This window comes from Asticcacaulis currens (assembly GCF_028550395.1).
In the GTDB taxonomy this organism is placed as follows: domain Bacteria; phylum Pseudomonadota; class Alphaproteobacteria; order Caulobacterales; family Caulobacteraceae; genus Asticcacaulis; species Asticcacaulis currens.
Map to the genome: position 1 here is coordinate 115,344 of NZ_JAQQKW010000001.1, position 115,343 is coordinate 230,686.

The 115,343-nt window shown below is 52.3% G+C and carries 94 protein-coding genes, 4 pseudogenes and 1 other annotated feature (2 of these 99 cut by a window edge); of the genes and pseudogenes, 50 read left to right on the top strand and 48 right to left on the bottom strand.

Annotation, left to right across the window (positions count from 1 at the left end):
- Positions 1-391, bottom strand: the start of a protein-coding gene (locus PQU94_RS00440) for a DEAD/DEAH box helicase (protein ID WP_272739520.1). 2,933 nt of this gene lie to the left of the window's left edge; 391 of the gene's 3,324 nt are visible here — the first part of the coding sequence; the start codon lies at positions 389-391; its stop codon lies off the left edge, out of view.
- A gap of 287 nt (positions 392-678) precedes the next feature.
- Here PQU94_RS00440 and PQU94_RS00445 point away from each other — a divergent pair, with 287 nt between their 5' ends.
- Complete coding sequence (locus PQU94_RS00445) at positions 679-2,409, top strand: DUF1800 domain-containing protein (protein WP_272739521.1); 1,731 nt, start codon at positions 679-681, stop codon at positions 2,407-2,409.
- 23 nt (positions 2,410-2,432) lie between these two features.
- Positions 2,433-3,980: a DUF1501 domain-containing protein gene (locus PQU94_RS00450; RefSeq protein WP_272739522.1), complete on the top strand. Its 1,548-nt coding sequence runs from the start codon at positions 2,433-2,435 to the stop codon at positions 3,978-3,980.
- Positions 3,981-4,455: 475 nt separating this feature from the next.
- Here PQU94_RS00450 and PQU94_RS00455 read toward each other — a convergent pair whose 3' ends face one another.
- The 4 genes from PQU94_RS00455 to PQU94_RS00470 form a co-directional block, all read right to left on the bottom strand.
- Positions 4,456-5,499, bottom strand: coding sequence for an acyltransferase family protein (locus PQU94_RS00455; protein ID WP_272739523.1), 1,044 nt, complete (start codon positions 5,497-5,499; stop codon positions 4,456-4,458).
- Positions 5,499-6,689, bottom strand: coding sequence for an acyltransferase family protein (locus tag PQU94_RS00460; protein ID WP_272739524.1), 1,191 nt, complete (start codon positions 6,687-6,689; stop codon positions 5,499-5,501). The genes PQU94_RS00455 and PQU94_RS00460 overlap by 1 nt, the downstream gene beginning before the upstream one ends.
- A gap of 228 nt (positions 6,690-6,917) precedes the next feature.
- Positions 6,918-8,276 (bottom strand): hypothetical protein, encoded by a 1,359-nt coding sequence (locus PQU94_RS00465; protein ID WP_272739525.1) that lies wholly within the window; start codon positions 8,274-8,276, stop codon positions 6,918-6,920.
- Between the two features lie 232 nt (positions 8,277-8,508).
- Positions 8,509-9,288: a glycosyltransferase family 2 protein gene (locus PQU94_RS00470; RefSeq protein ID WP_272739526.1), complete on the bottom strand. Its 780-nt coding sequence runs from the start codon at positions 9,286-9,288 to the stop codon at positions 8,509-8,511.
- Positions 9,289-9,817: 529 nt separating this feature from the next.
- Here PQU94_RS00470 and PQU94_RS00475 point away from each other — a divergent pair.
- The 5 genes from PQU94_RS00475 to PQU94_RS00495 all read left to right on the top strand — a co-directional run bounded on the left by PQU94_RS00475 (position 9,818) and on the right by PQU94_RS00495 (position 16,032).
- Positions 9,818-11,263, top strand: a complete 1,446-nt coding sequence (locus PQU94_RS00475; protein WP_272739527.1) for an oligosaccharide flippase family protein — start codon at positions 9,818-9,820, stop codon at positions 11,261-11,263.
- Between the two features lie 268 nt (positions 11,264-11,531).
- Positions 11,532-12,344 carry a metallophosphoesterase family protein gene (locus tag PQU94_RS00480; protein ID WP_272739528.1) on the top strand — a complete coding sequence of 271 codons (813 nt, stop codon included), beginning with the start codon at positions 11,532-11,534 and terminating at the stop codon, positions 12,342-12,344.
- A 234-nt stretch (positions 12,345-12,578) separates the two neighbouring features.
- Complete coding sequence (locus tag PQU94_RS00485; protein WP_272740040.1) at positions 12,579-13,397, top strand: metallophosphoesterase family protein; 819 nt, start codon at positions 12,579-12,581, stop codon at positions 13,395-13,397.
- A gap of 273 nt (positions 13,398-13,670) precedes the next feature.
- The gene (locus PQU94_RS00490; protein ID WP_272739529.1) at positions 13,671-14,837 is read left to right on the top strand and encodes a nucleotide sugar dehydrogenase; all 1,167 of its coding nucleotides are present in this window, start codon (positions 13,671-13,673) and stop codon (positions 14,835-14,837) included.
- Between the two features lie 286 nt (positions 14,838-15,123).
- The gene (locus tag PQU94_RS00495) at positions 15,124-16,032 is read left to right on the top strand and encodes a glycoside hydrolase family 16 protein (protein WP_272739530.1); all 909 of its coding nucleotides are present in this window, start codon (positions 15,124-15,126) and stop codon (positions 16,030-16,032) included.
- 48 nt (positions 16,033-16,080) lie between these two features.
- Here the strand turns inward: PQU94_RS00495 and PQU94_RS00500 are convergent, their stop codons facing one another.
- The 4 genes from PQU94_RS00500 to PQU94_RS00515 form a co-directional block, all read right to left on the bottom strand.
- Positions 16,081-17,001: a glycosyltransferase family 8 protein gene (locus PQU94_RS00500; RefSeq protein WP_272739531.1), complete on the bottom strand. Its 921-nt coding sequence runs from the start codon at positions 16,999-17,001 to the stop codon at positions 16,081-16,083.
- A 236-nt stretch (positions 17,002-17,237) separates the two neighbouring features.
- On the bottom strand, positions 17,238-19,391 hold the full coding sequence (locus PQU94_RS00505) for a GumC family protein (RefSeq protein WP_272739532.1): 2,154 nt from the start codon (positions 19,389-19,391) through the stop codon (positions 17,238-17,240).
- 87 nt (positions 19,392-19,478) lie between these two features.
- Positions 19,479-20,804 (bottom strand): outer membrane beta-barrel protein, encoded by a 1,326-nt coding sequence (locus PQU94_RS00510; RefSeq protein ID WP_272739533.1) that lies wholly within the window; start codon positions 20,802-20,804, stop codon positions 19,479-19,481.
- A gap of 34 nt (positions 20,805-20,838) precedes the next feature.
- Complete coding sequence (locus tag PQU94_RS00515) at positions 20,839-21,462, bottom strand: polysaccharide biosynthesis/export family protein (RefSeq protein WP_272739534.1); 624 nt, start codon at positions 21,460-21,462, stop codon at positions 20,839-20,841.
- 579 nt (positions 21,463-22,041) lie between these two features.
- On the opposite strand from PQU94_RS00515, the gene PQU94_RS00520 reads away from it, so the two are divergent.
- The 6 genes from PQU94_RS00520 to PQU94_RS00545 all read left to right on the top strand — a co-directional run bounded on the left by PQU94_RS00520 (position 22,042) and on the right by PQU94_RS00545 (position 28,054).
- The gene (locus tag PQU94_RS00520; RefSeq protein ID WP_272739535.1) at positions 22,042-23,196 is read left to right on the top strand and encodes a glycosyltransferase; all 1,155 of its coding nucleotides are present in this window, start codon (positions 22,042-22,044) and stop codon (positions 23,194-23,196) included.
- Positions 23,197-23,404: 208 nt separating this feature from the next.
- The gene (locus PQU94_RS00525; protein ID WP_272739536.1) at positions 23,405-23,842 is read left to right on the top strand and encodes a vanz family protein; all 438 of its coding nucleotides are present in this window, start codon (positions 23,405-23,407) and stop codon (positions 23,840-23,842) included.
- A 361-nt stretch (positions 23,843-24,203) separates the two neighbouring features.
- A complete protein-coding gene (locus PQU94_RS00530; protein WP_272739537.1) occupies positions 24,204-24,488 on the top strand; it encodes a hypothetical protein in 285 nt (94 codons plus the stop codon).
- Between the two features lie 398 nt (positions 24,489-24,886).
- The gene (locus tag PQU94_RS00535) at positions 24,887-25,597 is read left to right on the top strand and encodes a sugar transferase (RefSeq protein WP_272739538.1); all 711 of its coding nucleotides are present in this window, start codon (positions 24,887-24,889) and stop codon (positions 25,595-25,597) included.
- Positions 25,598-25,845: 248 nt separating this feature from the next.
- Positions 25,846-26,982, top strand: coding sequence for a glycosyltransferase (locus PQU94_RS00540; RefSeq protein WP_272739539.1), 1,137 nt, complete (start codon positions 25,846-25,848; stop codon positions 26,980-26,982).
- Between the two features lie 7 nt (positions 26,983-26,989).
- A complete protein-coding gene (locus tag PQU94_RS00545) occupies positions 26,990-28,054 on the top strand; it encodes a glycosyltransferase family 4 protein (protein ID WP_272739540.1) in 1,065 nt (354 codons plus the stop codon).
- A gap of 189 nt (positions 28,055-28,243) precedes the next feature.
- Here PQU94_RS00545 and PQU94_RS00550 read toward each other — a convergent pair whose 3' ends face one another.
- On the bottom strand, positions 28,244-28,765 hold the full coding sequence (locus tag PQU94_RS00550) for a hypothetical protein (RefSeq protein ID WP_272739541.1): 522 nt from the start codon (positions 28,763-28,765) through the stop codon (positions 28,244-28,246).
- Positions 28,766-28,890: 125 nt separating this feature from the next.
- Here PQU94_RS00550 and PQU94_RS00555 point away from each other — a divergent pair, with 125 nt between their 5' ends.
- From PQU94_RS00555 to PQU94_RS00570, 4 genes are all read left to right on the top strand, one after another.
- On the top strand, positions 28,891-29,736 hold the full coding sequence (locus PQU94_RS00555; RefSeq protein ID WP_272739542.1) for a glycoside hydrolase family 16 protein: 846 nt from the start codon (positions 28,891-28,893) through the stop codon (positions 29,734-29,736).
- A 2-nt stretch (positions 29,737-29,738) separates the two neighbouring features.
- Positions 29,739-30,884: a glycosyltransferase family 2 protein gene (locus tag PQU94_RS00560; RefSeq protein ID WP_272739543.1), complete on the top strand. Its 1,146-nt coding sequence runs from the start codon at positions 29,739-29,741 to the stop codon at positions 30,882-30,884.
- Positions 30,885-31,144: 260 nt separating this feature from the next.
- Entirely contained in the window at positions 31,145-33,268 is a 2,124-nt protein-coding gene (locus PQU94_RS00565; protein WP_272739544.1) for a GumC family protein, read from the top strand.
- Positions 33,261-34,580 carry an O-antigen ligase family protein gene (locus PQU94_RS00570; RefSeq protein WP_272739545.1) on the top strand — a complete coding sequence of 440 codons (1,320 nt, stop codon included), beginning with the start codon at positions 33,261-33,263 and terminating at the stop codon, positions 34,578-34,580. The genes PQU94_RS00565 and PQU94_RS00570 overlap by 8 nt, the downstream gene beginning before the upstream one ends.
- Before the next feature lie 10 nt (positions 34,581-34,590).
- Here the strand turns inward: PQU94_RS00570 and PQU94_RS00575 are convergent, their stop codons facing one another.
- Positions 34,591-35,853 (bottom strand): glycosyltransferase family 4 protein, encoded by a 1,263-nt coding sequence (locus PQU94_RS00575; protein WP_272739546.1) that lies wholly within the window; start codon positions 35,851-35,853, stop codon positions 34,591-34,593.
- Between the two features lie 119 nt (positions 35,854-35,972).
- On the opposite strand from PQU94_RS00575, the gene PQU94_RS00580 reads away from it, so the two are divergent.
- The 3 genes from PQU94_RS00580 to PQU94_RS00590 all read left to right on the top strand — a co-directional run bounded on the left by PQU94_RS00580 (position 35,973) and on the right by PQU94_RS00590 (position 40,125).
- A complete protein-coding gene (locus PQU94_RS00580) occupies positions 35,973-37,097 on the top strand; it encodes a glycosyltransferase (RefSeq protein WP_272739547.1) in 1,125 nt (374 codons plus the stop codon).
- Complete coding sequence (locus PQU94_RS00585; protein ID WP_272739548.1) at positions 37,084-38,169, top strand: glycosyltransferase family 2 protein; 1,086 nt, start codon at positions 37,084-37,086, stop codon at positions 38,167-38,169. The genes PQU94_RS00580 and PQU94_RS00585 overlap by 14 nt, the downstream gene beginning before the upstream one ends.
- Positions 38,170-38,652: 483 nt before the next feature.
- Positions 38,653-40,125, top strand: a complete 1,473-nt coding sequence (locus tag PQU94_RS00590; RefSeq protein WP_272739549.1) for a lipopolysaccharide biosynthesis protein — start codon at positions 38,653-38,655, stop codon at positions 40,123-40,125.
- Here the strand turns inward: PQU94_RS00590 and PQU94_RS00595 are convergent.
- The gene (locus PQU94_RS00595; RefSeq protein WP_272739550.1) at positions 40,122-41,069 is read right to left on the bottom strand and encodes a glycosyltransferase family 2 protein; all 948 of its coding nucleotides are present in this window, start codon (positions 41,067-41,069) and stop codon (positions 40,122-40,124) included. The genes PQU94_RS00590 and PQU94_RS00595 overlap by 4 nt on opposite strands.
- Before the next feature lie 78 nt (positions 41,070-41,147).
- Complete coding sequence (locus PQU94_RS00600) at positions 41,148-42,188, bottom strand: nucleotidyltransferase family protein (protein ID WP_272739551.1); 1,041 nt, start codon at positions 42,186-42,188, stop codon at positions 41,148-41,150.
- 132 nt (positions 42,189-42,320) lie between these two features.
- Here PQU94_RS00600 and PQU94_RS00605 point away from each other — a divergent pair, with 132 nt between their 5' ends.
- The 10 genes from PQU94_RS00605 (at position 42,321) to PQU94_RS00650 (ending at position 52,642) form a co-directional block, all read left to right on the top strand.
- Positions 42,321-42,482, top strand: coding sequence for a lasso RiPP family leader peptide-containing protein (locus tag PQU94_RS00605; RefSeq protein ID WP_272739552.1), 162 nt, complete (start codon positions 42,321-42,323; stop codon positions 42,480-42,482).
- A 43-nt stretch (positions 42,483-42,525) separates the two neighbouring features.
- Positions 42,526-42,804, top strand: coding sequence for a PqqD family protein (locus tag PQU94_RS00610; protein ID WP_272739553.1), 279 nt, complete (start codon positions 42,526-42,528; stop codon positions 42,802-42,804).
- Positions 42,805-42,810: 6 nt separating this feature from the next.
- Positions 42,811-43,209 carry a lasso peptide biosynthesis B2 protein gene (locus PQU94_RS00615; protein WP_272739555.1) on the top strand — a complete coding sequence of 133 codons (399 nt, stop codon included), beginning with the start codon at positions 42,811-42,813 and terminating at the stop codon, positions 43,207-43,209.
- Positions 43,206-45,050, top strand: coding sequence for an asparagine synthase-related protein (locus PQU94_RS00620; protein WP_272739557.1), 1,845 nt, complete (start codon positions 43,206-43,208; stop codon positions 45,048-45,050). Before PQU94_RS00615 ends, PQU94_RS00620 begins: the two co-directional genes overlap by 4 nt.
- Positions 45,051-45,947, top strand: coding sequence for a hypothetical protein (locus tag PQU94_RS00625; protein ID WP_272739558.1), 897 nt, complete (start codon positions 45,051-45,053; stop codon positions 45,945-45,947).
- On the top strand, positions 45,925-47,661 hold the full coding sequence (locus tag PQU94_RS00630; protein ID WP_272739559.1) for an ABC transporter ATP-binding protein: 1,737 nt from the start codon (positions 45,925-45,927) through the stop codon (positions 47,659-47,661). Before PQU94_RS00625 ends, PQU94_RS00630 begins: the two co-directional genes overlap by 23 nt.
- A gap of 258 nt (positions 47,662-47,919) precedes the next feature.
- Positions 47,920-49,272 (top strand): nucleotide sugar dehydrogenase, encoded by a 1,353-nt coding sequence (locus tag PQU94_RS00635; protein WP_272739560.1) that lies wholly within the window; start codon positions 47,920-47,922, stop codon positions 49,270-49,272.
- Positions 49,269-50,252: an NAD-dependent epimerase/dehydratase family protein gene (locus PQU94_RS00640; RefSeq protein WP_272739562.1), complete on the top strand. Its 984-nt coding sequence runs from the start codon at positions 49,269-49,271 to the stop codon at positions 50,250-50,252. The genes PQU94_RS00635 and PQU94_RS00640 overlap by 4 nt, the downstream gene beginning before the upstream one ends.
- A 30-nt stretch (positions 50,253-50,282) precedes the next feature.
- Complete coding sequence (locus PQU94_RS00645) at positions 50,283-51,362, top strand: glycosyltransferase family 4 protein (RefSeq protein WP_272739563.1); 1,080 nt, start codon at positions 50,283-50,285, stop codon at positions 51,360-51,362.
- Positions 51,363-51,439: 77 nt separating this feature from the next.
- On the top strand, positions 51,440-52,642 hold the full coding sequence (locus tag PQU94_RS00650) for a glycosyltransferase (RefSeq protein WP_272739564.1): 1,203 nt from the start codon (positions 51,440-51,442) through the stop codon (positions 52,640-52,642).
- Positions 52,643-52,724: 82 nt separating this feature from the next.
- Here the strand turns inward: PQU94_RS00650 and PQU94_RS00655 are convergent, their stop codons facing one another.
- Complete coding sequence (locus PQU94_RS00655) at positions 52,725-53,615, bottom strand: glycosyltransferase family 8 protein (RefSeq protein WP_272739566.1); 891 nt, start codon at positions 53,613-53,615, stop codon at positions 52,725-52,727.
- 2 nt (positions 53,616-53,617) lie between these two features.
- Entirely contained in the window at positions 53,618-54,499 is an 882-nt protein-coding gene (locus tag PQU94_RS00660) for a glycosyltransferase family 2 protein (protein ID WP_272739568.1), read from the bottom strand.
- A gap of 522 nt (positions 54,500-55,021) precedes the next feature.
- Here PQU94_RS00660 and PQU94_RS00665 point away from each other — a divergent pair.
- A pseudogene (locus PQU94_RS00665) lies at positions 55,022-56,253 on the top strand (IS3 family transposase).
- Positions 55,306-55,422: a sequence feature (AL1L pseudoknot), on the top strand. (Overlaps the previous pseudogene by 117 nt.)
- A gap of 49 nt (positions 56,254-56,302) precedes the next feature.
- On the opposite strand, the pseudogene PQU94_RS00670 reads toward PQU94_RS00665, so the two are convergent.
- Positions 56,303-57,221 (bottom strand): annotated as a pseudogene (locus PQU94_RS00670) (IS630 family transposase); the annotation flags it as partial.
- Between the two features lie 438 nt (positions 57,222-57,659).
- Entirely contained in the window at positions 57,660-59,150 is a 1,491-nt protein-coding gene (locus tag PQU94_RS00675) for a lipopolysaccharide biosynthesis protein (RefSeq protein ID WP_272739569.1), read from the bottom strand.
- Between the two features lie 450 nt (positions 59,151-59,600).
- Here PQU94_RS00675 and PQU94_RS00680 point away from each other — a divergent pair, with 450 nt between their 5' ends.
- On the top strand, positions 59,601-60,449 hold the full coding sequence (locus tag PQU94_RS00680; RefSeq protein WP_272739571.1) for a glycosyltransferase family 2 protein: 849 nt from the start codon (positions 59,601-59,603) through the stop codon (positions 60,447-60,449).
- An 80-nt stretch (positions 60,450-60,529) separates the two neighbouring features.
- Positions 60,530-61,690, top strand: coding sequence for a glycosyltransferase (locus tag PQU94_RS00685; protein WP_272739573.1), 1,161 nt, complete (start codon positions 60,530-60,532; stop codon positions 61,688-61,690).
- On the opposite strand, the gene PQU94_RS00690 is transcribed toward PQU94_RS00685, so the two are convergent.
- Complete coding sequence (locus PQU94_RS00690; protein ID WP_272739575.1) at positions 61,687-62,463, bottom strand: metallophosphoesterase; 777 nt, start codon at positions 62,461-62,463, stop codon at positions 61,687-61,689. The two genes, PQU94_RS00685 and PQU94_RS00690, sit on opposite strands and share 4 nt — an antisense overlap.
- A 176-nt stretch (positions 62,464-62,639) precedes the next feature.
- On the bottom strand, positions 62,640-63,095 hold the full coding sequence (locus PQU94_RS00695; RefSeq protein ID WP_272739576.1) for a VanZ family protein: 456 nt from the start codon (positions 63,093-63,095) through the stop codon (positions 62,640-62,642).
- Between the two features lie 327 nt (positions 63,096-63,422).
- On the opposite strand from PQU94_RS00695, the gene PQU94_RS00700 reads away from it, so the two are divergent.
- A protein-coding gene (locus PQU94_RS00700; RefSeq protein WP_272739578.1) for an IS3 family transposase occupies positions 63,423-64,522 on the top strand; the annotation gives its coding sequence in 2 pieces (ribosomal slippage) (positions 63,423-63,672 and positions 63,672-64,522; 1,101 coding nt in all).
- A 262-nt stretch (positions 64,523-64,784) separates the two neighbouring features.
- Here the strand turns inward: PQU94_RS00700 and PQU94_RS00705 are convergent.
- Positions 64,785-65,534, bottom strand: a complete 750-nt coding sequence (locus PQU94_RS00705) for a sugar transferase (protein ID WP_272739579.1) — start codon at positions 65,532-65,534, stop codon at positions 64,785-64,787.
- Positions 65,535-66,035: 501 nt separating this feature from the next.
- On the opposite strand from PQU94_RS00705, the pseudogene PQU94_RS00710 reads away from it, so the two are divergent.
- Positions 66,036-66,570, top strand: a pseudogene (locus PQU94_RS00710) (IS5 family transposase); the annotation flags it as partial.
- 45 nt (positions 66,571-66,615) lie between these two features.
- Here PQU94_RS00710 and PQU94_RS00715 read toward each other — a convergent pair.
- The 14 genes and pseudogenes from PQU94_RS00715 to PQU94_RS00780 all read right to left on the bottom strand — a co-directional run.
- A pseudogene (locus PQU94_RS00715) lies at positions 66,616-66,732 on the bottom strand (transposase domain-containing protein); the annotation flags it as partial.
- A 110-nt stretch (positions 66,733-66,842) separates the two neighbouring features.
- Positions 66,843-67,916, bottom strand: a complete 1,074-nt coding sequence (locus PQU94_RS00720) for a mannose-1-phosphate guanylyltransferase/mannose-6-phosphate isomerase (RefSeq protein ID WP_272739580.1) — start codon at positions 67,914-67,916, stop codon at positions 66,843-66,845.
- Positions 67,917-68,089: 173 nt separating this feature from the next.
- Positions 68,090-70,000 (bottom strand): type IV secretory system conjugative DNA transfer family protein, encoded by a 1,911-nt coding sequence (locus tag PQU94_RS00725; protein WP_272739581.1) that lies wholly within the window; start codon positions 69,998-70,000, stop codon positions 68,090-68,092.
- A gap of 8 nt (positions 70,001-70,008) precedes the next feature.
- Positions 70,009-70,992, bottom strand: coding sequence for a P-type DNA transfer ATPase VirB11 (gene virB11, locus PQU94_RS00730; RefSeq protein ID WP_272739582.1), 984 nt, complete (start codon positions 70,990-70,992; stop codon positions 70,009-70,011).
- 28 nt (positions 70,993-71,020) lie between these two features.
- On the bottom strand, positions 71,021-71,617 hold the full coding sequence (locus tag PQU94_RS00735) for a TrbI/VirB10 family protein (RefSeq protein WP_272739583.1): 597 nt from the start codon (positions 71,615-71,617) through the stop codon (positions 71,021-71,023).
- A gap of 637 nt (positions 71,618-72,254) precedes the next feature.
- Positions 72,255-73,121 (bottom strand): TrbG/VirB9 family P-type conjugative transfer protein, encoded by an 867-nt coding sequence (locus tag PQU94_RS00740; RefSeq protein WP_272739584.1) that lies wholly within the window; start codon positions 73,119-73,121, stop codon positions 72,255-72,257.
- Positions 73,118-73,870 (bottom strand): VirB8 family type IV secretion system protein, encoded by a 753-nt coding sequence (locus tag PQU94_RS00745; RefSeq protein ID WP_272739585.1) that lies wholly within the window; start codon positions 73,868-73,870, stop codon positions 73,118-73,120. Before PQU94_RS00745 ends, PQU94_RS00740 begins: the two co-directional genes overlap by 4 nt.
- A complete protein-coding gene (locus PQU94_RS00750; RefSeq protein WP_272739586.1) occupies positions 73,867-74,622 on the bottom strand; it encodes a TrbJ/VirB5 family protein in 756 nt (251 codons plus the stop codon). The genes PQU94_RS00745 and PQU94_RS00750 overlap by 4 nt, the downstream gene beginning before the upstream one ends.
- On the bottom strand, positions 74,619-75,716 hold the full coding sequence (locus PQU94_RS00755) for a TrbL/VirB6 family protein (protein WP_272739587.1): 1,098 nt from the start codon (positions 75,714-75,716) through the stop codon (positions 74,619-74,621). The genes PQU94_RS00750 and PQU94_RS00755 overlap by 4 nt, the downstream gene beginning before the upstream one ends.
- 2 nt (positions 75,717-75,718) lie before the next feature.
- Positions 75,719-78,142, bottom strand: a complete 2,424-nt coding sequence (locus tag PQU94_RS00760; protein ID WP_272739588.1) for a VirB4 family type IV secretion/conjugal transfer ATPase — start codon at positions 78,140-78,142, stop codon at positions 75,719-75,721.
- A complete protein-coding gene (locus PQU94_RS18115; RefSeq protein ID WP_368407049.1) occupies positions 78,129-78,467 on the bottom strand; it encodes a VirB3 family type IV secretion system protein in 339 nt (112 codons plus the stop codon). Before PQU94_RS18115 ends, PQU94_RS00760 begins: the two co-directional genes overlap by 14 nt.
- Positions 78,468-78,767: a TrbC/VirB2 family protein gene (locus tag PQU94_RS00770; RefSeq protein WP_272739590.1), complete on the bottom strand. Its 300-nt coding sequence runs from the start codon at positions 78,765-78,767 to the stop codon at positions 78,468-78,470. It abuts the gene before it with no gap.
- Positions 78,768-79,706: 939 nt separating this feature from the next.
- Positions 79,707-81,104 carry an adenosylhomocysteinase gene (gene ahcY / locus PQU94_RS00775; protein ID WP_272739591.1) on the bottom strand — a complete coding sequence of 466 codons (1,398 nt, stop codon included), beginning with the start codon at positions 81,102-81,104 and terminating at the stop codon, positions 79,707-79,709.
- 102 nt (positions 81,105-81,206) lie between these two features.
- Entirely contained in the window at positions 81,207-81,911 is a 705-nt protein-coding gene (locus PQU94_RS00780; RefSeq protein WP_272739592.1) for an exopolysaccharide biosynthesis protein, read from the bottom strand.
- 62 nt (positions 81,912-81,973) lie between these two features.
- On the opposite strand from PQU94_RS00780, the gene bioB reads away from it, so the two are divergent.
- Both bioB and PQU94_RS00790 read left to right on the top strand, forming a co-directional pair.
- On the top strand, positions 81,974-82,963 hold the full coding sequence (gene bioB / locus PQU94_RS00785) for a biotin synthase BioB (RefSeq protein WP_272739593.1): 990 nt from the start codon (positions 81,974-81,976) through the stop codon (positions 82,961-82,963).
- Positions 82,964-83,080: 117 nt separating this feature from the next.
- Positions 83,081-83,278, top strand: coding sequence for a hypothetical protein (locus PQU94_RS00790; protein ID WP_272739594.1), 198 nt, complete (start codon positions 83,081-83,083; stop codon positions 83,276-83,278).
- Positions 83,279-83,297: 19 nt separating this feature from the next.
- On the opposite strand, the gene PQU94_RS00795 is transcribed toward PQU94_RS00790, so the two are convergent.
- The 6 genes from PQU94_RS00795 to PQU94_RS00820 form a co-directional block, all read right to left on the bottom strand.
- Complete coding sequence (locus PQU94_RS00795) at positions 83,298-84,194, bottom strand: TIGR03915 family putative DNA repair protein (protein ID WP_272739595.1); 897 nt, start codon at positions 84,192-84,194, stop codon at positions 83,298-83,300.
- Positions 84,191-85,417 (bottom strand): putative DNA modification/repair radical SAM protein, encoded by a 1,227-nt coding sequence (locus tag PQU94_RS00800; RefSeq protein ID WP_272739596.1) that lies wholly within the window; start codon positions 85,415-85,417, stop codon positions 84,191-84,193. Before PQU94_RS00800 ends, PQU94_RS00795 begins: the two co-directional genes overlap by 4 nt.
- Positions 85,418-85,723: 306 nt before the next feature.
- A complete protein-coding gene (gene rfbA, locus PQU94_RS00805) occupies positions 85,724-86,596 on the bottom strand; it encodes a glucose-1-phosphate thymidylyltransferase RfbA (RefSeq protein ID WP_272739597.1) in 873 nt (290 codons plus the stop codon).
- Positions 86,597-86,600: 4 nt separating this feature from the next.
- On the bottom strand, positions 86,601-87,500 hold the full coding sequence (gene rfbD / locus PQU94_RS00810) for a dTDP-4-dehydrorhamnose reductase (RefSeq protein WP_272739598.1): 900 nt from the start codon (positions 87,498-87,500) through the stop codon (positions 86,601-86,603).
- 2 nt (positions 87,501-87,502) lie between these two features.
- Positions 87,503-88,561 (bottom strand): dTDP-glucose 4,6-dehydratase, encoded by a 1,059-nt coding sequence (gene rfbB, locus PQU94_RS00815; protein WP_272739599.1) that lies wholly within the window; start codon positions 88,559-88,561, stop codon positions 87,503-87,505.
- 590 nt (positions 88,562-89,151) lie between these two features.
- On the bottom strand, positions 89,152-91,263 hold the full coding sequence (locus PQU94_RS00820) for a M3 family metallopeptidase (RefSeq protein WP_272739600.1): 2,112 nt from the start codon (positions 91,261-91,263) through the stop codon (positions 89,152-89,154).
- A gap of 169 nt (positions 91,264-91,432) precedes the next feature.
- Between PQU94_RS00820 and PQU94_RS00825 the strand changes: the two genes are divergently transcribed.
- Both PQU94_RS00825 and PQU94_RS00830 read left to right on the top strand, forming a co-directional pair.
- The gene (locus PQU94_RS00825) at positions 91,433-92,284 is read left to right on the top strand and encodes a glutamate racemase (RefSeq protein ID WP_272739601.1); all 852 of its coding nucleotides are present in this window, start codon (positions 91,433-91,435) and stop codon (positions 92,282-92,284) included.
- 169 nt (positions 92,285-92,453) lie between these two features.
- Entirely contained in the window at positions 92,454-93,785 is a 1,332-nt protein-coding gene (locus PQU94_RS00830; protein WP_272739602.1) for a glycosyltransferase family 2 protein, read from the top strand.
- A gap of 92 nt (positions 93,786-93,877) precedes the next feature.
- Here the strand turns inward: PQU94_RS00830 and PQU94_RS00835 are convergent, their stop codons facing one another.
- The 4 genes from PQU94_RS00835 to PQU94_RS00850 all read right to left on the bottom strand — a co-directional run bounded on the left by PQU94_RS00835 (position 93,878) and on the right by PQU94_RS00850 (position 97,076).
- A complete protein-coding gene (locus PQU94_RS00835; RefSeq protein WP_272739603.1) occupies positions 93,878-94,627 on the bottom strand; it encodes a class I SAM-dependent methyltransferase in 750 nt (249 codons plus the stop codon).
- 191 nt (positions 94,628-94,818) lie between these two features.
- Positions 94,819-95,487 carry an LbetaH domain-containing protein gene (locus tag PQU94_RS00840; protein WP_272739604.1) on the bottom strand — a complete coding sequence of 223 codons (669 nt, stop codon included), beginning with the start codon at positions 95,485-95,487 and terminating at the stop codon, positions 94,819-94,821.
- A 46-nt stretch (positions 95,488-95,533) separates the two neighbouring features.
- Positions 95,534-96,283 carry an ABC transporter ATP-binding protein gene (locus tag PQU94_RS00845; protein ID WP_272739605.1) on the bottom strand — a complete coding sequence of 250 codons (750 nt, stop codon included), beginning with the start codon at positions 96,281-96,283 and terminating at the stop codon, positions 95,534-95,536.
- Positions 96,284-96,293: 10 nt separating this feature from the next.
- Positions 96,294-97,076, bottom strand: coding sequence for an ABC transporter permease (locus tag PQU94_RS00850; protein ID WP_272739606.1), 783 nt, complete (start codon positions 97,074-97,076; stop codon positions 96,294-96,296).
- 245 nt (positions 97,077-97,321) lie between these two features.
- Here PQU94_RS00850 and PQU94_RS00855 point away from each other — a divergent pair, with 245 nt between their 5' ends.
- From PQU94_RS00855 to PQU94_RS00895, 10 genes are all read left to right on the top strand, one after another.
- Entirely contained in the window at positions 97,322-98,410 is a 1,089-nt protein-coding gene (locus PQU94_RS00855) for a DegT/DnrJ/EryC1/StrS family aminotransferase (RefSeq protein ID WP_272739607.1), read from the top strand.
- 87 nt (positions 98,411-98,497) lie between these two features.
- Positions 98,498-98,737, top strand: coding sequence for an acyl carrier protein (locus tag PQU94_RS00860; RefSeq protein ID WP_272739608.1), 240 nt, complete (start codon positions 98,498-98,500; stop codon positions 98,735-98,737).
- Positions 98,738-98,788: 51 nt separating this feature from the next.
- Entirely contained in the window at positions 98,789-99,550 is a 762-nt protein-coding gene (locus tag PQU94_RS00865; protein ID WP_272739609.1) for an SDR family NAD(P)-dependent oxidoreductase, read from the top strand.
- Entirely contained in the window at positions 99,547-100,944 is a 1,398-nt protein-coding gene (locus tag PQU94_RS00870) for an AMP-binding protein (protein ID WP_272739610.1), read from the top strand. Before PQU94_RS00865 ends, PQU94_RS00870 begins: the two co-directional genes overlap by 4 nt.
- Positions 100,945-100,948: 4 nt before the next feature.
- Positions 100,949-102,049: a LuxE/PaaK family acyltransferase gene (locus tag PQU94_RS00875; RefSeq protein ID WP_272739611.1), complete on the top strand. Its 1,101-nt coding sequence runs from the start codon at positions 100,949-100,951 to the stop codon at positions 102,047-102,049.
- 8 nt (positions 102,050-102,057) lie between these two features.
- The gene (locus PQU94_RS00880) at positions 102,058-103,284 is read left to right on the top strand and encodes an acyl-CoA reductase (RefSeq protein ID WP_272739612.1); all 1,227 of its coding nucleotides are present in this window, start codon (positions 102,058-102,060) and stop codon (positions 103,282-103,284) included.
- Positions 103,285-103,312: 28 nt separating this feature from the next.
- On the top strand, positions 103,313-104,068 hold the full coding sequence (locus PQU94_RS18120; RefSeq protein WP_368407050.1) for a glycosyltransferase: 756 nt from the start codon (positions 103,313-103,315) through the stop codon (positions 104,066-104,068).
- A 92-nt stretch (positions 104,069-104,160) separates the two neighbouring features.
- Positions 104,161-105,213, top strand: a complete 1,053-nt coding sequence (locus PQU94_RS00885) for a glycosyltransferase family 2 protein (protein WP_272739613.1) — start codon at positions 104,161-104,163, stop codon at positions 105,211-105,213.
- A complete protein-coding gene (locus PQU94_RS00890) occupies positions 105,210-106,229 on the top strand; it encodes a glycosyltransferase (RefSeq protein WP_272739614.1) in 1,020 nt (339 codons plus the stop codon). The genes PQU94_RS00885 and PQU94_RS00890 overlap by 4 nt, the downstream gene beginning before the upstream one ends.
- Positions 106,230-106,233: 4 nt before the next feature.
- On the top strand, positions 106,234-107,307 hold the full coding sequence (locus PQU94_RS00895; RefSeq protein ID WP_272739615.1) for a glycosyltransferase: 1,074 nt from the start codon (positions 106,234-106,236) through the stop codon (positions 107,305-107,307).
- On the opposite strand, the gene PQU94_RS00900 is transcribed toward PQU94_RS00895, so the two are convergent.
- A complete protein-coding gene (locus tag PQU94_RS00900) occupies positions 107,304-111,869 on the bottom strand; it encodes a glycosyltransferase 61 family protein (RefSeq protein WP_272739616.1) in 4,566 nt (1,521 codons plus the stop codon). The two genes, PQU94_RS00895 and PQU94_RS00900, sit on opposite strands and share 4 nt — an antisense overlap.
- 237 nt (positions 111,870-112,106) lie before the next feature.
- On the opposite strand from PQU94_RS00900, the gene rfbC reads away from it, so the two are divergent.
- Positions 112,107-112,649 carry a dTDP-4-dehydrorhamnose 3,5-epimerase gene (gene rfbC / locus PQU94_RS00905; RefSeq protein ID WP_272739617.1) on the top strand — a complete coding sequence of 181 codons (543 nt, stop codon included), beginning with the start codon at positions 112,107-112,109 and terminating at the stop codon, positions 112,647-112,649.
- Positions 112,650-112,925: 276 nt separating this feature from the next.
- Here the strand turns inward: rfbC and PQU94_RS00910 are convergent, their stop codons facing one another.
- The 3 genes in view from PQU94_RS00910 to kdsA are tightly spaced (at most 3 nt apart) and all read right to left on the bottom strand, a layout consistent with a single transcriptional unit that may run on beyond the window.
- Positions 112,926-113,924, bottom strand: a complete 999-nt coding sequence (locus tag PQU94_RS00910; protein WP_272739618.1) for a KpsF/GutQ family sugar-phosphate isomerase — start codon at positions 113,922-113,924, stop codon at positions 112,926-112,928.
- A 2-nt stretch (positions 113,925-113,926) separates the two neighbouring features.
- On the bottom strand, positions 113,927-114,658 hold the full coding sequence (locus PQU94_RS00915) for a 3-deoxy-manno-octulosonate cytidylyltransferase (protein WP_272739619.1): 732 nt from the start codon (positions 114,656-114,658) through the stop codon (positions 113,927-113,929).
- A gap of 3 nt (positions 114,659-114,661) precedes the next feature.
- Positions 114,662-115,343: the 3' portion of a 3-deoxy-8-phosphooctulonate synthase gene (kdsA, locus tag PQU94_RS00920; protein WP_272739620.1), read on the bottom strand. The gene runs 179 nt beyond the window's last position; only the last 682 of its 861 coding nucleotides appear in the window; its start codon lies beyond the right edge, outside the window; it ends in the stop codon at positions 114,662-114,664.

Sequence of the window (115,343 nt, forward strand, 5' to 3'; positions counted from 1 at the left end):
GGCTTGCGAGTTTTTCAATCCACTGTTTGGCAGCAAAGGGAAGCAATTCCGCCTCAATGCGGCGTGCCTCCTCGACATCCGCCTCAATGAGGGCCTCGCCCTCTTTTGATAGGAAGAAGTCGACGACGGCCGCCACAGCGTGTTTGCAGGTATAGTGGACGGGGCACGTGCATTCTGAATTAAAGACAGGGGGCTGCGCCCTAAACCCCCGCAGGTTGACTTCAACCTGATAGGTGCCCTGCCCTGAGCCTCGTACCCGCGCCAAAAGCCAGTCGCCTTGGACCTTCGTTGTAATCACGTGCCCCAAAAGCCGGTAGCTCAATCCGCGCTTAAAGGTCTGAGGTCCGACGGCTCGCGTCATAACTGAGAAGGCCACATTTTTTAGCGACATTCACGACTCCGGACGTTGAACTCAGAATAAGTGTCTTTTGACAAATCTTTGGTTCCTCGGAGTTGTTCGCCGAACGCGGGTGCCTGACGAAGCCAGTGAAGGGGGTCAATATAAGAATCAAACGTGGATAGAGAACCGCGATATAATTTTTTAACAAGAAGACAATAAGGTGACGCTGACGGCTGGGGGGAAGCCTCTGGACGCCTTATTCGATTCTAGCCCGTGGTCGAACCGCTTGCTCCGCAAAGCACCTTGGTTTGTGGCCCATCTCGAAAAGTTAGACACCTATGGTCAAAAATACCCCAAGCCTCAACCGCAGGCTTTCGCGTATGGTGTGGGTCTGCGCATTCGCCCTTTTGTCCGCCTGTGGAGGCGGCGGCGGAGGTGGGGGAGGTGGTTCTGGAGGATCTGGATCGACAGCGCCTGCTCCGCCTGCAAAGCCTACGACATCAGAAGCCAGCCGGTTTCTAGCTCAGGCGACTTTTGGGCCTAATGATGCTGATATTGCTGCAGTGACCTCTAGTGGCTATTCGGATTGGATAAATGCTCAGCTGGCGCTGCCCGTTGGAAGCAGCCACCTCGACTATATGGATGCCCGTCTCGTTGCTTTAAAGACGAGCAACCCCAATGCTTCGCTGAACGCCACTCACTTTTATGAGACATTTTACGGTCAGGCCGTTACGGCACCAGATCAGCTAAGGCAGCGCGTGAAGTTCGCATTGTCTGAGATCTTCGTTACCTCATTAGCGGCGGGCAATATCGACGTTCGAACCAACGCGTCGTTCTACGACATGCTGGGCAGGGATGCCTTTGGCAACTTCAAAACGCTTCTTCAGGATGTCACCTATCATCCTGCCATGGGCCAATATCTAACCTACCTGGCAAACCAGAAAGAGAATACGTCGACGGGTCGTAATCCGGACGAGAACTACGCACGCGAAGTGATGCAGCTCTTTACCATCGGTCTTTACGAGCTTAACGCGGATGGTAGTGTCAAAACGGATCTGTTTGGGAAGACGACACCCACCTATTCAACCGCCGATATCCAGGGTTTGGCAAAGGTGTTTACAGGTCTTTCCTGGTATCACCCGACACCAACCAACACGACATTCTTTGGTGGTAATCGCGATGCATCCTCCTATACCCGAGCGATGATCGCCTACCCTGCGTTTCATTCAACCTCTCAAAAGACGTTCCTCGGTACGACCATCCCCGCTTCGACTACCGTGAATGTTGATGGGGATGTCGCAACGGCCATCGACACCCTGTTTAACCATCCAAACGTTGGCCCGTTCATTTCAAAACAGCTCATTCAGCGTCTTGTGACGTCCAATCCATCGCCAGCCTACGTGGGGCGTGTAGCAGCAGTATTTAACAACAATGGATCGGGTGTTCGCGGCGATATGAGTGCAGTCATACGGGCGATCCTCCTCGACACAGAGGCAAGGACGGCTTCTGCCGATCAGGACTACGGGAAACTGCGAGAACCCGTAATTCGCCTAACCCATTTCCTAAGATCGTTTGAAGCCACGTCCACGAGCGGAAACTGGGCGATTGGCTCAACTTCATCACAAACCTCTCTCAATCAATCCCCGTTCACATCCCCCTCAGTTTTCAATTTCTTTAGGCCGGGTTATGTCCCGCCGAACACAAGCATTGGCGGTCGTAATAAGGTTGCGCCTGAAATGCAGATCACAGATGAAGTTTCAACGGCGGCGTACATAAACTTCATGATGAGTGCGATCAACACCGGCTTCAATAGCGGTGATGTAAAGTCAAACTATACAAAAGAAGTCGCGCTAGCCACCGATGCCACCGCCCTTACGGATCGCATGAACCTACTCTTATACGGCGGCCGCATGTCAGATGGTCTGAAAAGCAAAATCGTGGCAGCCGTTAACAGCGTCACCATCCCCGCGACGGGCACAACGGCTCAGGTGGATGCCGCTAAACTCAATCGCGTTAAACTCGCCACCCTCTTGAGCGTGGCATCCCCTGAATACATCGCCCAGCGTTGATAGCACCGTTCAAGGATACTTCGATGACCTCTCAACTTGATCGCCGCGCCTTTCTTCGTTTGGGCATGGGCCTTGGCGGACTGGCCACCGCCACTTCCTTTGGACTCCAACTGGCTGCCGCTGGCTCTGCCGCCGGCCAGAGCGCCACGGACTATAAGGCACTCGTCTGCATCTTCCTGTTCGGCGGAAATGACGCCAATAACATGGTCCTGCCTACGGACGCGGACTCCTGGGGGCGCTATTTTTCCGCGCGCAATCAGGGCACAGACCCCATCGCTCTGATGCCCGTGGGTACGGCGCCGACACCGATTGGCCAGGTGAATTCCGTGACGGGCCGAACATCCGCGCTGGGCAAGCCCGAACAGTGGGGTGGTGTCTTGCCAATTACGCTAAAGACGGCGCAACCGATCCCTCAAAACACAAATGCAACGACAAGAACATTTGGTCTGCATCCGCTCATGACGGAGACCAAAACGCTTTTTGATCAGGGCCGGCTGGCTGTTCTCGCCAATGTTGGCACACTTATTCAGCCAACGACTAAGGCTCAGTACAATGCGAGGAGCGTGCCTCTTCCCGCCAGTTTGTTCTCCCATAACGACCAGCAGTCGACCTGGCAGGCGGGCGCGACAGAAGGTGCGCGAACCGGGTGGGGCGGGCGGATGGGGGATCTGCTCATGAGCATGAATGGGCAGAATACGATCTTCACAGCCATCACAGCCACCGGTACCGCCGTCTTCCTGTCGGGCCAGAACGTGGTTCAATATCCGCTCTCTACCAATTCCGCACCCGCGGTCACCGTTTCTGGCACGCTCGGTTCGACACTTTTTGGATCAACGCAAGCGCCTGCGGCACTAAAAGACATCATTTCTGATACCGTAACCGCCTCAGCACTTGCGAATGATTATGGCGCCGTGGTGAACCGCAGCGTCGGGGCTTCAAGCGTCGTAAACGAGGTCTTCGGGCGAGCCGTTGTTACGGCCGTGCCCTCCCCTCCTACCTATACGAACCCGGCAACGGGTCTGACGGAGACGAACAGCCTGGCCCTGCAATTGAGGACAGTTGCGCGAATGATAGCCGCAGCCCCGGCCTTTGGCTTAAAGCGCCAGGTTTTCATGGTCTCGCTGGGAGGCTGGGACAGCCATGACAATCAGAACCGCGACCAGTCGAACAATCTGGCAAAGGTGTCTCAGGCGCTCGGCTATTTTGACAGTACTCTGGCCAACATCGGCGGGATAGATATGCGTTCGAACGTCACAGCTTTCACAGCGTCGGACTTTTCCCGGACCTACAGCACTAACGGCGACGGGACCGATCATGCGTGGGCAGGCCCGCAATTGATCATGGGAGGTGCCGTGAAGGGCGCGGACATGTACGGCGTCTATCCGACCGTAGGTATGGACATAACGGGCTTTTCAAATCCCTATATGACGGGGGCAGCCTTCATCCCCACGACGTCGGTAGATCAGTATGCGGCCACGCTCGGGACATGGTTTGGCGTATCCGCCTCAGATCTTTCCACTATCTTCCCGAACCTCAAAAACTTCAGCTCGTCCAACCTGGGGTTCATCTGACGAGCTATTGTCCATCGACCTAGGTTGGCAATATCAAGACCGATCATAGTAACCTCATTTATGGATGGTTCTCCAATGTTGTGACCTTTGACAACCACAGTATGACACCTAGATGCCGGGAATGGGAGCCGTCCGCCCCATCACGTCAGATCCACTTCGTCAAAAGGTTCGCGTTTGCCCCATGTTCAAGTGCCTGACGCGAAAGCAACACCCCGGGCTTAAGGAGTGACGCCACCGGCCGTGCCTTCCACACTGGGTCATACCAGCGACGTCCGTCACCCCCAATACCAACAACGCCACATCCAATATTCAACGGATCCAATTGGGGTCCACCTTCCTTCCTAGTGGACACATCTCCAACATCCCCAGCTTCACCAAAAGGTGCAGGGAAATTTGCACTTACATTTAAACCAAAGGTTATGAAGCCTTCGATTAAATCAAGTGCTTAAAATAAGGAGGAAGTCTTCGAGCGTGGTCATCGTGCCCATCTCTCGGTCCACTTGTTTACATGGGCCATCATAGGCTTTTCGATCCACAGGTAAAAGGCGATGCTTCCGACAAAAGCCACTCCAGCGACAATCATAAACTTTCCTACGTTTCCGAACGGTATCCGGTCACCAAGAATCAAGACAATCTTACACATGGCCGAAACAAAGGGAAAATGCGCCAGATAGATTGAATATGATGCAGTGCCCAAGAATAGCAGAAATTTCGGCAATTTCACTTCGTAAAGCTGCTCAAGACGTGCACTTCCCATAATTATCAATGCCGCACCAAGACCGTAAAACACCTCGAAATAGTCATCCGACCAATCGCCATTGTAATAGTTCAACGTCCAGGTCGTGGCAAATATAGCTACACCAGAGATAAGAGATGTACGCGGCATAGATACTTTTTTATGGATATACAAATAAGAAGCGCCCATACCAAACAAAAACAACAGGTGTATTCTGGCGAAGTAGAAGGCAAGTATATCTGATTTGAAATCGGTAAATACGTCGTATAATGAGGCCAGTCCCCACGCTATTAGGATAGGAAAACCTATTTTCGGCTTCCATATTGCTATAATGAACAATGCGTAAAACAGCATTTCATGACGAAGAGTCCATTCAGCAGTCAGCCATGGGTTGTCATTGGTCGGCAGAATCAACAGCGCCGCAGGTAAAGATTCCAGGTCGAAGCGGTGCGGGAACAGAAAATAGGTGAACGGAATGAGAGCTAACAGCACGACCCACAACACAGGGTAAACCCGGCGCACACGCTTCACTATAAAGCCACGTATCTTAGACGGGTCTCCCAACTGATGGTGGTGGGCGAGAAAGATGACAAACCCACTCAGGACGAAGAAGAACGGAACGCCACTCGATCCTGGCACGAAGATGGGAAAGATGTTTTCACCGAGATAAACGGGTCTGGCGAGCGTCAGCTCGACGTGAAGCAGCAACACAGCAAGCGCCGCTAAAGCGCGGCCAATTTGCAAGCTTTCTAGAGAAGATTTCCCCTTAACACTCATCGTCATTACTCCTTATCGCGCTCGTTCTGGGGCGCACTCGGTTTGTTCGCACCGAATAAATTGGGCATTTTGTTGCGCAGGGCTGTTTGTATAGCTGGTTCGATCCCCAACGAGACAATTAGGGCCGCGACAAAAGCCATAGCAATACCAAGCGCAAGGGCGAGATATATGTTGGTGAAAGATAAAGCAAAGATGATTGCCGCCAAGCCTACCGGATTGTGGATGAGGTAAAGAGGGTAGGTCATAAGGCCGACCCGGCGAATAGAGCCGAGATGACGACGGAACATCACAACTAAATGTTCGTTAAAGAAGAGCGACGCGGCGCATAGGGCAAATGCGCCCGTCCACAACGCGAGCGCCGGAACCGGAGACAAGCGAAGCAAGGACGCGCGTTCAATGATCCCATTCTGCGCAACGATTTCCATCCAGCACGCCAACATTGGAAGGATCATCGGAGACAACTGGCGCACTTCAAAGCCACTATCTCTCCAGGTCTTCAACATGATCCCCAGAGCAAAGAAGCAACCATGTTGCACAAGAAGGAGTTGGAAGGGGCGGAAGCCTCCAGCCTTGTTGCTCAGGTCGTATATAATTCCGCTTGGAAAGGCGGTTGTAAGCACAAAATAGGTCAGCCAAAATAGCAGGCTGATTACACCAAGCACAGCGGCAAAAGTACCGATAAAACGCCCCCAACCCTGCCTGAGCATAATAAATATCATGACATAGAATGAGACTTCGATACCCAGAGTCCAGTAGACACCGTCTATAGCCGAAAAAAGTGGAAATAAGGTGAGGGTGCGAATCAGAGACGGGACCAGTTCATCCAAAGGTCGGCCGAAGACAAGATAGTAGACTACGAATGCTATAGGGGCACAAATCCATACGCCCGGCAAAAGCCTTAGAACTCGACCCCAGGCAAATCGTTGGGGCGTTGTATTGTGTGCGGAGTACGCAATCACATAACCAGAAATGACAAAAAAGATTTCGACGCCCACCCAACCGAAATGGCTCAGGCTCATAAATGTCGCGGCGGCGGATGGCGCGATGTGGTTGATAAGCGTGTCGTCAACGGCTGTGAAGTGCCAGAAGCCAAAATGATACAGAACGACTATCGTTGCGGCCACCAGGCGCAGTACATCCAGACCAATGATCTGACTACTTATTACTTTGGTAGCGGATTCCGTATGAGAAGTCACAGATAGCCCCCTTTCATTTCCGATCTCATCGTGAATTTGAACATCTGATGAAAGGACATGCCAAGATCGGAAAGGCTCAAAATTTGACGTTTTCCGCAGATGATGCGTTTTGAATGAGCTCAGAGCAAAATTTGTGCCTCATAGACACCAGCCGATAAAAAAAACCGCACAAATGAATTTTTACAAAAAGAGAGCGTGCTTTTTTTAGACCGTGGAGGCACTTAATTCTCAAACGCTGTCTTTGGCAGCGTGTTTTGTCGAAAAATACGAAATGCCCATGATCGCACCGAAGGCTGCGCCCAAGAAGACCCCGAAATCCGGGCTTGTGCCCGCCAGATACATCCCAACAAAAGCCACGAGGATCGAAAGTTTAAGACCATGTGTCAATTCGAAATCGACAGGGTTGTTGCTCCAAACCTTCGCCAGGAACACCTGGAAAACATAAATGCCAAATAGAACCGCGCCAACAACCCCAGTGCTTGCCAACACATTGACGAAAAAGTTGGACGTCCGAACGCTGCCAATACCGACGCCCAGCCCCATGGACTCCTTAAACGCTACCATGCCGTAGAAGGTCCATGCGCTGCGCTCTGCAAAAGATGTCGACTGACTTTTCTTTAGCACCGTCGTCTCCACCATCCTCACAGCAAATTCGCGGAAGCCTTCATTGGCTACGATGACGCAGATAAAGATCATTCCGACACAAAACGCGAACCACAATTCCCGCAACGCCGCCGCCTTTTGCTTCGGTGATCCGTTGACAAGCCTAAAAAATCCGTCAGCCACGAGCAACGCCCCGGTGACCGCCAGGGCACCATAAGCCGATGAAGATGTCGACAAGGCCGACAAAACCAGACATAGCGCTCCTATTGGGATAGCAACCCTCCATTTATCACGGTCGGGGAAGGCATTTCGACAAAATAAAAGGGCACCGCCGATGGCCGCCGCCAACGTCCCATAGCTCGAAGCCTCGGGCATCAAGCCGATGATACGGCGCGCGCCGAGAACTACATTGTCTGTCATGAAGATATATGACGCAGTCCGAAACTGCTCAAGCACCCCTCCCAAGCCAGTGAATGGCGAAACCATGTCAGCGACCCCAGTAATGATGACGGCACCGCCGGCCCAAATAAGTGCCGCCGCGAAGCGGTAAGCGAAGTTTTCGGCTCTAGCCAGGACAAAAAAAGTAACCGCCACGCCACAGGAAATAATCAAATTGATGCTTTGATTAAAATTTGACCCGCTTGGATAGATGGGTATGGGCTGGACAAAGCCCGCAGCTGGGTAAGCAGATATCTGGCCTGCGAAGGCTCGAGGCAGGACAAATGCGCCAGTCACGGCCAATACGGTGTAAACGACCAAGAAGCCCATGCCTCTCAGATCGCGTGAAGCGATATATACCTGATAGATGCCACCGGGCACCAAGACGGATTTCATTGACAGAAGCAGAAATGCCATGGATGACGCGAGAATCGTCGTGCCCCCGAGCATTGAGGCCGGCACGATAGCCAGAGAACCGAATGCCAGTAGTGAAAAGGCCAGATAGATCTGGAAGTTTCCACGATGGAACCAAGCGAATATGATCAAAAAAATAGCTACTATGCAGGGTATAGGCAATAACAGAGCCCCATTTAATGATGCGTGCGGCAAATACGCCCGTCACGCCGGGTACGACAAAGAATCTACTTAATCACTCTAATTTTGAGACTTTGCATCTACATCAGCCGCTGCCAGAAAATTTGATGCCGCTTCCGACTAAAGGAAGGAAGGCCAAATCCGCAACTTAATTGATTCTAAGCTCATATTTCACCCAAGACCTTTACAACTCCAGGCATTTCCGAGGGTCGGCCGGTGAGTACAGGCAATCTCTGATAGCCTTTAAATTACCGACAAATCGCCCTCTGCGGTCAACCCACGGCTCAGGAATGAACTGTCTCGTCATATTGGCGAAAACATTTCGGGCAATGCGCAAGGTACCGACGCCTAGTGGGACCGTACCCTTTTGCATCATATAAACAACGTTCGCTACTTGCGAATATCCCAACCGCTGCCCAGGTGACCGTCCGGATTTCGACCCCATATGCACCCCACGCAGCCTGTTAGACTTCACAATCCTACCAAATGGGGCGAGACGTCGGGAGAAATCGACATCTTCCCACCAACTGTATAGCGGTAGGGCCTCATCAAATAAAATGCCGTGCCTGCGGGCTTCGGACATGCGGACGATCATGTTGCAGCCGTACCCGTTGAATACATTTTGCAGCATTTCCTCCGGTTGCGGAGGCAAAGTCTCCACCATGCGTTTGGCATCGTCTAAGGTGATGCCGATCCCTTGGGCACCATCGGCTATGACATCTCCCGTCGCAATTACGATATCGGGTTGTGAGATGAACAGGCGCTCGACCTCTAATAAGAAATCCGGATCGGCGATGTAATCGTCATCCAAAAAGACCATCAGATCGGTATCAGTGGCATGACGAATAATAACATTACGTTGGGTCGAGGCGCCAACACCGCCCCTGACGACCGTTAGGGGAAAAGTATAGTGTGCGGCCTCTTCCAAAAAATCAGTCTCTTTGGCCGGGCATATCGTCACCATGTCAGGCGCTCGGACTTGCCTCTCCAGATATTTCAGCGTGAGCGAGAGTAATTCTCGCCGTCCACTAGTCGCTATTGCAACCGTTATATGCATCATCGCTCCCGAACAGATCAACGGCCTTCGCACCCGCACAATAGGTTAAAACCATTAAGCCCTACGACAAGGACTGGCAATCAAAAATGAATGCCGCGCCCCCGGCTAAGACAGGGTATGTCAGTCTAAACTCAGGTACACTACGTTAAATTGAAGCTCTCGTGCAAAGCCCTCATCTGGACATTCTGCCAAGCAGCAAACCGCGATGCGTGCCCGCCACCCGCATTTGGATTTAACGGACAAGCCTCGTGCGTGAAGCTGAGCGTGCGCGTATAAATATGGCTGTTATTCCCTAAATAATCATACTAAACAATAGTTAAAATAAATTATCATCGGCTCCCGAGCGCCTGGGGGTCATCTTTTGCAGTTGCGAAATTAATGCCGAAACGGTACGAGGACGAATTGTTGGCAGCACGCACGGCCTTGAGGAAATGTAATGAGTGACTCCCGCCGTCTCGCGACCAGCATGGTAGCCAGTTGGGGCGCGAACATCGTCAAAGCGGTCGTTCAGATCGTGATGCTCCCTATAATGGCCCGCTTTCTTGGACCTACGGAAATGGGGCTTTATGCCTTAGCCCTACCCCTTGTCGGTCTGGCCATGCCTCTGGCAGATGCGGGACTCGCCAACAGCTTGGCTAGAGAAAAATCGGAAAACAAAGCCGTCTGGTCAACCGCCTTCTGGATGCTGCAAGGGATCGGTTTCTTTTTGGCATTGGCGGTCATTGCCGGGTCACACCTCGTGGCCTACACGGCGCATCAACCCAGACTTCCGCTGATCATCGCCGCGCTGTCTGTTATCTTCCCGATGCTGGCTCTTTCAGTGATACCAATGGCCCGCGTCCTTCAGAAGGGACGCCTGGTCGCACCGGCCATGATCGACATGATCAGCAACGTATTGGGCGCTGGCCTTGGCATCTGGTTTGCGTTTGCTCATTTCGGCGTGTGGGCGATGGTCATTCAGTATAGCTCTGTGTTCTTTTTCAGAGCAGTGCTCTATAATTTCACGGAGTTCTTCCTTCCGCGATTTATGTTCAGTCTCCATGGCCTTGCCGGCCATCTGCAGATGGGTGGATCTATCACCGGATCGAGGCTGGCCGAATTCGCTGGTCGTGTCTTAGAAAATTCTCTTGTCTCGCGCAGCTTAGGAGGCGTGGCTCTAGGCAGTTATGGCTTTGCCACACAGGCATCACGATTTCTCAGCGAAGCCGTCAGCAATTCATTGTGGGCGAACCTATACTATACGTCTTTGCACAGCGAAGCCGCTGTTTCAGCGGCATCCCTGCTGAAACTTACTCGACTGATGGCGCTCATACTTTTGCCAACCTCGTTCCTTGCCGCGGGCCTTGCCCCGACGGCCCTGCCTATTTTGCTTGGAGAGAAGTGGGTCCTGGCCGGTTGGCCGTTTGCCATACTTTGCTTTACTGCGCCGTTTACAGTGATGGCCAGCCTGACAAGTGCCGTCCTTTACGCGCGCGGCATGGGTCGCCTCCCCGTCGTTCTGAGTTTTGGCGCAACGCTGGCTCGGGTGGGTGCCATTATTATTTTTTGCACCTTCGGTTTGATTGCCGCCTGCATCGCAATTGCCACCGTATGCGTCGCGCAGTTTCTAGTTTCATTTATCATAACCCAAGGTAAGATTGGCCATAGTGCGACAACCGTATTCAGGCATATTTTTTGGCCACTTGCCATGTCAGTTGCTGGATTTCTGGCCGTACTAAGCCTGCTCATGTATAAGGTGGATGCATTCTATATTGCCGTTGCCTGTGTTGTTTTTGGCACAGTCTACATAAGCGGCCAGGCTCTTTTTGACCGCAGGCTGTTTTTTAACGACGTGGGGGCTGTGGTGACACTTCTTAAGAGAAAATACGGCCGAAACTTATGAGACGCGCGTCTCGTCACGAAGTGATGCAAAGCTAATTCAGTTAGAATCTGGAAAGACCGCTTTGTAACGCCCCTTGATCAATTAAAGTGGTCTAAAGCGCTTTTGCATAAATCGGGGAAGACGGGGTCAACCGTCGAAACGCCAATCATGCGCGACCGCAAATCAATCCAGTTTTGACGCGAGTTTCGTTCAAAAACCCTATTTCGCGCGGGAAGCGCATGATAAAGTTGATTCGTACTTACCATTTGTTAGGAATCCGAGAGGTCCCGTGCAAGCTGTGCGAACAGGGATAGATTTCGCGGCGCCTGATCCGACTACAGGACCAGTCATCGATGCTTTGACTTATGCGATTGGCGATATCCACGGTCGTTTTGACCTCTTCAAGAAGATGATCGGCCTCATCAAGACGGATGCAGACGCGCGTCATGAGCGCCCGCGCATCGTGTTACTAGGCGACTACATCGATAGAGGCCCCGACTCTGCAAAGGTGCTGGATGCCATTTGGTGGCTAAAGCGTCAGAAGTGGTGCGAAGTCGTAACACTTCTTGGCAATCACGAAGACACCATGTTGAAGTTTCTAAAAGACTCTTGCATTGGGTCGGAATGGTTTCGTTATGGCGGACTGGAAAGCGTCCGATCGTTTGGCGTGCGTCTTGCGCGGTTGCCGGAAACGCCTGAAGAGTGGGAGCTTGTCCGGGCGCGACTCAGTACCGTCCTTACCCCTCGTCAGTACAGTGTGCTGAAGGGTGCGAGGTTATTTTTTGATGCCGGGGACTACGTGTTTGTCCACGCCGGTATCGACCCTGATAAGGACAGGGCTTATCAGACTGCGGAGACCTTCCTGTGGATCAGAGAGCCGTTTCTAAAAGTAAAGCGCGCTTGTAGTCAGGCGGTGGTTCATGGCCACACGCCTTCGGAGGAAGTGGTGAATGAGATGTGGCGCATTGGCCTTGATACTGGCGCTTATGCGACAGGGATCCTCAGTGCCGTTCGACTATGCGGGCGATCACGCAAAATATTGCAAGCAACCACTAGAGATGGGGTTAAGTCAGATGCCCTCCCCCCATTCGGTGACATTTAGGCTCCACGAAGAGTGATTTTTTGCATCGGACGGGCGTTTATATGTCTTCTTACGTGTTTCCTATTTGTTTGAATGACTAAGACCGGCATCATCGCTAGATTTTTATGGTAAGATAAGCCGCGCAAGCGGGGTTCGGCTCTGTCTGCATTCCGTATTATTAGTCGTGGACAGCTAAATTTGTTCAGGAAGCGTCTCGTTATGTCGGCAAAAGTGTTTGGTGGGTGGCTTAAGGCGATGTTTGTGGGAAGGCGTCGCCAATCGCCTCTGACCGACCCCACTGTGTCACGTGGCAACAGCACAATCGACAAACTGACCTATGCAATCGGTGACGTCCACGGGTGCCATAGCCTGCTAATGGAGATGATTGAACTTATCCGCGCCGATAGCCGCGGGTACACTGACAGGCCACGGTTAATTCTGCTCGGAGATTACGTTGACAGAGGCCCATCCTCGAAAGAGGTACTGGATACCGTGATCGCGCTCGAGCAGGCAACCTGGTGTGAAACGATCGCGCTCCTTGGCAATCATGAGCAGGTTCTAAAGCAATTCCTTTTGGATAGTGCCAAAGGGCCGAATTGGGTGATGTTTGGCGGCGCGGAAACGCTGGCGTCTTACGGTGTTCAAACCCCACCACGTCAAAACGTCGAAGGTTGGCTTGAAGCGCGACGTCAACTGGCACGCAACTTTCCCTCTGCTCATCTGAGCTTTTTAAATCAGGCCCGGCTGCTGTTTAAGGCTGGCGACTATCTGTTTGTACATGGTGGCGTCAAACCCGGTGTTCCCTGGGATAAGCAAACCGTTGAAAACCTTCTGTGGATACGGGACGAATTCCTTAATGCCGAGCGACCCTGCGAGTTCGTAGTCGTTCATGGTCACACGGCGAGTGAGGTCGTCCAACACACCCCCTGGCGCATTGGTGTAGATACAGGCGCATACGTAACTGGCACGCTAACCTGTGTCAGATTGTTTGAGAATGAGCGAAAATTTCTATCCGTCTCCAAGGGGGCGAGCAAAACTATGCGCGCGGAAGAAATCAACCGTGCCGAGCCGTAAGACTTTTAGGTTGCCAGCCTGATGAAATCGGCTATTTCCTGGTAGGCTACAGAACGATTGAAAGGGTACATTGACTTGAATTATAATATGCAGAATTGAAGCGTTGCTGCAGTCGGCGGCGCCGAATAAGGCGATGTTTTGTTCGTTTGTTGGTCCCACGACGCACGCTAATACGCACAGGGCAAGGCCCGTACCGTTCTAAAGTGTACTTTCATTGTCGCTAAAATAATTGGCCGCCCCGCGGCTCAACTCCTTTCTAGGTATGTATTAGAAATGAAGATAGCTATCGCCGGTCTGGGCTATGTGGGCCTATCCAACGCGATGCTGCTAGCGCGCCATAACACCGTGGTCGCCTTCGACGTAGTGCCGGCCAAGGTCGAAATGCTGACCAAGGGCATCTCGCCGATTGCCGACGCGGAAATCGAGCGCTTCCTAAAGGAGGAGAAACTCGACTTCAAAGCGACGCTCGACGCTGAAGATACCTTTCGTGAAGCCGAGTATATCATCATCTCGACGCCAACCAATTACGACACGGTGACCAACCAGTTCGACACCTCTTCGATTGAGGCCGTGGTACGTCAGATTCTGCCGCTTAATTCGACGGCCACCATTATCATCAAATCGACAGTCCCCGTCGGCTACACGGCGGGGATCAATGCCAAATTCAATACCAACCGAATCATCTTCTCTCCGGAGTTTCTGCGCGAAGGCAAGGCGTTGTACGACAACCTCTATCCGTCGCGCATAATTGTTGGGGAACAATCCGCGCGCGCGCGGGTTTTTGGTGACCTGTTGGTAAAGGGCGCCGAAAAGAAAAATATCGACGTGCTTTACACCGATTCAAGCGAAGCCGAGGCAATCAAGCTGTTCGCCAATACTTACCTCGCCCTGCGCGTTGCGTATTTCAACGAGCTGGATTCCTACGCTGAGGCGTTGGGCCTCAACAGCAAGCAGATCATTGAGGGCGTGTCGCTCGATCCGCGTATAGGCAAGGGCTACAACAACCCCTCTTTCGGCTATGGTGGCTACTGCCTGCCTAAAGACACCAAGCAGTTGCTGGCCAACTATTCGTCGGTGCCGCAGAACATCATCAAGGCCATAGTCGACGCCAATACCACACGCAAGGATTTCGTCGCCGACTCTATCCTCAGCCGCAAACCGAAAACGGTCGGTATTTACCGTCTGACCATGAAGACCAATTCGGATAATTTCCGCGAGTCTTCCGTGCAAGGCGTGATGAAGCGCATCCGCGCCAAGGGCGTCAACGTAATAATATTCGAACCGGCGTTTCAAGGCGACAACTTCTTCAACTCGCCTATCGTTCGCGACATCGAGGAGTTTAAGAGCGCTTCGGACGTAATTGTCGCCAACCGCGTGTCGGAAGAACTTTCCGATGTCCTCGATAAGGTCTACAGTCGTGACTTATTTGGCGAAGACTGATCGAGGCAAAGCGATCCTGCACCCTGTTAGAGGCTCCTGCTTTTCTCTTACCCCACCGCAAACCCACTCTCACTCGCGGACTGAAGCGGAGTCGATCGCAGTCCTGTTGAGGTAATCGCCCATAATGTGCAAAGTTAATTAAGTTTGCACTTTTATGGCGTTCGTGTGCGATGCGTAAGTGCCGTTCAGGTTATACCATTAGCATCGCATGAGTTGGCTCAGGGTAATGGGTGGGGGACGGCACCTTTAGGTGTGGCCCCGACCGTAGGACATAGGGGAACATAAAGTGTCAGATGAAAACTCCCAGCGTAAAGCCGTGCAGAGTCTGAAAACGCCGGCCGGCAAATCAAAACGCGGCGTGTTGTCACGCCGCCTGATGCTCACGGGTGTCGCCGGTGCGGCCGTTGGCGGGGCGGGTTTATTCGCCCGACAGGTTTTGACAGCTGAACCGAATAAGCTATCGCTCGCAGATTACAGGATGACCTTTAGCGAAGAGTTTGACAGTCCCGGCTTTTCCATCGAGAATTTTATGACGCGCTGGTATCCTCACACGCCGTGGTGGGGGGATTTTGGTGACGCAGCTTTCTCCGACCCCGTGCCGGGCTTCCCATTTACCGCACACGAAGGACATTTACGCATCGAAGCACGCAAGGACAGTGCAGGTAAATGGCGGTCGGGCCTGATTTCGAGCATCGACCGAGATGGAAAAGGTTTTGCGCAGCAATACGGATACTTCGAAATGCGCGCGAAATTGCCCCCGGGTCCAGGCGTGTGGCCGGCCTTCTGGCTGAACAGTTCTATGTCACGAGACAATCCTGATCCTGCCGTAGAAATCGATGTCCTTGAGTATTACGGTCAGTTTCCGAAGGATATCCACAGCACAGTTATAATCTGGCCGAAAGGTGGCGTCAAAGCGAGTGCAGAGGCACACATTCACAAGGTGCCCGACATGCGGCTGTCAGAAAGCTTCCATAACTACGGTGTGAGCGTCGAGCCGGATTGGATAATCATGTATTTTGACGGCCAGGAGACATGGCGAACGCCTACGCCTGATCAGCACAAATATCCCTTAATGGTACTCTGCAACCTCGCATTAGGCAGTGGGTGGCCAATCGATCAGACGATTAATCCATCCTATATGTATATTGATCACATCCGCGTTTATGAAAGAATCGTTCCATCAAACGCAACATAGCGGAACCCCTGCTGGTCGCGTGAAAGCCCATAGAGAGCGTGCGGGTCTTTAAATAACGAGTTGAGGTGCGGTTTCTCGCGACCGCCCTACCAATCTATATTCGGTGAAATAGAACAGATTCTGGCGCACGTGATACTTCAACGTGTTGACAGCCGACATGCTTGGTGCAAGGGGCGCGGCTTCTGGGTGTTGATTCAAGAAATCATGATAGGGCTTTTGCCACTTCACACCCCACGGCGCCCCGCTAAAGACCCACGGGCGCGGGTTAGACATGAAGTGGACGATTACAGGCTGAACGTCCCGTTCCATAGGTGAGCCAATCAGGAACCCGGGGAAATTCCATTTATTACTAATCGCAATGATGCGGTTTTCGAAGGCAATATTGACAGCGTCTTGGTCGCGATATTTTAGCGGGGTTTTCCAGCTTTGCAACAGCTCGATGGACTTGCGTGACAACTCGGCACACTCTTCACGATTACACACAAAAATGCCTGCATTGAAATAGTCGTCGAACGGAAGAGAGATTCCCGAGCCCTCACGTTCGGCGACAATTCTACGCTCCCACGATGGGGACAGACGGCCAAACATTCCGGTAGGGTCGCGCACAGCCAGAATTTTGCCAGACTCGATAGGCACGTTAAGCAGTGGTCTGAGCGAACCAACCACCTGCGTATCGCCATCGATATAGAGTATGCGGGTGTAAACTGGATTGAGAATGGCGTCGATGTAAAGACGTCCGTACGTTGGGTGCAAGTCGTCTATCGCCGAAGGGGAAACAACAACGAATTCCAGACCCAGCTTTTTACACAAAACCTCGCCTAAACGGGTATTATCCGAGGGCGCGGCAACGCATAGGATTGTCACAGATGTCGTGTCTGGGTCCGTGTTTGCGCGTGCTTGCATCGCACTTACTAAAGTAGGGAAAAGGTAATTGTCGTCAATGACATAGCAAACGCAATTTGTAATCATTTCAACTCCTAAATGTGCTTGCGCCAGGCAGAGACGAGACTTTAACAGGCCGATTCGTTGGACAGACCTGTCGAGCTGGACAGAGCCTTCTTTTACATAAGGTGATCACGCGGCAGGTCGCCTCACCTCTATTCTCATGGTGATTGCCGTTCATATGGAATAGCCGGTTAGCAGTCCAAGCCGCCTGCAGAGTGTTGCGATGCCAACGCGATCCCCAGGATTGGGCCATGCCTGCCTTAGTTATCCAAATAGTATTTGCTATATTCTTTATAGTAGTAGCCGGAGTCACCGTAACCGTACTTACCCTGTTCCTTAACGTCTACCTGAACAAGAGCCGCGCCAGCGATTTTTACGTCAGCCGCAACCAGTATTTCAGCCGCAGCCTGAACAGCGCGAGTCGGCGTTTGTCTCCAACGTACGAGCAAAGCCAAGAAATCCGCCTTACGGGCAAGAATTCGCGTATCTGCGACCGGCAATACCGGGGCGGTATCGAGTATGACAAAATCGAATTTCGCACGGAGCTGATCCAGAAGCTTGTCAAATTCGGCAGAGCCAAAAATATCGTGGGTTGTGATCGGATTGGTGGACAGCGGAAGGTAGGTCACCCCGGTCACTTCATCTTTGCGTAGGCTTTCTTCTAACGTAGCGGTGCCAGACAGAACCTCAACTAGCCCCTTGTCATACGTCTTGCCGAAGACGGCAGTGAGACCGCTCCTACGCAAATCGCAGTCGACGAGGACGACGTTGTCGCCAGCCATTGCGAAAGCCGCAGACAGACAAACCGAGGTTGTCGTCTTACCCTCTCCGGGCAAGGCCGAGGTGAGGGCGATCACCTTCGGCTGATTGTCTGGTGCATAAAGCATTGCGGCGCGCAGATTACGGAAGCCCTCGGCAAATACCGATAATGACTTTTCCATGATGTAGCGGTGCGGGACCGGCTTTTTCTCTTTGCTCTTTAATAGGGTCGATTGCAAAGACGCGATGCTGGCTAGGTGGCGAATACCCAAGTGACTTTCGATATCCTTGCTCGTGACCAAACCTGAGTCCGTCGCGCGCCTCAACATCACAGCGCTGCCCGATGTAATAGCGGCGGCGGTAAAAGCCATCAGCAGCGAGACCGCCAGGTTGGGCGACGAGGGGCGCGTGGCGATCTTAGCATCGGATACTATTGAGGCATTTGACGTCTGAATGCCAGACTGGGTTGACGTTTGTTTTAAACGGTCGAGATAGGATTCGTACAACTGACGCGCAGATTGGGAGTTGAGCTCCAACTCGTTCAGCTTGACCATAGCTTTTGAATTGCTGACAAGCTGGCCTTGTGCACGACGCACAGAGCCTGAAATCGAGCCAGCCCTTTGGGCCTGAATGCGATCCTCAGCTTCCAAGTTAGACATGATACGCTGAATCTCAGCCTGAATTTGCGCGTTTATATCGGCTAACTGATTTGTGCCCTTGATAATTTCCGGATGATTGGGGCCATAACGGCTGCGCAATTCCGCCAGACGGCTTGAAATTTGTGCGGCTTGCGTGCGTAAAGAGGAGACAACCGTCGAATTCAAAGATTCGCCGACGTCGTCGCCATTAGAGCCACTCGCCAATTGGCTTTGCGCCGTACGGAGACGAGCCGCGCTTTCGGCACGCTCAACTTGTACGCCCGCCAGTTGGCGCTTAAGGTCAGAGATTTCCTGCTCCGTCAGGGTCGAGCCCGTAGCGCTGAGCAGGTTATTGGCGATTTTATATTCCTGAACGGCCCGATCTGCCTGTTCGACCTGCTTACGCAACGTCTCGATGCGTTCACTCAACCATCCGGTAGCTTGCTGGTTTAGCGCTTCGCGATTATCGATCTTCGCTTGCAGATACGACCTTATCCAGGTGTTCGCAATCAATGCGGCCTTTTCTTTCGACGAACTCGTGAAGCTGACCTTGATCAGGCGTGTGGTAGTTATGCGCTCGATGCTTACCCGACTCAAAAGGCCGTCGGTAACAACCTGCTGACGCGACTGAGCGATATTGTCCCCGGAAGTGGACTTTGCACTATCTCCCTTGAACCAGCCTTTGACCGTATGAACGCCAAATCCTACTTTTGGTGTCCCTGCAAACTCAGGATCTTTATCGAGGGCCAGCTCTTTCGCCACGCGCTCGGCGACGGAGTTAGACTTGAGAAGTTCAACCTCCGAGTCAATTTGTGCGGCATCAATCGGATCATCCGCCTGTGCCTGTCCAGGCACCTCAGTCTTAGCGCTGTTTGTAATCATCACGCTCGCGCTCGATGTATATTGCGGTGTCTTAAAATAAGTTGCCGCAAACACGAGGGGAAACACGAGAATAAAGACGGCGATCAGGAGCTTAAAATATTTCCGAAAATCAGAGAATATATGCTCCAGATTCATGAAATCGTCTGGCTTGGCGCTATGATTCTTAAGAGACATGAGGGCTGAACTTAATCCAGGAACAATGAGGGGATAGTTAGGTAAAGCCTAGTATTGCAAAACCAAGGCCACTCTAACTGAATTATCTGAATAATTTCGGAAGGCCTGGGCCCCACTTGAGTCATACTTCTGGTGACCAACGTTCGCTCTGAGCGAAATGCGACGATTCATCAGGTATCTGGCACCGATAGAGATTGTGTCTCTGGTGTCTCTGCGGTCTATGCCATTGAATTCATAAGACGCATGTTCATAGTCGCTCGATAGGATCAGGTTGCGCAACAGCTCGTGATCAACCGCGATACCCGCCGTAGACGCCAGCGCAGAGACGGAGCCACCTACCGAGGGCGTATCGCTATACTGACGGCCGATTTTCCCAGTGACTGTGCTCAACTCCGTGGGAAACCATTCCAGCTTGCCGTTATAATACGTATTGGTCAGCTTTCCGACGGATTGATTTTTGTAGTCTTGCGCGAGCGTACCAATCTGTATTTCACCCCGCGAGAGCGATCGAATTTCGAAACTGGTCCCCACCGAGAAGATCGCGCCGTCTGAGTCATTGATCGACGAAATGTCGTAGCGACGTTGATTGCTGGCACCATAGACAAAGAAGGAGACGCTCGGGCTCATCGCGTAATCGATGCGGCCAGAAACGGTGGTTCCAGTCATATCGCGATAGCCTTGAGGGATCGTACCGCCGAGGAGAGAAGCGACGTCATCGTAAGATTCATCTTCTGTATTAAGGCTACCAATGAAACGGACGCGATTTCCCACCAGAGTAAGGTCCAGACCTGCACGGGTCGTCGTGATCTTGACAGGCTTTCTGGCATTCGGGTCAGCGAGGAAGCTTGCCCGCGACTCGTAGCCCGTTTCATGTGACAGATTGCCCGCGAGGCTTGCCGCAGAACTAATGTCCAAACGCCCTTGGGCGTTGAGGTTTAGCACGGCCGTATTTTCATTTGTCTCGCTGGCGTACTGGACGACCGTCGACTTGGCACCTAACGAAAGGGAGTGCCGCCCCCAATCTGACGTTAAAACGACACCAGGCGTCAGTTCCAGGAACGCATCGCTCTTTTTGTTGGTGTCGGTATAGTAAACGTTATCCTTGTACCCCAGGCCGACACCAATTACCGGCGTTACAACGAAACTACCCGCGCGCAAACCGAGCGGGGTAAATTCGGGCCTAGCGCGTTCTTCGACGCTCGTACTACGATCGCGGGAAAAATTATTATCCCGGTTTTGAGCCATTGCCTGAGTCGACAGGCTGGCAACCAGCAGACCAGCGGTCGCCACGTATGTATAAAGATTGATTTTTTTCATAGCCCCTCGCGGCAAGTATATGTGCAAACCCTCCCCCGCGTCGGCTTCGTCAGACATGAGGGAGAACTTGCATAGAATTATATAACGGCAATTAGAAGTAACGTTCGGCTACTCTAATGGTGTCTCCGGGTTGAATCATGATCGGAGACGAAAGCGAAACATCAACTTCCTTACTTTCGTTGGCGTGCTTAATGAAGACCTTCTTTTTATTGGCCCTGTAGGTGTAGCCCGATGCGATCGCAACCGCTCGCTCAATTGTCATCCCATTGACATAGGGGTACTCGCCCGGCTTATTGACTTCACCAAAAATATAGAAGGGGCGGAAAGTCAGAACCTCAACATTCACACGCGGCGTGTTGAGATACCCCTGCTTAAGCGCATCGGCAATGCGGGTCTGCAACACTGATGAGGTGGCGCCGGACGCCTGTATTTCGCCGATCAGCGGTAGGGAAACCTTCCCCTCACCCGAAACGACAAATTCGCCGCTTAAATCCTGTTCGCCAAATACGATGACACGAACCCGATCCCCAGGGCCGAGATTGTATTCATAAACTTGCTCCGGCCGCGCATGGGCGGCTGTGGGCGCCGCTTCCTGGGCAAGGGCCTGCAACGGAAGAGTGCACAGGATCACCAGAGCCATCAGACCAAATGAGCAGGCAGTCGCAAACCATCTATGCAACATGTTTGAATCGTCCATATTATTGAGCTTCGCCATAGTCATATTCAACGGGCGAATGTCCAGACCGTAACAGTCAATACATTCATGAGGTCACAAATTTGTGCCTGATGCGAACTTCGCCGTCCCGACACAGACATCGTGACACTTTGCAAGGTCCGTACCACCATTGTGCGGCAAGTACCAGTGATACGAGATTTTTGGTTTGACACCAAGAGGGTCGGACGCGCACTCGCCCAAAGTACAGGATATGTCCCAATTTTGTTGCACTTGTGTCACGCTGCATCCTTAGAAACCTCCCTTTGTCGATTTTAGGTTAGCCGTAGCCATCGCTCTTCTGGCGGTTTTGTTTCAGCGCGGGTCTTACTGATCGTGCTGGCACCACACCTCAGTGTGGCGCATTGACCTCAGACAGAAGTTTTCCGCTCAGCCAGCATCCGCTTCGAATGATTGCGATTGCAATCAGAACTAAGTTGTGTGCTGCAATTATCCCTAGACCGTCTCATATAGAGACTTATTTCTAACGCTGATGCCTGGCGAGTTTAGGTCTGTCTGTAACAGATTAGTCAGACCCTTTGCATATAACTCTACTTATTTCCAACGGACGGTCTACGCGTTATGAAAGTCGCTCTCGTACATTACTGGCTAGTTGGCATGCGCGGGGGCGAGCGGGTTCTCGAGGCACTGGCCGAACTCTATCCTGACGCCGACATCTATTGCCTCGTCGCCGACTTTGACAAACTCTCCCCCTTGCTGCGCAGTCGGCGCATATATACGTCCTTCCTTCAAAAAATGGGCGGCGCAAAGTTTTACCAGAAGCTGCTTCCCTTGATGCCAGCTGCCCTGGAATCCTTTGATCTCACCAGCTACGATCTCATCATCTCCTCAGAAGCAGGCCCTGCCAAAGGCATCATCCCGCGCCCGGATGCCATGCACATCTGCTACTGCCATTCCCCGATGCGTTATATCTGGGATTTGTCCCACCAGTATTATAACTCGGCCGGCCCCTTAACACGGCTGTTCCTACGCCTGACCGGACCATGGCTGAGAAGCTGGGATGTGACGACCGCTGCACGAGTCGACCATTTCATTGCCAACTCGACCTATGTCGCCAAGCGCCTGTGGCGGTTCTATCGCCGCGAAGCCACCGTCGTACACCCCCCCGTGGACCTGGCACGCTTTGCCCCTCACCCGGAACCCGAAGACTTCTATCTCTGCGCGGGTCAGATCACGCCCTACAAGCGCATCGATCTTGCCGTAGACGTCTTCACCAAACTGAACAAGCCACTCATCGTGATTGGTTCCGGCGCCACCGAGAAGCTGAAGAAATCCGCAGGACCGACCATCAGGTTCCTGGGCAGCCTCTCCGACACAGAAATGGCCGATTATCTTGCACGCTGCCGCGCTCTCGTCTTCCCGGGCGTTGAGGACTTCGGCATCGTGCCCCTGGAGGCCATGGCCAGTGGCCGGCCCGTTGTCGCTTTCGGACGGGGCGGCGCCTGCGAAACCGTGCTCCATGGCCAGACCGGGCTTCTGTTCGATGAACAGTCACCGGAAAGCCTGACCCAGGCAGTCCTGGAAATGGAATATACCCATATGGACTATTCCCCGGAACGTCTGCGCGCCCATGCCGCACAGTTCGACAAATCACGGTTTATCGTAAACCTGAAGGCAACACTCGACACCCTCCTCTCCGACGCCCCCGTCAAACCACGCCCACTCATGAAAGCCACTTCCGGCTTTAACGCGCGCTCCTCACATTCGGCCCTCTAACCCCCGCAGCTGGCCAAGGGGGATAGCCTGGCAAGCCCGAATTAACCTTTTATTCATCTTTTCTTTGACTCGGCCGATATCCCGGCCTATTTTTGTGCTCTGCACAATTTTCGGGGCCGCACTATTTCGAGCGCTTCTGATTTGTCCATTCGAAGCCGGATTGCACGCCTATCAATTTTGCTTGTCCGCATTTTTTCCGGAGAATCTGATGAGCCCCAGCACTGTTGTTTTTATCACAAGAATCTCCGTCGCCTTCTTGGTTTTAAGCATTATCTTCTTTGTTTTCAGCCCCTTTTCGGGACTGGAAAGAATGATCGGCCTGTCGGATCTTGAAGCTCATCTCTTGGCGATGTTTTCTCTGAGCTCGCTTGCGCAATTATCGGTTCCGTGGATGCGTCGGCGCGATATCGCCACCATTTGCCTGTGCTTTGCTGCCGTTATAGAAGTCGTCCAGCCCATTGTCGGCCGAGACGGGAACCTCCTTGATTTTTTCGTCGGCGGGTTTGGTGTGTTCATGAGTATTGCCCCAATGGTGGTGGAAGAAATTCGGCGGCGCGCTCGCGAAAGAGGACGCAAAGTGAGACGCAGCCGCTTTGATATGGCAAGTACGACGCGTGCGGGATCCTCACCGGAATCACGACGTTAGGAAAGCTTGCCAGCGATGAGAACCGGCACCAGACAATCTCGTCCCCTTGCCCTATGACGGAGAAAAAATGAAACACTAAATCGTAGTCCGCGCCATCGCGGCCATCTATGCGTTTGCCATAATTTTCGCCGCAAGCAATCGCGACAGCATGCCCACCCTCAAAATCTCGCGTTATTAATAAACAATGGTTATATTTTCATAAAATTAACTCACTTTTTTAACCACGTTATTTAAATTGTTCGGTTAACAACCCGAGAATAAATATTTATGATGCGTTAATATTATAAATAAAGCACGATAACATACAATCCATTAACCGTCGCCATATAAAACTTGCACTTACGAACAAACGGAGTGCACCATGGGACAGAAGGCCCTAAAACACACAGCGACCGCCGATACAGGCGTCTTCACTCGGAAACGGGCCCTACGCCCTTTGGGCATCGCGTCGGAAGAAGGTGCCATGGGCAGCTTTTCTCCAGTGCATGAACTTCAGGCAAGGCTATCAAACGAACTCTCGAAGCAACCCGCCTCGGCGGCAATCCGCGACCACAAAGCCTTTCTCATTGGTATGGGACTAATGATTGGCTCAAGCGCGGCGGCTTGGTTTGTTATTGCGACAGTACTCACTGCCCTTGCCCACTAGGGGCTGACATTTTAAGCCTGCTTCGCAAAAAAAGCTGCCGGTCTTCCCGGCAGCTTTTTTGTGCTGAAACAGTGCCAATAATATCACTTCGCGGCGCTCGCGCTTTCAATCGCAATGCGACAGAATTTTTTATTCGCAGTGCAGCACGATAAATGGTAACCTTAACTGCCTTAGTACTGCAGGGTTTTCGGTCAGTTCGCGTTTCCGACACTCCCTTACATGCGAAAAATTTTGAAGTTTCGCCTTTTTGGCGTGTCGGATTGAACGGTTCCCTGCATGGGTTAATTATTGAATTTTAGCCAACTGAGCTGGGGCCAGCTCCTTCATTCCGAAGTGGCACCTTTTTTGCGACCGTCAGGTGCACAAATCTTTTTTGTTACAGAATTGGACACAGGCAAATGAAGTACGAAACGCAGGCAGCAGTCGCATTCTCGGACGTCCCCCTGTCTCATGAACCGAAAATCAAGCGCAAGGCTGTCACTCGTCCGAAGCAGACGGCATCCGACCTGGCAATTCGTTTAAGTGATATCATTATTAGCGCCTTTACGATTCTGTTTCTGCTTCCGTCGTTGCTTTTTGTGGCAATGCTTGTGAAACTCCAAGATGGCGGCCCCGCCATTTACGGACAACGACGTATCGGTCTGAATGGGCGCGAGTTTCGCTGCCTGAAATTTCGCAGCATGCATGTAAATTCGGATGAGATTCTCGCCAAGCTTTTGCTTGAAGATCGAGAAGCTCGTGCCGAGTGGCAAGCGGATCATAAGCTGCGTAACGATCCGCGCATTACGGGCCTCGGCCGATTCCTGCGCAAGTCCAGCATCGATGAACTACCGCAGCTTTTTAACGTTCTTCGGGGTGAAATGAGCTTGGTAGGACCGCGTCCGATTGTCCGATCCGAAGTCTGCAAGTACGGCTCTTCCTTTGATCATTATACGTCTGTTGTCCCAGGCATTACGGGCCTGTGGCAAGTACTCGGCCGCAACGATGTAACCTACCGTCGCCGGGTTGCCCTTGATCGTTTGTACTCACAGCGCCGCACGTTGAAGCTTTACTTCCAGATCATTTTCATGACGGTTCCTGCGGTTTTGTTTCAGCGCGGGTCTTACTGATCGTGCTGGCACCACACCTCAGTGTGGCGCATTGACCTCAGACAGAAGTTTTCCGCTCAGCCAGCATCCGCTTCGAATGATTGCGATTGCAATCAGAACTAAGTTGTGTGCTGCAATTATCCCTAGACCGTCTCATATAGAGACTTATTTCTAACGCTGATGCCTGGCGAGTTTAGGTCTGTCTGTAACAGATTAGTCAGACCCTTTGCATATAACTCTACTTATTTCCAACGGACGGTCTACGCGTTATGAAAGTCGCTCTCGTACATTACTGGCTAGTTGGCATGCGCGGGGGCGAGCGGGTTCTCGAGGCACTGGCCGAACTCTATCCTGACGCCGACATCTATTGCCTCGTCGCCGACTTTGACAAACTCTCCCCCTTGCTGCGCAGTCGGCGCATATATACGTCCTTCCTTCAAAAAATGGGCGGCGCAAAGTTTTACCAGAAGCTGCTTCCCTTGATGCCAGCTGCCCTGGAATCCTTTGATCTCACCAGCTACGATCTCATCATCTCCTCAGAAGCAGGCCCTGCCAAAGGCATCATCCCGCGCCCGGATGCCATGCACATCTGCTACTGCCATTCCCCGATGCGTTATATCTGGGATTTGTCCCACCAGTATTATAACTCGGCCGGCCCCTTAACACGGCTGTTCCTACGCCTGACCGGACCATGGCTGAGAAGCTGGGATGTGACGACCGCTGCACGAGTCGACCATTTCATTGCCAACTCGACCTATGTCGCCAAGCGCCTGTGGCGGTTCTATCGCCGCGAAGCCACCGTCGTACACCCCCCCGTGGACCTGGCACGCTTTGCCCCTCACCCGGAACCCGAAGACTTCTATCTCTGCGCGGGTCAGATCACGCCCTACAAGCGCATCGATCTTGCCGTAGACGTCTTCACCAAACTGAACAAGCCACTCATCGTGATTGGTTCCGGCGCCACCGAGAAGCTGAAGAAATCCGCAGGACCGACCATCAGGTTCCTGGGCAGCCTCTCCGACACAGAAATGGCCGATTATCTTGCACGCTGCCGCGCTCTCGTCTTCCCGGGCGTTGAGGACTTCGGCATCGTGCCCCTGGAGGCCATGGCCAGTGGCCGGCCCGTTGTCGCTTTCGGACGGGGCGGCGCCTGCGAAACCGTGCTCCATGGCCAGACCGGGCTTCTGTTCGATGAACAGTCACCGGAAAGCCTGACCCAGGCAGTCCTGGAAATGGAATATACCCATATGGACTATTCCCCGGAACGTCTGCGCGCCCATGCCGCACAGTTCGACAAATCACGGTTTATCGTAAACCTGAAGGCAACACTCGACACCCTCCTCTCCGACGCCCCCGTCAAACCACGCCCACTCATGAAAGCCGCTTCCGGCTTGAAACGTCTTTAGAGGCCCTATGAAAATTGTTCACGTTTCAAATCACGTTTTATTTGCCAACGGGAACGTACATGCCGCCGTTGATCTCGCCTGCGCACAAAGCGCCGCCGGGCATGAGGTCCATTACGTCAGTCAAGGTGGCGACTTCGAGACGCTTTTGAAAGAAAATGGCGTCACGCACCATCGGGGAACTCAAAGCGTCAAAGGGCCACTTAAACTTCTGCGCTCCACTTCCGACTTGACGCGCATCGTCTGGAAGCTCAAGCCGGACATCATCCACGCCCACATGATGACCGGTGCTCTAACAGGTAAGGCGGCCTCGGTTCTATCTGGCACCCCGCTTGTAACAACCGTGCACAACGCCTTTGACGGCCACGCTATTCTAATGGGGCTGGGTGATCGTGTAATCGGTGTAAGCCAGGCCGTGGCGAAGCATATGGTCAGCCGTGGGGTAGACGCCGAGCGCGTTGTGAGCGTTTTGAATGGCACACTAAACGTCGCCAGGCGAAAAGCAGAAGCCAGTGACGGCATCACCTTAGAGCAACCTGCGATCATGACGATTTGCGGGCTTCACGAGCGCAAAGGCGTACGCCACCTCCTGAAAGCCTTCGATACGGTGTCGAAGGCTAACCCGGACGTACATCTTTACATTCTTGGTGAAGGTCCCGATGAAAAAGCCTATCAGGACATTGCCCAGGGCCTCGAGCACGCTTCGAGAATTCATTTTCTGGGCATGATCCGCCAGACCAGACCGTACTTGGCTGCCGCCGATATTTTTGTCCTGACTTCGCTTCAGGATCCCTGTCCTCTCGTCATACCGGAAGCACGCGAACAAGGCTGCGCGATCGTGGCCACGAACGTAGACGGCATCCCTGAAATGCTGACAATCGGAGATGCTGGAGTTCTTGTACCTCCGTCCGATCCTGGCTCACTTGCCGATGCGCTTCTACGGCTTTTGTCTGACCCTGAAGAGCTGCAAAAACAACGTGCAGCCTCACTCAAAGGCATAGAACACTTTGATATCTACAGAGTAATGAGCGAGACTGAGCAGGTATATAAAGGGATTATGCGACGCCGAGCCTAAAGTGCGGGGGCCGCAAGACAAATACAAAGCAGCGAAAAATAGGGCCGCACTATATCCAGAATCCGAGTAAATAATTAGAAAGTTGAGAAAAAAACTCGACCCTAGTTAACGGCCGATCCACTCTTTAAAAGCAATTTTTGAATATATTATAGCACTCGCGCCTGCAATATATTTTAAGTTTTACTATCCTCAGGAGTTCGCATTATGAATCGCGCCAGCTTGAGCCTCTTGGATCCGGCTGCCATGGGAGTACGCTGCGGACGGGCCGACCATCCCCATTTCAGCGGCCAGTTGCCGGCCGGACAAACTTTTTCTAGAGACGCTATCAGACGCTCTTCGGAACTGGGCCGCCTGCCTGACATTTGAAATGTAAAGCGGTACAATCGCCGCTAACATCCCAATGATGGCTGCTGCGGCCGTTGCGAAGTACGGAAACGGAGCAAGACCATGCTCTGCAACGAGAATTTGCCCATTTAGGGCCATCATTGTGAGTGTATAGGTAAAAACCGCCACGTCCGACTTGCGCAAGCCACTTAATACGAGCAGCAGAATTGAACACAGGAGATAGGCCGTCACAAAAGCTACCGCTGACTCTCCGCCGTCAATGATGTTCCGGTCGTGCTTGACCAACCAAGCTCCATATACAAATGTTGCCAGCAAGCCGGCAACGAGGACGAAATACTTGATGCTGTTCAGCGAGGATCTCGGCATTTTCTATGCTCCGTAATTTCGGTGATAGAGTAACCAAATCTGCTTAAAATTTATTGAAGCTTAGTGGATAATAGAGTCCTACCGTTGCCAGCCGGACATTTCGATTATTTTTCGGGAATTTCGATATGCACATTAATGGTTTGAAGTTCACCTTTTTCGGACTTGCCGCCCTTTTTTGCGCAACCGGATGTTCGGGCGCTTTTAGCCAGCCCAGCCAGACACCGGTACCGCAAGGCTATAGCCTTGTGTGGTCCGACGAATTTGACGGCACGGGTCTGCCGGACCCAAAAAAATGGGCCCACGATACACGAGGCAATAAAGAGTTGTGGTGGCACAATGAGCGCCAATACTACTCGAAGCGCCGCGTGGAAAATACGCGCCTGGAGAACGGCAAGCTTATCATAGAAGCCCGCAAGGAGGCTTTATCCTCCCAATCAGACTGGGCGGGACAGGAGTATAGCTCGGCTCGGCTCGTAACCCACGGTAATGCCGCCTGGAAGTACGGCTTCTTTGATATTCGCGCAAAACTACCCTGCGGCCGTGGCGTGTGGCCAGCCTTCTGGCTATTGAGCGATTGGGGTAACTGGCCCACCAGCGGTGAAATCGATATTATGGAGCATGTGGGTCATGAACCAAATCGTGTGCATTCCACGCTGCACAATTATGCGACCGAGAACGGTGGTCCGGCCATGAGTGCCTCGGCTTACGTGAATGACGCCTGTGGTACGTTTCACAACTATCAAATGAACTGGCGCGCAGGCTCAATGACTTTCTACGTCGACGGCAAAACAATATACACGGCCATGAAGCCGTCGGGCGCATCCTACACCCAGTGGCCCTTCGATCATCCCTTCCATCTCATACTAAATGTCGCCGTGGGTGGCGCATGGGGCAATGCGCAAGGCATTGACCCCAGTGCATTCCCCACTCAGATGGAAGTCGAATATGTCCGCGTGTATCAGGCAAAATAGCAATGGGTTCGCAGTTTAAAATAAGTGTGCTTATGGCGTGCCTTAATCCTGGCGGTTATCTTCAAGCCGCCATAGACAGCTGCCTTTCGCAGGAGGGCGTGGAGGTTGAGCTTATCGTCGTTGACGACGGATCGACGGATGGCACAACGGAATGGTTGATGACATTGGCTGCGCAGAACGAGAATGTTCATCTGATAAATGGGCCCGGTACAGGCCCTGGCGCCGCCCGCAATCGTGCCCTGTCCATCGCCACGGGAGACTGGGTGGCGATAATGGATGCCGACGACCTCATGCATCCGCAGCGTCTCTATAAACTTGTCGAACTTGCCAATAAGGCGGGTGCGGATATAAGCGCTGACCAGTTGCTGGCGTTTACAGAGGGAACGGATGCCAGAACAACCTGGCCGTTCATAAAAGCCATTCTTTCTGTTCAAGGCACACCTGTCTCTCTAGCGACGTTGCTAACACCCACGGACGGCGGCTTTGGATCTGATCTTGGCTACTTAAAGCCGGTGATCCGGCGCAGCTTCCTTGACGCAGCGAACGTTCGCTATGATGAAAAGGTCAGAATTGGCGAGGATTTCGATTTTCTCGCCCGTCTCATCGCAGAAGGGGCACACCTCATCGTCTCGGGTATAGCGATGTATTTTTACAGACGTCACTCCGCGTCCCTTTCATACCGGTTGAATTCGATGGATGCCGACGCTCTCATTGTCGCCAACAAGCGCTTCTCAGATGTCTACGCCGAGAAGATTGCGTCTATAAAGCCTCTTTTGGCAAAACGAACCAAGGCGCTCAGCGAGTACCGCGGCGCGGTGAGACTTGTAGAAGCGTTAAAGGCGAAAAAAATCAGAGATGTTGCCATAATCGTCTTTTCAGTGCCTGCTTCGCTCTTGATTTTTGGCCGCTTTGCACTTGAAGGTGTCAAGAAGCGTGTCATGCGCGAAGACGATGGCGCGACGCAGTCGCCCTTCCCGGCAGGTACGGTACGTGTTTCGCCTGAAATTCTCATACAGGCAAGGCCTGACGAGCTAGATATCGAAACCATACTTCAGATCATTCTGCCTCTATCACAGGCCGACGCGGAGACTAAAAAAAGATTCCAAGCCGACCTCGGCGGTGCCTTTTGGGCGGGCTACCTGTTTTGAGTTTTAGCGCAATGACTTATATGGTTAACAGTAGACTGGATTCGTTTTTCACGAACATCAAACAAGCGAATCCTTTATATTTATGGTAAATTGACGGTTGATTTTACCAGCCTTCTGATTAGTGATGAAAATGGACGGTTGCAAGTGCCTGATATAGACCTGCACCTCTCGAATGCTCATACTAAAAGCGATTATCACCGAGATTCTTACAACCCATAGTGCTGCAAAGCTCTGCTTTGAAACTAGGCGGAAGGTCAGACATGACACCGGACGTACACGCGCAGAATTATCCTCAAGGGAACGCACCCCACGCAGGGATCGACCCCTCAAAGATCATTGGCGTCGTGCGTCGGCGCGGCCCTATTTTTGTAGCCATTATTGCTCTTCTTTTGATTGCTGCCTACGGCTTGACCACCACCCAGCCGAAGACCTACACGGCATCCACCTCGCTGCAACTGGATGCACGCCAGGTGGCGGTTCTGAATAAGTCGTCGTCTGAGGTCTTGTCGCGCGTTCCGCTCGAGGCGTCTGCTATCGCGACTGAAGTCGCCGTTTTGCAGTCGCCCGACATGGCGCGCCGTGTCGCCAAGTCTATCGACCTCAGCGCATTTCCAAAGCTGAAGAATTCGCGCCGGCCTCTGGAAGATATTCTGGCCTCCTCAGTCGAGGTCGCACGTGTCGGTCAGTCATACATTTTGCGGATCGAAGCGACTACGACCGATCCCAAGCTTTCACAGCTCATCGCTCAGCAATACGCAGATACCTACGTACAAAAGCAAGTGCAGGACAAGGTCGACGCGAGCCAAGCCGCCGTCAACTTTCTCGACAGCCGTCTTTCGCTACTCCGTGATCAGGCGCAATCGGATGATCGCGCGCTGCAGGAATACAAGATCGCGAATAATCTGATGAGCATGGAAGGCGTCACGCTAGCCGAGCAACAGGTTTCGACGCTTAGTCAGCAGGTCGCCACAGCTGGCGCTGACCTGAGCGAAGCCCGCGCGCGCAGAGACACTGCGTTGTCGCGTATTCGTGCAGATCAGGATGTTGTCGAAGGGTTCCAAATAGAAAGCGACGTCATTCGCACGCTGCGGTCGCGGCGCGCGGAAACGGCGACGGAGTTGGCTCGACTGCAATCGAACTATGGCCCAAAGCATCCGAGCGTGATCCGGGCCGAGACCCAGTTGAGAGAAATTGATGGTCAAATTCAAAGCGAGCGGAACCGGGTTGTCGCCAATCTCGACGCTCAGGTGCGAGCCGCCGAAGAGCGTTATAATTCGCTCGCGCGCAGCCGATCCAGCGCATCGGGTCAGGTCTATACCAACAGCGCCGCGGGCGTTCAGGTGTCCGAACTTCAACGAAAGGCTGACGCCTCTCGGACCATCTACGAAAATTTCCTAAACCGATCGCGTGAGATTTCAGCGCAGTTCGGTATCGACCAGCCTGAAGTGCGCGTGATTGCAGAAGCGGAGGTGCCGCGTGCGCCTTCCGGACCGAGCCTGAAGCTCAATATGGCTATGGCGCTGCTCCTGGGTCTGCTCATCTCAGGTGGCTATGTCGGCGTTTCCGAAATCCTTGATCAGACCTACCGCTCCGGCCGTGAAATCACGGAAGAACTGGGCCTCAAGAACCTTACCTCAGTACCATTGATCTCCTTGGAAAAAGGGCAATCCAAAGCCGCTGTCCTGACCCATGTTCTGGACCAGCCCTACTCGCTTTACACCGAAAGCATCCGTAGCCTTCGCACTCAGATTCGACTCGCCAGCCGCTCCAATCCGGTAAAGGTGGTCGCAATGACGTCCGCCCTACCCCAAGAGGGTAAGACACTGATGAGTCTTTCCTTGGCACGCGCTATGGCGATGAATGGCGCCAATGTTCTGCTGATTGATGCTGACATGCGCCGTTTGTCTCTGACCAAGAATGTCGGCATCACGCCGCAATACGGCTTGCAGGACGTTCTGGCGCAAAAGGTCGGACTGGCGGACAGCATCGTGGTCGATAAGGTAAGCGGCGCGGACATGATCCTGGTTCCTCGCAAACGCCAGCTATCGACTGAGGTTTTCACCAATAGCCTGTTCGAACGCGCCCTTGATAACCTCAAGCCGGCCTACGACTACATAATTATTGATACGGCGCCTGTTCTGGCCCTGTCAGATATTCGCATTATTGGTCAACTCGCTGATGCGGTCGTGATGGTGGTACGGTGGAACAAGACGCCAAAAGACGCGGTTCTTCTGGCAAAGGAAATTATTGAAGATTCAGGTTCGAACCTCTTAGGCGTATGCCTGAATCAGGTTGATACGAAGTCCGCCGGCTATCATAGCTACGGTGACACGATCCATTATTTCAAGGACCTAAAGCAGTACTGGTCTGAACCTAATGCCTGACATACTTTCCCCACCTCACCGGCCTGGCCGCCGGCGGGGGATTTCCATTCCCTGGCCGTCAGATCAATACATTATTGGTCTCCTTCTCCTGGGCACCTTGTTGGCAACGCTTCAACTGTTGACATTGGGGGTCGCTGCCCTTGCCGCTTTTATCTTGTTATACGCCTTCGTTGAGCGCCAAGCGCTCCTGAAGAACATATATGTTCTTCCTATTCTCGCCCTGCTAGGCTACGGCCTTCTATCGGCGCTCTGGTCAGACTATCCCCGTCAAACCATTTATTACGGGATTCAGATCGTTCTTACGGGAATGATCGGCCTTATATTCGCCAGTAGCCCTCGGCCCTTTGACACGCTTTTCGGGTTGGCAACCGCTCTAATTATCCACTCCACCCTGTCTCATATCCTGGGGAAATATGTCCCGTGGGAGCATGGGGAGGTGGTATTTGTAGGAATTGCGGGTTCTAAGAACAACTACGGCAGTATCTCCAGCCTCACCACGATGACCAGTCTTGGCCTACTCTACGCGGCCATCCACTTACGCCGGCGCTGGGTAATGGCGCTAGCCTCATGGGGCATACTTGTCGGCACTCTCGGCCTCGTCCGCTCCCTTGCCACCGGCAATTTCATAGCGACCGTCGCCTGCTGCATGTTCCTCATGTACATCAACGTCTATCGGGTTTTGCCACCACGCGTTCGCCTCGCGACAAATCTTTATGCCATATACACCGTAGTCTGTGTGGGGCTGGTGTTCTTCTTCGTCAAGGACCAATTGATGACGCTGGTACTGACGACGCTTAATAAGGACGTTACGCTTACAGGCCGCACCGAAATATGGGATGTCGCGTTCGAACAGATCAAACATCATTTCTGGCTGGGTGTAGGTCAAAGTGCCTTCTGGGTCGAAGGTAATCCGCCCGCGGAATTCATATGGCAAAGCCATGGTATCGCCGGAAAGCGTGGTTTCAACTTCCATAATACCTACCTAGAAATCATGGTGCATTTTGGCTTGATAGGCTCCGTTGTTTTCGGAGTAACCTTACTATTCCTGATCTACAAAGCTTTTGAAAATACATTTAAAAATCCGACGATAATGAACGGTATCTGGCTGACTTTTGTCCTCCATTTTATTCTCCTGTCGCCGGTTGAGAGCTTTAATTTCACCCCGATAAACTTCTACACCGTCTTCCTAATTGCAGCCCTCGCTCGACATCCAAAAATCGCCACCCTCGAGATCGTTAACCCATGGCAGGGCATTTTCTCTTCTGGGCCAGAGCGTGAGGCTGCCCGCATCGAGAAAGCCGCCGCCCGTTAGAAGCGTCGGCTTAAAGAGGCCTCGCCTGGCAGCCTTTTTCGCCCCATTCTGCTGTCCGATAATAGTTATCGATCCAGCCATAGGCGGCTTCGGGTGAGAAATTCGCCTTCATGTGAGCCAGTCCTTCCGCAGCGATGGTTAGTCGAAGGGTTCGATTGTCGAGAAATCTTGCGATGGCTGACGCGAAAAGCTCAGGTTCCTGCTCCACAAATACATACTCTGCCAGCTCAGGCACACCCTGCAACGTTGTCGGTGTAACTACCATAGCCTTCCCTGCCGCCAGACCTTCAATTAGCTTCACCTTGAGACCGGAGCCCACGGTCAGCGGCGATATTACCACCCCAGCCCTCTGGTAGAGCGGCACAAGGTCCGCTACAACGCCCAGAAGCGTTACGCCGGGCGCCGGCTGTAAGACATCACAACAGCTTCCCGCTATCTCCAGGCGGACATTGGGTCTCATACTTCTGAGACGTGGCCACACCGCATCCAAAAACCATTTGATGCCGAGGACATTGGGCCCGGCATTGCTGCCTACAAATGAAATCAGATCGTCATCCCCCGCCTGCGGCGCGCCGACGACATCGACACCGATCGGCGCCACTCCGACCAATTTATCCGGCAATGAGACTCGTACCTGTTTGGCCTCCTCCTCCTGAATGGCGATCACGCCACCACATTGTCCCAACAAGTACATCTCATCCGCTTCGGAAATTTGCCCATAATTGTCAGACAACCCTTGTTGCGCGAAGTCTTTCTCTCGCTTGAAAAACAAATCATGCATCAATACAAGTGAAGGCGTTGCATTAACCCATTCACTGGCAAAACGAACGGAAAATACATAGTCAAAAAGGACACAATCAGCGGTCTTTACATAACGCTCAACAAATATAATATCGTCATCGACCACAGGCGCGGCCAATGAACTTTGGGCTCTCTTTGTGATGGGCGCCTTTATTATGCCGCCTTTCAAAAGCAGTCTGTCAATCACCGCCAGAAGCGCGGAGAGATAGACTTTTGGATTTTTACTTATTACATATCGGCCCAACCGGATTCCGCCACGCCAATAGAGATTTGGAAATTGCGTAACGTCGGGTGACAGGATCAAATAAGGCCATCTTCCAAAAGTGGCCTCTAAGGGCCAAACGATGTGGAGTTCGTGACCGCTTTTTTGTAGATGCTCCAGAATACCGAGCAGATACCTCGAACTTCCGTTTGATTTGGCGACAATCCGCTGACGGACTAGGACGACAATCTTCTTATTATCTGACTTCAAAACTTCAATTCCCATTATTATGAATTAATAAATACAACGAGCCGGTTAATAGAATTTTTACCGAGCCAGGCAAATTTATTAGTGAAATAATCGGCTTCCTCGCAAATATCTGAGCCATTATGAATATCATCTACTTCGCACATAACGTAGAGGACGCAGCAGTCCTGAAACGTGCGCGGCACCTGGCCGAGCGCGGCGCCGAGGTCCAAATCGTAGGGTTCTCACGTTTTACGTCCACGCCTAAGAACGCGTCTACTGCTATTGTCCTCGGTCGCACATATGACGGAAAATTCGCGCAAAGAGCCTTCGAAATTATAAAGGGAATGAGCCGCGTTAGCCATTTCGACGACCTGTTGAGCCAAGCTGACGCTATCATTTGCCGTAATTTGGAGGCGCTCATTGTCGGGTCATGGGCCCGCAATAGGTCAGGCAGGGATTTACCCATTCACTATGAGTGCCTTGACATTCATGGGAAGATGCTGGGGAGCGGTCCGGCATCGAAGGCACTGCGTCTCCTAGAACGCACGCTACTCAATAGAGCGACCTCGCTGATCACCAGTTCAAACGCCTTTGTGACGGAATATTTTGCGCCCATCCAGAACTATCGGGGACGCGTCAACCTCCTCGAAAACAAGCTTCTCACATCCGATTTTGCGCCGGAAGAGTTCTCTGCTCGAACGCCGGCCTCGCCCCCGTGGATAATAGGCTGGTTTGGCATTATCAGATGCCGCAAAAGCCTTCTCATGCTGAACGAGATTGCCAACGAGAGGAATGTCACTATCCGCATCGCCGGACGGGTGGCGCAGACGCAGATTCCTGACTTCGATGAAATTATTTCTGCCAGCGCTCAACTTGAGTTTTTGGGGGCATATGAGGCGAAGGATATCCCTTCACTGTTTGGCGGCTGTCATTTCATCTGGTCTGTAGATTATTACGAAGAAGGGCAAAATTCGGCTTGGCTGCTGCCGAACAGGTTATATGATAGCTTGGCAGCAAAACGCGTCCCCATAGCCCTGAAGACCGTCGAGACTGGCCACTGGCTCATACAGCACGAGGCCGGCAAGCTGGTTTCGGACCCCGTTAAGGACTTGAAGGAATTTTTTGCGGCTCTCACGGTTGAAGATTTTGATAGCCTTCAGGATCAGGTAAGAGCCATACCTAACGACGCCATTTTTCATACAAACGATTCGCTGAATTTTCTGTTTGAGGCTGCCTCAGGGAACCAAGTCCATGATGATCGATGATGTCCTTATCGTCATACCTTGTCTCAATGAGGAGACCCATATCGAAAGTGTTATCCGCCAATTGATGACGGAACCACGCCCCAACCGGTTTTTGGTTGTTGTCGCCGACGGCGGCAGCACGGATCGTACCTGCGAGATTGTAATCAATCTCAGCCGCGAATTTTCCCGATTGCGCCTCGTTCACAATCCCAAACGAATTCAGGCATCAGCCATTAACCTAGCCGTTCGCACCTTCGGCGCGCACTTCAAATACCTATTACGAATTGATGCTCACTCTGGCTACCCAGCACGATTCCTTGACCGACTGTCCCAGCAACTCGTCGTCACGGATGCACAAAGTGTTGTCGTACCGCTTGAAGCAGCCGGCACAACAACTTTCCAAAAAATCGTCGCCATCGTTCAAAACTCCAGACTTGGAACTGGTGGGTCAGCCCATCGGCACAAAGGCTGTAATCGCTGGGTCGATCACGGGCATCACGCGCTTTTTGATTTGAAAACCTTCTGCAACCTCGGCGGCTATAACGAGGACTTCCCTTACAATGAAGATGCAGAATTCGACTATCGTTTGACCGGCGCCGGCTGCAAAATTTGGCTCGCTGGTACGCTGCCGATCAAGTATTATCCGCGCAAGACCCTCACCTCCCTTTACAAGCAGTACTTCCGTTATGGAAGCGGTCGCGCTTCCACGGTTAAAGCGCATAAGACGCCACTAAAACTCCGGCAGTGGGCACCCGTCTTGATTGTGCCGCTTTGCGGACTGGGGGTTTTGGGCGCCCTGGCTGAGCAATGGCTGCTCGCACTTCCCGCAGTATCTTGGGCTACGACCTGCAATTTTATCGCCGCCTCTTTAGCAATACGGCATCGAGACATTAACGTCCTGTGCGCCGGGATTGTTGCGATGGCTATGCATTTTGCTTGGTCCGCCGGGTTCTGGCGGAGCCTACTGCTCAAGCCAAGGGCTGGGGCCACTGAGCTTGCCCCTCTAAAGGTCGAAAAAATTATTGCTGATTTTAACGCGCACTCCGAAACAGACAACGCGAAAAATTCGGCTGTAGTGGAGCGTGTAGCGTAAAAGACCAGTCAACGTTCATGTGAAATTATCCATATTTGAATTTAATACCATGCTACAATTTCGGGCGCATTCAATTCAAATATTATACTCGCTTCATGATAACAACTCTTAAGGTGTACCATAGCCTATTCAGAATACACTATTGCGTCTGCCATTCGAGAGATACAGTTTAAGTTGACCATTTGACTGACTGCAGGGAAATCCGTACTCCACGGTTATTTTTACCTGAGACAAATGCGCATCTCTTATTATTCAAACGGCCGCTGCCCCGCCTAAGCGGGGCGACATAAATCTGATACGGCTCTGCGAACACATCTTAACTTAACCATCAAGCATCTTGCGCTTTAGTCCTACCAGTGGCACAATTCAGAGTGGACAAAACAATTGCCGAATTCGGCGCCCACCACCTGCGATTTTTTTAGAGCTCCTCAGTTTGAAAAATACATTACGTAATTTTATCTCCGTTAGATCCAACGGGCTTTAATGTCAGAGATTAGGACAAAAGTTGCCCTTGGTGCGGCCTGGATATTTGCCGCACGAATATCTGTGAATTTAATCGGCTTATTAAGCACAATTACTCTTGCGCGACTTTTACTGCCCAGTGACTTTGGCATAGTTGCCATCGCGGGTACTGTCATTGCAATTATTGACTCATTTACAAACGTGAGAGTTTCTAATGCCTTGGTTCGCGCTGAGGCGCCTACCCGGGGTCATATCGATACTGTCTGGACCATCTGCGTACTACGCGGGCTTCTCCTGGCAGGCATCATAGGCCTGTGCGCATTCCCAGCAGCTATCATTTTTAAAGAAAAAAATCTTACGCATGTACTTCTAGTTCTCGCATCGGCCAATATAATTACAGGATTATACAATCCAAAACTATCAATACTAAATAAAAATATGATTTTTTCACGAGATTTTGCAATAAATGTCAGCAGCAAGACCCTGGGTTTGCTAGCCGCAGCCTTTGTTGCCTGGCAATATAAGTCCTACTGGGCGCTCGTGGTCGGCTCCGTATTCGCTCAATTCGTCACCCTAATTATCGGCTACGTTCTTGAGCCTTATCGACCCCGCCTAACTCTATCGCATTGGCACGGCATATTCAGCTTTTCTGCCTGGCTAAGCCTTAGCCAAACAGTGATCGCGATGAACACATATTTTGATCAACTTATTGCGGGAGCAAACTTCAACCACACCACTGTCGGGAGTTACAGCTTCGCCAACAATCTAGCCGCCCTTCCGACGCGGGAGGCAATTGCGCCGGTCTCCTCCATTCTGTTTCCAGCGTTCACGCAACTCAGCAAAGACCCGGAAAGAACATCCAGAGCTTACCTGCGCTCTATCGCCGTGATATGTGGGATCGCATTCCCTGCCGCGGCGGGCTTTGCATTCATCGCGCCACAACTTGTTCCTCTGGTTGTCGGCGCCAAATGGGCGGTGGCTGCTCAGTTCATTAGCGCAATAGCCTTGCTTTATGGCGTTGGAAGCCTGTCAACGGCCGTCCAGGCCATTGTCATGGCAACCGGAAACACGCGCGACCTCTTCTATCGCGAACTGATTTTGTTGCTTGTAAACATACCCCTTTTTATCCTTGGGGTGATCTTCGGTGGTATCTGGGGTTTGATTGGGGCAAAAGCGATTTCCACGCTCGTAGCGACTTTTGTGGATCTACAACTTGCCGCGCGGACAATAAGAATATCGATGGGGGATCAGTTGAAGTGTATCGCCCGCTATCTGACAACGACTCTAATCATGTGGGGCGGCCTGAATGAAGCCAGTCACCTGGTGCAACTGATAGATCCTGCGAGAGGCATCGTCTACCTTGCGATTTGCGTGGCACTTGGGGCGGCCATCTATATAACCACGACGGTTGCCTTCTGGGTATTTATGAAAAGGCCGGTTGGACTTGAGACGGAAATCATGACCTTTGCGGAGCGGCTGGGGCGCCGGTACTAAGTGGGTTGCCTCTGACCCGTGAGACGTCGAAACAGCTCCGTTATGAATTGGACGACGACATATCTAGAAACGAAATAGGATCTGGAGAAGCACTCGACTACAAGTGCTGCGTTTCGCTCTTTCACAGCCCTTATGAACTTTCTCCAGGCCAATTTCGCATCGACGTCCTTATAATGACGCTTCATAAGCCGTCGTCTTGATACACTCAGATCAAAGGCTTCCAGAATTTCACCATCGGCATCCCGCAGGGCAAGTAAATCCTCTTCCCGGTGACGCCGGCTCAAAGAATTAGGTGTCCCAACGTATACATAACCCATCGCCGCCAGAAGGATAAACTGTGCGCCTAAAGCAAGAGCTTTTGTGTAGAGAAGGTAGTCTTCGCCCAAACGCACGTTATCATCGTATCTTAAACCATTCTCTCGCAAGAACTGACGGCGCATGAGTGGCTTCAGGTAGCCCAATTCCCTCCGACTCGTTTGGGCAGAGGCGAGGTTTGCCATCACAAAATCCTCAAAAGATATTACCTGCCTGTCGCCTTTCTCCACGCCAATAAGGAAACGGCGGCCCGCGCCATTGGCGGAAATGCCTTCCAGGATGAGATCATCCGCCACGAAATCGGCAGAGCCTGCTTTTGCAAGAAGTGCCTCAATACGATCCGGGAGGTAGTAATCATCCGCATCCAGAACCGCGATCCAATCCGACTTTGATCTGTCGATCGCAACATTGCGCGCATAGGAGGGGCCGACATTTTTCTGGAGCTCTATGAGGATAAGACGTTCGCCGAAAGCTGGGTTACGCTTTATGAGCTCAGCGGTGCCATCGGTTGATGAGTCACTCACCACAATGACATCGGTCACCGCTGTGTTGGAAAGTGCGGATTCAACCGCTCGTCCAATAGTGTCCTCAGCATTGTAGGCAGCAATAATGACAGATACGGTTTCCATGATCACCACTTGATAAATTAAAAAATAAAATCAACCCGAACCAAACCGACAACTCAATGAGTTGTCGAAAGCACGCCCTTAAATTTTCAGACGCCGTAAGAATTCACTCGTCAGCCAGTAGCTGGATTCCCAAAAATAGGACGGCTTTTTCCCGCATAATGCCGATAGGACCGTTCGTCTTTTAACACCCGACATTTCAGGATGGTCAGGCTCTAGAAGCAATCGACCCACATCCATCGCCGCGAAAACAGGAAATCTTTTAACGAGCACTTTGTCGGGGGCAAGACCAAACGCAGAATTTGAGGCGATTAGGGCAAAAGCGAGGGTACTTTCAAGACCTTGCAGTGTCGCTTCTTGCCAAAGTGCCAGTCGCCCCTGTGTCTCGAGCAATTGCATTGCCTGCAGAAGATCGTACCCGTGAGCGCCCGATGGCTCTTTGTGCTGAACCCCCTTTACCAAATTCATCGCGGATATCAGGGAAGAATGTATCAGACTGGGAACCCATACCGCTCCTTGCCCGAGACTCATTTTCTCACGACAGGACAGAAAGCGGCCGGGGTATTTAGGTGCGGGGGCACCCGGTTGTTGCAATTTGCGATGAAGATCCAGACTGCCGACGCCCTCCGGAAGCAAAAAGTGTTGCTCTCCCAGCACACCCCACCACCAAAAACGGTCCAGCGCAACGGGAAGCTTCAATCCGTTGTCGCGAAGAAGCCGACTGGCCAAGGCATACGCGTTTGGCGCAACGAGCACATCAATGTCGGCAGACGCCCTCATAAAAAACGAGTTGTGCAATCGTTTCTGAGATAGTGGTCCCTTATAGAAAAAGTAGGGAAGCTCTGCTTGATCAAGAATCTTGGACAACCTTGATATTGAAACGATATGGCTTGAGTTGTATTCGAATGCTCTCTTAGCATCCGCCTTCGCCAAATCTTCGAATTCCTCTAAATTTTGGGCGCTTCGCGCTGCAGTGCGAAAAAAAACGGAGAACAACTTGTTGCGCCGCGCTAATTGAGCGGCCGCGTGTAGATCTGACTTTGTCACATCTCCAGTAATTTCGGCCAGCTCTCCCTCCCCCACGCAGCCCTGAAAAACGCGCTGAAACCCCCGTATAGACAAAAGCAATCCCTCCGTAGGCGAAACTCGATGTCAATGGCATGGAAAGTGCTTATAGACAACTATAAGCGGCGAATGGTATGGTTAACGTCGTTTGGTACCGCGTGCGGACTTTTTCTCGATTTGGAGCTAATTATGAGCCAAAATCTCAATACTGAAACCAAGGCGTCATACGAAGCGCCACGCATGACTAAGGTCGGTGACTTTGAAACCGTTACCCAAGCGGCAACGAGAGGCCGTCGCCTCGACGCGTCCTTCTCGGTTGACACGCCGATCGATGAAGTGACACTTTCCTAGCGTTTAAAAGACAGCCCCTCGAAAAAGGGGCTGTTCTCCTCTCATGCTTATAAACAAGAACACAATTGTCACCCCATCCGGCAATGCGGCAGTGTCTGAGCTCGATGGCGGACTGGCCTTGATTGATCTCGATAACGGCAATTATTATCATCTGAACAAGGCAGCCACTATCGTCTGGAATGCGATTCAGAAAAATACATCGGTTGCGGACATTGTCGACCTTATTCTCGCTGAGTACGACGCGAATAAAGACACAGTTTTAACTGATGTCACAGTAATGGTTGAAGATTTTATCAAGCAGGGGTTTGCGAAAGCTGCATAAAACGGAATGAAACCGGGACTGTTTAGCTACACAAAATATTTCTTGCTAAACCTTTTCTTTCGCTCACAGGTAATTCTGAAACGCTACCGTGATTTTCGCGCATTGTCCCTATCAGCTAGTGGAACGCCAGCCCCTGTTTCTACAGCTCGCTGGATTGGCACTCTCACCTACAAGACATCGCTTCCCATACCAGGCGCAAATTGCCTGTCGCGAGCTCTCACAGCCATCTTTATTCTGAAGCGCAAAGGCTATGAGGCGCGCATGGAAATTGGTGTCCGCCCCAAAGACGAAACGTTCCTTGCGCATGCTTTCGTCTATAGCGGCACCAACATAATTGTTGGCAATGAAAACGGTGAGATTAAAGAATTCACCTTTCTCTCTGACTTGCGTAGCAGTTCGACATGACGGGTGTAACCGCAGCCATTACTAGTGATCCCGCGAAATCGCGGGACACCGTCGATCAACTCCTCTTTGAGATGCGTCATCGCGCCCGCAGCGGCTTTGCCCAGCTCAGCTGGATGGAAACGGCTTTCGGCTTGGCGCACACACCACGCCTTCCCGAGGATGATGCGGAAGCGAGCATTTTTGAATCTCCAGCCTGGATTGTCGCTGCTGACGCCCGTCTCGACAATAGGGATGAATTAATCGCGAGACTTTTGCCGGAAGAGGCGATCGTCAGCGATGCGCATCTGGTGTTCTGCGCTCTTTCGCAATGGGGCGAGGCCGCGCCAAAGCATCTGAGAGGCGATTTCGCATTCGTTGCTCTTCATAAGACGTCACACACCCTGTTCGCCGCCCGCGATCCTTTTGGGGTGCGGCCGCTATATTACCGGACATGTAATCAGGATATTGCGCTGGCCAGCGAAGCTGGAGCCCTGATTTCCAATGGTACGCTGGCAGCGCCTTTGTCGCGATCCGACGTTCGTATCAAGCAAACCCTATCCTATTTAACGGGCACAGGTTCATCAGAAGCTGAGCTGGAGTTCCGCAACCTATTCCGCGTCAAACCCGGTCATCTATTGATCTGGAAGAGTGGCAAGGCGCGCCAGTCAGCTTACTTCGAACTGAAACCTGCGAATGTGCCATCCGATATCGACTGGGTGGCCGAGTTCAGGCGGCGCTTTGAGGCGGCCGTGCAATCGCGTCTACGTAGCCGCGAGCCTGTTGCCGCTTTGCTAAGCGGTGGCCTTGATTCATCGTCCATAGTAGCGGTCGCAGCGCGTCAGTCTCACCGTCCTTTGCGCATCGTAGCGGGAACCTTCCCCGCTTACAAAAAGGGCGATGAGCAGCCTTACATCAATGCAGTTATGAAATATGCGGGCGGAGACTGCATCAAGGTCAAACTGGACAAGCTTTCGCCTATCAATGCCGCCCAATCGGTTATACGCGATCTTAAACGCCCGTTTAATGCGCCCGGCATTGCGGTTTTGAATGCACTCGCACCTGTTTTAGCCGACAATCGCAAGGGCTTTTACCTCGATGGGCACGGTGGTGACGAAGTCGTCTCATACGGCTTCAACCGAGTCCTCTGCCTGGCTCGCAACCATAAATGGGGGGCGCTTTGGCGTGAGCTGCCGGCATGGTCAGGTCTCTTTGGTACAAACCGTCTACTCGATTTTTTGAGACTGTTTCTTCGTTTCAGCGAAATTCCTGGTACCTATCGCATCAGGCGCACATTACTGCGCCTAGCCAACAAACCGTTGTCGATAGGCGTGGGCTTGTTGAAGCGACAGTTTATACCGATGTTGCCACCGCAAAGCGCGGCACCCCGTACAAATCTGGAACGGCACACCCAGAGCATTCAGAACGGTTTGCTTGCTGAGAGCTTCGAACTCTATGACGTCGTTGCCGCCCGCCATGGTTTGCAGCCTCTCTTCCCCTTTTTCGATCAGGAACTCGTGGAGCTGTGTCTGGCGGTGCCTGACGAGGTGAAACTGAAGCATGGCTATAGTCGTTATATCCTGCGCGAGGCCATGAAAGACTATCTCCCCGAGTCTGTGAGATGGAGGCGATCAAAGTTTGATTTCTCAACGATTCTCATTGCTCGACTAAAAGGATGGCATGACCGATCAAATCTGAAATTAGCCACGTATTACAGATCTCCTCTACTCAAATTTCTCTCTAAGAAGAAATTACGCGTCTTCTTGCAAAAATCGGTTCGGACAGACCGGTTGGACGGCGCCAGCGCGCAAACCCTTTGGCGCCTCATAACTCTTGATTACTGGCTAAAAATTTGCGAAAAATAGATGATAAATTACAAAGTGTTTGGCTATAAAATCCTATCTGATTTCGAAATTCCGGAACTCTTTAGAACGGATGAAACATCGTACGATTTTCAAATTGAATTGGCGAACTACGAGGACAGTGGACACGACACGCAACGTGACTTCATGCGTTTTAACTCCGCTAGCCACCTTATCTGTAACTGGGCTCTGATCGGAAAGTTTGAGATTTTGGATCGGCAGCGGGTCGTAACCGCACTTCGTCCGGACTGCGATCCCGGTCTGGTGCGTTTTCCTCTGCTCGGCGCCGTAATGGCCCTGCTGCTACAGTTGAATGGAAAACTTGTTCTCCATGCTAGCTCGACGGTGAATGGCGGCCGAGCGGCCACATTCCTCGGGGATAAGGGAGCAGGTAAATCAACGACTGCGGCCGCCATGATCACGGCTGGCCACAAGCTCCTATCTGACGATGTTGTGGCCCTTACCCCCGTTCCGTCCCCTATTGTCTACCCCGCGTACCCGAATGTCAAACTCAAGCCAGCTACAGCCCAGGCCATCGGACTTCAGGGGGAAATTAGGCCCAAAGTGATCGCGCCAGGCCTTGATAAGGACCAGTATATTCCTAGCGCGCCGTTTAATTTTGAGCCTGTGCCTGCGACAGCGTTTTTTATGCTGACACGTGGGGAAAACCTCAAGGCTGACCGCCAGACTTCAATAGAGGCTTTTCATCAAGCGATGCGGTTTTCCTATTTGCGCCGTTTTGGCACTGAAGTCTTAAAAGACGGCCTTGGTCAGGAAATACTTAGTCAGTGCACTGAACTTGCGAAGCGTGCAAGTTTCTACAGGTTCCAGCTTCCAGACGATCTCAATGCTCTTCCGAAAGCGAAGGAGATAGTGGATGAAATTCTCTCAGATCATTAGCGGCGAGATAAATCTTAAAAAGACACTGAAGCGCAGCCTTGCGCTTGCGAAGTATCTATACAGTACCTCACCAAGCGAATTTGCCCGCACATCCATGTGGGTTGTGCTAGCCGCCCTCTCTGAGGGGGCCGCCATTTCCCTTCTCTACCCAGCCATCACCCATGCGACCGACCACCCGCTTCCTCTCCCGCTGCTTGATGGCCTCCTTCAGCGTTCCGACGCCTTGCCTGAAACTTATTTTCTCGTTCTTCTTTCAGGATTCGTTGTGGTGACGGTAATCGGTGCACTTGCAACCAGGCAACGTGCAATTTGCGTAGCCAAACTCTTGTCGGGAACTATGGAGCGCGTGCGTGTCGAACTTTTTCAAACTATCGCACAATCAGCTTGGCCTTATCTGGCTTCGCGCCGATCTGATGATATGACACACCTCATTAATGGAGAGATCGACCGCCTTCAGACGGCTATTGGCTGCATTACACTCACCGTACAGAACGCCTTCTTCTTGATTGTTTATACACTTTTATCTCTCTTCATTTCCCCGGGCATTTCGATTTTCGTAGTATGTGTAGGGGTGGTCATCTACCTGCTCTTGGCGCCGACACGTCGACAATCATCAGATTTTGGTAATCGCCTAACCCGCTTTAAGCAAGAACAGTATCGGGTGGTGGGAACGTTTCTGTCTGCAATCAAAACTATCAAGGCCTATAACGCCGAAAACACCTATATCGCAGGCGTGAAGAAGTCGCTTTCGGAGACCTATTCGGAGACGAACGCATATGTACGACGTAGCAGTTGGTCTGCAGTTCTCTACACCAGCCTTGCGGCCTTCGCCCTTTGTGCATTCCTTTTGGCGTCCATCCTCATCTTTAGAGCGCCGGTTTCTGAGATTGGAGCACTGCTGATTATTTACAGTCGGCTGGTTCCGCGGTTTGGCGCCGTTCAAGACCAGGCTCAGGCTCTGCTGGTGAACCTGCCTGCCTTTGAGGCCCTGGAGCGTCTAAAAGACGAAGCACACAACCAAGCAGAAAGCGACGTGCGCAATGGACTTCTCCCCGTCCTGAGCAAAAGCCTATCCTTCCGAGATGTTTCATTCGGTTATGGCGATACCCCTGTATTGCAAAAGTTGTCATTCGATCTGCCGGTGGGTAAGCTGAGCGTTGTTGGCGGCCCCTCCGGCACAGGTAAGTCGACACTGGCTGATATCGCGATGGGTTTTCTTCGACCTCAAGGGGGGGCTGTATTTATTGACGGCATCCGTCTTGACGATGCGCAATGCAAAATTTGGCGCGACCAGATTGCGTACGTCCCGCAAGATACGCAGATTTTCAATGCCACACTCCGAGAGAACCTCACCATGGGTCGCGCAGATATTACAGACGACGAGGTCCATGCGGCTTTAGGGCTTGCCCATGCCGCCGACTTTACCTCGACGTTTGAGAATGGCCTGGACGCCGACCTAAGTGCAGGGGAGACGGGGCTGTCTGGTGGGCAAAAGCAACGCCTAGCGATTGCGCGAGCGATTTTGCGTCAGCCTCGGCTATACATACTGGACGAGCCCACAAGTGCTCTAGACGCGCACTCGACATCACTCGTTCTTCATACGCTTAGTTTGCTAAAATCACGCAGCGTCGTGCTCGTCATCAGCCACGATCTCGCTGTGCTTCAAAAGGCAGATCATCTCATTACATTAGGTGGTGCATTCACGCATCAATAACCCATCACAACGACACACGCCCTTTCCATTTTGAGACAACTGAGTTACGTCTGTTCAGCACGGGGTTGCACATTTAGAGCTTCGTGAATTAATTAGCGTACAAATTCGCGCGTTCGTTTGGACTATATACATTTGTTTATAAAAAACAATATTTTGTAGAAAACGCAAACCCAGCGGGTTTTCTCGCAAAATTGAACCTGTCAAGGCCCCTTTCTTGCTGGGAAGGGGTTGATCATCTCATTTTAGGCTATTGGGCTCATGCTTCCTATAAATTATAGAGACAAGAAAATCTGCATTATTGGCCTTGGATATGTTGGCCTCACTCTAGCCGTAGCGATGGCCGATGCCGGCTTCCGTGTACACGGAGTGGAAACGAACCCCGAAATTCTAAAGTGCCTTGAAGAGGGCCGCGCGCACTTTTCCGAAGTCGGCCTAAATGAACGCCTTGCGCTGCAAATCAACAATGGTCGGTTCACTTTTGCGCCCAAAGTGATGCCAGATGAAGAAACAACCGTTTATGTTGTGACAGTCGGCACACCACTGAATAATCATAAACGGACCAACTACGATTCTTTTAAGGCCGTGATGGCCGCCATTTCGACTGTGATTCAGGAGGGCGACATGGTCGTCTTGCGCTCCACCGTCCGTGTGGGTGTCACGACAGAGTTCGCAAAGCCCGTCCTCGATGCGACCGGCAAGTGGTATGATCTGGCCTTCTGTCCGGAACGCACGCTTGAAGGCAAGGCTTTGGCCGAGCTGAGCACACTACCCCAGGTTGTGGGCGGCATCAATGACCGTTCAACATTCCGCGCTTCCCAGCTTTTTAGCTTCCTTACTCCGTCGATCGTCCGCGTTCAAAACTCTGAGACGGCGGAGATGGTGAAGCTAATCAACAACACGCAGCGCGACATGATCTTCGCCTTCGCCAATGAGGTCGCCGAAATGTGTGATCAGCTTGGTATTTCTGCAAAAGAAGTGATCGCCTCGGGCAATCTCGGCTATCCGCGCGCGAACCTGCCTTATCCTGGCCCCGTTGGCGGACCTTGTCTCGAAAAAGATCCCTACATCCTGGCTGAAGGCCTGGAACACATCGGCTATAAGCCTCAGATCTCGATGACAGGCCGCCTCTGGAATGAGGGACTACCCCAGCGCACCGTGGCGCGTATGGCGAGCGAGTTGCGTGAACGCGGGGCGCCTGCAGACCTCAAGATTGCCGTTCTCGGTGCCGCATTTAAGGGGCGCCCTGAAACCGACGACCTACGCGGCTCGCTCGTGGTCCAGATCATATCAGAGCTGAAGACCGCTTTCCCGGAAGCCCAACTCACCGCATGGGATCCAATCGTCACGGTCCCGAACCTCAAGACACTCGGCCTTGAGGCCTATGAAAGCGTGGAGGAAGCCTTTGATGGCGCCTCGCTTGTTATCATGCAGAACAATCACCCGGTTCTAGAACGCCTGAAGCTTGGAAAGCTCTCGGAATTGATGCAGAAGCCCGGCCTTTTATTCGATTACTGGCACCAGCACGACCTCCGCGTGAACGCGGAACTTGCAGAGGGCGTTCGTTACGCCCCGCTGGGTGCTTTCAACGCAAAAATGGAAATCGCGCAATGACAAAGATTCTGGTTACTGGCGTCGCCGGTTTTCTAGGCTTCCACCTGGCCCGCTATCTCCTTAGCCGAGAGAACACCGAAGTTATCGGCGTCGACAATATGGTTCGCGGCGTTCACGATCAGGCTTTGAAGGCCCTTGGAGATCTGGGTAAGTTCACATTTATCGAGGCAGACCTCTCGAGCGAAGAGGCCGTCAAAGCACTCCCCGTTGATGTGGACTATGTCTATCATCTCGCAGCGATGAACGGCACGCAAAACTTCTATGAGCGTCCGATGGACGTTATTCGCCACTGCACTATACCGACCATGCTCCTGGCCGAGCATTACGGCAAGAATGCTACGCTTAGGCGTTTCGTTTATGCTGGCACTAGCGAAAGCTACGCGTCTACCGTCACCCGCTTTAACTGGCCGGTGCCGACCGACGAGAGCGTGCCGCTTTCGATCGACGATATCACCAACCCCCGCTGGTCCTATGCAATGGGCAAGATGCACGGCGAAGTCGTCACCGCTCAAGCCGGGCGTGCCTATGACATGCCATACTCGATTGTGCGCTTCCACAACGCCTATGGTCCTCGCATGGGCGACAAGCATGTCATACCGGACTTCTACGCTCGCGCTCGCGAAGGCCGCTTCGAACTCTTTGGTTTTGAAGATACACGCGCCTTCCTCTACGTCGATGACGCGGTACGCGGTACTGCCCTTATTGGCGAAACCGACGCCTGCGCGGGCGAGGTTGTCAATCTTGGCGGTGCCAACGAGCTCACCATGCTCGAGCTCGGCAAAGTGATGATGAAAGTACGAGGGATGGAAGCGGAAATCACGCTTCATCCGTCACCCGCTGGTAGCGTCAAGCGTCGCGCGCCGAACCTCTCAAAGCTTCAGCAGCTGACAGGTTTCAAGGAAACGGTTTCTCTGGAACGCGGCCTTGAGCTCACCGCCAAATTCTACCTAGATGATGAACTCGTGGGTTTCGGTGCGTAGTCGCATCTTCCCTGCAGAAAGGAGTTACGTGTGTCTCGCCCGGTCGTCATAAACGGAAAATTTCTGTCTCAAAAAATGACGGGCGTTCAGCGTGTTGCGTTCGCCTTTGCAAAGGGGTTGAAAACACGATTTGAAGCTGACGGACGGGGGCACGAACTCAGCATTGCCCTGCCCAAAGGTACAGAACCGACTGAACTGGGCATACCCCAAGTCGCGCCATCACGCCTAAAAGGTGTGCCATGGGAGCAGCTCGAACTGCCTGTTCAGACTGGAAAGCGACTCCTGGTCAACCTTTGCAATGTCGGGCCCTTAACGCACAAGGGTGACATACTCATCATTCATGATGCTCAAGCGTTCATTTCCCCGCAATCTTATTCCAAACCCTTCGGTACTTGGTATCGCACCATATTGCCGCACCTGGCGAGCAATGCCGCGCGGGTCCTGACCGTGTCCAACTATTCACGCGATTGCTTGGCTGAAGTGGGCGTTGCACCGGCGGAGAAGATTGAGGTTATTCATAACGGCGTCGACCACATCCTGGACATACGTGCAGATGCAACTGCCCTGCAGAGAATGGGGTTGACATCGAAGACCTACTTTCTCGCGCCAGGTACTACCCAGGCTCATAAAAACATTGGTGTGATTATTGAGGCGGCCCGTCGCCTCGAGGCTGACGAAATTCCAGTCGTGCTCTTCGGATCGGCCACCGCTTCGGCGTTTGCCGAGGCCGGTTATATCCTACCGTCAAACGTCGTCTTAGCCGGTCGTGTTTCGGATGGCGAGCTTCGTGCACTCATAGAAGGTGCGCGCGCTTTCCTATTTCCTTCAGCAACAGAAGGTTTTGGCCTGCCGCCATTGGAGGCTATGCTGTTGGGAACACCCGCCGTTGTGGCGCCGTGTGGCGCGTTGCCTGAACTTGTTGACGACAAAGCCTTATTCGCACAGGCAGACTCCCCTGACGATTGGGCAGAAAAAATAAGGTCTCTGGCTCGTTCCGACGCCCAATGCCGTGAATTCGGTATGGCGGGAATGAGACAGGCTCAGAAATTCAACTGGGAATCGGCCACCGAGAAACTTTACCGGGTGATTTTAGAAACCCAGCGATTATGATGACTTTTTTCCTGCGCCCAACCTTAACTAGCACGCTTTTTGCAGTGAGTGCTCACACGCAGAAATGGTCACGAATAATGTCCCGAACTGAAAAAAGAACCTTGAGACCAGAAGGCCGTCGTCCGCGGATCGCCTTCGTCCACGAGTGGTTTACACATTTCGCCGGTTCGGAGAAGGTGCTCGAGGCGATGCATAAAGATTATCCGGAGGCGGATATCTTTGCCCTCATCGACGTGATCCCTGAAAAGGAACGTCCTGCCTTCTTGAAGGATCGGCAGATCAGGACGTCATTTCTGCAAAAACTGCCGTTCATCCGCCACTACTACAGATTCCTCCTGCCGATCCTACCATTTGCCGTCGAGCAGATAAATCTTGCTGGTTACGACATCGTCGTCACCAATAGCCATGCCGTAGCCAAAGGTGTCATTACGGGACCGAACCAGCTCCATATATGCATGTGTTACACTCCGATGCGTTACGCATGGGACTTGCAAGACCAGTATCTTGAGAACTCCAAGTTCCCAGGGCCGATGCAATGGCTTGCGCGCTGGTTTCTGCACAAAATCAGGATTTGGGACGTGCGTACGGCAAACGGCGTGGATCATTTCATCGCGGTTTCCAAATACATCTCGCGCCGTATACGGAAGGTCTATCGTCGCGAGTCCACCGTGATCCACTGCAATGTGGAAACCGATAACTTTACGATCGGTGCACCGGCCGGAGATTTCTATCTCGCCGCTTCCCGTATAGTTCCTTACAAGAAAATGAAGCTGATCGTTGAAGCCTTCAACGAGATGCCTGATAAGAAGCTCTGCGTCATCGGCGCGGGTCCCGGCCTTAAGACGCTTCAGGCTATCGCCAAATCAAATGTCCAGGTGATGGGCTATCAGCCGTATAAGGTTCTGTTGGAAAAAATGCAGACCGCGCGTGCTTTTGTGTTCGCCGCTGAAGAAGATTTCGGCATTGTACCAGTGGAAGCTCAGGCCTGCGGTACGCCAGTCGTAGCCTACTCCGTTGGTGGCGCAGCCGAGACCGTTGTTGACGGCGTCACCGGCGTTCATTTCCACGAGCAGTCTGTACCAGCCATCTGCGCCGCTGTGGAACGCCTTGAGCGTATACACGGTGGGTTTGATCGCGAAACGATTCGTGCACATGCTCTGAAGTTTTCGACGCAACGCTTCCAACGCGAGTTTAGCGAGCTCTTGGAAGAAAAATGGCGCCTGCATTGCGAAGATATAGCGATCAAGCCGACCGAACCGAAGTTCGAAAAAATAGCTTGAACGGACGTTGAAGATTAGGCTTCTGACCATTTGCAAGCCGTCTGCCGACCCGTGTACAAGTATGCGCGAGATCGGCAGTGGCTCACTTAGCGGGGTTGGTGGTCGCTAACTGAGGTCGTTTCAGCAGCCACCGTGCGTAAGACTTGAGCAGTGTGACCAGGCCGATTTTCCCCGTGCGCCTCAACTCCCCCGCAAAAGGTGAGAACAGCGCATATCGGAGATAAAGAAAAGCCCAGGGATGCCATTCATCGCTCCGCCACGGTTTGAAGGCCTCGGTGAAATGAATGATTGCGGGGCTTGAGCCACTTTCATACTGTTGCCTGAACTCGTCATACAGAAATTTTCTTTGGAAATTCCATCTTGAATTCAGAGGCTTCCAATTTCTCCATAGGCCGAAGTTGAGCGCGTCCTGATCCGCGAGTTCGCACTTCTCGCGTTTGTTGACAAGCAACTCGATCGCCTGCTCCATTATGTGGTTCTGGCGAAATTGTTCGACGTCGATCAGCAGCATACCCGCGTTAAAGTAACGCCCGATCCCCACCAGTCGCCAACGTTGCGCAAATTCCTCGCCGGAAATTCCTGGATCAACGACTGCAGCACAAGGCATACCGTCGAGGGATTGATCCCACAACTCGCCAATGTCGTCATCGACGATCATGTCGACATCGAGGTAGAGTATCTTCCGGATGTCTCGTGGAAGGACCTCAATCAGTGCCAGTCTGAGATAGGTTGCTCTCGAGATATGGAGTAAGGCGGTAAAATCAAGCACACGGTGGGTCGAGAGGTCCACCCAGTCTATGCATACGCCTTCAGCGCCGCTCTGGAATTTCTGAATGTCGCCCTTCGAAATACCATCGTACAGAATGAAAACTCTGAGGGCTCGTTGCGTCTTCGCTTTGATAGATTTTATCAGTGCCAGAGTATGCGGCAGATAGTTTCGATCGGTGCAGACAGCGAGATTGATGATGGACATGACTATCGCTTTCTGAAAACGTAGGAGACCATCCCGTCAATGTTACCCAGAACAATCTCTCTATAGCCAAAGGGCAAGCCATCAATTCTGAAATGGCGGCGGTGCAAGAAGTCTGCAAACCAGCTCTTGCAAAGCCAGATGAAGTGCTTGGAAAATTGCGGGCTGGATTTCAGGTGCTTAACGTATAGAGCCCCATTTGCCCGCATATATTGCTTGAAGAGCTTTTGTGCCTGATGCTCTTCCCGCCGGCCGTGAAAATGGAGCACAACCATGTCCGGCACGTAGTGAATTTTCACACCCGCTGCCGCTGCCCGCACTAGGTAATCCAAGTCCTCACCCGGAAACGGCGTGCCTGCCCCCAGTTCTTCATCAAAATCACCCAGAAGTTCGAAGACCTCACGTCGAAAAGTGAAATTTGCACCGTGAATGAAGCCTGCGGGATGATCGGGCGCAGCCCAGTAGGCAGCGTCGTTGTCCGTCTTGATGGTAATAGGAAGATCCGCAGGGTCTCCCAGTTCGACCCGCCCCCCCCGAATTACCGAATCCGTCTCACCCTCGTAATGGCGCGTCAGATCGATGAAGTAATCTTCTTCCATAATGCAGTCATCATCGGTGAAGGCTATGACGTTTCCAGACGCCTGCCTTAGACCTGCGTTACGCGCGACGGAAAGGCCAGGTTTGGGCTCTAGGTATATGACGACCTTGAGGGGTTGCTTGCCGGCCCAATCTTCCAGAATGTCTTGTGTCGCATCGGTGGAACCGTTGTTAATCACGACAATTTCGATGTCTCCAACACCGAATTTGCGCGCGGCGCCAACGATAGAATCCAAACAGGTCCTTATAGAACTGGCTCTGTTTCTGGTACAGACAATTACAGAAATCATTAAAAATCCTGATAACTCGATATATTAAATGAAGAAACAAAAATTCGAGTGTCACCTTCATGGCACTTTGAGGCGTCAAATCCAAAGAACCATCGGACATCTTTAGGCTGTGAACACAAACACTCACTCTCGACAGGCATCACACGTTCTAGGAATTATCCACCTGCAGAACCAGCGTCGATTGGACGACGCGTCGACTTGGTTAAAAATGCAGTGTCGAATATTTCTAACAGTTCGACTAGCCATCCGATAGATTTATACGCACCATCTGCGGCGCAGCGACCATAGCTGCGTTTTTATTGCATATCTTATTCCATCCTTAACGAGCGTACCAGCGGCTACGTCCGGCCTTACTGACGGCCCTAAAATCAATTCACCCGTGACCGGTGCGTGCCTTTTACACAGCATCCGCACAAGTTCGTCACATTTGCATTAGAGCGCTTTCCTTTCAAGTTGGATCATATCCGCAGGTGAACCGCACCGGATTTGCCGGAGGCCCCTAACTCGTGAGTAGATAGGGCTATGACAAACAAGACGACGAATAAATTTTCCCCCGAGGTCCGTGAGCGCTCTGTTCGGATGGTTCTGGACCATGAAGCCGATTACCCGTCGCGATGGACAGCGATCTTGTCGGTGGCTCAGAAGATCGGCTGTGCGCCGGGTACGCTGAATGACTGCATCAAGAAGACCGAAGTCGATAGCGGCAAGCGCGCCGGCGTTCCGACTGATGTGGCGGAGAAGATGAAGGCCCTGGAGCGCGAGAACCGGGAGTTGCGGCAAGCCAATGAGATATTGCGCAAGGCCAGCGCTTATTTCGCCCAGGCGGAGCTCGACCGCCCGTTCAAGCGATGATTGCGTTCATCGATGATCACCGGGAGGCGTACGGGGTCGAGCCGATCTGCAGAGTTTTGCCGATTGCCCCATCTTCCTATTTCGAACGCCTCGCTCAACGCAAGGATCCGGATCGACTGTCGGCACGGGCGAAGCGTGATCTGGAACTGAAGCCGGAGGTCGAGCGCGTGTTTGCCGAGAACTACGAGGTCTATGGCGTGCGCAAGGTCTGGCGCCAGATGAGACGGGAGGGGATCACGGTTGCCCGCTGTACAGTCGAGCGGTTGATGCGTGGCCTCGGCCTGCAGGGTATCATTCGTGGAAAGCCAGTTCGTACAACGGTTTCCGATAAGGCGGCGCCTTGCCCGCTTGATCATGTGAACCGGCAATTCCGCGCACCGGCGCCCAACCGCCTCTGGGTTTCGGATTTTACGGATGTCGCCACTTGGCAGGGCTTTGTCTATGTGGCCTTCGTCATCGACACCTACGCCCGACGGATCGTCGGCTGGCGCGCAAGTCGTACCGCTCATGCCAGTTTCGTCCTCGATGCGCTGGAGCAGGCGATCCATGATCGCAGGCCAGTTCATCGCGGGGGCCTGGTTCACCACTCGGACCGCGGAAGTCAGTATATTTCTATCAAGTACACCGAGCGCCTGGCTTAGGCGGGTATCGAACCCTCAGTCGGGAGCGTCGGCGATTCCTACGACAACGCCTTGGCTGAAACCATCAACGGGCTTTACAAGGCCGAGGTCATCCATCGAAAAGGACCATGGCGGAACTTCGAAGCCGTTGAGTTTGCCACCCTCGAATGGGTCGACTGGTTTAATAACCGAAGGCTTCTTGAACCTATAGGCAACATACCGCCGGCTGAGGCTGAACAAATGTACTATGCCAATCTCGACACTCAAGAGATGGCAGCATAACTTTTTTAAACCGGCCTCCGGCAAATCCGGTGCGGTTCAAGGAGATAGAATAGTTCTTTCCTTCACCGGGCGAGATGAGGTCGGTGAGCTTTCCGATCGCGCTCCACAATCCATCGACTGTCCTTTCGGCGGCTTTTCTCAGCAATGCCTTGAGTTTGGAGAATGCCTTTTCGAAGGGGGGGGTGAAGTCTGGGCTGTAAGGCGTCAAGAGCATAACCGTAGCTCCATCCTTTTCGATCAGCGCTTGAGCTGATGCACGCTTATGGCTCGACAGATTGTCTATGACGACGGTGTCTCCGGGGCCGAGCGTAGGCACCAGGACCTGTTCGACGTGGGCTTCGAACCAGTTGCCATTGATTGGCCCATCAAGGGACCAAAGGCGCTGTCATTCCCGTAAGGCGCAGCCCCGCGACCAGAGTCGTCGTCTTGCGGTGTCCGTGTCGAAACCCCATACGCAAGCGCTCGCCCTTTTTGCATCGTCAGCGCGTTCGGGCCATATTGGTCGCCGTCCAGGTTTCGTCAATGAAGACAAGCCTTTCAAAATCAAGATCGGGTTGACAGTCAAAACAGTCCTGACGCCTGCGAAGGGCATCTGGCCAAGTTTGTTCTATGGCGTGGCCAGTCTTTTTTCGCGTCTGGTCATGACGGATCAGAAAGCGATGCAACGCGGATTGACTGATAACAATGCCTTTCAACGACAAGGCATCGCGTAGTTCGTGAAGTGTGCCGTCGCGGTTGTCCGCGAGCCAGCCCAGTATCGCCTCCGCATGAACCTCTGTTTTTCGAGATCTATGATCGCCTCCTTGGGGATCAGGGCGCGGATACTCCTGATCTTTCTACTGATGACGCCAACGGCTTACCCTGGCGGCACTTACATTATACCGCGCTCCAGCATCCGTGTGCGTTGCGCCTCCTGCCACTGCAGCCAGAACCCTTTTCCGAGTATCCACCGAAAGTGCAGTTGCCATACCAGCCGACCTCCCTGCCGAAGGGAAAACGCTCCAGGAGTGTTGAGTGACGAACGCGACCTCAAGAAATTTAAACATAGACGCATTTAGAGTTATTGGCTTTGCGTCCGCATTTATACTGCGCTCCATATAAAAATAAATATTAATAAAAAAAATCACGCTACGCCATATATCTATTAAAAATACATTTAATTTATCAAATTATATTGAGAATGTTCTAATAAATTGCAATTACAAATTCACCAAACATAATAGTATCAAGCTTAATTTCATTATTTTTATTTACAATAATCTCTACAGGCGTGTATTATTTATCATTCATTGAAAAACCGCTGACTCGATTTATAAATTTTACATTATTACACTGAGCAATGTCTAAAATAAAGGCGTGCGGGAAGGGATACTGTAATAGATTTTAAATTATGATTACATGGACGATCAACGCCTAAGTATCTTAGCAGACAGGCCTCGGCCAAGATTCAAGGCGGCCAGCAAGGTCTCACGTCCCTTCGGAAACGCCATCATTGCGCTGACTGTCGTGCCATAAACCAAAAGGCCATAAAGGGGTAAACTGAAAAAGGGGCTCATCCCTGCGAGCAATGGTTGGACAAAGTGGCCGAACGCCAACGCGATGCCAACACTAATGTAAATTGGAAGCACAGCACCCAACACTGTTCGCCTCTTGATCCTACCGTTGCTGGTAACCAGCCACCAAAGCAGCGGAGTGCGGATATATTCGCTTACTGCGTAGGCGGCAGCCACGCCAACAGGTCCGTATGGAAGCCCGATGAAGAATGCGATGATGCTAGTAATCGCGGTGACCAATCCCCAAATGGACATCGCTTTTGTACGTGCCTGACTGAGAAACAACCAGCCGGTAGGATTATTCAACATTTGAATGAAAGCACAGATCGCCAACACCTTGAAAATGGGAATCACTCCGAGCCATTCATCTCCTAAAACGAACGGAATTAAAACGTCCGCGGATACGAGCAACAGAGCGACGGCAGGGACAGTCGCTAGAAGCGTCAAGGCAAGGGCTTTATTAAATGCCGCTCGATACCGATCCGGATCGCCATGTAAACGCGACAAGGCCGGCAACATTACTTTGGAGAGGGGCCCAGTAACATTCTGCAATGGGTAGAGCAGAAGCTTGTAAGCGCGATCATACAGCCCGAGGGGTACCCCACCCCATTTCTGACCGATCAAGACATTGTCGAGATTGCGCGCGAGGTAGTTGAACACGTTAAAGCTCGTGACCCCGGCACCAAAGTGCAGCAATGATTTAACCTGTGCGAAGCCGCCGGGTTTGGTAGGCAACCACCGAACGGTCAACCATAAAGTGATAACGGGCAATAAACTACTTACCACCATACCGACATATAGGGCCCAGAAGGTGGGAGAGACAAACGTCCAGGCAATGGATGCCAAAACGCCGCCCACTGCGCCGATTGTATCTAGTACGGCCAGAAGACCGAACTCCATCCGGCGGTATGTGATTGCACCATGGATACTGCCTAATGTCCCGAAAAGGATTAGAGCAGACATCGCAATCAGCAGGTAGGTGACCGATTCTTCATGATAGAACGCCCCCGCTAATGGCGCTACGGCAATGACGATAAGCGCCACAACAAGGCTCACGCCGAAATTTATCCAGAAGAGGGCGTTCACATCATCGTGGGTGACCTCTTTTTTCTGGGTGAGCGCCTGACCAAACCCAAGATCCGTGAAAAGCGTGATGAACCCAAAGACCGGACCCGTCATAGCCATTATCCCGAAATTCTCCGGGGAAATCAGCCGCGCGAGCAGCACAACCGAAATTATCTGAGTTATAACCTTTACCGCCTGTGAAGAGCCGGTAAACAGGACTCCGGACATAACCTTATCACCCATTTGGGTGATCTTCGGGTCAAATATGTTATTGGACATGCTGGCAATGAGCCTTAACGTATCAAAATGAACGAACGGGTGCCTACCAAGTATCGAGCCTGCGCTGCCAACTGGCCCACATAGGAAGGAAATTTTATTATTTTTTGAATTTCTCTTGTGGGTTAAGATGGTAATGTAAGTCGGGAACCCTACGCAATGGCTTTCTAAGACTGGCAAAATCCTACTGCCTTTTTTTTGCACAGACGTCTTTTTGCTTGCCCTTTGACATAGGGGCCGCTTCATAGACTTCCTCCACATATGCGCCGGAACGGACACGAACGACGATTTATTTTGACCTAGATATGATCCGCATTTCGCGACAAGCGATCTTTCACCAATTTTAACAAATGAATTTATTGTTCTCAATTATATTCCCAAAATTAAAACCTCAAATCAGAAGCGATTCCTACAAAACAATTACATTAGTACAATTGAAAAATATATTTTAGAATGAAGATATCTGTATATTTGCCAACAAAGAACAGATCAAAACTGCTAAAAAGGGCAGTAGAATCTGTACTTAATCAAGAATACAAAAATTTAGAGCTTATTGTTGTCGACGACGGGTCAGAAGACGAGACGCCACAAATGATGGCTTATTTTGTCAAAGGTGATAACCGCGTCACTTATCTCCGCAACGACAAATCAGTGGGTGCACCCGCATCACGCAATCGAGCAATCAAAGAGGCTAAGGGCGACTTCGTCACGGGTCTCGACGACGATGATCGCTTTCATACCGGACGACTTTCAGCTCTGGTTGAATACTGGGGAATTCAGTCAAAATATAACAATAATATTAGTGGAATTTATACTCAAGAAGTCGGTGAAATTGATGGCGTGGCTTCGGGCACCAGTCGGAAACTGAGCACAGTTAAATTCGATGACTTTCCTGACAATAATCAGATTGGTAACCAGATTTTCTCTCCAAAGTCGCACTATGAAGCAATAGGAGGCTTTGATGAAAGCATGCCGGCTTGGCAGGATATGGAGCTTTTTATCCGGATGACAAAGAGTTTTGGGCCAGCCCGACTTCTGGACATCCCGTTATACTACATCGATAACACGCCACGCACGGATCGCATCTCCAGCCACGAACAAAGAGTTCGCAAAGCATGCCAACTGGTGATCGAACGGCACTACCCTGGCCGCCCACGGGATCATCAAAAATTCTGGCTTCAGGTCTTTTCGCCGCATTACGGCTTCAAGCCGAAATTCGAAGACTTTCAGGTATTTAACAAAATGGGGTTTTGGCCAGGCGGTTTACGTAAGCTGATCGAGGCCAAAACCCGAGCGACGTGAGTTGATGGCTCGATCGATTCTGACCGAATTCGAATGTCTGAAAAGCCCAAGATTATTTCATCAGTGTCGCGGAGCCACCTATGAGAATCTGCATTTTTGCCGGGACATTTCCCAAATTGTCCGAGACCTTCGTTTTGGATCAGGCGGTATATCTGGCTGAAATGGGAAATTCGGTAACGGTGATCTGCTCGCATCACGACAAAAACTTCGCCTCCGGACGCATTGGAACTGTGTTCGACAACATTACGGTCCATACATGGCCTAGCATCAAGGTGGCCGAGCTTCGCCTCCTACCTTGGCGATTTCGCGAACGATTGAGCCGATTCTTAAACAGCCGCCTCTTGCGAAAATTTAACACTGCCGACGTGTGGGTTGCCCAATTTGGCTGGGAAGGCATTCACCTAACTTCATATTCCGATGTTAATCTGACGACGCCGCCAATCGTGACCATTTTTCATGGGTACGACGTCGGTGTTGAGCGTAAAAAGAATGGTCTGAAAGTCTACGAGCGCTGTTTCGACAAATCAGCCGGTTTGATAACCGTTAATCAAACTTTTCGCCAAAATCTGGTCGAGGCGGGAGCGGCACCTGAGAAATCGGCCTGTGTTCATTTAGGCATTCCGCTCAACGCTTACAAATTTGGACAGACACAACGTAGCGGCGCTTTAAAGCTAATCTCCGTTTGCCGCCTTGTGGAAAAGAAGGGCATAGCGACGGCAGTAGCTGCACTTGCCGTACTGAAAGAACGTCGACCAGACATCTCATTTACGTACACGATTGGCGGTGACGGGCCGCTTATGGACAGCCTGAAAGACCAGGTTTCTGCGGTCGAACTTAATGACCGAGTTATCTTCCGCGGGCCCCTGTCTCACAAACAAACGCTTGAAGCTATCGCAGCGGCTGATGTGCTTATGGCTCCCAGCCAAGAAGCCGAAGACGGAGACGTAGAAGGCATTCCTGTCACGATCATGGAAGCAATGGCAGTTGGAACAATAGTTTGTTCAACCAGACACTCGGGCATCCCTGAATTGGTAGATGATCAAATAAGTGGGCTATTGACCGCCGAGGGGGATGCAAATGGCCTAGCTTTGAATCTGGAATGGCTAGCGGACAATAGGGAGCAATGGCCCAGAATTCAGGTAGCTGCGCGACATAAAGTCGAAAATGACTTCGATCAGGTGAAGCAAAACGCTGAATTTCTTTCAACAGTTGAGCGGCTTTGCAAAGCAGCGAGGCGTTAGCTGTCCCGGGGATTTACTTTAAGTACCTTGCGGGTAACACCCTCCAGCCGCACAGCGCTTAAAACTCCCGTGGCATGTGCGCCTGTGTCTACGCCGATGCGCCATTTCTGATTTACAACCTCTTCTTCCGGCGTGTGTCCGTGGACAACGGCCTTGCTACAGGCGCGGCTCACCTTCAAGAAGCGCTCTCTTATCCAAAGCAATGTATCTTCTCCCTGTAATTGTCGGTCCTTCCAGGGATCAATGCCGGCGTGGACAAAGAGGTAATCTCCGGCCTCAAAACTCAGTTTCAGGGAGGTCAGTAATTTGCGTTGGAGCGGGGTTATTGCCGCGCGTAACTTTTGGCGAAGGGCTTCCCACTCTTCGCCCGTTTTGGGCTCACCAGAGATGTGTACTCCGAAGGACTGAATTGTTTCGAGCGCACCGTAACGAAACCACTTCGGCCCAATTTCTGCATCCTTTAAAAACTTAAGCAGGACCTGCTCATGATTTCCCTTGAGGACGACGGTGTCACACCATTCCTGACGCTGCAGGGCAAGGATACCGTTGAGCACTTTAGCGGATTCACGGCCCCGGTCTATGTAGTCGCCGAGCAAAATGATCCTGCAACGCGTTTCAGTGTGCTCCATGTCAGCTTTTATACGGTGAACCATTTTCTTGAAGAGGTCAAAACGGCCATGTACGTCACCGATGGCATAGGTCAGCCGATCAATCGCGGGCTCACCATTGGGGTCACAAAAATGCACCTCATATGGAAATGGCGCGAGATCCAACTACGAGCTCCTGAAAATCCTTGATGAAAGGTTAATCGAGAAGCTATAGCATATTTGTTGCGGCGCAAACAGGTCGAAATAGCACGCAGGCGACTGTGAGCCGGAAAGCCCTCGTTCTTGTCGAGCAGGACTTGACTATCCGAGTACGCGCTACGACCTGAAAGCCACGAAAGTAGTTATGCCTCGTTGCGCCGCTCGCTCGCCTTTCCACGAACAGCTAACACCTGCCGATCAGAGGCTCGACGCCGAGGAATCGCACGACCTCGCTGGGCAGCGCGAACATAGTTTCGAAAGGTCTCCGCATACGCGGGCAGCGTTGCAGCAGCCACACCGATCGCGTCCGCGAGCCAGTCCATTACGCTAGCACTACGTCCAGTAAAAAGCTGAATGATTTCAATCAAAGCACCTACAAGCAGAACCGATAAAGCCAGGTCTAGCCGACGAATTTTTGGCACAGCGAGCTGCAACATGAATGTCAGCGCGAAGAAGGCTATAACGTGCGCTTCCTTATCATTTAATCCAAAAGCTTGCTCGGCACCTTGAAACGGCCCGAGGACGAGGACGCCTACTAGAAGCGAAAGTGCAATTAGGCCAGACCTCACGAGTAGAACGGCTTTCTCAGCTCGAGGCATTATAAAAATCTCCTTCACTGAAACATTAGCCCGATATGAAAAATAAATAGCTGAAACTTATGGTTAAATATTTCTTTCCATGCGCATTTCCGATTTAAGAACAGGCTGAAAGCACGTAATTGCTCACGTGGTTGGCGGATTTTGGGTTGAGCGAGGAATCGGGTTCTGAATCCATGGGGTCATGATGCGTCCTCCGCGACGTTGCCCCCAGGTTTTATCCAAGTTTGGGTCCACCCATCACCCTTCTGACCTGCTCCCCGAAAATCGAGGCCATTTAAAACTGGAATTTTCCAATTAAGATCCCGCTTGCGGGATGAGGAGAACTTCATGAAGAAGTCGAAGTTCACGGAGTCGCAAATTGCGTTCATCTTGAAGCAGGCAGATGACGGCGTGGCGGTCGCCGAGGTCTGTCGCAAGGCCGGCATATCGGACGCGACGTTCTACAATTGGCGTAAAAAGTACGCTGGATTGATGCCGTCAGAGATGCGGCGAATGCGCCAACTGGAAGAAGAGAACGCGAAGCTGAAACGGATTGTCGCGGATCTGTCGCTTGATAAAGCCATGTTGCAGGATGTTCTCGCAAAAAAGCGCTGAGGCCTGCCGCCAGACGTGAGCTTGTTGACCGGGTGATTGCCACCTGGCAGGTGTCAGTCCGAAGAGCCTGTCGGGCACTTCGGATTGATCGCCCGATGTACCTCTACAAGCCGCGCACAGGTGATCAGGCCGACCTGAAAAAGCGGATTACAGAGATCGCCCAAACTCGAGTTCGGTATGGCTACAGGCGCATACATGTGCTCCTCGTACGTGAAGGCTGGGTCGTTAATCCGAAACGAATCTACAGGCTTTACAACGAATTGGGCCTTCAGCTCAGGAAGAAACCACCCAAGCGTCGCGTGAAGGCCAAACTTCGGGAGGATCGCCGTGAAGCCACGCGTCACAACGAGACCTGGGCCATGGACTTTGTCCACGATCAGCTCTGCACCGGCCGGAAATTACGCATATTGACTGTCGTGGACACGTTTTCCCGCTTTTCGCCGGCGATTGACCCCCGCTACACTTACCGCGGCGAAGACGTCGTACAGACCTTGGAAAATGTCTGTAAGCGCGTCGGCTATCCAAGGGTCATTCGGGTTGATCAGGGCTCGGAATTTATCTCTCGCGACCTTGACCTTTGGGCTTATCAGAAGGGAGTTACGCTCGACTTTTCGCGGCCTGGAAAGCCGACAGATAACGCCTTTATCGAGTCTTTCAACGGCAAGTTCCGAACGGAGTGCCTGAACGCGCACTGGTTCATGAGCCTTGACGACGCCCGTGAAAAGATGGAGTCTTGGCGTAAGGACTACAATGAAGTCCGACCCCATAGTGCCATAGGCAATAAACCCCCGATATCACTCGTGTCCGGCTCCGAGGCGCTCGCCGCACACTGAGCCCTAACCCCCGGAAATTCTAGTTTCGGGTGGCCAAGAAATGGGGAGCAGGTCATAACCCCCGGAAATTCTAGTTTCGGGTGGCCAAGAAATGGGGAGCAGGTCATTAATTGGAAAATTCCAGTTTTAAATGGCCTCGATTTTCGGGGAGCAGGTCACTTCGTCTACCAGCCCAAACCGGGACAGACGATTTTCGAGATTTGCCCTAGCATGTCGTCACCAAGTCGCTGCGGGCCAACACAGGGCACAACCACCATTGCGTCTATTTGAATCTATACTCTGGATTCAGAACTATAAAAAATGTACAGACGATAATCCGAAAGTCACCTACCAGAGACCACGTTCGGATATATTCCCGATCCGAGCGGACACGACTTACTACATCATTTGGAGTACGAATCTCCCCCCGAAAGCCGCGGATTTGTGCCAACCCGGTCAGACCTGGCCGAGCGAGAAATCTCTGTTCGTACCCCTCAACCAACTCTGCGAACATCTCGTCATGGACAAGGGCGTGTGGCCTTGGTCCAACAAGCGACATTTCACCTTTTAGGACGTTTATCACCTGAGGGAGCTCGTCCAGACTTGAACGGCGCAGGAAGTGCCCGATTGCGGTAATTCGGGCATCTCCCGCTACTACCTGCCTTACCGACGCTCCATCCTCCATACAGTGCATAGAACGAAACTTGTATATCGAGAACTTTTTCCCATTTAGGCCACTGCGCGTTTGACGGAATAGAACCGGCCCCTTGCTATCCAGCTTAATGGCGAGAGCAATGAAGACCAGAGCAGGAAGCAGAAAAAAAAGAACAAGGCCGGCGAGGAGAAAATCGATCATGCGCTTAGAGACACTCATCCCCACTTCAGATTGAAGCGAGGGTTGCAGGCAATCACCTGGACCTGAGTTTCCAAAAATGCTGCCAGAATGCATATCGAAATTTCTCATTGTCTTGCTCGTCTCGACTTTCATTGTCGCAAAGCGGGATAAAACCCCCTTCATTTGGATAGTCAGCACTAATTGTGCCAGTCACAGTATGAGACTACCATCCGGAGCAGAATGCAGGACTCTCGGAAGTTGATCGGAAATAATTCACCTTATTCCCGTCAGCGGACAGCATTAGCAATCTCCCAATAAAATCACTTGATTCACTTTGGTTTTTCTGCGGCGAAGCCCGCATTAGGAAAGTCTAAAATGTATTTCTAAACCGCCTTAGTGGCTTTTCGAGCAGGTACCATGAGAGTTCCGCACCTGCGACACTCAGTCATGAAAGCACTATTACCTTCAATGCCCAGGCATATGGTGAGGACGCTCATATTCCGGCGATAAGCCTTTCAACCCGCGCAGCTACGATTATATGGTAGACATAGATATAGTAACTGATTTTTCGAATATGGACCATCGGCGGCCACGACAACCACCTTGCGTAGGATTCATTAGGCCGTAAACTCATAAAACGGGTCTTCAATCCGTCTTATGCGTGATTCAAGGCTTCCATTGATTTGGAGGCCTTTTTTGATGACCCGTCGCCGCTATGAGCTGACAGAAACAGAACGGGAAATTATTTCGACGCTACTCCCGAACAAGTCTCGCGGCGTCCCTCGTGTTAATGATCGCCGCGTCATCAACGGCATGTTATGGAGGTTTCGGACAGGCTCGCCATGGGCGGATATTGGGGAACTGTACGGGCCTTCGGCCACCTGCTATCATTGCTTTGTCCGGTGGCGCGAGGCGGGCGTTTGGGACCGGATTTTAGCCTACATATCAAAGGCCTTTGACGGTGATATCATCATGATTGACTCCTCCTGCGTCCGCGTGCACCAACATGGTGCCACGGCAGAAGGGGGGCTTTGACGATGGCTGCATGGGACGTTCCCGTGGCGCGCTGACAATCAAAATCCACGCTGTCGTCGATGCCGAAGGCCGGCCTATCGCGCTAGGGGTGACGGCCGGGGAGGCTCATGATAGCCAGATGGCCTTGCCCATTCTGACCGCCATGAGGGAAGGTACGATTGTGTTGGGCGACAAAGCTTACGACACAAACGCCTTGCGGTAAGCGTAAACATGCTCCCATGTTGCGGATCTTATGATTTTTGGATCAGGCGCCGGCTTGATCCGGCTTAAAATTCCAGGGCATGAGTTCATCGAGACGAGAGACGGCCCAGCGGTCTGCGACGCGCTGAAGGATCTGTGTCAGCCAGGCCTGCGGATTGACCCCACCTCGGTCTGGATGAGTAAAGATCGCCACAGAAAGGAGACGGAATTACCTAGCAATTCCTCCTTTTTCTGGAGCAAGGCCGACATAAGCAAAAAGCCCGAGTGAATTTAAACCGTAGTTGTTTCCTGAATTTCGCGTAGCTTGTTTGCCGCCTCAGCCGCGAGCTTGACGTCCTGCGCCCTCGAGATCGGGGCTACCACGATACCCGAAGGGGTGGATACGACCATGATGTCATCTAAACCGATGATGGCCACAGGCGGGCCATCGGCACGGACGAGGCAGTTATGCGCATCAATAAGAATGGCGCTGCCCTGCGCGTGGTTGCCGCCCCCGTCTTTTGCACCGAGCCGCCACAGTTCGCTGAAGCCGCCGACATCGGCCCAGCCAATGTCGCACGGTGCAGTTGCTGCGCGTTGCGTACGCTCCATCACGGCGTAGTCTACCGAGATCGAGGGGCAACGTGCAAAGCTCTCGGGCTCCAGCATGCGCGTGTTTCCAGATGCCTCGGCGCCCGCAAAGGCATCGCGTGTCGCGACAAGCACGTCTGGTTGATGGGTTTCAAGTTCTTCAAGCATGACCGCCGGCGAGAAGAGGAAGATGCCGGCGTTCCAGTCATATCCACCGTCGGCCACATAGCTTTGCGCGGTCTCGAAATTGGGCTTTTCGAGGAAGCGTCGGATCCCAAAAACGCCGTCTGTCAACGCTTCGCCGCGCTGAATATAGCCAAAGCCAGTCTCAGGAGCGGTCGGCGTGATACCAAAGGTTACGATGCGGTCTTTGGCCACGGGCGCGGCGCGGGAAATAGCGGAACGGAATTCTTCGGGTTTTGAGATCATATGATCGGCGGGCACCATCAGAACGAGGGCTTCGGGATCAATCTCTTCACCGATAAGAGCCGCAACGGTCGCAACGGCGGCCGTATTCCGCGCGAAAGGCTCAAGGACAACAGCCTGCGGCGTAAGCCCAATTGCGTCCAGTTGCGCCACTGCCAGCGCCTCGTGGCTCTTTCCGCAGATAACGACGGGCCTCAGGAACTCCGCCCCCGAAAGCCGCAGAGCGGTTTCCTGGATCATGGTGTGCTGGGTCGCCAGAGCATGAAACTGCTTCGGCTGCTCAGGCGTCGACAAGGGCCAAAGACGGGTCCCCGACCCACCCGACATGATCACCGGCAAAATCTTCATCTGAAAAGCGTCCTAAAATCGAGCGTTTGGATAATGCACTGCAATAACGAGGCCATTATGACGCCTGTTGGGGGAGTGAGGCAATAGATCTTTCATCCTATCGGCGACCCTTGGCTTAATGGGGAGTATGCATATAAACGTAAGTTTTCCATTGGATACCGATCTTTGCCTAGCTAACGCAGCTTAATCTGCAACTGCTCTGGATCGGTCTCGAGAACCCGCCTTGGTCTTCGGGGGGATCTCCTTTTTTCAGCCAGCGGCGGCTCCTCTCTCTCCACGGCTTCTGCATCCTCTTTTTGGGCAGATACGCAGGCTGGTGAAGAAACGAAGGGATTTTGCGGTGTTTCTTTGGGTTGTGGCTCAATCTGGCGAAACCACAAGCGCAGATCAGACCGGGCCGCCGCCTCAAAGTCCTTCTGGCTTAAATTCACGTCTGGTATGCGACGCAAGGAAGGGCTTACCGCCTTCAGTCGCTTAATAAACAGAGGCTCGGTGTAATAGTAAGCCTTCTGAGCCCTTATCGGGGGGATAGAATCGAGTATCAGGATTGCCTCGTCGGAGCTCATTAATTGCAATTCCTGGGGCAGGCGCAGAGGTCGCTTTTGTGAGCTGGTCCATTGTGAATTCGAAACAGCTGACTGACGCTCCATACGAGAGCGCGAGATTTCCTCGATTTGATAATTGCCCAGTCGCTCGCTTAAGCGTTTGGCGTCCTGAGTGTCTCTCGGCGCAAAATGAATATGCAAGGCATGATTAGCGCGAAGGGTTCGCGCATCGTGCTCGCCATATAGAGAGTCGAGCTGCGCTGAGCTCTGGATAACGGATAAGAGCCTCAGGCCGTAACTGGCGATATAGGCACTTGCTTTGGCGAGTATCTCAATCTTTCCCAGCGCGGCAAACTCATCAAGGATCACAAGGCAAGGCACACAAAGCGTGTGATCATCCGATGGCTGACGATCGACATTTTGCTGGATGAAACGTGACACGAAGAGATTGAGGATCAGGCCGCCCTGGAGGAGTTCGGCGGGTCCAATCCCAAGATAGACGCTCATGGGCTTTCGTCGAAGTTCCCTCAGATCAAAGTCGCTCGCAGACGTCGCAAAGGCGACCTTAGGGTCTGAAAAGACCGTAAGCGGCCCATTAAAGGTGGCGAGGATCGAGGTCAGCGTGTTCTCGCTCGTGAGGCAAAAGCGCGCCAGTGCCTCCACGCAGATACGGGTAAAGGGGCCATCCTGAAGCTCTAAACTTTTACGCGCCAGATAGGTCTTGGGGGCCTCGCCCTGACCGGACACCTCTGCAAAAACATTGGCCATGGTAACGGCGTCGGGCCTTGTTTCCATCAGGAGAAGAACCACGCCCAGAAACAGGTTGCGTGCCTGTTCGCTCCAGAAGGCATCCTTGTCCTTACCCTGAGGATAGAGGACGTAGGCGATCGCCAGTATGTCATTGATGCGATGGGCCGGATCCCGACGGATGGTATCAAGCGGGTTCCAGCGATGGGTCGCCTCGTCTGCGGCAAAGGGATTAAAAAGGTAAACCTCCTGACCCATGGCGCGTCGAAAGGCTGAGGTCAGATTAAAGTGCTCAAACTTGATATCGACGACGAGAACGGACCCTTCAAAGTCGAGGAGGTTCGGCACGACCACCGCCACACCCTTACCCGTTCGCGTCGGCGCGGCGATCATTACGAACTCCTCTCCTGCAAACCGGAGGAGGGCGTTATGGATCTTCCCCACAATGATGCCAGAACGAGAAAACAGACCCTTCCGTCTCATCTCGGATGGCCTGGCAAATCGCGCTTCCCCGTGGATGTTCTGCCGCCGCGTATTGAAGACGAGCTGAGCGATCAGGAGGATTGCAACGCAGACACCTATCGCACTTAGGCCCAGCGCGCGAAGGAGGTCGGCCCGCAACAGGTCTGCGCCTTCGGAGGCAAACCACACTCTCAGCCAGGGAAGTGGGCTGAACGCTGCGGTTAAATGGCCTTGCAGACTGAGATAAAGGAGGCTTGCCAATGACAATGTCAGATAAGCCAGGCCGCTGACCGCCATGACGGAAATAGTAGCGATGAACCCGATCTCCAAAGGCCGCCTCACTCTGCCGCCCTTTCCGTTTTGCGCCGCCAGACCTCCTTTACGACACGACGCCGCCCGCCCAAATGTCGCGCGGCGCTCAGATGGACGATAAGGTCGATGTTGAGACGCGCCAGATCAACAAGCTCTGATTTCGAAAACCCAGCCGCGTCCCGGTTTTCCCGACACATGAGGGCGAAACGCTCAAATGCCTGGGCGCAGGAGCCGGCATGAAACGAAGTGATCGATCCCCGATGCCCTGTTGAGAGGAGCTTCAGGTAATCAAAGGCTTCGGGCCCCCGAAGTTCCGCCATTAAAACCCGGTCGGGTCGCATGCGCAAAGACGCGGCAATGAGATCACCGGGCGAAATCTGTGCACCCGACTGCCCCCCTCTTGAATACAAAAGATGCACACAGTTTTTATGGGCGGGTAGAAAAAGCTCGCGTGCATCTTCGATCGTGATGAGACGTTCGTTTGCCGGAATGACCTCACAGAGGCTTTTCATAAGGGTGGTCTTGCCTGAGCCGGTCTCGCCGACGATGGCGAGGTTATCCCCCCGAAGAACGCTCTTTGTCAGATCATCGACCAGGCTTTCAGACTCCTCGTCAGTATCGGCAGGCTCATGAAAAGAGACAGGATCAACTTCGTCAAACGCGCCCTCCGCCGCCCATATCGACAGGGGTTTCGAAGTTCGCCAGGGGCGACGAATGGAGAGGGAGACAAGCCCGTCTTCAACGCACGGCGGAATAACGATCTGGACCCGCTCACCTTCCGGCAGAACAGCTGAGAGTATAGGCGTACTGGCCGAAAGCGCCTGAGCTGTGAAGGTGGCAATGGCTAAAGAAATCGTCATCAGTCGCTCACCGCTGAGCGCCTCCGAGATATGGCGCTCCCATCCTTCACCGGTCAAACAAAAAACTTCATAGGGGCGGTTGATGACCAGCTCCTGCAGATCCTCACGACTAAGCTGCGCCCCCAATGGCTTCAGCATTTCACTGATCATGGCACCCGCAAGAGGCCCATGAACCCCCTCAGCCTGCATTGGGACGATAGACATCCTTAAAGCTCACATCGCGGTTGACGTAGATGAGGGCCCGATCACCCTGCTGGCGATAGAGGGTGGGCGGCAGGTTTATGCCGGCATCAAGCACCTTCTCAGCCATAGACTGACCGGTCTGTCCCGATTGGGACCAGACAATTTCACCTTGCTGAGGCTTGCGCGTCACGCCTGAGACCGCGTCCTGCACAAACGATAAAAGGAATGCCGAACCCACACGTTGCCACCAATGATTATCAACCTTGCCATCGAGACCGGCCGCACCCAGGCTATCGGTGGCGTCCCCGTCAAAGCGTATACTGACGCCAGAGGGCGACCGAATGCGGCGCCAGCGAACCAGCAGACGATTTTGGCCTGGGCGGGAGAAGGCCTCGTAATCGCCCAGAACCTCAGTTCCGGCCTCGAGGAGCAGCACCCTTCCGGTGTCGGAGTAGACGGGGCGCGTGAGGATACAAACCGCCTGGCCTGCCAGTTCGCTGATAAGTCGCACGCTCAAAGCACATTCGATCAGCCGGCCTTCAGGCAGAAGATAATCGCGGTCGAGGAGCCTTGTCGCCTGCAAGGGCTGCATCGCGTCACTACTCTCAGACCTAATGAGAGGCTCTTTCCGGGGGCGGACAATTTCAACATCGGATGCCGCACCCTCAGGCCTAGAGCTCGGAATAAACAAAGACGTCGCCTCTTTTACCCTCGGCGTGCTCTGAGATTTGTCTTTTGTTTGGACAGGTCTCAGGGCAGGCGTGCCCATGCCCGCCTCGTACTGCCCGCTGCTCAGGGGCTCAGTAGGCGGGCTATAGGATTGCGATTGCGTCGCCACGTAAGGTCGCGTGATAACTGTCCCATCCGCACAGATCATGATGACGCCGTCAGGCGTCGAAATGCCGGCGCCATCGGAAGACTTTACGCGAACCGGTGATGACGCGTCCGGACATGAGGCGGGGGAAGAACCAGCTGCCGCGGGCGGGGACGTATCAAACCGGCGCCCTTTGGCGTTCGCAACCACGGCAGGCTTTTCCGTTTTACGCTGAGGCGCAGACGCACCCGATGCGTTTAACCACAAGGCGGCCCCTGCCCCCATTGCGAGGGCACAGCCTGAAAGGATGAGCAGATTGCGGGGCGGGAGTTTGAAGGTAAGCTTTGCGCCCTCTTGCCTGATCAGTGGCGGCCTGTCTTCCAGTTGCATGGGCTCTAGTCTTGGCACATCGAGATCATCGTCCGTCATGTCCCGCCCCCTTTTCAATCAGACCAGGTTCGGCGCTCACCCCACAGGCTGGATTTTCTGATCGCGGATCAAACCCCTGATTTTTCACCTTCACACGGGCGCGACCCAGGCGAATGATGAAGGTGGCTGCCGTCTCGTGAAGGACGACCGTCCCGTTTTCCATCTGCATAACGAGACGCTGCTCTTTGCTGTCCGAACCGATCTTAAACACCACCGGCAGTTCGCTTCCTGACGCGAAGCGAATACGGGTGAAACATCCATTGTCGGACATCTCGAGAGGTACCAGCGGCTCGCCGGCCTTGTTGGGTTCAAAGACATAGCGCCGATTGATCACGGGTGAGGACGTCCTCTCAGAGACAGCCTGTGCGCGCGCCTTGTCGTTCGTGACGACAGCTTGCGGATACTGAAAAATCACTCGGTAATGCGGTCGAGCCGTTATCCGTCCGAGGATGCGGCCGCTTGGGCTTCGCCTGACCTGATCTTCAACGACCTCAAGCTCAAAGCTATAGTCGTGACGGTTGGATCTGAGCTCCAGATTGTTTGACCGTGCACCAGGCTTTGGGCGGATCCAGACGCTTGAGGCCCCCTTGTCCGCACGTATGCACCAAAGGAGGCTGGCGCTCTCGCAATCGGCTGGCAGACCGGAAGCGGCCGCCTCTATCTCTTCATCAGCGCCAAGCACAATGCGCGTCACCACACCTGCCTTCACGCGCACATGGACCACCTCTTTTTCGTCATAGGGAAGCCGTATGACGAGGTCATCGCTTGGTTTTACCGGTAATGCCGGTGCAACCTCATGTGCGGCCGGCAATGCCAGACTGGCCAGAAACAATGGGAGAGAGGCAAGGGTCATGGCCGCCCCGCTGATAAAGGAAGCGCCCGGTCTTCGTCCGTAATCTCGGGATCGACCCTATAGGCTGTAACCTTAAATCCTAAGGGATTACGGATGAGGTCCTTTTCCTGGCCAAACGCGGAAGGCTCGTACCTGTAGGCGAGCGTCGCCAGAAAAACCTGACGGACTTCACCCATGGTATGGCTGAGACTACGCGTCGTACGAATAAAACGGACAGAGGCCTTTTGGCTAACCTTATCGGGGATCAGCGTAATGCTGAGGATGTCTATCCGCTCCTCGTTTTGGGCTCCGAGTACTCGGTCTCGACTATCTGGCCCCTCATAGAGGGCGCGATACTGCTTTACGACATCGCCGTCGGACAATGACAGGGTCGTGTCGTAATCCGACTGCAGGAGCGGATAGTAGTAGGCTTCGCGTGCGAGAATATAGCGTTGCACCCAGTGTTTATCGAGAAGCTCACCATATTCCTTCACCGTCTGATCATCGGCCGCCGCGACGAACTGGACGAGGCCCGTCGTCTTATCGACTTCAAAGACGTACGGCACGGCGCGACGCAACGGGGCAAGGAAAGCGAGGGCAGTTACAGAGACCAGTGCCAGAAGGCTCGCTGAGATGGCAACCGTCCAGGCTCTGCGTTCTGATCTCTGGCGCAGGGCCTCAACATCGTCCTCCCAGCGCCTCGCCTTATGGAAGTAGTCGGACGGGCCCTGCGTGGCGGTTGGAAGCTGGGGCAATGGCTTCGTCGTCATGGCTCGCTTCTGCCTCGATCAGGGTTGAATACGAAGGAGGCCGCGGCGGACGGAGCGTCTTTTGAAAAGCGTGAGAGCGTGCGCTCGCGCATGCGTTGCTGCAGGAGGTCCTGTGCGTCTGTCGAAAGCGTGCGCGCGGTATCAAGCATGATTTTTTCATTCGCGATATGCGACTGCTCGATCTGTAAGCGGGCCTGAAGCTCCGCAATGGCTTTCGGATCCTGCGTCTGATTGATTTCGTCTCTAAGTCCATCAATCTGTTGGGATCGCAGGCGAAGGCGCTCAAGCGTCTTAGTCTGAAAGGCAATGTCCTGATAGAGCTGATCCTGGCGAGCCTCGCACGAGGAGACAAGTCTGTCTTGTAACTGCTTACAGTCCAGAATTCTGTTTTTCTCCTTATAAGCCAACGCCTCGACAGAGAGCTTACGTCCCTTAAGATCGTCGATTACCGCATAAGTCTCGACGAGATCCGGGGGCAAGACCTCCCTGATGCGGGGATTATCGATTATGGCACCTAAGCCCCGCGATCCAGTGAGTGCGTCAAGTTGCGCCTTTGTCTTTTCATAGCTCGCTCTCAAATGGCTGATCTGTTCGGCCATCTGGGTATATTGTTTTTGCCAGGCACTGACCTGTTTGACGGCCTGGGCGAGATTGGACGCGTCGATGACCGGGGTGACTGCCGAGGCCCGGGTGATCAGCGACAGCGAGATGAGAACGCCACCTGTTACCGTAAGGAAATGCCACGTCTTCATTTTGAACGTCCTTTGCGCCAGAAGGGATGTACGGTTTCAACGATCGGATGCTGATACTTGTAGGCGGGTTCCGCGGCGTCTTTGCCGTGCTCAGCGGACGGTGCCTTAGGGCTATCCCCCGCAGCTGGAGAGGCAGACGCGCCTGGACTTTGCGAGCTATCGGATGACTTTTCGCCCTTTGAGCCGGATGCGGACTTCGATCCGCCCTTGCCTGAGCCGCCAAAAAGCTTCTGAATCAAGGCAAGGCCTGTGCGAGCGGCCAGTGCGGGTACGATGCTTCCACCGCCGAGGCCCACACCACCGGCCAGTCCCATTGCGATCCCGGACAGATTGAGCATCACAATGGTCAGACTGGCGCAAAGGATAAGAAGGGCGATGGCATCGCGTAAAACCTGCCCGCCGGCTTCAAAGGTCACGAGAACACTTTGCGCAAACTGCTCAGTCAATGAAACGACCAGGGTGAAGGCCGCGACAATCAGGACATTGAGGAGCAGGAAGTTCAGGACCTGCGCGATCCAGCTCTCAGTGAAGCGTTGGGTCGACGGAAACGCTGCGCACAGGATGAAGGCCGGGCCCAGGGCAAGGATGAGCGCCAGCGACGCCTTGGCGAGGAGATAGTAGCCGAGGCCTACGCCAACGATAAGAATTTCCGCGACGACAATCACCACAAGCGTGGCAAAAAGGACGAGATCAGGGACGAAGTTTTCGCTGATCTCTTGTCCAAGAAGGCGGCTTAATTCGTCAAAAGGGACCATGAAGGCATCAATCGCCGCCCCCACCGTCGTCGTGCCACTGAGTGTTTGAATAAGCCCGCTTTCAATCCCCCTGAAGCCTTCGACCGCAATCGCCTGATACTGCCCGGCGATAAGCGCCAAAGTGGCGACCAGCGCCAGCCGCATGAACTTTGAAAGGGGCGCAATGAGTGGTTCGCGCAGCTCACCTCTGGCCGCTGCATAGCCCATCAGGATGATGTAGAGACTAAAAGCCACCAGTGCGACCGGCGAGAGAGCAGACGCCAATGCTGCACTTTTCTGGGTGACGAAGCTGTCGAGAAGCGTATCTGCGGTCTGTTCGATTTCTGTGGCAAAGGACATAATTAAGCCTTTCCGGTGCGCTTGCGCGCAGCCACGGCCTCACAAAAAGCAGGCAACCACGCGTCCGGGTCATCGCCCAACTGGCCACGAATAGCGTCGAGCCACTCTACCGAGCGGGTATTGCCGGAAAGGACGTCCAGTTTCTCGCCGAGCATACTCAGGTCATAGGCGACCACTCTGGAGGTCTGCCCCTGGCGTATCAGACACTGACGGCTTAACTCGCCGAAGGATTTGAGGATGCGAAATTCGGTCGGCGTCAGCTTAAAGCCCTCGACATAGTCTTCGGCATCAGCTCGCGGGTTCGGCAGAAATATCTGGGTCACGCTTTGCTCCACCATGGTCTTGCCGATGGGGTGGGCAAGGACGTCGGAGGGTGACTGGGTGACGAAGACGCCAAGTCCGCCCTGTTTTCTGATCGTCTTTTGTTTGTTGAGGGCAAAATCGGCAAAATAGGGATCGCGCAGCGGCTTCCAGAACTCTTCCATCACGTAGATGAAGGGGCGTCCGTCTATCATCTCCTCGGTGCGATGGAGGAGATAGGCCATAACAGGCGTTCGGATTTCAGGGTCGTCGAGAATGTCAGTGTAGTCAAAGCCGCTGATCTGAACGCTTGCCGGATCATGAAGGTCGAGGGGATTATCGAACACCCATCCCAGTCTCTGGCCTCTAAGCCATTTGCGAAGGCGCTCAAACAAACTGTCCGTTCCCGACCTCGGCAGGTTTTGCGCGACAAGTGACAGACACCGAAGCTGTGGGGCGATACTCTCATTCATTACGGCCCTGACCGCATGGGCGATCGCGGCTTCGTCAGACGCCGGCAGATTTGGATTGCCTTCACCACCGGCGATAAGCCGCAATAAAAGGTGCTCACAAAAGCGCAGATTGGCGTCGCTCGGCGGCATTTGAAACGGGTTAAAGCCGCTAGGCTCGCCCCGGACGAGCTGAAAATAGCGCCCCCCCATGGCGCGGATGAAAATCTCAGAGCCGCGATCCTTGTCAAAGACCACCGCGCGCAAACCGGCATACTTTGTCGAAAAAGCCAGTAGGACCGACTGAAGCGCCGTTTTTCCGACCCCGGTAGCGCCACAGATGAACGTATTTCCAGGATAGGCCTCACCTTCAGAATTTTGCTCAGGCGGAGAGTCGTGGAAATTGAAGTAATAGGGATGGCCAGAGGGCGTATTGAAAACCGCCACGGCCTCCCCCCACGGATTTCCTTCTGACTTGCCCGTCGTGAAATTATGAAAACCTGCCAGGTCGGCAAAGTTGCGGCTCGTTATAAGCGCGCTTCTGGGCCGCATGCGCCAGTTACCCGGCAACTGCGAAAACCAGGCGCAGTCCGGCACGAGATCTATGGGCGATAATCTCAGACCGGCATGGTCCTGGAGTTTTGCGCGCGCATCTGCAAGCTGGCGGGCCACCCCTTCTGGCTGATCGGCAAAGACGCAGAGCGAATAGTGATACTCCCCAAGCTCAAGCTGGCCTGACTGCAGCGCATTCATCGCCTGATCGATCTGAACCACCTCATCGACGGCCGCATCTTCGGTCGCTATCAGACGCCCCTTTTGTCGGGTGAGTGCGCCGAGCGCATCGCGGCGATTGAGCATCGAGAAGGACTGCGTCTCGACGAAATCGTAATCGACATAAAGAAGCGGGTTCAGAAGCCCTGGCTCAGACTGGCGTGGAAAATCCTGAATATCGAGTAGGCCCGCAAAGCGGTGTTCTCGCGGATGCCAGATCTCAACGTCGGAAGAGTAGCGGCCGAAATGCAGTCGAGAAGATGGAAGACAGACAGATATGTCTGCAAAGGGCAGTCCTATGGGCTCCGGCACACCATTTAACAGCTGAGCCAGAAAGGTGAGAAGCTCAGACTGTGGACGGCCGTGCGAGGTATCAAGTCCCAGGCGCCTTGGCCCGTAGGCCTGAAGGCTTGCCGACACCTGGTCATGAAGCGCGCTCATTGTGCTGAGGGCATGGGCGCGTTGATCGGCAAACGAGAGGTTCGGCAAACGAAAGCCCGCGTGCCGGGACGGACAATAGACGATGGACAGATAAAGCGCGTTGGAGCGCTGAAAGCGGTCTTTTAAGCCCTCCAGATAGTCATCATGCAGGGACTGGCAAAATGCAGAGGCAAAGCGGGCGTTCAGATGAGGTTCAGTCCGATGGCGAAGGCGATGAACCCACAGGCTGTAGTCCCCGCCACCAAGGGATTTCAGGAACTGAACAAGGGCTGCCTTTCTCTGCAATACGTGAGCCGGTTCAGCCGTCTCGACGCAGACCCCGTTTAAGTGCCAGGTGCTGACATACGCCCGCTGTGCCCGCATCCACAAAACCTCAGGCGTGATGAGACTTGTGTAGGGGACGTAGTCGACGCTTGATAGCCCAGGACGTCGCAACGTTTGCAACTTCGATCTAAGGATTGTCATGTGACGATCTTTGAAACGAGAGCGGACCGTAAGAGGCGGTGCCCCAATGGCGAAGAAGGGGCCTTTGGGTGAGGCGCACCCGCAGTCGCAAAATCCACTGCAGGACGCGCTGATCATCCTTTTTGGTGACCTCGCGCATATAGAGATGGCCGGTCAGCCAGACCGCTGTGAAAAGGCCGCATGGCAGAAGAAAACGAAAGGCGAAAGCCCACATGGCCGGAATCAGGAAGGCCGCGGCAAAGCTTAAGAACACGCCGAGCGGCACACCTAAGAAGGTCGGAGGCCTTGTGCATCCTCTGAAAAAAGGATCCCGAAAGCCTTCCATTTAATTGATCAGCCAGCCCGCAATCGCCGAGGCGCCGCCGACAAGGACCGCTCCTATGACGATGTTGCTCACCTCCGTCCAGCGGGCCTGCTGAAAGCCCATCTTGTATCCAGCCCAGGCAATCATGATGGTGAACAAAACGACCCCGACACCCAAAATGGCCGTGCGCACGTTTTCTAGGACGCTGGTGAGCTTTTCAATCTGGGCAAGAGCCGGGCTCGGGATAACGCCAAGCCCGGCAGTGAAGACAAGGGTGAAGGTCGGGCCGAAAGCGAAGATACGCGATGCTATGAAACGCATGTTCAATCTCCAATTATATATAATGGCGTTGCTATCCTCGGTCGCATTTCAAACGCGCGCAATAGACGTGTTATCTGATCAAATGCTATTTTAACGATAGTTGCAATCCGGGCACAGGCGAACAAAATAACAACGCTGAGGACGCAGAAATGATTTTCGCGGCTAGGGAAAGGGCGCGGCTCGCAAAACCGGCTCGCAGATGGTCCCGCTCACCTGTGAGGCTGATCACGATTTAGTGCTTCGCGTTTGCACCCAGTTGCAAAAGCTGACGGCCGCGAAACAACGACCTCATTTAATCCGTTTCCTGGCGCCCGTCTTTACGCAAAAGATGCGTGATCACGTGAAACAATTAGAAACATTCTGTATTTTAAGGATAAAATAGCGGAACGGGCATCGTATATAGGATACGCCAGTCTTTTCGTTTCCCGGTAATGGATACAAATGAAATGAAAGAGCGCAGTATTTAGACATTTGCGCATTTTGCACCGCAGCAAATATGAGCTAAAATCTCAAAATGTGAATGCATATACTGGTCGGAATTGAGAAAAAATCAGCCAGATTGTCACTCATAGAGCGCCTTAACGGCTTCCTTTCCTAAGGAGCGGAAATGAGTACTGGAATTTTTAAGACTTCGCACCTATCTTTAAAACAGAGTTAGAGTCGGCGTAACCAAGAGGTGTTGCCATGAGGTCCATTACACACGACACATTTGCCAACCGCGCTCACCTGCGCGTGGAGTCTGCCCGCGAAGGGTCGGAGGTTCGCAGTCCTTCGTCCACACGCGCGGAAAGCTTGATGTTGCGTTGGGCCGCAATAGGTTTTTGTGCAGCCTTCTGGGCTGGCGTGGCCGCGCTCATCTTTTAATCCTTTCCTCTCAAGGTCAAAAAAAGCCTCCGCGGGTTGCCCGCGGAGGCTTTTTTTATTCAGCGTGTGGCACGCTTAGTAGCGATAGTGTTCCGGCTTAAACGGCCCCTCGACGGAGACGCCGATATAGTCAGCCTGTTCAGGATTAAGGGTCGTTAGCTTCGCACCGAGCTTCTCAAGATGCAGGAGCGCGACCTTTTCGTCGAGCTTTTTAGGCAGGGTGTAGACCTGCTTTTCATAGGCCTTGTTATTGGTCCAAAGCTCAATCTGGGCCAGCGTCTGGTTGGTGAAGGACGCTGACATCACAAATGAGGGATGGCCCGTCGCATTGCCGAGATTCACGAGGCGGCCTTCAGACAGGACGATGATCTTTTTGCCGTCCGGGAACTCCACATGGTGAACCTGAGGCTTGATCTCGTCCCACTTATAGTTACGCAAAGAGGCAACCTGGATTTCAGAGTCAAAGTGGCCGATGTTGCAGACAATGGCGTTGTGCTTCATCTCACGCATATGCTCGAGACGCAGGACATCCTTGTTGCCGGTCGCCGTGACGAAAATATCACCAAGCTTTGCCACTTCCTCGACGGTCCGGACCTCATAGCCCTCCATCGCCGCCTGAAGCGCGCAGATGGGGTCGATTTCCGTGACGATGACACGCGCCCCACCGTTTCTCAGGCTGGCCGCCGAGCCCTTGCCCACATCGCCATAGCCCAGCACCACGGCCACCTTGCCGGCAAGCATCACGTCGGTCGCACGACGGATCGCATCAACGAGCGACTCGCGGCAGCCATAGAGGTTGTCGAACTTCGACTTCGTGACGCTGTCATTGACGTTGATCGCCGGAAACGGCAGTTCACCCTTCTGGGCCATGGCATAAAGGCGATGAACGCCCGTCGTCGTTTCCTCGGAAACACCGATGATCGCATCACGAATGGCCGAATAGAAGCCGGGCTTTTCCGCCAGGTAGCGCTTCATTACCTTGTAGAGCGCCTCTTCTTCTTCGTTCTGCGGATTATTCAGGATGGACGGATCCTGTTCCGCCTTGGGTCCGAGCACGGTCAGAAGCGTGGCATCACCGCCGTCATCAAGAATGAGGTTCGGATAGCCGCCATCATGCCATTCGAAGATCTTGTGCGCATAATCCCAGTATTCTTCGAGGGTCTCACCCTTGATGGCAAAGACGGGCGTGCCCCGTTCCGCAATGGCGGCAGCGGCGTGGTCTTGCGTCGAGAAGATATTGCACGACGCCCAGCGCACCTCGGCGCCGAGCGCCTGCAGGGTTTCGATGAGAACACCCGTCTGGATCGTCATATGCAACGAACCGGCGATGCGTGCGCCCTTCAGGGGCTGTTTGGGTCCATATTCCTCACGCGTCGCCATCAGGCCCGGCATTTCGCCCTCGGCGATTTCGAGTTCCTTGCGCCCCCATGCGGCGAGGGAGAGGTCTTTTACGATGAAGTCTTGAGCGGCCATAAGGGGTGCATCCATAGTTTCAAATGTAGCCGTCTTATAACGATCCGCGCAAACTTATGCAATCAAGATATAAAGATGTCTTTATATGGTAGAGCCGGCCTTCTAAGAGCCTGTGGCAACGACAAGGCCAGCCCAAAGCGCCTCTGTTTGCTGCCAAAGCCACATCAGGAAATTCAACACATAACGAGCACCAAAATAAACCCAGGCGACTGAGGCGACCGCTACAGGAAAAGACAACAAAAGGCATATACCGTCGCGTTGCAAAAGGCCGAGCCCCGTCAGGACGACGGCTGTTCCCGGAATGATGTTTGCCCCCGGCATAGGAAGCAACAGTATTAGGGCCATAAGAAGGGTCTGAGCACCGAAATAGCGAAGCCACAGTCCGCCTGTCAGGAAAAGGAGCCTCGGCCGAACGAGAAACTCAATCTTTCTGAGCACGCTAACACACGCCTTGAGAGCGCCAGTGAGGGTCTCATTTTTGAAAGACCAGCGCGTGGCAAGCCTTGGCATCCAAAGCTGCCTTTGCCCGAAAAGCATTTGCAAGGACGGGCCTATGAGAAGAAGGCCAAAGAGCGTCGATATGCCCGGGATGTTGGGGATGCAGATCGGCAGGGCCAATATGATGAGTAAAAGCCCAAGGCCACGCCCATCGAGGCGCCTTATTAGATCGCCAGCCGTCACCGTCTCTTCTCCCGCAAAGCTTTTCGCGAGGTCTTCAACAAGACGCGAGGCTGGCGTATCCGAAACAGGCATCATCACTCGTCCATTCCCGGTATCCGCGTTACGAAAAATTGGTTCTTTCGTCAATGTGAGGCCCCGTTTGACCCGACCAGATGGATCGTTTAACGACAAGGCCAGAGGAGAGACATATGCCTGACACCACGCACGCCTTTGTAGCGGTTCGCCACGACTGGACTAAGAGCGAGATCTCGGCCCTTTTCGAGCTTCCCTTTATGGAGCTCGTTTACAAGGCGGCAAGCGTCCACAGACAGGTCTTTGATCCCTCAGAGATCCAGCTCTCTCAGCTTCTGTCGATCAAAACCGGCGGATGCGCTGAAAACTGCGGCTATTGCTCTCAGTCTGCCCACCACGACACGGGCCTGAAGGCATCGAAGCTCATGGCGGTCGATGCGGTGTTAGATGCAGCCAAAGCCGCAAAAGCGGGCGGTGCACAGCGTTTTTGCATGGGGGCTGCGTGGCGCGACCTGAAAGATCGTGACGTTCCGGCACTTGCCGAGATGATTGCTGAAGTGAAAGCGCTCGGCCTTGAGACCTGCGCGACACTTGGCATGATTACGCCCCAGCAGGCATCAGCCCTTAAGGCCGCGGGCCTCGACTATTACAACCATAACCTCGATACCTCTCCTGAATATTATGATCAGGTGGTAACCACCCGAACCTACCAGGAGCGTCTCGATACGCTTTCGGCCGTTCGTGAGGTCGGGATGAAGACCTGCTGCGGCGGTATCCTTGGCATGGGTGAAACACGCGAAGACCGCGTCTCGTTTCTTCAGCAGCTTGCCAACCTGCCTGCTCACCCCGACAGCCTGCCGATCAACAATCTCGTTCCGGTCGCCAACACTCCATTGGGGGATCGCGCCCGGCGTAAAGGCGAGATATCACCCATTGACTTTGTACGAACCGTTGCGGTCGCCCGTATCGTTTGCCCGAAATCGATGGTCCGACTGAGCGCAGGCCGCAACGAAATGGACGAAGCCCTTCAGGCCCTTTGTTTTCTCGCAGGCGCCAACTCAATATTTGTGGGAAGCCAGCTTCTGACCACACCCAATCCGGAGCCGGGCACAGATGCGCACCTGTTACAATCCCTCGGCCTCAAGCCTATGGCGAGCACACTCTGATCAAGCGTAACCGAAACCTCCTGCCTTCGGTGTGATCATACCCCTTGAAGGATGGTGCAGGCGAGGTGGTTGTGGTGTGCTTTCTTCATGAAACACACGCACTCCCCTGCCCTGCCTATGATCGTCCTCGACTGGCGCACGCTTGAACGCAGCTTACTGTGGCTCGTGCCGGCCAGCCGTCGAAATGAGGTAGCCAATCATATTTCCGTTTTGATGGAATTGTCCCTCACTCAGCCCCCCGCGCGCATCACCGCCGAACTTATTGTCCGCATCGGAATGCTGATGGAGGCACAAGAGCGCGAACCCTCGAGCTGAGAGCCAGAAACGCAAGGCATCATTGCGACCGATCGGTCATTCGTGACTTAAGGGCGCGATGAAAGGCGGGCGCTTCCGCGCTGGAAGCTCGCTCATGCATCTGACGCACGCGTTTATCTGCATCGCGGATGAGCTCGGGAATAAGCGTCGCTTCGGGGAGGTTTTTCCAGTATTTTTTTGGCATCTCAGACTGCATCGCCGAAACCTTAAGCCGTGCAGGATTGAAGATGTTGGCGTAATAGGCTCGCCATAAATCGTCGGCTTCATCCTTTAATTCAAACGGTTTTGCCGGCGCCTCGCTGAAATGAAGCCTTGCCCCCTTCCAGGCGGCAGACCCTTTAGGCGTGGCAATGATCCAGTCCATGTCGCCAAATCGTCTTTGGAAAAAAGGCGCTGTCTGAGCGACGATGAAATGCTCCGGCTCGAACCACGCGACAAAGGCGCGGCGCTCTGAGACCGCTTGTGTCTCCTTGAAACGCACGAAAGCCTTCATCTTATGCATATCGCGACGGACGGACTTCACAAGTCCATGCAGCGCCCGAACGTCCGGGTCTGCGGGATCGTCTAACAGATGCTTTTGGGATTGCAGGCGCCATAACAGACGATAGCAGAGGTCAAAGCGCTTGGCATCGGAATGGCAAATCGCCATTTCCGTTAATTCTATAAATGCGGAACTAACGAAGGCGGCCGGTTTTAAGACGGCCTGAGCCCTGGCGTTTGCTGGTGTCGAAGCCGAGCCCTCCGACGCCTCATAAACGGCAGCATCGTCCGAGGAAGCGGTCTCCCCAAAAAGGTCGTAAGTCTCAGTCTCGACGGCCCAGTCCACAAACTTAGGCTCGATGCCGTTCGTCAGCGCTGCCCTTGCCGCTTTACGCCATTCTCCATAGTTGCCTCGCGCGTTCAGCCTGACCTTCATAGCAGGACCAGTTGCTCAGGCTCTGGCGCAAAGAGCTCACGCAGATTGGCACGGTCGATGAGTTTTATGGGGGTCCAATCGTCGGTGACAATAAAGGGCTTCACCTTACGGACCGAGATTTTGAGGCGTACCAGATCCTCGATTTTCAGGCGCCTGTAACGGCGCGCATTCAGAAGAGACTGAACCGATTTAACACCAAGCCCGGGTACCCGAAAAAGCACCTCCTTATCGGCCCGATTGACGTCCACCGGAAACCGCTCACGGTTTTCCAGTGCCCAGGCAAGTTTAGGGTCGAGGTCAAGATCGAGCATCCCGTCTTTGCGGCCTGCCGTAATCTCTGCGATGTCAAACCCATAGAAGCGATAAAGCCAGTCAGCCTGATAGAGCCTGTGCTCACGGATCAGGGGGGGCTTTATCAGTGGCAAGACGTTTGACGCATCAGGTATGGGGGAGAAGGCCGAATAATAAACGCGTCTTAGTCTGAAGCGGCCATAGAGCGAAGCACTGGAGCCCAAAATCGTTGCGTCGTTCGTTGCGTCGGCCCCGATAATCATCTGGGTCGACTGCCCGGCCGGCACAAATCGCTTTCGACGCCGCCGGAAGGTGGGTTCTGAGAACTCGTCAATCTTCTGCCTGAGCTCGCCCATGGAACGGCGAATGTTTTGTGGGTGCTTTTGCGGAGCGAGGGCCTCAACCCCGGCATCCGTCGGCAATTCTATGTTTATGGAAAGGCGGTCGGCATAGAGCCCGGCCTCTTCGATTAGTGCGGCCGAGGCTTCGGGTATGGTCTTCAGGTGGATGTAGCCTCGAAAGTCGTGCTTCAGGCGCAGATCTTTAGCGATCTTGACCATTTGCTCCATGGTGTAATCCGATGAGCGAATGATCCCGGAGGAGAGAAACAGTCCTTCAATGTAGTTGCGCCGGTAAAACTCAAGCGTGAGCCAGACGACTTCGTCAGCGCTGAAACGGGCGCGTTCCACGTTCGACGATGAGCGATTTATGCAGTAGGCGCAGTCATAGATGCAAAAATTCGTCATCAGGATTTTGAGGAGAGAAATGCAGCGCCCGTCAGGCGCATAGGCATGACAAATGCCCGAGCTTTCCGTTGACCCTAACCCGCCGGATCGCGAGTCCCGTTTCGATGTGCCCGAAGAGGCGCAAGATGCATCATACTTTGCCGCGTCAGAGAGAATGGCCAGCCGTTCACGCAAACTCTTTTTCATAAGTTCATGATATGTTCTAACCGTGGATTGTCAAGACTCGCCCGCATATAGCCGGGTCGTTGACCTCGGAAGACAACGCCTAACCGCGCCCGCGGCAGCTCTAAAACACGATCTAATAGGCAAGTCCGACCGTGAGCCCCGCGACCAGCGCCCCAATGAAACCGAAGACCATGACCATTACCGTGGCAGTCGACTTGAGTTCGTGCATCTGTGCCTCCTGTTGAGGCCAAGTTTTCACCGAATCCTAACAAAGCCTACATGCGTTAAGCGAATGCGAATATAAAGGGGGCGTCATGGCTGCCTGGCCTAGCGCCCTGATTGCAAGCACTTGCCCAGATAGCGCCCATATTCACTCTTGCCGAGGGCTTTTGCGAGCCCTTCCAGCTCCTCATCGGAGATATAGCCTCTCCGCCACGCGATTTCTTCCGGACAGCAAATCTTCATTCCCTGACGCTTCTCAAGCACACGCACGAACTCAGCGGCATCGAGAAGGCTGTCGGGCGTACCGGTATCAAGCCAGGCATAGCCGCGGCCGATCGGCTGCACACTTAGCTCTCCACGCTCGAGATAAACCCGGTTCACATCGGTGATCTCATATTCACCGCGCGCTGACGGGGCCAGATTGGCCGCAATATCGACCACCTGATGGTCGTAGAAGTAAAGACCCGTAATTGCCCAGTTGGATTTCGGCATGGCTGGCTTCTCTTCCACCGAGAGCGCTTTAAAGCCGTCGTCGAACTCAACGACGCCGTAACGCTCAGGGTCTGAGACCTGATAGGCAAAAACCGAGGCGCCTGACTTAAGCGTCGCGGCGTCCTCAAGCGTCTCGCTCAGGTTCGATCCGTAGTAGATATTATCGCCAAGGATCAGGCAGGAGGGCTCACGGCCCACAAAGTCTGCACCGATCATATAGGCCTGCGCCAGACCATCCGGGCTTGGCTGCTCCGCGTAGCTGAGCTCAATACCCCACTTTTGCCCGTCGCCGAGGAGCTTACGGAACAGGGGCAGGTCATGCGGGGTCGAGATGATCAGGATCTCACGTATCCCCGCCATCATCAGCGTCGATAGCGGATAGTAGATCATCGGCTTATCATAGACCGGCATCATTTGCTTTGAGACGCCAATCGTCATCGGATGCAAACGCGTTCCGCTGCCGCCCGCCAGAATAATTCCCTTCATAGCCTTACTCCTTCACCGGTGCCGCGACACCCGTCAGGCGCGTCAGGCAATCATCAAGTGACACACGCCATGGATCGAGGCGCAGATTATAAACCTCGGCCAGCTTCTCGCCGCTGAGACGTGAGTTGGCCGGACGTTTTGCCGGCGTCGGATAGGCCTCAGTCGGGATCGGATTGACCCTTACGGCCTTTCCGCCACGCAGGGCAGAACCTTCAAAGATCGCCTCGGCAAACCCGGCCCAAGTCGTCTCGCCTTGGCCTGTCAGGTGGAATATCCCGCGCAGCGCAGGATCGGGGTCGGCAACAAGCTTTTGCGCGATCAAAAGGAGGGCGCGGGCAATCTCCAGCGCATAGGTCGGGCACCCTCTCTGGTCGGCCACAACATTCAGCTCGTCGCGCGTTTCACCAAGGCGCAGCATCGTCTTGACGAAGTTGTTGCCGTAGGGAGAGTAGACCCACGCTGTTCTTAGGATGACATGGTTGGGCGTGGCCGCCGCAATCTGCGTTTCCCCGGACAGCTTCGTCATCCCGTAGACGCTCACAGGACCTGGGGCATCGCCTTCGCTATAGACGCCATCCTTGTCGCCAGAGAAGACATAGTCCGTAGACAGATGAAGGAGGGGTATGTTGAGCTCAGCCGCAATCTTTGCCAGCTCACCCGGCCCTTCACCGTTAATAGCCTGAGCGAGAGCCGCTTCACTTTCAGCCTTATCAACCGCCGTGTAGGCGGCCGAGGAGATGATTACGTCCGGCCGAGCCGCCTTCATAGGCCCAGAGAGGGTCTCAGGTTTTGATAAATCGATTTCTGGGCGTCCCACACGAATGATCTCAAGACCAAGGCTCTCACCTAAGGCCTGAGCAGCGGTGTCAACCTGGCCTTCCTTGCCTGTAACGACAATGCGCATTATCAGACCTTTTCGCTGAGTACGCCCAGACGCTCGCCCGTGTAAACGCCGCCACGCAGAGGACGCCACCACTGTTCATTGTCGAGATACCAGCGCACGGTCTTCTCAATACCCGTGTCGAAGTTTTCGCGCGCCTTCCAGCCAAGCTCCGTTTCAAGCTTGGTGGCGTCAATCGCATAGCGATGGTCGTGGCCCGGACGATCCGTCACGAACGTGATCAGTCGATCATGCGGGGCCCCTTTGGGGTTCATCTCGTCCATAAGCGCGCAGATGCGGTGGACCACGTCGATGTTCTTGCGCTCATTGCGACCACCGACATTATAGGTCTCGCCCAGACGACCCTTTGACGCAATCAGGTGCAGGGCCCGCGCGTGGTCTTCCACATAGAGCCAGTCGCGGATATTGGAGCCGTCGCCGTAAACCGTCAGCGCCTTACCCTCCAGCGCATTTAAGATGTTCAGCGGGATCAGCTTCTCAGGGAAGTGATAAGGGCCGTAATTGTTCGAGCAGTTCGACACTATGACAGGCAGGCCATAGGTACGGTGCCACGCCTTCGCCAGGTGATCAGACGCGGCCTTTGACGCCGAATAGGGCGACGAAGGATCATAGGGTGTCACTTCTTCAAACAACCCTGTTTCTCCGAGCGATCCATAAACCTCATCTGTTGACACGTGCAAGAAGCGGAAGTTCGCCTTCTCGTCACCTTGCAGGCCATTCCAGTAATGGCGCGCCGCCTCGAGCATGGTGAAGGTGCCGATGACATTCGTCTGCACAAACTCGCCCGCCCCAGTGATGGAGCGATCCACATGGCTTTCGGCGGCGAGGTGCATGATATGGTCAGGCTTAAATCCGTTAATGGCCGAGACCACCGCATCGCGGTCACAGATATCTGCCTGTATGAAGCTGTAATTATTGGCTCCCTTTACAGGCTCCAGGGAGGCCAGGTTGCCGGCATAGGTGAGCTTGTCGAGGTTTAAGACCTCCGCACCCACTTCAGAGACCAGATAACGCACAAGCGCCGAACCAATGAACCCTGCTCCGCCAGTTGTAAGTATACGCATAGCCCACCCCTTCTTGGTTACTCGCCGCCATTACATGACACGCGCTTAAAGCGCAACACGGCCAGCGCCTAAAATTACAACGCGATAAACATGTAATTCATCGAATCGGCGACATAAAAGCACGTATAATGGCCGTTGCCCTAGGCTGCATCCTCGTTTGAGTTAGCTCCGGCGGTGACCTGCCACCCATTTCTTGGCCACCCGAAACCAGAATTTTCTGGGAGCAGGTAACGGGAGAGCCGCGCGAAAATGCGCCAACCTCGTTTCGCCTTAGTTTTGGTCAAAACCCAACCAATCCATCGACGGCTATGCCATCGCCTTGGAAAACATGCTTGGCAATATCTAGATCGACGTTGCTACCAGCTTTCCGTGAGAGCTTTCCAGTATTGCAACCCTCGACAACCACAGTATTGCAGGCAGATACCGGGAGCGACAGCCGTTCATCCATTTACTTCAGTCGCATCAGTCATTCACTTAAATGACATTACGACAAGTTTCACAGGCGAAGTTTTTAGTTTTCTTTGTCAAATGTAAAGGTGTCGAAACTGGATTGGTTTTTAACATTTGGTTATGGAATTCCCGTCGATAATCTAGTCAAAACCGCGCGCCCTCATGAGCGCCGATGGATCGGCGTCACGACCGCGGAACTGGCGGTACGCATCCGCTGGATCTATCGTGTTTCCGACGCTCAGGATGTATCTCATCATCCGCCCGGCAACGGTCTTGTCATAAAAACCGTATGGCGCCGCAGCAAAGGCTTCAGAACAGTCGGCTGCTACAACATCCGCCCAGACGTAGCTGTAATAGCCCGCCGAATAGCCGTCCGATGAGAAGACATGGGCAAACTGGGGCGTGCGATGGCGCATGACGATTTCCTTCGGCATACCGAGCTTTGTCAGTTCGTCACGCTCAAAGGCATCCGGATCGATATCGGCATCGCCGGCCAGATGCAGTTTCATATCAATGAGGGCCGAGGACAGATATTCCACCGTGCCAAAGCCCTGATTAAAGTTATCGGCCTTTTTGATCTTCTCCAGAAGGGCAGCCGGCATAGGCGCCTTCGTCTTATAGTGCAGGGCGAAGCGCGACAGCACTTCAGGGGTCGACAACCACCGCTCATTCACCTGAGAGGGGAACTCAACATAGTCCCGGGCAACAGAGGTACCCGACAAAGAGGCATAGGTGACATTTGAGGACAGGCCATGGATGGCGTGGCCGAATTCGTGGAAGAGGGTCGTTGCGTCATCCCAAGACACCAGAATGGGCTCGCCGGGCGCAGCTTCCAGGAAATTCGAGTTGTTAGACACTATAGGCATGATGAAGTTCGTCCCATCGCGTGACTGGCTTCGATAGGCATTCATCCACGCGCCTGAGCGCTTGCCCTTGCGAGCATAGGGGTCAAAGTAGAAAAGGCCGACTACCTTCCCATCTCGAGAGACTTCATATGTCGTCACGTCCTCATGGAAAACCGGAAGACCTTCGACTTTTTTGAACATGAAGCCGTAGGTCTGTCCCGCTGCCCAGAACATGCCTTCCACGAGCTTATCGAGCTGGAGATAGGGCTTGATTTCATTCTCGTCGAGATCGTAGCGCGCTTTCCGGACCTTTTCTGCATAGAAGCGGTAATCCCAGGGCTCAATCGTGATGCCCGCCTTTTCCGCGTCGGCGACCTTTTGCATGTCAGCGACTTCTTCATGCACCCGCTTGACTGCCGCAGGCCACACCGACTCCATCAGCTTCATGGCATTTTCAGGGGTCTTCGCCATGGCGTTTTCCACCCGCCAGTGCGCGTGCGTCGGATAGCCGCGCAGCCGAGCCCGCTCAAACCGGAGTTTGAGGATCTTCCTGATCAGGGCATTGTTATCCCATTGATCCCCGTTGTCGCCGCGGTTTACGAAAAGCCGCCAGACCTTTTCGCGTGTGGCGCGGTTTGTACAAAAAGTCGTAACAGGCTCCATAGCCGAGCGGGTATTGGGGATAGCGTAAAGGCCTTCCTTGCCTGCTGCTTTTGCCGCCGCGGCGGCTGAGGCCAGGAAGCCCTCGGAAAGCCCCGGCAGTTCATCCTTACCAAGATAAAGCACCTGCTCTTCGTCATGAAGCAGATTATCAGAGAACTGATTAAAGAGCGTTGAGAGCTCTTTGTTGATCTCGGCAACGCGCGTTTTGGCCTGTGGTGAAAGGGCCGCGCCTGAACGTACGAAGCCGTTAAAGGTCACCCACAGCAAGCGGTCCTGCTCAGGCGTCAGCTTCAGCGAGGCACGTTTGTCGTAAACGGCCTTTATGCGCTGGAAGAGTTTTTCGTTCTGGTTGATCTCATCGCCAAAGGCCGCGAGCTTCGGGGAAAGACGCTTGGAAATGGCCTGCAGGTCAGGGGTCGAAAGACCTCCACTCCAGACGCCGTAAAGCGTTGAGACCCGCTCCATCTCCGCACCGGAGGTTTCAAGGGCCACAATGGTGTTCTCGAAGCTCGGAGCCGCCTTGTTCTGCGTAATGGCCGTCACTTCCGTCCTCTGGGAGTTCATCGCGGCATCAAACGCCGCCTCGAAATCCTCGATCCTGACCTTATCGAATGGTGGCACACCCCCGTATGGACCCGTCCAGGCGTGGGTGAGAACATTTTCACCTGCGCCTGCAAGCGCCACCCCAGGCATCAGACTTGCTGACGTCATCAGTCCCAAAACCATACGACGATCCATTTCCATCGAGTGCTCCCACAAAGAAATCACGATGTTTGTACGCCTGACATCGCAAAGTCCGTTCCAAGTGCAATCATCTAAGCATGCACCCTTGCTGGCGACAAGGGCGCAGGGCTATAGACAGGTCCTCACTTCACTGCGACAACATCGTCGCATTTGCGTATGGGGTTATAGGATGGCTATCGGTGTCTTCGATTCAGGCGTAGGCGGATTGAGCATTCACCGGGCGCTCGTGGATCGGATACCAGCGGCTGACTTCATCTATCTCGGCGATCAGAAGCACGCCCCCTACGGAGAACGGTCGGGCGAGGAGATTGTGGAGCTGACACGGCAGGGCTGCGAAACCCTGTTTGACGCGGGAGCCTCTATCGTAGTGCTGGCTTGCAACACTGCATCAGCCGTGGCATTGCGGCGCCTCCAGTCGACTTGGTTATTGGATTATCGTAAAACCATAGGCCGCCCCGTCAACGTGCTGGGTATCATTGTGCCGACAATTGAAGCGGCCACCGGCTTGCCCTGGGAGCACGAAGCCGAACGTCGCGGGGCAAAAATCGAAAACGTTGATGTGCTTGGCATCTTCTGCACGACAGCGACGGCTCGTTCGCGTGTTTACGAAATTGAAATCGACAAACGCAGGCAGGACCTCGCGGTGTTCACCGAGCCTTGCATCGGATTGGCCGGGATGATCGAAGCCGGAGCGAGCGAGGAAAAACTGAAAGCCGTCGTTGAAAGCCGCGTTCAGGCACTGAAAACGCGGATAGGACGATATCCCGACCGAGCCATTCTGGGCTGTACCCATTACGAAATCATCAGCGACTTATTCAAGGCTGCCTTGCCGGCGGGAACTCCACTGATTCACCAGCCTTCGTCCGTCGCAGATTCTCTTGAGCGCTACATTGAACGGCACTTTGAGTACGACGTTGGACAATCGGCTAAACGACGATTTTTGACCACCGGCCAACCCGGCCCGCAGTCGGACATTGTCGCTGCGTTTTGGGGCGAACTGCTCGCATTTGAACGTGTGTAGCTTACGCCAAAGTCAGTTCGACAGAATTACAGGAAGGATAAAGATTATGAATTTTATTAAGAATTTTTCAGAAAATGTCAGCATGCGCTATCCAACCCATTACTGCTATCTGTAGCTGATTTATAGACTCATCAGCAGCCCGGGTCAGCAATTGGGAACGATGTCGCAAATGTCTGTATTTATCACTAAGCCGCGCAATGTCGACTTATCTTCTGACATGGGGCAAGCACTGAAGCGGGGGCGCGCAGAACAACCGGAGCCACTGCTGCCTGGCGAAGATACGTTTTGCCTAAATGGGCTTTACAAAGTCACATGTGACACTGGTAAAATTGAAATAGAGCTCACTGAAAAAGACACACTTGAGCGGACCGTTGCTTACGCAAGCCCTGAAGGACAGTATATAATATTACCGCCCGGCCGATACAGTATGCATTACCGACCTATCGGCGGTGCACGCCTGCACCTTCAAGCGTTATCCAAGCTGCAAATCGCCAAGGTTTATCTGGATAAAGCCTTAAGTCTGGGGTTAAACCCAGCGAGATGGAAGTCCGCTTGGCAAAGTCAACGTGCGAGCCGCCTCCGCGCGGTAAGCATAGATACAAATAAACACCGCCCCAATTTTGACTCAAGTAATAATATTTCGGGCCGATCTACAGTCATACATGCAAGCGAAAGGAGCCCAGAGCCTGTATCAATTATAATTCCAACTAAGATAAGGTTCGATTTACTTGACGAATGCATTAAATCAATTCGGAAGATCAAGGGAGTTAATTACGAAATCGTGATCGTTGACAATGGCGCCGTAGACTCCAGAATGCTTGATTTACTTGCAAGGGCATCCGATTCACCCGACATCCGTGTTTTTCGTTATGACACTCCGTTTAATTTCTCACAGCTGTGCAACTTCGGCGCACAACAGGCTCGATATGAATGGCTTTTGTTTTTGAACGATGACGTCGAAGCTATAGACGGAACTTGGCTCAGTCAGATGTGCGCGTACGCCCTAAACGATGAAGTAGGCGCCGTTGGCGCCCGCCTACTCTACCGATCCGGCGAGCTTCAGCACGCAGGAATTGCCACAAACCTCCTACCTGGTCCGAGCCACCCGTGGCGTAAAGCGGACAAAACAATCTGGAGCACCCATCCGTTGATCTCTACACCAGGTGAGGTCGATGCTGTCACTGGCGCGTGTCTTTTGGTGAGCCGCGCTAATTTTGCAAAAATAGGCGGTTTCGACGAGGTGCGTTTTCCAATAACAAACAACGACGTCGATCTATGCCTCAAGCTTCGCTTGCTTGGCCTTAAAATAGTTTATGTTCCGCAGGCCACCCTTTGGCACAAAGAAAGCCAGTCTCGCCCCCATGACGACACCCCAGAACAACAAGCGCGGCGATCAGAAGAACTGAAAAAATTCGTAGAGTTGTACCCCGACTTTGCTAGACGCTCGGTTTTCTACCCGGACAACCTGCGAAGAGATACAGAAGATGCCAGGCCGATATAGAAAGAATGCCAGATAGCCCTGCCCAGATTGACCGGGCTGCGTCCCTCATCAACGAATCTACTGCAATCACATTCGTCCAATTGAATTGAAAATTAAGCTCGCAACCCGACGAAAACACCTCTTTGTTGCGTTGCGTAATAACCATCCTTCATGGATGAAATTATACCGTCGTGTATCCAGTCGAACTGTTCGAATACAATATTGAAACCGACAGCCTGCAATTGGCTGAGAATTGCTGCCTTTGTGAGCCAGAAAGACTTTTTATTCTTCCACGAGGTCCATTTAAAATTTTCTATCTCAGCTAAGTCTTCACTATCATGTTCGGCGTACCATCGACCTGGTAATCCTTCATTCTCTGTCATTGGCGACAAATTAAATGGCGACCCATCCGCTTCAGTTGCGTAGTGAGTATGGATTATAACTACATCTCGGGCGTTTTCGCCCATGAGTCGAATAAATTCAGCGGGCTCAGAAAGATGATACAAGAGTCCAGAACAGAAAATGGCATCAAAAGGGCCGTGTTTACCTAGGTTCCAGACATCATCCTTAACAAAATTCATGTTGGGGTATGATGTTCCATTGGCGACGCGCATACAGTTATCATAATTTGACTGCCTAACTTCGATCCCAGTTGATTGCATGCCAAGTCGAGCGAATTCAAGCGTATACCCCCCCTCAAGGCAGCCAAGATCGGCGATGGATTTTCCCGTAATGTTTGCACGATAATATAGGTTTAAAACTCTTGCCGCAGCCAGAAGCCATGGGCTATCTTTAATATACCACCCAGCGTCTGGAAGCGTGTCGGTGCCGTCATCCAAACGTATGTTATGTGCTGTAAACATAGTTTACTCCCATCAACGATCGGATGATCGGATCATATAATCGGATCATGGGCAAGGGCGCATGCCTCACGCTCCGACAAATCCGCCATATCAAATGATTTCACATGGCAAAATTGAGGCTGGCCCTGCAAAGTACTGGCAGCCATTAAGATAGACAACCAATGACCCAATAGATCCACATAACTCAATTCTTAGTCGAGATTTACGCGCATCATGACCCGCGCCTTCGCGGGATTTCCGTGGATTATAGAGCCCGCATCGGCTACTTTCGCGAAAATTGAGCCCGCAGAAAGTTTGCTCATGTCTCCGATTTTTGCTCCAGGGGATAGCGCGGCATGACTACCAAGAAAACAAGCACGACCTGTAACCGCGTTCCCATTCAGACACGCATAAGGAGACAAAGCGGTTGCCGAGCCTACGGATGCGTCGTGACCAACACTCGCATACGTATTCAAGAGTGTGCTGGCGCCAATCGTCGCGCATGGCCCGACGAAGGTAAATGGGGCCAACACAGAGCCTTCACCTATATTGGAGCTGCGATCGACGACTGCGGATGGATGGATAAGTGTGTAGAATCCAAAATTCCGCGTTTTTAACTCATTGTGCAGACGATAACGTAAAATAGGATCGCCAATTCCAATGACAAATTCAAACGCGTCAGGGTCAATGTCGTCCAAACTGCGAAATACTGACGCGCTTGGTTCTATGCGTTTAACATCATCAGATCGTACACAAAAGGCTTCAGGCACGAAGACTCCAGCAAAGGTTGCGCGATTCGTGCCTGTACGCTCGATGTCCTTGAGATAGGAGACGACCTCAAGGGCTAGTCCGCCACCACCATACACAATTATCTTTTTCATTTGGTGACATCCCCCTTGCGACGCTTCGATATAGGAGCGGATAAATCTAAGCGGGTGCTCTCTTGTCAAAATCCCAGCCGGTTATGGAACCAAAATACTTTTGAGAGCCGCCATCTAACACCAACAGCTTGTTGCACACGGCTTGAGCTAGGTCATGGGAATGAGTTGCAAGTACAAGGCCTCTTGACCGCCCAACAAGATCATCCATCCTTGCTTTCGCCTTCTGAATAAAACCAGCATCGCCTGTACTTAGCCACTCATCAAAAAGCATTATGTCGGGATCAAGAGTGGTGGCTACTGAAAATACGAGCCTTGACGCCATACCGGAAGAAAAGGTCTTAATCGGGAGTTCGATGAAAGATCCCAGCTCAGAGAAGGCAATTATCTCCTCCATCTTCGCCATAATCTGTTTTGTTGTCAAACCACGCATTCGCCCCATTACGATGATGTTCTCGCGCCCAGTTAGATTGGCATCCAGTCCGAGGCTGATATCAATCATAGATGAGATGCGACCGTTTGTGATGGCTCTCCCCTTCGTCGGCTCGTAGATACCGGCAATAACCTTTAGAAGGGTCGTCTTCCCTGAGCCGTTATGGCCGATAATAGCCAAACGGTCACCCTCTTGCATGGAGAAATTGATACCGCTCAGAGCTTGAACGTGAATAACATCACTTCCGTCTCTCAGCAAACGCCCCCCCACCGAGAAGTTTGCCATCACATTCCGGATCGACTGTGCCTTTACCGAGTAAATAGGGTAAACCAGCTCTACTGACTGCAACTCAATAAGATTTGTCATTTTAGTGCACTCAAATCCAAAAGGCAATTTTACCGCGGTTCAGGCTAAAGAAAAGAGTCCAGAGCGCTATACCAACCCCCAAAGTTACCAATGACAATTGCCAAGCTATAAACGGAGCCGCATTGCCTAATAGGGGTGCTCGCACAATTTCAAGCAGGCCATAAAACGGGTTTGCGTGCACGATGTAGGAACGCCATCCGGATACACTCTCAGCATGCCAAAAAACAGGCGTCAGAAAGAAAATAATCTGCGACATAAAAGGTAACAAGAAACGGAGATCGCGAAAACGCGCTGCGGCCATGGATGCCATGCTACCCCAGAAAAACATAGTACCCGACACGAGAACTAATGCTGGCACGATTTGCCAGTGGGGCACTACGAACTGCCTCAATATTAACACCGTGATATAAAAGACCACAATGTTATGTATAAAAACAACAAACGTCCTGGAAATGCCTTCGAACGTGTAATACGTGTAGGGATAGGCGTGGTTCTTGATTATGTTTGCAGCCTGCATGAACGCTTCGGGCGCGTCTGTAAGTACGTACCCCATCAGCGCAAAGCAAATAATACCAGCCATAGTGTAAGGTAGCATCTTGGCCAGATCGACCTGCATAATGCCCCCCATCACAATCGCTAGTGCTAATGACGTCGCCACCATTGCGCCTGAGATCCATAGCGATCCGAGGAATGTACGCTTATATTTAGCCGAAACCTCGTGGTAGGCCTGATAGAGCCAAACATGGTAGAGTGACAGCCCGCGCTTCAAATCAAGTACCGATTTGCTCAGCATAAAAACCTTCTTGAAAACATAATCTGAGTCGCCCCATGTCGGAGCACACCCATTAAACATTCTATTTGGAAAAGGCCACAGTTTTTATACAGCGCCTAAAAGTTCCTCTCGCGGTAGGCGGCGGCCAACATACTCTTGCCAGAGGCACCTATTTGCAGATATGGGCATTTTTAAGTTCAGCTCAATTGCACTCTTTTGCGACCTGTCTGCCCCTAAGTCCGCACAGAATTCCCAAGGATAATTAGATGCCTATCACAGTCACGAAGCCGTTCTTCCCCCCACTTGAAGAATATCAAGCGCTACTAGCAAAGATCTGGGAAAATAATTGGCTCACAAATCAGGGGCCATTTGCACAAGAGCTTGAGGCACGACTTAAAGAGGTCCTGTCGATAGACAACCTTATTTTTGTGAATAATGGAACGATTGCTATACAAATAGCTCTCAAAGCGCTGAACTTATCGGATGAGGTCATAACCACCCCATTTAGCTACGTAGCTACGACGTCGAGCCTGGTATGGGAGGGCTTCACGCCGGTCATGGTCGACATTGACCCCGAAACTCTCAATATAGATCCCAGCCTTATTGAAGCTGCAATCACAAATCGGACAACAGCAATCCTTGCAACGCACGTTTTTGGAAATCCATGCGATGTAGACGCCATAGAAGCCATCGCGCGCAAACATAATTTAAAGGTCATCTACGATGCTGCGCATGCGTTTGGCGTGAAGTATAAAGGCCGCTCTCTGTACTCCTACGGCGATGCTTCAACGGCAAGTTTCCATGCAACCAAGCTATTCCACACAGCTGAAGGCGGCGCGATCTTTTTTCGGGACGTTGCTGATCTGCAGACCGCGTCGAAAATGCGAAATTTCGGCCACACCAGCCCGACGACTTTCGATTGTGTTGGGATCAATGGGAAAAATAGCGAGCTCCACGCAGCGATGGGCCTTGTAAATTTGGGGTATGTGCCGGCCATCATTGCTGAGCGGAAGGCAATTTCAGAACGATATGATGCTGAGCTCTCGAAGGAGGTGACACGTCCGCGGCTCACAGTTGGTTGCGACGTCTATAACTATGCATATTATCCAATACTTGTGCGAGACGAACCCACTCTGGAAAATGTCATACGGACGTTGGAATCAGATGATATCATCCCAAGACGTTATTTCTATCCGTCACTAAACGACCTCCCCTACTTGAACGGCGACAGTGCAGATGTCCCTGTGGCAAAGGACATAACCAAACGCATCCTTTGCCTGCCACTTTATCCCACGCTTGATGCAGACGAGCAGGCTCGGGTAGTTAAAGCGGTGAACAGAGCGGTACAACCGTAAGGGGCATTGCGCGTCGTAAAGATTGACGCCGTTCTGAGGCCTGATATATGGACACGTATTTTCTGACTAGCAAGGGTTAACGAAAAAATGCTGCAAGACCGTCTAATTAAAGCCTTTTCTGAGGGCCTTGAGATTTCCAAGGATCTTGTGACAGACGAGCTGTCCTTTCAAGGCATTCAGGAATGGGACTCCGTTGGTCACATGACACTAATCGCGTCGCTGGAGAGCGAGTTCGATATCATGTTCGACACCGATGATGTAATTGACCTTAGCAGCGTTGCCGTAGCAAAGAAAATTCTTGAAAAATACGGTGTTGGTCCATTCTAGACCTTACACGCCCTATCGTAGCACGCGCGGATTCTTTTGTAGGGAATATCTATGTCTCAGAGCACCGGTCAACTGGTAGGCAAGATTGTTTTGATTACCGGAGCGGGCCGGGGAATAGGCAGAGCATGCGCGCAGTTATGCGCCGAACAAGGTGCCCATGTTCTAGTCAATACCCGCACACAGGACACAGCAGACGCTGCAGCTCTGGAAATCAGAACAGCAATTCCGCACGCTCGGGTCGATGGGATAGCATTCGATGTCGGCGATACGGCTGCAGTTAAATCTGCATTCCAAGCAATCCATAGGAACTACAAACGCTTAGACGTTCTTGTCAACAACGCTGGCATATTGCGTGATGCGCTCGTTGGCATGGTCAGTGAGTCCCTGTTTGACGAAGTCATGCGCACCAATTTCGGTGGCACATTTTACTGTGCGCAAATGGCAGCACGGCTGATGGCACGTCAGTCTTCCGGTTCAATAATTAATTTGAGCTCAATCATTGGCCGCTACGGCAACAGTGGTCAGGCGGTGTATGGCGCGAGCAAAGCTGCTGTGCTTGGCTTAACCTATTCTTTGGCAAAGGAGCTCGGACCAAACAACATTCGAGTCAATGCCATTGCTCCGGGTTTCATTGAAACCGACATGACCGCTTCATTGCCAGAGGCTAAGCGTGATGACATTATGCGCGGAGTGAGGATGAACCGCATCGGAAAAGCGTCGGACGTCGCTGGGGCCGTTCTGTTCCTCTCTTCGGACTATTCCGCCTATGTGACGGGTCAGGTTATCGGCGTAGATGGTGGGATGATTATATGAAGGAGTTAGCGTCCGCCTTGTCCCTCTACGGAGACAAGGTGTTAGCGGTCGACGATTTTGGGTCGGTTCTTACCTACACCCAGGCATCACAGGCGGCTCAGAAGTGGCGCGCGATGCTTGGAGAAGGTAAAAAACTCGTTCTTCTGCTATGCAGAAATACGTGTCCAGCCCTTGAAGCCTATATTGGTCTTGTTTCAGCGGGATACGCGACCATGCTTATTGGGGCTGATACCGCATATCAAGCACTCGAGGACATCAAACAGCGCTACCTACCCGACGTTATCATTATCCCAGATGATAATCGGCTGAGTGTGGAAGTGACCGATGTTCCCTCTGAAATGCCGGTGCACCCTGACGTAGCCGTACTGCTTTCAACTTCTGGCAGCACCGGTACACCTAAGTTTGCACAGTTTTCGCATAGCGCTTTGTATGCTAACGCGGAGGCGATAAAAACGTATCTAGCCTTGACATCTCAGGAGCACCCGATGGTGCACCTGCCAATGCATTACTCGTATGGCATGAGCGTCATCAATAGTCATATCTTGGCCGGCGCAACCCTTATTCTATCAGAGAAATCGGTTATGGAGCCTGGGTTCTGGGCCAGGATGAACCAGGAAAATGCAACCTCTCTTTCGGGGGTTCCGTTCCACTACGAAATACTGCTTCGCTTGGGGGTTGACCGAAAAGCGCCCGCATCACTTAGAACGCTCACACAAGCAGGTGGTAGATTGGCTCCGCAGCATGTCACCCGTGTGGCGGAATTGGCCCAGAGTAAAGGGTGGCAATTCTTTGTGATGTATGGGCAGACAGAAGCAGGCCCCCGCATCAGTTATGTGCCCCCCGAACACATAGTTGAAAAGCCCGGGACGATAGGCCGACCCATTCCCAACGTGCAGATCGAATTGCGCGACGACACTGGATCGGAGATTACAGCGACAAACGAGGAAGGCGAAATGGTTGTACATAGCCCATCGATTATGATGGGCTATGCGCAGAATCGCAGTGACCTTAACAACGGCGACACCTTAAAGGGCCGGCTGGTGACCGGCGACCTAGCTAAGCGGGACGAAGAGGGCTACCTGACAATTACAGGACGCAAAAGTCGTTTTATAAAATTGCAGGGCAACCGCATCAGTCTTGAGGACGTTGAACGCCGCCTCGACGAGGCCGGGCACAAAGTTGTCTGCGTAGGAGAGGATGACCGTCTGTATGTTGCTCTGGAGGGCGCTTTGGAGACGGAAGGCACCCGCAACGCGATAGGCATCCTCTTTCAGTTCCCAATTCGCTACGTCAAAGTTGTTTCTGTTGCGCAGTATCCGCGCACATCATCAGGAAAGCTCATGTACAAGAGGCTTTATGAGATGATTTCCGAACAAATATCTTTAGCCAGGTGACCAGATGCTTCACAGCTCGCTTACGCTTCAAGAACAGGTCAATGACGTCTATGAGATGGCGAAAGCTGAAAAGCGAGAGCATCTTGAGTTAGAATTAAATCGGTTAACTCGTCGTCACTATGAATGCTGCAGACCTTACAATTCTATTTTGTCGGCTCGCGGCTACAGTCCTGAGGACACCAAGTCACTAGAGGATATTCCATTCCTGCCAGTTCGCCTGTTCAAGACGAACAAACTCAGCTCAGTGGTGGATGAGGACATTATAAAGGTTCTTACCTCTTCCGGCACCACTGGACAGCAAGTTTCGCGGATCTATTTGGACAAAGAAACGGCCTTACTGCAATCTTCGGCTCTTATCAGGATTATGCAGAATTTTCTGGGTAAGAAGCGGCTCCCCATGCTTGTTATCGATCACGCGAGTGTAATCAAGGACCGAAATTCGTTCTCTGCTCGTGGTGCGGGGATCAGAGGTATGGCCAATTTCGGTGCCGACCTCACCTACGTTCTTCGAGATGAGGATATGTCCCTCGATTTTGAAGTCCTGGAAGCTTTTTTAAAGAAGCACAAAGGCTCACCTATATTGATATTCGGCTTTACCTTTATGGTCTGGGAGTATTTTGTACAGCCTCTATTGAATGCGGGCAAAAGTCCAGATTTGAGCCAAGCCATACTTATCCACTCCGGCGGCTGGAAAAAGTTAATAGAAAAAGCTGTAAGCAACGAGACTTTCAAGGCAACCCTTAAACAGGCGGCCAGAATCGAACGCGTGCATAATTTTTATGGAATGGTTGAACAGGTTGGGTCCGTGTTCGTAGAGTGCAATCATGGGAACCTCCACACACCCGCACACGCCGATATTCTAATCCGCTCTGAGAAAGACTGGACCGTTTTGCCTCCAGGGGATGAAGGGTTGATACAGGTTCTCTCAGCTTTGCCTCACTCCTATCCAGGTCACTCTCTCTTAACCGAAGATCGAGGGATTTTACTTGGCGAAGACGACTGCACTTGTGGACTAAAAGGGAAATATTTCAAGGTTCTCGGCCGCATCGCTCAAGCCGAAGCACGAGGGTGTAGCGACACGCATGATAGAACCGAGGCTGCATGAGCGGGCTAATGAACTCCAAGACGTCAAGTGATGTAACGGTTGTTTGCCCATTGGGTGCAAACCTTGAACAAGTCTACACGCAACGGGCCTGGTCTCCGTTTCGCGCAGAGGCCATCAACTTTGTTCAGGACCTGTCAGGATCCATATTACGCAGCTCCCGTTTTCGGAGATATCCAGAGCTACTTGCTTTTGCACATGAGATGCGCAAGAAGCGATTGCTGGACCTGGTAGAGTCCATAAAACCTGCCACACACAACGGGGTCCTACGTGGTCGGGGCATTGCCGTGCATTTTGCACCGGCGAATGTTGATACGATTTTTCTCTATTCACTCCTCCTTTCATTGTTGGCTGGCAACGCAAACATAGTCCGCGTATCCAACAAACCGAGTGAACAGGTCGGGGTAATCATAGACGCTATAAACGCGTTGCTCTCAGAACCTCGGCATGCGTTGGTTCGTGAGAGGATCGCACTCGTAAGATACTCGCACGACGAAGAAATTACTCGTCGGCTAAGTAGCCAAGCCGATCTCCGTATCATCTGGGGTGGGGATAAAACTGTAAACTTGATCAGGTCTTTGCCGATTAACCCTCTCAGTCGAGATATCACGTTCCCAGATCGTTGGTCACTGGCCGTCTTCGATGCAAACTTCTATTTAACGGGCAGCGAACAGAACGAAGTCGCCCGTCAGTTTGCAAACGACTCCTTCTGGTTCGCCCAAATGGCATGCTCTTCGCCCCGGCTTATAATATGGCGTGGCCGTGAGGACGAAAGACAGGAGGCCTCCCGTATCTTCTACGAGAACCTCCGGATCGAGTCACACCGTCATGCAAACTTTCTTTCGTCAATTGATTTCATGAATAAGCGCGTCTTTGAAGATCAAACGGCAATTTCGACTAATGTCAACATACGCTCAATGGCCGATAACTTCGTCAGTGTCCTTCATACTACCCTCTCGAGAATGCCGGACCTTGCTAATCACTGCGGTGCAGGCCTGTTTATCGACGCTGCCGTGACTGAATTGAGCGAGCTTACGGCTATCCTAGATAGAAAGGCGCAAACAGTTGTCAGTTACGGCGTAAGTCGTGAAGATTGGTCTATGTTCCTCACCAGTGGCACTGGCACGTGGGGTATTGATCGTATAGTTCAGCCTGGTGAGGCCCTATCATTTGGGCCAATATGGGACGGCATGTCTCTGATACGCGAATTCACCCGCGAAACTGTCATCCAAGTATAGTTGGCATAACTTAGCTTCGGGAAGCGTGATGGCAACATCGTCAGTTAAGAGGCGCTCAGCAAAAATACTCCAAAGTGACGTGACTGTTGTGCTGATAGTAAGAGATTCGGAACGATACGTCCGCGACTGCCTGCCTACGCTAATCAGCCAAAGACAAGTTCGGTGGAGCGTCTGTATCGTCAGTGATAAATCGACTGACAGTACACTCGACATCATTCGATCGGTCTTTAACCCCGATGGTCAAGGCGTAGCGTACTTATCTCGCAAAGGCGCGCTGTCGAGCTCTAGAGTTTTCCTTGACATTCTGAAGACGCTGCAAACTCCTTATATCGCTTTTATGGAGTCCTTTGATCGGTGGACGAGCCCAGTTACGCTTTCCACGCAGATTAAAGGGCTTCAACACAATCGCAATGTCCTGATCTCGCTTTGCAACGCTTTTGAATACGATGAAGCGACAGCTTCATACCCATTGTCGTTCCCTGAAGGTCTAATATCGCAAAACTCGCTAACAGACGCATTAAATGCGGAGTATGCGCCTCATTTGTCTTCTTTAGTAATGCGACGAGAAGCAATTAGCCTGCTCGAAGATATCGAAGTTCCGACGCTGTTGGCCGCCTGCGCATGGGTCCGCGCTTTTAACTCCGCTCAGCGGTTGATCGTCCCTTCCGCTTTATCCGTGCACGTCCGGCCACTGCCGGAAATGTCCGGGTCGCTACCATCGATCACACTTCTCCATGAGGCATACTTAAAGTCGATAAAGACTCAAACCTCTCAAACCCCTTAGAAAGCGCATCCGAAATTTCTGAATATTTAAGGCTTTCTGTAGAACGCGAACGTTTTCGCATAATCGTTTAACCTGTCTGACGGTCGATTGATATGCCTCAAAAAAACCAACTGGTGACAGACGGAAAGCCCGCGCATGATGCGGCACGCGTCTCCTCGGATTACACTGGCAAGCTTTCGATCTTGTTCGTAACTTACAATCAAGAAAAGTACGTCGAAGAGGCTCTGCGCAGCATTACCGATCAAATTATTGATACACCGATCGAGATAGTTGTCGCTGACGATGCATCAACCGATGACACTGTATTAGTCATCAAAGAATATCTCAAAAACTTTCCTCACATTTCGACAAGATATCTCGAGAACGGAAAGAATTTAGGCATCACAAAAAACTATCAACGGTGTTTTTATTCTGTTACTACCGAGTACGTTGCAATCATGGAAGGCGACGACTACTGGACGGACCCCAAAAAGTTGCAAAAGCAGCTGAATGCACTTGAGGAGAACATGTTTCTTTCCGGTTGCTCGGTAAACTATATGGTTTGCCCTGAGGGACGAAGCGCATACGCTAGGATTGAACCTGAGGCTGGCGGTTACATTATTCTCGACGGCCCCAGCCTTATCCACGACAACTTGATCGGGAATTTCTCGACCTGTATGTACAGGTCGAAAAGCCTCAGGACTCTACCTTCCGATTTATTCAATCATAAGTCGTATGACTGGATTGTCAACATCTCTCTCTGCCGTTTTGGTCCCATGCTGTTTCTCAAGGATGTTATGTCGTCTTATAGAGTACATACAAGTGGAACTTGGAGCCAGATGCATGTAAATGAGCAGATGCGCTCTCAACTCGCACAAATAGAGATCTACAACAGACTTACGGGAAAGGTATTTCAAAAGCACTGGGACGCGCTGTCAGAAAGATTGAGTATACACCTCAATAGCGGCGATCCATTATCAATTAGTGAAGCGAAATCACATGCGTCTGGAAATAATACTTCGCAACTAAAGTCTCTCATCAGAGCTAGTATAAAGACCATCATTAATGCAACTTATAGATTAACACCAAGCATCATTACGTATGGTGCTAAAAGACTGCTACCCCGTGCCTTTCGTGCACATGTCAGAAGGCTTGCCACGACATGAGAACTCCAAGCGTTTCAGTGATAATGCCAAGCTACAACCACGCACCCTATATACAGGATTCAATCAGGAGTGTGTTGAAACAAAGCTTCCCTGATTTTGAGTTACTCATAGAGGACGACGGTTCAACGGACGGCAGCCACGAAGTCATACGGTCAGTCCACGATCCCCGAATTCATTTTGTCGCAAATGAGAGGAACCAGGGCGCGGGAACCGTAACACGCCACCTTCTGGAAAGAGCACGTGGCCAATACATAGCGTTGATTAACTCAGATGACATCTGGTTGCCCAACAAACTGGCGGTACAGATGCAATTTCTCGAAAACAATCCCGATATTGGTGCCGTGTTTTCACGCGTTCAATACATTGACCCCCAGAACCGCGGATTGCCGAAGTCAAGCCTCCCTTGGGGCCATGTATTTGATGTTAATAACCGATCACGCGCTGAATGGCTGAGGCACTTCTTGTTCAAGGGAAATTGCTTATGCAACCCGACCTCCCTTATTCGGCGCAAAGTTTATAACACTATTGGGTATTACGACAACCGTCTTCGCCAGCTTCCCGATTTTGATCTATGGATCAGGTTGGTAAAACACTTCGATATTCATATACTGAGCGAACCTTTGATTGAATTTCGCCTTATGATAAATGAGCAAAATGCGAGCGGAGATACACCCAATAACGCAATTCGGGTAATCAATGAGTACATGCTAATTGCCTTCAGTTTTTTCGATAATGTAAGCCGTGAAATGCTTCAAGATGGATTTTCTGATTTACTGAAATTCAAATATTTGCCCACCACAGAACACGAAGATATAGAAAAGGTATTGCTTCTATTCTCAGATGCTCCCTGGCTGGATCATATGTTTAAAATCATAGGGCTTCAAAAGCTGCATGCACTGCTCGCTAGCCCGGCACATCGGACGATACTGTCTGGCGACTATGGAATTGATGACAGATCGTTCCATGACCTGATGGGGAAAGCCAACGCATTCCGTCCCAACCTCGCCGGCGAATAAACAAATGCCTCGCGTCTCTGTAATCATTCCCAGCTATAACCACGCAACTTTCATTGCACGGGCTATTGAAAGCGTTCTTAGGCAAGACTTCGATGACTTCGAGCTTTTGGTGGAAGACGACGGATCAGCTGACAATACGGAAAACGTCCTCAAGTCCTTTTCAGATAGTCGCCTAAGTTACGTATTAAACGAAATAAATTCTGGGGCTGGCATTGTAACGGAAAGGCTTATTAAACGTGCGAAGGGCGAGTATATCGCCCTTCTGAATTCTGACGACAGCTGGGCGCAAGGCAAGCTCTCTGCACAGGTATCCTGGCTGGATGCGCACCCGGAAACTGCAGCATGTTTTACTCGTGCGACGTTTATCGATGAGTCTGACAACCCGACGTCGGAAGGTAGTTTCAGCTACGCAAATGTGTTCGATGTCGAGAACCGTTCGGCGGGCGCTTGGTTGCGGCATTTTTTTTACAAAGGCAACTGCCTATGTAATCCGTCCGTGATGATCCGTGCCACAGTCTTCGATGATATAGGCACTTACAAAAACATTCTCCGACAACTTCCTGACCTTGAATTTTGGATTCGACTTCTAAAAAAACACAGCATTCACGTATTGGATAAACAATACGTTAATATGCGCATCATGAAGGACGGGTCAAATGCGAGCAGTGAGTTAGGAAGCAATGCCGAACGTATACTGCTTGAATACAGCCTAATCCTAGAAAATTATTTTGAAGATATGGATATAGGTCACCTTAAGGAAGGTTTTGGAGATCTTTTGAGAGACAAAGAAATTAGCAATATACACCAATATCAAATAAACACTGCGTTCCTATATTTTCAGCCAGCCATTGCGGGCCTTCAGCCTATTTTAGGGCTAATTGGGTGCCGCAAACTTTACAAACTCATGAACGATGCGGCTACACGCGAAATTCTTCGAACTCAGTACGCATTTTCCGAAACCGAATTTCAGCAACTCGGCGTATATGGTAGCGTCTTTTTGCCACGCCACCTCACCTACCCAAGTTGGTACAGGACCGCCAGCAGATTATATCGACGGCTCTTTCCCAGAAAACCCTAATCCAGCAGGTACTTCTCGACGGCACGTATGCGGGGGCCCATTTGTGAATCGTAGCTAAACAATTCACCTAAGCGCCTGCGTCCTGCGTTTGCCAATTGTGCAAGCTCCTCACGCGCTGACAAATAATACCGGATCTTTTCGGCAATGGCTTCTGCATCGCGAGTGATCAGTTCGAACTCTCTTCCTTCCTGAAAAATCTTTGCGCCGGTGGCGTCACGATTGAAGTTCATGTAGTCTGACAAGAACATTGCGACCCCATAAGCACCGGCCTCGACACAGGTCGTCGTCGGAAATCCGTCAAATTGTCCGGAACCATGCTTGTGAGATGCGGAAATGTTAGGTGAAAGAATAACATGCATTTTACGATAAAAGTCCGGGAAGAAGTCCGGCTTTTGGATTCCATAGAACGTAATATTGTCCAGCCCATCGAGGGGGATCACAGAGGAATCGTACCCGCCTACTACGTGAAAACGCACATGACGGTTGCCTTTTAGATGTTTGGCAACCGCTACCAGCACATCATATCCCTTTTCCCATCCGTTATGAGAATATCTTTGGGCAACGAAGCAAATGTTCAGTTCGCTTCCAAGCCATTGGCTATTATCGAGGCGAGGCAGACCTCCCAGTAGGCTGGGTACTACACCTCCAAAGACATGAACGATCCGGTTAGTATCAATCCATTGCTTTTCGAGAAGATAGTCATACGTGGCTATTTGGGTTGTAACCACATATTGGCAACGACTATCAGTTAACACCCGCTTAAGCTTCAGATCCGATTCGCGATTGTTCAGGGCAAACCCACCGCCTGGGTAGAGGGTAAAGCCAAAACGATTAACGTCAAAAATTGAACGATCTGCGATCAACGCCGCATTATTTATAAAGACGGCATAAGCGGATCGAGCACGAACGGGCCTAGAGCTGTCAAAATCGACAATCTGCGCTTCACCTATTCCATTTTTACGGCTTATTTCCTGCCTGAGGTCGAAGAAATTGTCTGCACCTCCATATGGACGGACATCCCAATTTGATGAGCTTACAACGGCGGTATCAAAGTGTTTTACATAGCTGATGAACTCGCCAAATCGGAAACTCGAAATCGGGTCCGGAAAGCTAGAGTCAAAAAACAACAGGTCTGTAGGTGCTTCGACCGAAGATTCGGGCTTCGGTGACAGTGAGACTTTGGTAGTGAGATGTGCCTCAAGGGTTTGCAGTTCCTTCTTTATATGCTCCGCCTTGGAATCAAATCTTTGGGCGACTTTCAGAGCATCGCAAGCTTTAACTATTCTACCAATACGCTTGAATGCAGAAGCCTTTTGAAACCAGATATCCGCACTTTCTCCGTAAATATTCATGTATAGATCAAAGGCATTCAAAGCTCTTAAATACAAACATTCATGTATGAATATATAGGCAACGTTCAAAAGCGCTGCACGCAATCCAATCAAATCTTTCCTGCTTTCAAGCCTTTTTTGAACAAATGCCGTGTCCGTTTTGTAATACGCGGCAATAAGCAGCAACATCTGGATAAAGGGATTTTCAACTTTTCTGTCTACAGACGCTTCGAGACGCTCAATGAGATTCTCGTCGCTAAGGTTGATTGGAAGCCGCCCTTCATGAATTCCCTGAGTCACATAGTGAACTAAGCCGATATTTCCCGAATCCGCTACATCAGCGTTCACATTGGCATAGTAGGCCGTGTCGAATGCAGCTGACGGATTCAGTCCCTCCTCATGTCCCACGCCTGCGTAGTCGAGTAGCTCTCGACCTTCCGCAACTGTACGGCGGCTATTTACTCGGTAATGATCAGGGTCGAAGAGAGGATGGGGCCAGAGACCTGTCTCAAGCTTGCCTGACAGATAGAGAGCTTTAATGTCACCTTTTGGTAAAGGTAAATTTTTGGCCTCGTACTGGCGCGAGATGAAATCTACATCAATTAACTGTTCGGCAGCCTTCCAACGGGACGAGAATGCCTTCTCCTTGTCATCCGCGATATAATACTGCTCGTTTTCCAACAACTCCTCTACACCAACTTGCGTGAGGGCTGTTTTAATCTCATCTAAAGGCACCGAAAAATCGAGGTGGAAGGGATGCACTGTCTGTCCCGGATCGCGTTTCCCTTGTATGAAATACATCTCGGCGCCGCCACTTTGTATGTAGCTAGCATAGCCATAGTAATTGAATCCGGAGTAATCGTGGATCAATCCAATAACTGGGGTACCCGGTTCGCAAAATAGGGCGTTGGACAACGCAGAACTACAGACACCCACCACGACGGAAGCCGACTTAAACGCCTCTATCTGCTCTACAAAACTATGTTTTTCGGGGTGAAAAACCTCAAAGCCCTGAAGCGAAAGATAAGATACTATCTCTTGCTCGTTGGTGAGACACCGCGAGGCGAAGCTATTGCGCGAAACAAATAAGCGACGCTTTTTCGAGGGAAACTCCCCATATTTCTTTTCTGCTGCGGCAATGAGTTTCGCCCTAAGCTCCGAAAACACGTCCCCGGGCCAAACCGTATCGTATTCGTTGTTCCCAGGCTTTATATCAAACGGAAAATATGTAGGCTGTGCACTCACATACAGCGAGGCGAATTTGTAGCTTATGTCCGGTTCAATCTCAACTATCGGACGCTCGTGAATATTTAATAGGTCGATCGATTCTCTGATCGTTGCCGGAAGTCCCTTGTCAACATACAGTGGAAGATGCTTTGGACATTCAGCTTCTTCAAAAGAAATCATCCGATATAAAAATTCGACAAACCAATGACCATAGTTATGAGTATGAACGCCAAAAAGAGCTAGCCCTGTAGGCAAATTTACCTCCGGGATTGGCAATTTTGCCAAAATATCTTCGCCATGGACCCCGACCAAGACGTTATGATCGCCCAAGATAATTGGTATATCCTTTAAATTTCTAGGCAAATCATAAATGGCATAATCATCAGTAATAATAATATTGCACTTTGAAAATCCTATACAATTATTTATTTTAGCGACATATATTTCCGGGGCGTCAAGCGATCCTCGATCAGCCGTAAGCTCAAATTTTTTCTTGAAAAATTTAATGGGAAATTCTGCGATTTTTCTTGCAGACTTTAAAGGGATGTAAGACAGATTAACGCCCGCCAGTTCTGCAGCGGATCTGATCTTCAATTGCTTGAGCGCGCTTTTATCAATAAATGCACTTTGAGTGGCGATCTCCATTCCGCGATGCAAATCGCCGTCATCAACTGCTTTTTTTATTACGAAATTTTCCAAATCAGCCACGTAATGTACTAAGCCGCCTTGGTCGACGTATCCGCAGCGGAGGCCAATTTTATACAAATCTAAAGCAATCTCTGCGCGATTGGTTGTTGAGTAGATGTATGCAAGCTCAACAATATTTCTGGCTAAATCATTGCGCGTTTCAATATTTAGTGTTTTCAGCACTGGCAAAATTGCCGTTTTACATAAAGAAACAATACGCTTCTCGATGCCCGGCTCTAACTCTCGCTTCGCCTTTACAATCTGAAGCAAAACATACTCGACGTCGCCAGGCGTGCCCGACCCATCGAAAATGTCCAAAGTGGCCAGCAGTTCATTCGACTCTGGCCTTCCCGATTTAAAAGCATCGGTCGCAACCTTGATAAGCTCAGCTCTCAGCTTCCGGAGCGCACTCCCTTGCACATCAAGATCTTTGCTCGCGGCTATACTAAGCCTCAGAACCGAAAGCGCCTTCGAGTCCGACGCACCATTCAGCAGTTGACAGACCGCCTCCACCCAGTGGTAACTGAAATCTTTTGTTCCAATTGAATTGAAGCAGTAGGACCTTAGCAAACAGGCCATCTGAACAAAATAATCTTTTGACGAGATTGCGCCTTTATATATTACTGATGTGGCCTCTGCGTCGCATAAGTATAATTTTCTAGACTCTTGGAACTTACTTAAAATTGAAATAGTTTTTAGAAACCGAGTCCTTTCCTCACTGTCTTGGAATATTGAAGATATTATGAATTCACATTGATTAATTTTATTTTGAGAATGGAGACGGCAGCAAATATCAATTATAACGTCCTTTACGGGTAAAAATATAGACGCAAGAGAGCCGCCACTGTTCAAATATAAATCCAACCAACCAATGGCCAGATCTATGTCCATTTCAAGGAGTATGCTTAGTTTTACATATGCCCCACGCACGGTCATTTCATGGCCAGAAAGAACTTCTAAAGCCTCCTCAACGCGCCCATTCAACCAAAGCCATTCACCAAAAAATGAAGAAACTATTGGAGACGGATTCGGGCTTCTCAGAAGATCGTATAGCAACTCAACACGAGAAAAGCTGGATATTTCGCATGGAGACCGGCCCTCAAATGCGCCATACTCTGAGTAATGTTCGTTGGCGTCAACACCGGCCAACTTAAGGTCCTGATAAGTTTCAATATACCATTTTTCATCAAGAAAAATATATCTATCCGGACTATCTTTTTTTTCCTGAATTTCAATAAATTCGTTTTTTTCAGATTCGTCTTTGGACTGAGACTTGAACCCTGGTATCATTTTCTTTATCTTGTTTGAAGCATTCATAGGTTGGGTCCGATATTGGGGGGCAGCCGTCGCCGTTTTGTAAAGATTTTCGAGGCCAACGAATCCTCAGGAAAATTTGCCCATACATTTACAATCGCCCGGCGCCTGTCAAGGATCGGAGAACAACCCGAGCTAATGATTTGAGGGCGTGTTATACGTTTTTTTTTGCATACCAATGCAATACTAATGTGGCGATATTTATCAATCCCGACTCGCCCGTTACCGTAGGAGCTGATCTTGCGCTATGAATCATTGGCCATTGAAGGCCCCCGACTTGTTTTTCCTAAAACCTATCGAGATCACCGCGGATATTTTTTCGAAGCATTCAAACAGGGCTGGTTCCGGGAAAACATAGCTGACGTCTCATTCGTCCAAGATAACCAATCATTGTCTCATCAAGTTGGAACAATCAGAGGGTTGCACTACCAGGCGCCCCCGTTTGGACAGGGGAAGCTCATCCGTTGTCTGCGTGGTTCGATATTCGATGTTGCTGTTGACATCCGCCCGGATTCATCGACTTTCGGGAAGTGGGTTTCAGCCAACCTCACAGCCGCTGGCGGTGAACAACTTTGGATTCCAGAGGGCTTCGCCCACGGTTTTTGCACGTTAGAACCAGATACGGAAGTATTTTACAAAGTTACGAACGTCTACAGCCAAACACATGACAAAGGGGTCGCATTTGACGATCCTGTTATATCGATCAATTGGCCCATTCCACTAAATTCCGCAGTTTTGTCCGATAAGGACAGGTTGCAGCCTCCCCTTAGCTCGCTGAGGTAGTTCAATCTTGTCCATCCACCGTTTTATACGAGACTACGGTTTCGGAGCGGTAAGTTGGTGGAATAAACACGTCGGTCACTTCTTGATTCGCGGCGTCCTCTTGATGTGACTGTTCTTTGAGAGGTTTGATGGCAATCCCGATCGATTCTGAACCTCAGTCCCATCGCGTATCGTCAATCAACAATGACCTCACAAAAAAGTAGGCTTGGACCTCCGAACGTGGAACCCGAAATCATCTCAGCAGGACCTCTTCACGAGAGGTACCAATTCCTGTTGCTAAGCGACTCCCGCTCGAAGTATCTCATGCAGATGAATAACACCCACCGGCCGTGTGTTCTCGACAGCAAAGATGCCTGTAATGCTGCGGGCGTTCATGTCGGCAAGAAGCTGTGAAGCCAGAGTGTCCGGCGTGGTCACACGCGGGGCCCGGGTCATGATTTCCGAGACGGCACGGTCTACAAAGCCTTCTGCGAAGGCGCGGCGCAGGTCGCCATCCGTTAGGATCCCGGTCAGCTGGCCTTCAGCATCCACTACGCCCGTCATGCCGTAGCGCTTGGAGGACATCTCAACGATGGCCCGCGATAGCGGCGTGGCTTCGCCGACAAGCGGCATCGCGTCTCCTACCTGCATCAAATCGCGTACCTTAAGGAGCCGCGATCCCAGCTTTCCACCAGGGTGGAACTGCCGGAAGTCCTGTGCGGTGAATTTTCTCAGCGACAGAAGGGCGACGGTGATGCAGTCGCCCATCGCAAGCTGCATGGTCGTAGAGGTGGTAGGGGCAAGTCCGTTAGGACAAGCCTCGGCCATTTTCGGCAGAACAATCGCTATATCGGCCGCCGAGCCTAAAGCGCTTTTGGGGCCTGACGTTATGGCAATCAATGGGACGGCAAAGCGCCTTGTGTAAGCAATAATATCCGCAAGCTCCGGCGCCTCCCCTGACCAAGAAAGCGCAAGCACAACGTCATTTGTGCCGACCATCCCCAGATCGCCGTGACTGGCTTCGGCTGGATGTACGAAGTGCGACAGAGCACCTGTAGAGGCCAATGAGGCAGCAATCTTGCGGCCAATATGGCCTGACTTGCCCATCCCGGTGACGATGATCCGGCCGCCCTTGGCCTGGGCGTCTAAAATGGCTGAAATGGCCGCTTCAAAGCGGACACCGAGCTCGCCATCAAGCGCGCCTCGCATGGCATTGAGGCCTGCCGCCTCTATTTCAACAGTCTGTTGGGCTGCCTGCAGGGCTGAGGTGGCATCAAGCGCGGTTTCTAAAGCCATGTTTAATTCCCCGCGAGCCGGCGGCGGGCCTCTTCCAGGTCGGCGAGCGTATCCACGCCTAAGGGCACTTCGTCCACTTCGACAGCATCTATGCGCATGCCATGCTCTAACGCGCGAAGCTGCTCAAGCTTTTCGCGCTGCTCAAGCGGCGAAGGCGACAACTGAACAAAACGCTCAAGCGCGGCCCGTTTCCATCCATAAAGTCCGATATGATGATAGAGCGGCCCCTCGCCCCACGGTGCCGTGGCGCGGGTGAAATAGAGCGCACGGAAACGGCGAGGCGAAACAGGCGTGCCGATCATTTTCACCACCGACGAGGCGGTTCGTTCCTCGTCTGAATGAATCAGGGCTACAGGCGTTGAGATATCAACCTCCACGTCCTTCAACGGCTCAACCACCGCCCGGATCGTGTCGGCTGCCACGGTTGGCAGATCACCCTGCACGTTTAACAGGAGGTCGTAGCGCTTTTCCGGATCAATCCGGGAGATGGCCTCGTAGATTCTGTCCGAGCCCGATGGATGGTCAGGACTGGTCATGACTGCGTTTCCGCCGACAGCCTGAATGGCGTCCGCAATCTCAGGGGTGTCAGTGGCAACCCAGACGGTTGCCAGGTCGGCCTCAATTGCGCGGCGCCATACCGCCACAATCATGGGCTCGCCGTTCAGGTCGGCCAGAGGTTTATTCGGCAGTCGCGTCGAAGCCATACGCGCCGGGATAATAATGACCGGCTTCATATCCTATTTCACCGCATCACGTGCCGTGATCGCCTTGGCAACCTGATCGATCGCCATGAGGTCGCGCATCAGCCCCTCGAATGACGCCAGGGGCACCATATTCGGTCCGTCGGACGGCGCATTATCAGGATCCGGATGGGTTTCGATAAAGAGACCCGCGACCCCCACAGCCACAGCGGCACGGGCCAGAACCGGGACAAACTCACGCTGTCCACCCGACGATCCCCCTAAGCCACCGGGCTGTTGCACAGAGTGGGTGGCATCGAAGATCACAGGCGCGCCCGTTGCGGCCATGATCGGCAAGCCACGGAAGTCGGAGACGAGCGTATTATAGCCGAAGCTTGTCCCCCGATCACAGAGAAGGACGTTCGGATTGCCGCCGAGCACCAGTTTATCGAGAACGTTTTTCATGTCCCAGGGCGCCAAAAACTGGCCCTTTTTGACATTAATCGCTCTGCCAGTTGCCGCTGCCGCCAGCAACAGATCGGTCTGACGGCACAAAAAGGCAGGGATCTGCAGGACGTCAACAGCCTCAGCCACGGGTGCGCACTGCTGGGATTCATGGACGTCCGTCAAAACTGCCAGACCCAGGCTTTCGCGGATCTCTGCAAAGATCGGCAAGGCTTCTTTCAGCCCAATACCCCGCGCGGCTTTCGCGGACGTCCGGTTGGCCTTATCAAACGAC

Excerpts from the sequence above, each read along its gene's own strand:
- PQU94_RS00485 (WP_272740040.1), top strand. The coding sequence starts at position 12,579 with ATGTTTGTGGGAAGGCGTCGCCAATCGCCTCTGACCGACCCCACTGTG.
- PQU94_RS00895 (WP_272739615.1), top strand. The coding sequence starts at position 106,234 with ATGCCTCGCGTCTCTGTAATCATTCCCAGCTATAACCACGCAACTTTC.
- PQU94_RS00795 (WP_272739595.1), bottom strand. The coding sequence starts at position 84,194 with ATGAAGGTCAGGCTGAACGCGCGAGGCAACTATGGAGAATGGCGTAAA.
- PQU94_RS00505 (WP_272739532.1), bottom strand. The coding sequence starts at position 19,391 with ATGAATCTGGAGCATATATTCTCTGATTTTCGGAAATATTTTAAGCTC.
- PQU94_RS00595 (WP_272739550.1), bottom strand. The coding sequence starts at position 41,069 with ATGGAAACCGTATCTGTCATTATTGCTGCCTACAATGCTGAGGACACT.
- PQU94_RS00560 (WP_272739543.1), top strand. The coding sequence starts at position 29,739 with ATGGGTTCGCAGTTTAAAATAAGTGTGCTTATGGCGTGCCTTAATCCT.
- rfbD (WP_272739598.1), bottom strand. The coding sequence starts at position 87,500 with ATGCGCATTGTCGTTACAGGCAAGGAAGGCCAGGTTGACACCGCTGCT.
- PQU94_RS00770 (WP_272739590.1), bottom strand. The coding sequence starts at position 78,767 with ATGCGTTTCATAGCATCGCGTATCTTCGCTTTCGGCCCGACCTTCACC.
- PQU94_RS00915 (WP_272739619.1), bottom strand. The coding sequence starts at position 114,658 with ATGAAGCCGGTCATTATTATCCCGGCGCGTATGGCTTCGACGCGACTG.
- PQU94_RS00640 (WP_272739562.1), top strand. The coding sequence starts at position 49,269 with ATGACAAAGATTCTGGTTACTGGCGTCGCCGGTTTTCTAGGCTTCCAC.
- virB11 (WP_272739582.1), bottom strand. The coding sequence starts at position 70,992 with ATGATCAGTGAAATGCTGAAGCCATTGGGGGCGCAGCTTAGTCGTGAG.
- PQU94_RS00490 (WP_272739529.1), top strand. The coding sequence starts at position 13,671 with ATGAAGATAGCTATCGCCGGTCTGGGCTATGTGGGCCTATCCAACGCG.
- PQU94_RS18115 (WP_368407049.1), bottom strand. The coding sequence starts at position 78,467 with ATGGAAGGCTTTCGGGATCCTTTTTTCAGAGGATGCACAAGGCCTCCG.
- ahcY (WP_272739591.1), bottom strand. The coding sequence starts at position 81,104 with ATGGCCGCTCAAGACTTCATCGTAAAAGACCTCTCCCTCGCCGCATGG.
- PQU94_RS00530 (WP_272739537.1), top strand. The coding sequence starts at position 24,204 with ATGGGACAGAAGGCCCTAAAACACACAGCGACCGCCGATACAGGCGTC.
- PQU94_RS00585 (WP_272739548.1), top strand. The coding sequence starts at position 37,084 with ATGATGATCGATGATGTCCTTATCGTCATACCTTGTCTCAATGAGGAG.
- PQU94_RS00740 (WP_272739584.1), bottom strand. The coding sequence starts at position 73,121 with ATGACCCTTGCCTCTCTCCCATTGTTTCTGGCCAGTCTGGCATTGCCG.
- PQU94_RS00540 (WP_272739539.1), top strand. The coding sequence starts at position 25,846 with ATGAAAGTCGCTCTCGTACATTACTGGCTAGTTGGCATGCGCGGGGGC.
- PQU94_RS00850 (WP_272739606.1), bottom strand. The coding sequence starts at position 97,076 with ATGCTGAGCAAATCGGTACTTGATTTGAAGCGCGGGCTGTCACTCTAC.
- PQU94_RS00535 (WP_272739538.1), top strand. The coding sequence starts at position 24,887 with ATGAAGTACGAAACGCAGGCAGCAGTCGCATTCTCGGACGTCCCCCTG.
- PQU94_RS00835 (WP_272739603.1), bottom strand. The coding sequence starts at position 94,627 with ATGTTTACAGCACATAACATACGTTTGGATGACGGCACCGACACGCTT.
- PQU94_RS00800 (WP_272739596.1), bottom strand. The coding sequence starts at position 85,417 with ATGAAAAAGAGTTTGCGTGAACGGCTGGCCATTCTCTCTGACGCGGCA.
- PQU94_RS00875 (WP_272739611.1), top strand. The coding sequence starts at position 100,949 with ATGCTTCACAGCTCGCTTACGCTTCAAGAACAGGTCAATGACGTCTAT.
- PQU94_RS00470 (WP_272739526.1), bottom strand. The coding sequence starts at position 9,288 with ATGGTGACGATATGCCCGGCCAAAGAGACTGATTTTTTGGAAGAGGCC.
- PQU94_RS00825 (WP_272739601.1), top strand. The coding sequence starts at position 91,433 with ATGGCTATCGGTGTCTTCGATTCAGGCGTAGGCGGATTGAGCATTCAC.
- PQU94_RS00840 (WP_272739604.1), bottom strand. The coding sequence starts at position 95,487 with ATGAAAAAGATAATTGTGTATGGTGGTGGCGGACTAGCCCTTGAGGTC.
- PQU94_RS18120 (WP_368407050.1), top strand. The coding sequence starts at position 103,313 with ATGGCAACATCGTCAGTTAAGAGGCGCTCAGCAAAAATACTCCAAAGT.
- PQU94_RS00685 (WP_272739573.1), top strand. The coding sequence starts at position 60,530 with ATGAGAATCTGCATTTTTGCCGGGACATTTCCCAAATTGTCCGAGACC.
- PQU94_RS00475 (WP_272739527.1), top strand. The coding sequence starts at position 9,818 with ATGAGTGACTCCCGCCGTCTCGCGACCAGCATGGTAGCCAGTTGGGGC.
- PQU94_RS00500 (WP_272739531.1), bottom strand. The coding sequence starts at position 17,001 with ATGATTACAAATTGCGTTTGCTATGTCATTGACGACAATTACCTTTTC.
- PQU94_RS00630 (WP_272739559.1), top strand. The coding sequence starts at position 45,925 with ATGAAATTCTCTCAGATCATTAGCGGCGAGATAAATCTTAAAAAGACA.
- PQU94_RS00830 (WP_272739602.1), top strand. The coding sequence starts at position 92,454 with ATGTCTGTATTTATCACTAAGCCGCGCAATGTCGACTTATCTTCTGAC.
- bioB (WP_272739593.1), top strand. The coding sequence starts at position 81,974 with ATGCCTGACACCACGCACGCCTTTGTAGCGGTTCGCCACGACTGGACT.
- PQU94_RS00450 (WP_272739522.1), top strand. The coding sequence starts at position 2,433 with ATGACCTCTCAACTTGATCGCCGCGCCTTTCTTCGTTTGGGCATGGGC.
- rfbB (WP_272739599.1), bottom strand. The coding sequence starts at position 88,561 with ATGCGTATACTTACAACTGGCGGAGCAGGGTTCATTGGTTCGGCGCTT.
- PQU94_RS00755 (WP_272739587.1), bottom strand. The coding sequence starts at position 75,716 with ATGTCCTTTGCCACAGAAATCGAACAGACCGCAGATACGCTTCTCGAC.
- PQU94_RS00545 (WP_272739540.1), top strand. The coding sequence starts at position 26,990 with ATGAAAATTGTTCACGTTTCAAATCACGTTTTATTTGCCAACGGGAAC.
- PQU94_RS00660 (WP_272739568.1), bottom strand. The coding sequence starts at position 54,499 with ATGATTTCTGTAATTGTCTGTACCAGAAACAGAGCCAGTTCTATAAGG.
- PQU94_RS00695 (WP_272739576.1), bottom strand. The coding sequence starts at position 63,095 with ATGCCTCGAGCTGAGAAAGCCGTTCTACTCGTGAGGTCTGGCCTAATT.
- PQU94_RS00510 (WP_272739533.1), bottom strand. The coding sequence starts at position 20,804 with ATGTCTGACGAAGCCGACGCGGGGGAGGGTTTGCACATATACTTGCCG.
- PQU94_RS00760 (WP_272739588.1), bottom strand. The coding sequence starts at position 78,142 with ATGACAATCCTTAGATCGAAGTTGCAAACGTTGCGACGTCCTGGGCTA.
- PQU94_RS00620 (WP_272739557.1), top strand. The coding sequence starts at position 43,206 with ATGACGGGTGTAACCGCAGCCATTACTAGTGATCCCGCGAAATCGCGG.
- PQU94_RS00515 (WP_272739534.1), bottom strand. The coding sequence starts at position 21,462 with ATGGCGAAGCTCAATAATATGGACGATTCAAACATGTTGCATAGATGG.
- PQU94_RS00820 (WP_272739600.1), bottom strand. The coding sequence starts at position 91,263 with ATGGAAATGGATCGTCGTATGGTTTTGGGACTGATGACGTCAGCAAGT.
- PQU94_RS00885 (WP_272739613.1), top strand. The coding sequence starts at position 104,161 with ATGCCTCAAAAAAACCAACTGGTGACAGACGGAAAGCCCGCGCATGAT.
- PQU94_RS00865 (WP_272739609.1), top strand. The coding sequence starts at position 98,789 with ATGTCTCAGAGCACCGGTCAACTGGTAGGCAAGATTGTTTTGATTACC.
- PQU94_RS00520 (WP_272739535.1), top strand. The coding sequence starts at position 22,042 with ATGAAAGTCGCTCTCGTACATTACTGGCTAGTTGGCATGCGCGGGGGC.
- PQU94_RS00590 (WP_272739549.1), top strand. The coding sequence starts at position 38,653 with ATGTCAGAGATTAGGACAAAAGTTGCCCTTGGTGCGGCCTGGATATTT.
- PQU94_RS00525 (WP_272739536.1), top strand. The coding sequence starts at position 23,405 with ATGAGCCCCAGCACTGTTGTTTTTATCACAAGAATCTCCGTCGCCTTC.
- PQU94_RS00565 (WP_272739544.1), top strand. The coding sequence starts at position 31,145 with ATGACACCGGACGTACACGCGCAGAATTATCCTCAAGGGAACGCACCC.
- PQU94_RS00910 (WP_272739618.1), bottom strand. The coding sequence starts at position 113,924 with ATGGCTTTAGAAACCGCGCTTGATGCCACCTCAGCCCTGCAGGCAGCC.
- PQU94_RS00680 (WP_272739571.1), top strand. The coding sequence starts at position 59,601 with ATGAAGATATCTGTATATTTGCCAACAAAGAACAGATCAAAACTGCTA.
- PQU94_RS00735 (WP_272739583.1), bottom strand. The coding sequence starts at position 71,617 with ATGCAGCCCTTGCAGGCGACAAGGCTCCTCGACCGCGATTATCTTCTG.
- PQU94_RS00855 (WP_272739607.1), top strand. The coding sequence starts at position 97,322 with ATGCCTATCACAGTCACGAAGCCGTTCTTCCCCCCACTTGAAGAATAT.
- PQU94_RS00650 (WP_272739564.1), top strand. The coding sequence starts at position 51,440 with ATGTCCCGAACTGAAAAAAGAACCTTGAGACCAGAAGGCCGTCGTCCG.
- PQU94_RS00900 (WP_272739616.1), bottom strand. The coding sequence starts at position 111,869 with ATGAATGCTTCAAACAAGATAAAGAAAATGATACCAGGGTTCAAGTCT.
- PQU94_RS00625 (WP_272739558.1), top strand. The coding sequence starts at position 45,051 with ATGATAAATTACAAAGTGTTTGGCTATAAAATCCTATCTGATTTCGAA.
- PQU94_RS00790 (WP_272739594.1), top strand. The coding sequence starts at position 83,081 with ATGATCGTCCTCGACTGGCGCACGCTTGAACGCAGCTTACTGTGGCTC.
- PQU94_RS00605 (WP_272739552.1), top strand. The coding sequence starts at position 42,321 with ATGAGCCAAAATCTCAATACTGAAACCAAGGCGTCATACGAAGCGCCA.
- PQU94_RS00610 (WP_272739553.1), top strand. The coding sequence starts at position 42,526 with ATGCTTATAAACAAGAACACAATTGTCACCCCATCCGGCAATGCGGCA.
- PQU94_RS00550 (WP_272739541.1), bottom strand. The coding sequence starts at position 28,765 with ATGCCGAGATCCTCGCTGAACAGCATCAAGTATTTCGTCCTCGTTGCC.
- PQU94_RS00880 (WP_272739612.1), top strand. The coding sequence starts at position 102,058 with ATGAACTCCAAGACGTCAAGTGATGTAACGGTTGTTTGCCCATTGGGT.
- PQU94_RS00750 (WP_272739586.1), bottom strand. The coding sequence starts at position 74,622 with ATGAAGACGTGGCATTTCCTTACGGTAACAGGTGGCGTTCTCATCTCG.
- PQU94_RS00720 (WP_272739580.1), bottom strand. The coding sequence starts at position 67,916 with ATGAAGATTTTGCCGGTGATCATGTCGGGTGGGTCGGGGACCCGTCTT.
- PQU94_RS00655 (WP_272739566.1), bottom strand. The coding sequence starts at position 53,615 with ATGTCCATCATCAATCTCGCTGTCTGCACCGATCGAAACTATCTGCCG.
- PQU94_RS00635 (WP_272739560.1), top strand. The coding sequence starts at position 47,920 with ATGCTTCCTATAAATTATAGAGACAAGAAAATCTGCATTATTGGCCTT.
- PQU94_RS00675 (WP_272739569.1), bottom strand. The coding sequence starts at position 59,150 with ATGTCCAATAACATATTTGACCCGAAGATCACCCAAATGGGTGATAAG.
- PQU94_RS00445 (WP_272739521.1), top strand. The coding sequence starts at position 679 with ATGGTCAAAAATACCCCAAGCCTCAACCGCAGGCTTTCGCGTATGGTG.
- PQU94_RS00845 (WP_272739605.1), bottom strand. The coding sequence starts at position 96,283 with ATGACAAATCTTATTGAGTTGCAGTCAGTAGAGCTGGTTTACCCTATT.
- rfbA (WP_272739597.1), bottom strand. The coding sequence starts at position 86,596 with ATGAAGGGAATTATTCTGGCGGGCGGCAGCGGAACGCGTTTGCATCCG.
- PQU94_RS00615 (WP_272739555.1), top strand. The coding sequence starts at position 42,811 with ATGAAACCGGGACTGTTTAGCTACACAAAATATTTCTTGCTAAACCTT.
- PQU94_RS00870 (WP_272739610.1), top strand. The coding sequence starts at position 99,547 with ATGAAGGAGTTAGCGTCCGCCTTGTCCCTCTACGGAGACAAGGTGTTA.
- PQU94_RS00890 (WP_272739614.1), top strand. The coding sequence starts at position 105,210 with ATGAGAACTCCAAGCGTTTCAGTGATAATGCCAAGCTACAACCACGCA.
- PQU94_RS00555 (WP_272739542.1), top strand. The coding sequence starts at position 28,891 with ATGCACATTAATGGTTTGAAGTTCACCTTTTTCGGACTTGCCGCCCTT.
- PQU94_RS00455 (WP_272739523.1), bottom strand. The coding sequence starts at position 5,499 with ATGACGATGAGTGTTAAGGGGAAATCTTCTCTAGAAAGCTTGCAAATT.
- PQU94_RS00570 (WP_272739545.1), top strand. The coding sequence starts at position 33,261 with ATGCCTGACATACTTTCCCCACCTCACCGGCCTGGCCGCCGGCGGGGG.
- PQU94_RS00745 (WP_272739585.1), bottom strand. The coding sequence starts at position 73,870 with ATGACGACGAAGCCATTGCCCCAGCTTCCAACCGCCACGCAGGGCCCG.
- PQU94_RS00860 (WP_272739608.1), top strand. The coding sequence starts at position 98,498 with ATGCTGCAAGACCGTCTAATTAAAGCCTTTTCTGAGGGCCTTGAGATT.
- PQU94_RS00580 (WP_272739547.1), top strand. The coding sequence starts at position 35,973 with ATGAATATCATCTACTTCGCACATAACGTAGAGGACGCAGCAGTCCTG.